The following is a 115343-nucleotide window of genomic DNA, read 5'->3' on the forward strand; positions in this document are numbered from 1 at the left end:
CAATCTTGGATTTCTTCTAAAGATGCGACTTCAGGTAGAGCTTGGTGGGTATCTAAATTAGTGTAAGATAAATGGATACTTGGATTTTCAAAGCAGTACTCCTGTTGTTTTAAATAGGTAAAAAAGGAACGAATTTGGCTTACAATAAGGTTTCGGTAACCAAGAGATTTTCCTTCTGTTCGTTCAATACAGTAGTTTTCAAGATCAACAAGTTTAACAGATTGGAAGTTTAGGGAGCGCTCTTCCAGGTGCTTAGTTAGCTTCTTTAATTCCCTTCCGGTGCTCAAAACAACTTTTGGAGTATATCCCTTAATGACAGACTGGTATTCACGATATTCTTGAATGATAGATTCCATAATAATTTCTCCTTTTAATATATTTTACAAGATCCTAAGGTCTTGATGATAATTATTTATGGTTCTATCTTATATCGCTAAAGAAAGATTTTTCGATACAGTTCATCACGATAAACTCATGCGTATTATAGCCAACACAATAGAAGATGGAGACGTCATCTCACTAATTAGGAAATACTTGGTTAGTGGAGTAATGGTAAATGGGAAATATGAAGAAACGCAGGTTGGTACTCCGCAAGGAGGAAACCTCAGTCCATTACTGAGCAATATTATGTTGAATGAACTCGATAAGGAATTAGAAAGTAGAGGATTACGATTCATAAGATACGCTGATGACGCACTCATCTTTGTGAAAAGCGAAAAAGCCGCTGACAGAGTGATGAAATCAATCGTGAGATTTATAGAAGAGAAATTAGGATTGATAGTAAATGCCGAAAAGAGTAAAGTTTCTCGCCCAAAAGAGTTAAAATTCTTGGGATTTGGGTATTATTATGATCCTAATAACAAGAGATATCAAGTGCGGCCTCATCCAATTTCAGTACAGAAATTTCAAAGGAAGCTTCGACAATTGACAAAGCGAAATTGGAGTGTTCCGTTAGACTACCGAATACTGAAACTGAAACAAGTCATATTCGGATGGGTGAATTACTTTAGAATCGCAAATATGAAAACAGCAATGAGTCGAATAGATAAGAAATTACGCTCAAGATTAAGGGTAATCATCTGGAAACAATGGAAGGTAGCGAAAAAACAAATCAAGTCGCTAACTCAATTAGGGATACCTGAAGAAGAAGCGAAAGGATTAACGTTCTGCCGGAAAGGTTATCGGTATATCGGATTATCGAAAGTTGTTCAAAAAGCAATCTCAAACAAAAGACTAAAACAAAGGGGAGTACCCTCTGCTTTAGAACGTTACTTAAAAGTACACACTGTAATATAAATTGAAACGCCGTATACGAGACCCGTATGTACGGTGTTGTGAGAGGGGCGAAAATAGGTTAACTTATTTTCCCTCTACTCGATTTGACTATGATAAAACATAAAAATAAATTTGAATAGACCCCTTCATTTTAATAAAGTTTTTCGAATTCCTTCATGTATTTTCAGTTCTGTGAATATATATTATTAAACAATGAAAAACTGCCCTAAAAATAATTTTATCAATCCTAGAAAAAGGGACATAATTGCGAGGTTTGGCTCATATCGTTTTATAGATTATCCGTAATGGAATTATCGTACTTTTTTACATCAAAGAAAAATTAAATTTTAGGCACAATGGTTATTCGCCCTGCATAGGATGGAAGTGAAGAAATTGGCGACGCTAGTTTGACCTAAGACATTGTAATTATGGGATTAGATGGACGCCCGTCTAATTTATCGGACTATCAAAGTCAGGCTTTCTCCTATGTCTTAACTTCAACTACTACAAACAAGTGTTGAAGCGGAGTACTTACGGCGATATGCCGAGTTTTTCTAACGATTTGATCGAGGAGGGTTCACTCATGTCACAAACAGATAACTTAAATTATCGTGAAATTATTACGAAGGCGGTTTGTGGTAAGGGAAGAAAGTTTACTCAAGCTAGTCATACAGTAAGCCCTTCCCATAAGCCTACGAGTATTCTTGGCTGCTGGATTATCAACCACAGGTATGAAGCGGCTAAGAAAGGTGATGCGGTTGAAGTGCAAGGTAGTTATGACATTAACTGTTGGTATTCTCATCAAAACAACACGAAGACTGAAGTAGCCACTGAAACGGTCACTTACACAGACGTTGTTCCGTTACAAGTAAAAGATGACAACATTTTATCTGACGATGTTCAAGTGATGGCAAAAGCAATTCAACAACCCAATACACTTGAAGCAACAATTTCTCCAAATGGCTCAAGTGTTGTTGTTCAAGTAGAACGTGAATTCTTGACTGAAGTCATTGGAGAAACGAAAATTCATGTCGCTGTTCATCCTGATGGAACTATTGCGGAGTTAGATCCTTCATTGTTTGAAGAAGAAGTCACTGATGAAGAGTTTGAAGACTTAGACCCTAATTTTATGATGGGTGATACAGAAGAATAGTTGATAAATGAACTAGGAAGGAGGTTGCTTCCTAGTTTTTTTATATTAATTTTTAAACGTATTATGATTCAAGAAAACAGGGCATCAGTTTTCACCATTGATAACGATAAACCGTATGTATCTAATTGGATTTGTGCCTCCTGACAGAACTTCTTCTAATATGGTATAATAATAGTCGTAAAATGTAGAACTTTGGGGGATTACAATGGCACAGCATACGCCGATGATACAGCAATACTTAGGAATTAAGGCACAATATAAAGATGCCTTTTTATTTTTTCGTTTAGGCGATTTTTATGAGTTATTCTTTGAAGATGCGAAGTTAGCAGCTAAAGAATTAGAAATAACATTAACTGGTAGAGGTAGTGATAAGGAACGAATTCCGATGTGTGGAGTCCCTTATCATTCAGCTGAACAATATATTACACAATTAATAGAAAAAGGCTATAAGATAGCAATTTGTGAACAAGTTGAGGACCCAAGAGAAGCAAAAGGAGTTGTTAAGAGAGAAGTTGTCAAGTTGATTACACCAGGGACTGTAATGGACGGGAAAACGATCTCAGATAAAGAAAATAACTACATCACATCTGTTACAGAATTCAATGAAGGTAAATTTGGTTTCGTTAGAACTGATTTAACGACAGGAGAAAGTGCAATTACAGTGTTAACAGGTGGTATTGAAGAAGTTATTTTTGAACTTGCCTCCATTGGAGCTAAAGAAGTGATTGTTTCTCCTAATATTAGCGAATCATATCTCGGGCTCTTCAAGCAACGCTTAGCACTTACGATCTCGTTTGAAGAGAATGAGTTCCTTCCTGAATCCTTTCAATCGCTTTGTGAAAGTCTGCAACAAGAACAATTAACTGTAACGGTAGCTAGGCTTTATAATTATTTAGTTCGAACACAAAGACGCTCTCTTGATCATTTACAAAAAGTTCAATACTATACGGCTAATCAATATATGAAAATCGATTATCATTCCAAACGCAATCTTGAAATTATTGAAACGATACGAGAGAAAAAGAAAAAAGGGTCTCTTTTTTGGATTGTCGATGCAACAGTAACGGCAATGGGAGCCAGATTATTAAAACAGTGGTTAGAACAACCGTTAATTGATCAAAGTGAAATAGACGAGCGTTTAACTGTGGTTGAAACGTTTATTGAGCAATTTTTTACGAGGGAAGAGTTACGAGAAGCATTAACTGAAGTATATGATTTAGAACGTCTTGCAGGAAAAGTCGCTTACGGTAATGTCAATGCGCGTGAATTAGTACAATTGCGCAGGTCACTCCAACAAGTACCGAAGATCGTACAAATCGTAAAAGAACTTAACGTCCCATTAACAGATCGGTTAATGACGACAATAGATCATTGCGAGGATTTATTAGATCTATTAGAAACGAGTATTGTCGATGACCCACCTTTATCTGTAAAAGATGGTGGAATGATCAAAGCAGGCTATAATAGTGAACTAGATCAGTATCGAGATGCGAGTCTTAATGGGAAAAAGTGGATTGCTGCCCTTGAACAAAAAGAACGGCAGGAAACGGGGATTAAATCGCTTAAGATTGGTTACAACAAAGTATTTGGATATTATATTGAAGTGACAAAAGCGAATATTCAAAATCTTCCTGAAGGTCGTTACGAAAGAAAGCAAACGTTAGCAAACGCTGAACGTTATATCACTCCAGAATTAAAAGAAAAAGAAACACTTATTTTAGAAGCTGAGGAAAAGATCGAACAATTGGAATATGATTTATTTCAAGGTATTCGTGAACAAGTAAAAAGTTATATACGTCAATTACAACAACTTGCGAAAACAATTAGTACATTAGATGTATTACAAAGCTTTGCTTCGATTAGTAATGAGCAAAATTTTGTTAGACCAAAGTTTTCAAGTGACCGTGACATAAATATTAAAGATGGCAGGCATCCTGTTGTTGAAAAAATGATAAACCGTGGGCAATACGTGTCAAACGATGTGGTTATGAATCGTGAACGAGAGATATTATTGATTACTGGACCGAATATGGCAGGTAAAAGTACGTATATGAGGCAGTTGGCATTAACGTCCATTTTAGCTCAAGTCGGTTGCTTTGTGCCTGCAACGGAAGCTGTTCTTCCTATTTTTGATCAAATTTTTACGAGAATTGGTGCTGCTGATGATCTAGCTAGTGGTCAAAGTACATTTATGGTCGAAATGTTAGAAACAAAGCATGCGTTAACGAATGCGACTGAAAATAGTCTAATTCTTTTAGATGAGATTGGTAGAGGAACATCCACCTATGATGGGATGGCACTCGCCCAAGCTATTGTTGAATACATCCATGAACAAATTGGTGCCAAAACTCTATTTTCTACGCATTATCATGAACTTACATCGCTAGAACACCAGCTAGAAAGGTTAACGAACGTTCATGTTTCTGCAGTAGAAGAAGATGGAAAAGTCGTATTTCTACACAAAGTTGTGGATGGACAAGCTGACCGAAGTTATGGGATTTACGTCGCCCAATTAGCAGAACTTCCTCAACATGTAATTGTTCGTGCAGATGAGATTTTACATCAATTGGAAGGTGAAGAAAAGCAAGTCGTATCCGTAGAAAGAATGCTGCTAAAAGAACAAGAGGAACAACCTGTACAGTTATCTCTATTTGGGGAAGAGAAAAAACAGCAGAAAAAACCGCAAATAAATTCAACTGAAACCGCCATTATTAAGGACTTAAAAAAAGTAGATATTTTGAATATGACGCCGTTCGAAGCTTTACAAAAGTTAAATGAAATTCAAATGAAATTAAAAAAATAACATAGGAGGGACGCAAAGCCATGGGGAAAATCGTGAAATTAGATGAACAGTTATCAAATAAGATCGCAGCTGGAGAAGTGGTGGAACGTCCCGCTTCCATTGTCAAAGAATTAGTTGAAAATGCTATTGATGCGAATAGTACACAAATCGTCATTGAGGTAGAAGAAGGTGGACTTTCGAAAATTAAAATTTTAGATAATGGTGATGGCATACAAGCGGATGATGTAGAGACAGCGTTTTATCGACATGCAACAAGTAAAATAAAAACAGATAAAGACCTATTTCATATTATGACTCTAGGGTTTCGCGGGGAAGCTTTACCTAGTATTGCTTCCGTTTCTTTTCTTGAATTAAATACGAGTATAGGCGATGGTGCAGGGACAAGCATTCAATTAGAGGGCGGGAAGATTATTCGTAAGCAAGTCTCTAACAGTAGAAAAGGGACAGAAGTAATAATTACGAATCTTTTTTACAATACACCTGCGAGGCTGAAGTATTTAAAAACAGTTCATACTGAACTAGGTAATATTAGTGATATAGTAAACAGAATTGCTTTAGCTCACCCTGATATTTCATTTCAGCTTTTTCATAACGGTAAAAAAATGCTTCATACGAACGGGAACGGAAATCAGCTACAAGTTCTTCATTCGATTTATGGTGCAGCTGTGGCTAAACAAATGATATCTATAGAAGTAGAAACGATTGATTTTCGCGTCACAGGTTATATCGTAAAGCCTGAAGTGACGAGGGCTTCTCGCCAATATATGTCCGCTTTCGTAAACGGTAGGTATATTAAGAATTATGCGTTAGCAAGAGCGATACAAGAAGGGTATCACACGCTTCTGCCCATAGGTCGATATCCGATCGTCGTTCTCAATATTGTGATGGACCCTTTATTAATTGATGTCAATGTTCATCCTGCAAAATTAGAAGTGCGATTAAGTAAAGAAGAGGAACTTACGACATTAGTAAAAGACGGAATTCAAAATGCGTTTAAAAAAACACAGCTAATTCCTGAAATAGTGCGTGAAAAGAAAGAAAAACCAAAATCTGAACAGATAGCCTTTCAACTTCAGCATGATGCACAACCGTCAAAATGGATGGATTATCAACCTAATCAGCCGTCTAATAACCTAATTAATAATCAGCAGAACCCTATTGAAATAAGTGAGGAAGAGATCCCACCCATGGAAGAGGTTGAACATAAGCCTGCTGATGAAAAAACATGGAAAGTAGACAACGTTCGCGAAGTCAACATGATAGAAGAAACCGTCGCAGAAAAAACAACATTCGATCGTGTTCCAACGCTCTACCCGATTGGACAGATGCACGGAACTTACATTCTTGCCCAAAACGAACAAGGTCTTTATATTATTGATCAACATGCAGCGCAAGAAAGGATTAAATATGAATATTTTAAAGAAAAAGTAGGTCGGGTTTCTACAGAGCTCCAGGATTTACTCGTCCCAATCACAATAGAGTGTACGCAAAATGAGTTTATTATTTTAAAAGAGTACGCAGAAGAGTTAAAGCAAGTTGGCCTTTTTCTAGATCCGTTTGGGCCACAGACGTATATGATCCGATCTTATCCTACATGGCTACCAAAAGGGATGGAGGATGAAACTTTACGTGAAATGATCGACGAGGTTCTGTCTAAGAAAAAAATAGATATAAAGAAGTTTCGTGAAGAAGCGGCAATTTTAATGTCTTGTAAAGCTGCGATTAAGGCGAATCGTCATTTAAGAACGGACGAACAGTTTGCATTGTTAGAAACACTACGTAAATGTGTAGATCCGTTTACTTGTCCACACGGCCGTCCAATTATTATTCATTATTCCACTTATGAGATGGAAAAAATGTTTAAACGGATCATGTAAAAGTTCCTCATATATGATTACGATGTCTAATGGATGGTTATAATGATAGATGGCTTATCTACTAATATAAGTTGCGAGATGGTAAAATTCAGTCTATAATATTGCGTGTTCAAAGGTAAAACAATGGGAGCACAATAAGACGTGGAGAGATTTTGTGTATATAACAACAGCTTTAAAGTATACTGACGAATTAGTAGATCAAGCAAAAAAAATTAGTACTGATTTAAATGCAAGATTTATTTTTAGAGATGATCAACCGATTGAAGACATGATAGAAGAGTTTCAAGACGACATCTTTGTTGTCGGAAAAGAAAAACTCTTCTATTACTCAATTCATTCAAAAGAACCCTTCTTTTTTCATCCTAACTCTGCGATGTTCCGTTATAAACGATTGAGAAATGACGGATACGATCCATTTATAGAAGCTTCTCAATTGAAACAAGGAATGTCTATACTAGATTGTACGCTAGGGCTAGGATCGGATGCTATTATTGCTAAAACAAAAGTTGGTACGAGTGGAAAAGTTGTTGGAATTGAAGAAAGTACAGCTATTGCTTATATTGTGGAGAGGGGTTTGAAACAATGGGATTCTGGTAATAACTTATTTAATCAGGCTATGCGTTCGATTCAGGTTTTGAAGGGAAACCATCTCGAGTTTCTCCGTAGTTTAGAAGATAATAGTTACGATGTTGTTTATTTTGATCCTATGTTTGAAGCTAACCTTGATACTTCCCAAGGTATCACCCCACTAAAGTCGTTAGCTCTGTATCATTCAATAACGACAGAGGTTATTCAAGAATCAAAACGGGTGGCAAGACGACGAATTGTCTTAAAAGATTACTGGAAAAGTGAACGATTTGCTACTTATGACTTTAAAGTCATAAAAAGACGAACTGCAAAATTTCATTTCGGTTTTATTGAATTAAATAAAGCTTAAGATATGAAAAGTGAGACAAAGGGTGTTAAGATGAAGGAGAAACTTTTAGTTATTGTTGGCCCTACAGCGGTTGGAAAAACAAAGATGGGAATTGAATTGGCCAAGCGTTTAAAAGGAGAAATTATTAGTGGTGACTCCATGCAAATTTATAAAGAAATGGATATCGGCACAGCTAAAGTAACGAAAGAGGAAATGAATGGTGTAATGCATCACTTAATTGATATAAAAGAGCCAACGGAACCATTCTCTGTTGCGGAGTTTCAAAATCTGGTTCAACCACTTATTCGTTTATTAAACGAAAAAGGTAAATTACCTTTAATTGTTGGTGGAACGGGCTTATACATTAATTCGGTTATACAAAACTATAACTTTGCTGACTCATCTTCAGATATTCAATTTCGGGAAAAAATGGAACGATACGTAGAGGAACATGATACAGAACAACTTCATGATCAGTTAAGGGAAATAGATCCTGTTAGTTACGCAACCATTCATCCGAATAATTATCGAAGAGTAATAAGAGCTTTAGAAGTGTTTAAACGAACAGGCAAAACCCTTTCTGAATATCAACAATCTCAAAATAATGAATCACCGTATGACTTCGTCTTGATTGGTTTAACGATGGATCGAGATGTATTATACGATCGAATTAATAAAAGAGTAGACATCATGGTCGAACAAGGTTTATTTGAAGAAGCGAAGCGTTTATATAACGATGGCGTTAGAGAGTGTCAATCGGTTCAAGCGATTGGTTATAAAGAGATCTATGAATACATAGAAGGTAAACTGACAAAAGATGAAGCAATTGAACTTCTTAAACGAAACTCGAGACGCTATGCAAAACGTCAATATACATGGTTCCGCAACAAAGCAAATGTTCATTGGTTTGACATGACAAATATAAATTTTAATAAAAAGATTACAGAAATTCAACAATTTATAGAAGGAAAGCTTTATAACCATAGCGAAATTAAATAACAGTACATAGAAGGGGGACTTATAAATGAAGCAATCCGTTAACATTCAAGACCAATTCCTAAATCAACTACGCAAGGATAATATCGCAGTTACTGTTTTCTTACTAAACGGTTTCCAATTACGTGGATTAATTAAAGCGTTTGATAATTTCACAATTATCCTCGAGAGTGAAGGAAAACAGCAACTTGTTTATAAACATGCTATTTCTACTTTTGCTCCACAGCGTAATGTTCAAGTAAATATTGATCCTGAACAACAATCTTAATTGCGGGAATTGGTGAGGGTTACTCTAATGTACCAGATATCTCAGAAAACATAGATTAGTGAGTAATATTCTATGGTGAGGTGTTAGTACTATACGAGTGGCCCTCTTTTTCTTTGAAAAGATGTGGTTAGCCATTCTTTGTTTAAAGCATTGAAACGATAGCTCCTCGAGGCTGAACACAAATACTTTATAGGCATTTGTCACAAAAATTGGGCATTTGCGTATAGTATTGTAACCGATTGTAAATTGAGGGGTGAAACCATGAAAAACACAACAGTTACCCGCTCGAAAGGACAGATAAATGTTGTCCTGAACCGTGAAAATAAACGCGAAAAAGAACGTTTATATTTAAAAGAACAAACTTTTGGAAATACATTGACTGAAAAACATGAAGTGCTGGAACAGATGGAAAGTGAGTTTTCATCGTTAGTAGGGTTGCATGATGTAAAACGGTTATTAAAAGAAGTATATGCATGGCTTTACATTAATAACTGTCGAAAAGAAAATGGCTTAAAAAGTTCAAAACAATCACTCCATATGATTTTTAAAGGGAACCCTGGAACTGGAAAAACGACGGTCGCTCGTTTAATAGCGAGACTTTTTCACGAAATGGAAGTTCTATCTAAAGGTCATTTAATTGAAGTAGAGAGAGCTGATTTGGTAGGGGAATATATTGGACATACAGCACAAAAAACGAGAGAAGTACTAAAAAAAGCATTAGGTGGAGTCCTCTTTATTGATGAAGCTTATTCATTGGCTCGTGGTGGAGAAAAAGATTTCGGTAAAGAAGCGATTGACACACTTGTTAAAGCGATGGAGGATCAGCAACATGATTTTGTTTTAATTCTAGCAGGATACGGTAGGGAAATGGATTACTTTTTATCCTTAAACCCAGGCTTACCATCACGATTTCCGATTACGATCCCATTTGAAGACTATTCCACTGAAGAGCTTATGGAGATTAGTAGGATTATGTTAGGCGAAAGAGAGTATCAACTTTCGAGACAGGGAGAACAGAAAATTCGTGAATATTTAAGCCGGATAAAAGGGGAACACGGAAGGACTTTTAGTAATGGTCGATTTGTTCGTAATTTAATTGAGCAAGCAATTCGAACTCAAGCTGTTCGTCTACTAGTCGAAGGGAAGTATGATCGTCAGTCCTTATCTACTCTTCAAGCGGAAGACTTTGACTTTGAAAAATCGAGGGTTCAACCGTTTTCTTGACATTTAGTGGGCAAATGTGTAATATCTTCAAGACGGAATAGATATAAAAAGGTTGTGAGTTTATATTGCAAGAAGTGAAAAATCAAACTCAAGAACGTGTCATATTAGCAGGTTGTCAAACGAAGGAAAGAGATGACGATCATTTTTTATATTCAATGGAAGAGTTGAAATCATTAACAAATACAGCAAATGGGAAAGTAGTTGCTACAATTGATCAAAAAAAAGTCTCCATCGACCCTGCCACCTACTTAGGACGCGGGAAAATTGAGGAGCTTTCATTATTAATAGAGGAAAAAGAAGCTGAAGTTGTTATTTTTAATGATGAATTGTCTGCAGGTCAAATTCGAAACATTTCTTCTATCTGTGGCGAAGGAGTTCGTGTAATTGACCGTACGCAGCTTATTTTAGATATATTTGCGCAAAGGGCGCAATCTAAAGAGGGTAAGCTCCAAGTTGAGCTTGCCCAATTAAATTACCTATTGCCACGTTTGATGGGGAGAGGATTGGCATTATCTCGTCTAGGTGGGGGGATCGGTACACGTGGTCCAGGTGAGACCCAACTAGAAACCGATCGAAGACATATCCGCCGGCGTATGGATGAAATTAAAGAACAATTATCAACAATAGTCCAACATCGAAAGCAATACCGTGAACGAAGAAAAGAAAATCAAATTATCCAAATAGCACTAGTCGGCTATACGAATGCTGGAAAGTCGACAATTTTAAATCGTTTAACCGCAGCGGAAACATTAGAACAAAACTTATTATTTGCTACGTTGGATCCAACGACGAGAAAAATGAAACTACCTAGTGGCTTAAATGTGTTATTATCTGATACCGTTGGCTTTATCCAAGATTTACCGACCACATTAATTGCGGCTTTTCGTTCTACGCTAGAAGAAGTTAGAGAAGCTGATCTAATTTTACATATAATAGATGCCTCACACGAAAATTTTGCTGAGCATAAAAAGACAGTTTTGAAATTACTAGAAGGATTGAATGTTAATGAAATACCGATTTTAACAGTATATAATAAAGCAGATTTAGTTGAAGATCGGGAAAATGTGTTTGTACATTCTTCAGAACTATTAATTTCTGCAAAAAAGCCAGAACAGCTTAAGATGTTACCAGAAAAAATTGAAGAGTTCCTTAAACAAGAAATGAATCATTATTCAACAGAGTTGGGTTCAGATGAGGGGAAGTTATTATCTAGAATTAAAACAGAAACGATTCTTGTGAAACAAACTTGGAATGAAGATACGGAATCTTATACGTGCTTAGGTTATGTTCATCCTAACCATTCACTTGCTCATCAATTAAACCAAAGGAATATTTAACAACTAACAGGGAGATTATTATGTACGAACAATTTTCTTATGGTCAGCAATTACAATCCGTTGTCGAACAAACTGAAAAAAAATTAAAAGAGCGATTTGAAGAAATCGATCGAACAACTGAAACGAATCAACTTCGAGTATTACAAGCCTTTCAAAAACATCGAGTAGGAGACTTTCATTTTACACCGTCTACTGGCTATGGCTATGATGATGTAGGTAGAGATACATTAGAATCGATCTATGCTGACGTGTTTGGAGCGGAAGCGGGTTTAGTCCGTCCTCAAATTATTTCAGGTACACATGCGATTGCAACAGCTCTATTTGGAATACTACGTCCTGGCGATGAGTTAATATATATGACAGGAAAACCATACGACACGTTAGAAGAAGTTGTTGGGATCCGTGGAAATGGAAATGGTTCCTTAAAAGATTTTAAAGTGTCCTATAATGCCATCCCATTGACAAACCAAGGAACGGTGGATTTCGTAGCTGTTGAACAAGCAATAACAGAAAAGACAAAAGTGATTGGGATTCAACGTTCAAAAGGTTACGATAATCGTCCTTCATTTACGGTTAAACAAATTGAAGAAATGATTCAATTCGTTAAAGAAATTAAGAAGGATGTCATTGTTTTCGTTGATAATTGTTACGGAGAATTCGTAGAATTAAAGGAACCTTGTCATGTTGGAGCGGATATAATGGCAGGGTCTCTTATTAAAAATCCTGGTGGTGGGATTGTAAAAACCGGAGGCTATTTAGTAGGAAAAAAGGATTTGATTGAATTATCCTCCTTTAGGTTAGCTGCACCCGGTATCGGGTCAGAAGGAGGCGCTTCATTATACAGTTTACTTGAGATGTATCAGGGATTCTTTTTAGCACCTCATACAGTTTCTCAGGCGTTAAAAGGAGCACATTTCACCGCTGCATTTCTCGAAAGTCTAGGAATGAACACAACACCTGCCTGGGATCAAAAAAGAACGGATCTAATCCAATCTGTACAATTTGATGATCGGGATAAAATGATAGCCTTTTGTCAGGCGATTCAGCAAGCATCGCCGATTAATTCGCATGTTGTACCTCAACCTAGTCCAATGCCAGGATATGAAGATGATGTAATTATGGCAGCGGGAACGTTTATACAAGGAGCTAGTATTGAACTCACGGCGGATGGCCCACTTCGTCCACCATATGTTGCTTATGTTCAAGGGGGGTTAACATATTCACACGTGAAGATCGCAGTAATAAGAGCAGTAAATCATTTACTAGAAACCAAACAGTTATCTATTTAATTATGTACAATGTTACCCCAAAAGAAAGCGGAAATGTGTTAATAAAATTATCTAAGTAAATGAAATAGAAAAGCACAAGGGCTATATATAAATCCTTGTGTTTTTTTATGTTAAAAGTGGAAAGTCTAACGTAACGAGGCTTTTAATTTAATGAATAATAATGAACAAATTGCTAGAGAACATAGAGTTGCGACGAAAGTAGGAAAACGTAATTTTGTTTTTAGAATTGTCCGAAATATGTCGTAATTTGAAAAAAACCCATGTCAACTTACCTAACACAGGTTGACACTGAAGCTGTCATCTAGTATTCTTATATTAAGTTATAACAAAGGAGGGTTCGGTTATGAACGATCAAATTCGCCGTAATATGCCGTTGTTTTCAATTGGAATTGTGAAGCAGTTGACAGAGTTATCAGCAAGGCAAATTCGTTATTATGAAGAACATCAACTTATTCACCCAATTCGAACAAACGGGAATCAGCGGATATTTTCATTTAATGACGTAGACAGATTACTAGAAATAAAATCACTCATTGAACAAGGGATTAACATTTCTGGAATCAAGAAAATTTTGGAATTAAATGAAAAGGCAAATGAAATAACCGCAATTACTCCAATAGGTAAGCAAGAAGCTGAAATTTCAGACAAAGAACTACGTAAACATTTAAAAAATGAACTGATAATGGCTGGGCGAAACGGGAAGGCTTCTATTATACAAGGTCAGCTTTCGCGCTTCTTCCACTAAAATCAATTCTTTTGATATTTCGAAAGGGGAATACATATAATGTCTAAATTTACTAAAGAAGATATTCTAAGAATTTCTAAAGAAGAGAATGTTCGTTTTATCCGTCTTCAATTTTCAGATTTAATGGGAATTATTAAAAACGTTGAAATACCTGTTAATCAACTTCCAAAAGCATTAAGTAATCAAATGATGTTTGACGGATCTTCAATTGAAGGGTTTGTACGTATTGAGGAATCGGATATGTACCTCTATCCTGATCTTGATACATGGGTTATTTTCCCTTGGACTTCAGAGAAAGGTAAAGTAGCTCGTTTAATTTGTGATGTTTACCAACCAGGTAAGCCTGGTGAAGACCCAACGCCATTTGCTGGAGATCCTCGTGGAATTTTAAAACGTGTGTTAAAAGAAGCTGAAAAGTTAGGATTTAAATCATTCAACATTGGTCCAGAACCAGAATTTTTCTTGTTCAAAAATGATGAAAAAGGTGAGCCTACTTTAGAATTAAATGATAAAGGTGGTTATTTTGACCTTGCACCAACAGACTTAGGTGAAAACTGTCGTCGTGATATCGTTCTAGAATTAGAGGAAATGGGCTTTGAGATTGAAGCATCTCACCATGAAGTAGCACCAGGACAACATGAAATTGATTTTAAATATGCAGATGCAATTAAAGCGTGCGATGAAATTCAAACGTTTAAATTAGTTGTAAAAACAATTGCTCGTAAACACGGCTTACACGCAACTTTCATGCCTAAACCATTATTTGGTGTTAACGGTTCAGGGATGCATTGTAATATGTCTTTATTCACAGCAGAAGGAAATGCATTTTATGATGAATCTACAGATTCTCAATTAAGTGAAACTGCAATGCAATTCTTAGCTGGTATTTTAGAGCATGCAGAAGGATTTACAGCAATTACAAATCCACTTGTAAACTCATATAAGCGTTTAGTACCTGGTTATGAAGCACCAGTATACGTAGCGTGGTCTATGCGTAACCGTAGTCCGTTAATCCGTATCCCTAACTCACGCGGTTTAAGTACTCGTGTAGAAGTTCGTTCTCCAGACCCTGCGGCTAATCCATATTTAGCAATGGCTGTAATGCTTGCTGCAGGACTTGACGGTATTAAACGTAAATTAACTCCACCAAAAGCTACTGATCGTAACATTTACATCATGAGCAAAGAAGAGCGTGAAGAAGAAGGAATTAAAGATTTACCAGCAACATTAAAACAAGCGATGGATAAGCTTGTAAAAGACGAAGTATTAGTTAAAGCACTTGGTGAGCATGCTGTAGAACACTTTGTTGAAGCAAAAGAAATTGAGTGGGATATGTTCAGATCGCAAGTTCACCCTTGGGAGCGTGAGCAATACCTTTCACTATATTAATTCCAAAAAAGAGGCTGGGACATAACTAGCCAAAAATAATAAAAAAGGGTTCCAACCATAAAAATAAAATGATTGGAACCCTTTTTCTGTTGATTTATTCTATTATCCAATGCTTGATCGGCGTCCATGGCGGTGTACTTTCGTATGTTCTCCGCCATGAATGCAAACCCTAATTCATTTTTGACATTTTCGTTGCCCCTCACGGACTTTCGAGTGAAACGCAAATTAGCCTTCAGATATCCAAAAACTGGTTCTACGTCCACCTTACGTTGGTCATAGATCTCACCCGTTTTCTATTCTGTAAGCAGCTGTTGAATCATCTTCCTTATGATAATCCCAATTGGCTGTCTGAAATTCGTCTTGTTTAAAACGCTTTTTCTTCTCTTTACGATATGTATTGTACGTGATAAGAGGTGTGCGCTTTCGATTATCAAGCACATCCTCATAATTTTCCTCACTTCCATAACCAGCGTCTGCGACAATATAGTCTGGGAGTTCAAAGAAATGGTGCTCAATTTTATCAAGGAATGGGCGCAACGTACGTGTAACAGTTGGATTTGAAAAGATCTCGTAAGCGAGCGTATATTGACCTTCTGTCGCAATTTGTACATTATAACCAGCTTTCAGTTGTCCATTTTTCATATAATCATCTTTCATACGCATAAACGTGGCATCGTGGTCTGTCTTTGAATAACTATTCCGTCCTTTAAAGATTTCCATGTCTTTTTGGTACTTCTGTTTGCGCATGAAAAGATCCAGAAATTGTTTATGGGCTTTCTTTGGTTCTTTACGCTTTGAACGAAGATCTTTCCTTTCGCTTGCCTCTTCACTTGCTTCAATTTGTTTAGTGTATTCTTCGACGGTCTCTTCTAACTTCGCTGTGATAAGAGAGAGCTCCTCCACTGAAAGGTCCTCAGTGCTTTCTCGCTCGATCTCAGGAATGATTTCTTTTTCCACCAACTCATCATACAGTTGTTTTGATTTTTCGATCAGGCTGGCACTGTATTTTTCAATCAATTTTCGCCAAACGAATGAAAATTTATTGGCATTGGCTTCAATCTTAGTCCCGTCAATAAAAATGGCTTCATTGTCAATCACCTTCTCTTCGACAAGTTGACATCGAAATTGAACAAAGCACTCACGGAGGAGTTCTTGAACTTCCGGATGAACACGGAACCGATTAATTGTTCGGTAACTTGGCTCATAACCTTGAGCCAGCCACATCATGCGTATACTGTCTTTAAGTAGGCATTCAATCTTCCTTCCAGAAAAAACAGATTGTGTGTATGCACATAAAATGACTTTCATCATCATGCGCGGATGATAAGCAGGACACCCGGTCTTTCTCAAGAAGCCGGCAAAGGCTTCTTCTGGAATCTGCTCTACCAGATGATGAACCGCGAATGCAATATCATTTTCTTGAAGTTTCATTTCTAAATTTAAAGGCAAAATTACTTGATTCATGTTATAGTGTTTATACATAAGGGCACACCTCCGATGGTTATTGTGTAGGAACTTTAATTTTATCAGTGGTTGTCCTTTTTTTGTTTTGTAAAATGAAAAAACTTAAATACATACGAAAGAGGCCCCGAGAACAAAAAATGTTCTCGGGGCCTCTTTTAATTCCATTTACTGAGTTTTGTCCCAGCCTCTTTTTTTGAATTGTAAAATTAATGAATGGTTCGGAAAACTCCAATCACTTTTCCGAGAATTGTACAACTCTTAAGTATAATCGGTTCCATTGTTGAATTTTCAGGCTGAAGTCGGATATAATCTTTCTCTCTGAAAAATCGCTTTACTGTAGCTTCATCTTCTTCAGTCATAGCAACGATAATGTCTCCATTGTTGGCTGTTTGTTGTTGACGAACAATTACCATATCTCCATCAAATATTCCAGCCTCTATCATACTATCTCCATCTATGATAAGAACATAGACAGAATCATTTGAGACTAACCGTTCAGGTAATGGGATATACTCTTCGACGTTCTCGATCGCAGTAATAGGTTGTCCAGCAGTAACTTTACCAATGACTGGGACAAATGCTGTTCTAGTGTCAATACCTTGTTCCGCTCCTATTTGTTCTTGGTCAATAACCTCTATAGCTCTCGGTTTTGTAGGGTCGCGCCGAATAAGTCCCTTTTTCTCAAGGCGAGAAAGATGACCATGTACAGTAGAGCTAGAGGCTAGTCCCACTGCTTCGCCAATTTCCCGAACAGAAGGTGGATAACCTTTTTTTCGTACTTCAGTTTTAATATAATCTAAGATTTCTTGTTGTCTTTTTGATAATTTTGTCATCAATGACACCTCATTTATCCAATTAATCTTAAATAAAGTATAGCATGTCAAAAAAAGGGATGCAAACATAAGTTCTAATTTATTCATTGACACGAATGGGTGTTCTCTTTTACAATAATAGACAAGAACATACATTCCTATGAGGTGGTATTTGATGAAATTCGTAAATTTAACTCGACAAGAATTAACACTAGTATTATTATTTGTACTTTCTATAGCATTTTTTGCTTTTATGTCTGTCGTGGGTGCTGAGAAACAAGGAATAACTGAAACTATTGAGGTTGTTGTTAATGAAGGAGATACTTTATGGGGCTTTGCAACAAATTATGAGCACCCATTCTCCATAGAGGAATTTATTCATTGGGTAATACAAACGAATGAGATGGAAAAAAGTAGTTTAATAGCTGGGCAAACGTTAACCATCCCAGTAGATACGAACAGTAGGTGAAAAAATGATTAAAGCAGTAGTTTACTGTAGAGTGAGTACAAACAATGAGGAACAAACCTCCTCGCTACATCGACAAGCGGAGGAATTATTAGATTTAGCTAACCGATTAGATTTTGAAGTTGTTAAAGTGATAAAGGAACGTCAAAGTGGATATGAAAATGATAGAGAAGGAATTATAGAAGTATTGGAGTTACTTAGAGGTGGTGTAGATGTACTACTTATCCAAGATGATACTCGACTTGGTAGAGGCAATACGAAAACTGCTTTATTATATCAAGTTAGAAAGATGAATAAAAAAATATATACGCTTTGCAATTTAGGAAACCAACTAGAGCCATCAGAGATGGATACGATCCTAATGGATATTGTTAGTATCATTGAAGAATACCAGCGAAAATTACATAATATGAAAATTAAAAGAGGCATGAAAAAAGCAATAAAGAATGGGTATGATCCTGAAAAAAACTTGTTAAGACATCAGGTGGGTGGGAGAAAGAGGAAAGATATTCCAATCGATGAAATTCTTAAGTTGAGAAAAAAAGGGCTTACATTCTCAGAGATTAGTAGTTTTTTAAATGGACTTGGGTACAATACATCTAAAGCAACCGTCAATCGCAGGTACCTAGAATACATGGATAAAGAGAACAATGTTGAATGATATAAATTGTTCGTGTACATTTATAGAAGAATGGATGTGTATTTTAGGAGGAAATTAATATGTTATCTAAAGAGAAAATTGCAAGAATTAATGAACTTGCCAAAAGAGGTAAGACTACGGGATTGACGACGAAAGAGGCTGAAGAACAGAAAAAATTACGAGCAGAGTACGTTCAAACGTTCCGGGCTTCGTTTAAACAGCAACTTCATTCAGTGAAAGTTGTCGACGAAAAAGGGCAAGATGTTACCCCGCAAAAACTAAAAGATGCCAAAAAGGGAAATGGTGGGATCCAACATTAGAGTTGGATAGTGTAATTGAATATCGTAAAAACTATATTTGACAGATAAAATTCACCTTGTTTCCTTGTTAAAACAGTCAAGAAAGTATATGATGAAAAACGAATATATACAATTTGACATGATAGAAAGGGTGATAAAAAGGATGACAACTCACGTTGAAACTTTAGCAGTAAATACGATTAGAACGTTATCAATTGATAGTATTGAGAAAGCAAATTCAGGACATCCTGGTATGCCGATGGGAGCAGCTCCAATGGCATTTTCATTATGGACAAAATACATGGCTCACAACCCAAATAATCCAGAATGGTTTAACCGAGACCGTTTTGTACTTTCAGCAGGTCACGGTTCCATGTTACTTTATAGTCTATTGCATTTAACAGGTTATGATTTGTCCATCGAGGAGTTACAAAACTTTAGACAGTGGGGAAGTAAAACACCTGGACACCCTGAATTTAAACATACTCCTGGAGTTGAAGCAACAACAGGACCGTTAGGACAAGGTGTCGCAATGGCAGTTGGAATGGCAATGGCTGAGCGTCATTTGGCAAGTACATATAATAAAGAAAACTTTCCAATCGTAGACCATTATACGTACTCTATTTGTGGTGACGGGGACTTAATGGAAGGAGTTTCACAAGAAGCCGCTTCATTAGCTGGTCATTTAAAACTAGGCCGACTTGTTATTTTATATGATTCAAATGATATTTCTCTAGACGGGGATTTAAACATGTCTTTTTCTGAGAATGTCGCAAAACGTTATGATGCATATGGATGGCAAGTTATTCGTGTGGAAGATGGTAATGATCTTGATGAAATTGGAAAAGCGATTGAATCTGCAAAAGCAGATGAACGTCCTACATTAATTGAAGTGAAAACGACAATTGGTTACGGGTCGCCAAACAAATCGGGTAAATCTGCTTCACACGGGGCACCACTTGGTACAGACGAAGTAAAGTTAACGAAGGAATCTTATCAATGGTCATTTGATAATGAATTTCATATTCCTGATGAAGTTGCTGAATACTATGCAAACGTAAAAGAACAAGGCGCAAAACAGGAAATAGAGTGGAACGAGTTATTTTCCAAGTATAAAGATGCATATCCAGAATTGGCCAAACAATTTGAAATGGCAGTAAATGGGGAACTTCCAGAAGGTTGGGCTGATGATGCACCTGTTTATGAAGTAGGTAAAGGTGTTGCGACTCGCTCTGCGTCTGGAGATGCAATTAATGCATTTGCTTCGAAAATTCCACAATTAATTGGTGGTTCGGCTGATTTAGCCTCTTCCAATAAGACGTTAATGAAAGACACCGGCAATTTTAATCGTGAAGATTATAGTGGTAAAAATATATGGTTCGGTGTTCGTGAGTTTGCAATGGGTGCTGCAGTTAATGGAATGGCTCTTCACGGCGGTGTTAAAGTCTTTGGGGCAACTTTCTTTGTATTCTCTGACTACCTACGTCCAGCGATAAGACTATCTGCACTAATGAAACTACCTGTCATTTATGTATTTACTCATGATAGTATTGCAGTTGGTGAGGACGGACCTACCCATGAACCAGTAGAACAACTAGCGTCCTTACGTGCTATGCCAGATATTTCTATTATTCGTCCTGCAGATGGTCATGAAACAGTTTCTGCTTGGCGCCTAGCCCTAGAAAGTAAAGATCAACCAACCTTACTTGTTTTATCACGACAAAACCTTACAACACAAGAAACGACTCAAGAAACTTCATATGAAGGTGTTAAGAAAGGGGCTTATGTTGTTTCTAAGGCAAAAGGTGACGTGAATGCCCTTCTATTAGCAAGTGGATCTGAAGTCATGTTAGCAGTAGAAGCACAAAAAGTATTAGAAAAAGAAGGTATTTATTCTTCTGTTATTAGTATACCGAGCTGGGATCGTTTTGAAAAACAATCTGCTGAATATAAAGAATCCATCATCCCAAGTGATGTAAAAGTACGTCTTGGTATTGAAATGGGATCTTCTCTTGGTTGGAGTAAGTATGTAGGTGATCATGGCGATGTGATTGCAATCGATCGATTTGGAGCATCTGCACCTGGAGAAAAAATTATGGAAGAGTACGGGTTTACTGTTGAGAATGTAGTAGCTCGTGTAAAAGCAATGCTTCAAAAGTAATTCTTTACTGATCAGAAAGAGATGGACTTAGGGATAATAAGTCTGTCTCTTTTCTATTGTTGTATAGGAAATTATAAAAATCTTAATCTGTGGATAAGTGTGTTGTAAAATAGAATTAAAAAAATCGGGAAGGAAACGGTACAGTGAAGAAGCAAGGTATTGTTAAACAAATTTTGAAGGATCACTTTGATGGATTTTGGAAGCTACACAATAACTGCGTTGTGGATCTAGTGATACGGGATATGCAAAGTACGAGTGTTTAGGGTGTGAAGGGAATCCAGACCCTGTTTTCGTATGTTTTACATGTAAGAGTCGTTTTTGTCACAGGTGTGGGAAGAAATATACAGATGAATGGACCGAAAAACAAGTGGAATGTATATTAGATGTCCCTCATCGTCATATGGTGTTCACTGTACCAAAAGAGCTTCGCCAGGTGTTCTTTAAAAATCGTAAAAAATTAAATGAGTTAGCTAAAGAAGTAGCACAAGTATTTGATTTTTGGTATAAGAAGAAAAATAAGAAAAGACAGTTAGAAGTTGGTGTCATAACTGTTATTCACACATTCGGAAGAGACCTGAAATTTAACCCACATATTCATGCATTGGTTACTGAGGGCGCAATTGATAAGGAGAAGGAATGGGTTCCAATTGATTTCATTCCTTATAATTATTTGAGAAAGTCTTGGCAAAAATTATTGATGGATTTAATGATGAAATGGTTTCCAAATCGAGCCGATGTTAAACAGTTAGTTGATCAGCTATACATACGGTACCCTCATGGCTTTTATGTGAATGCAGTAAAAAAGATGAAGAATGCGAAAGGAGCTGCCAAATATATCGGGAGATATTTAGCTAGACCAGCGATTGCCGAATATCGAATTGAAAAGTATGACTATAACTCTGTCCACTTTTGGTACGAAGATCATCAGACTGGCAAAAAGATCGATAAAAAAGTGTCTGTTTATCGGTTTATTTATGAGCTCATTCAACATATACCACCAAAACATTTTCGAATGGTAGGACGGTTTGGTCTGTACAGCCGTCGAAAAAATACGCAGTCAAAAAAGATTATAAATGTGTGGAACTTTATGCGTACGAAACAGATTGAATTTCTCTTTGAACAAAAGAGAAGAAAGAAAACATACCGTCAACGAATGATGGAAGCTTTTGAAACTGATCCTCTTCAATGTCCGCACTGTAAAGGGAAAATGGATCTAGTAGGAATATGGCATTCGGAGTATGGCTGGGTCTATCATTATATGGACGAAATTGAAATGATCAAACATTGGAGGAGAAGAAGTGATGAGCGAGAAAAAGCAGGATAAACAAAAGCTAGAAGAAGATGACTTATTTAAGGACATTGGAGACTAGCTTGACTTAAGTGAAAAAGAAGAGTTCATAATATTTAAGTGTATTGATTGTGGCTGTATCGATCAGGTTCCTCCGTTTATTATTGGTGAATTTTCCTATGATTTAGTAGAAGGGGAAGAAGTAGAATTAGAGTGTCCAGAATGTAACGGCACATTACGAGTAGCGAGTGAAAGTCCCGTTAGCGATTTTGTTCTTAGAAGGTTCCTTTTTATAAGTCATTTAGAATTCATTAACTTTACCATATCCCCAGTTTCGTAAAATTCCACAATTAAGGCAATTGTTCAGAGATTGGCAGTAAAGAAGTTAAGTTACATTTTTTTATGTCTTATATCGACAAAATTAGAAGGTTTGTTCTCCATTAAAGTGACAATTATTTTTCCGTCCTTATATTATACTTGTCTAAAATGGTGGAGGGATTATAATGAGAAAATATGATATCTACCTAATTAATGGAGACGTTTCCCAACATTACTTTGGACAAGAGTCAAAATTATTTCATTTATTCTTAGATGAAATTAGAGCAGCAGATGAAAATAAGGCGATTATCAAAAAACAAATTAAATATATTTCAAATCCGATTCCAGTGGTTGAATTACAACATCGACTTCTATCCTCTTTTAAACATCGTACGGATTATTTCTTTTTTGACCATACTCATCGATTGCAAATTAGTGAACCTTTTAGTAAGGCACAAATGTTTATTTTTCCTGACTATATTCATTTAGTTAGCGAAGGATCCTATGAGGCGGAGACCATGTTTTTTGAAGTGATGAGAAAATTAAGTCCTTCATTTTTTGCTTTAGATGTTTCAACTTATCGTTATGGGTGGTTAAATCCCATTAAACAAGTAAAACTCGTATAAAGTTTTTAGGTTTAGGTCTTTTATTCATAGGTGGGTTACGTTATAATAAGTAAGATTGTACTAGTCATTCTATAATAAATTGATGAAATGTTTTTCAACATGAAGGAGGAAGCAGTTTTATGTGGATTAATATCCTAGTAGGTACATTGTGCCTAATTGGTGGAATTGCGATTGGCTTTTTTATTGCCCGTAAAACAATGATGAACTATTTGAAAAAAAACCCACCTATTAATGAACAAATGCTACGTGTTATGATGATGCAAATGGGGCAAAATCCATCACAAAAGAAAATTAATCAAATGATGAAGGCGATGCAAAAGCAAACGTCTAAATAAATAATATGAAACGGACAAGCACCTCAAGCCGAGGTGTTTTTTTGTTCTTGCTTTTTTTGGCAATTCCATGTGGACTTTCGCCTGAATGTGCTTTATTTTCAAAATAATATTTACTAGGAAGCCAGATCATTTTTATTGCAAATATGAAAGGAAAGTTATAGCCTAATCCATTTCATTCTGTTAAAATAATTTTGTCGTTTCGGTTTTCGAAACATTCGTACTATTACTAATATTTTTCTTATCTTTAGAGAAAGAAATGAGGGAAATAATGAAGGTCTTTATTGATTTATGGTGGTATTTTAAGAAAGAAAAGGGTCGTTATGGATTAGGAATTCTAACTTTAATGGTTGTATCGTTTTTAACGTTATTACCACCTTATATTGTTGGTATTATTGTCGATCATATTGAACAAAAGACGTTGACTAGAGAAGTCTTGATGCAATGGGGGCTCATCTTACTCCTAATCGGTATAGCTACATATATATTAAGGTATATTTGGAGAATTATGATTTTTGGTGCTTCCATTAGGTTGGCTCGGTTGTTACGTAATCAATTATACGAGCATTTCACAAATATGTCGCGCAAGTTCTATCAAAAGCGTCGGACAGGTGATTTAATGGCGCACTCGACGAATGATATTAAGGCGATTGAACAAACAGCAGGAGCAGGTGTACTCACTTTAGTCGACTCTTTAACTATGGGTGGATTTGTTATTATTACAATGGCTGCTACTATTAGTTGGAAATTAACGCTCATTTGCCTAATTCCAATGCCTTTTATGGCATTATCCACGAGTTATTACGGCTCTTTATTACACAAACGGTTTGCAGGGGCACAAGCAGCATTTTCGGAACTTAATGATAAAGTGCAAGAAAGTATGACGGGCATTCGTGTAACGAAAGCATTCGGCCATGAAGAAGCGGATGTAGAGTCATTTAAGACAAAATCTAACCAAGTTGTAGAAAAGAATGTCGCTGTCGCAAAAGTCGATGCTTTATTTGATCCAACGATTTCATTGATTGTTGGTATCTCTTATTTTCTTGCCGTTGTATTCGGTGCGAAGTATGTGATTACAGATGATATGACAATAGGACAGTTAACGAGTTTCACGATTTATTTAGGTTTACTCATATGGCCAATGTTAGCTTTTGGTTGGTTATTTAATATTGTTGAACGAGGAAGAGCTTCATATGGACGTGTGTCTTCTATACTAAGTGAACAAATTGAAATTAGTGATTCAGATGCGAAATATAACCAAATGCCAGCAGGAAATATCTCGTATGATATCAATTCGTTTAAATATAGTGAAGATGACAAAAATGTTTTAAAAGATATTCATTTTAGTATAAAGAAAGGACAAACGCTTGGAATTGTTGGGAAAACCGGAAGTGGAAAAACAACGATGTTAAAGTTGTTGATGAGAGAGTTTGATGTAACCAATGGAGAAGTAAGGTTAGACAATCGTTCTGTAAAAGACTACGAATTTGACGCACTTCGAACTGCGATTGGTTATGTTCCACAAGATCATTTTTTATTTTCGGCAACGATTGCAGATAATATTGCGTTTGCTAAACCGACAGCCTCCATTCAAGAGATCATCGATGTAAGTAAGCTTGCTTCTATTCATGATGATATCGTTCGTTTTCCCGATGGTTATGAAACGATTGTAGGAGAACGAGGGGTAACGCTATCAGGTGGTCAAAAACAAAGGATTTCTATAGCGAGGGCATTAATATTGGATCCTGAAATGCTAATATTAGATGATTCACTTTCTGCAGTGGATGCCAAAACAGAAGAGCAAATCCTTCACTCGTTACGCCATGAACGAAAAAATAAGACAACTATAATCACAGCGCATCGTTTAAGTGCTATTAAACATGCAGATTTGATTTTAGTATTAGATAAAGGCAAAATTATGGAACGAGGCAACCATAAAGAGTTAATGGTACAAAACGGTTGGTATCGTAAAATGTATGAACATCAACAGCTAGAAACATTAGTACAACAAGGAGGGGACAATCATGCAACATAAGGATCGTGTTCTTAGTTCTAAAGAACAACGGGCTGTTTTTAAAAGGTTGTTAGCGTATACTAGGCCACATATAAAAACAATGACATTTGCATTTGTTCTCTTAATTTTAGCTACAGGTGCAGATATAGTTGGTCCTATTCTTGTAAAGATTTTTATAGATGATTATTTAACACCACGAGTTTTTGAGTTCAGGGCTTTGTTGATATTAGCGGGAACGTATATCATACTTCACTTGAGTGCTGTCATCTTAAATTATATTCAGTTATTTACTTTTCAAAAGATTGCTTTAAGGATCATTCAACAAATGCGGATAGATGTTTTCTCAAAAGTACAAAAGCTAGGTCTTTCCTTTTTTGATCGAACGCCAGCTGGGGGCTTAGTTTCACGAATTACGAATGATTCGGAATCTATTAAAGATTTGTATGTTACGGTTTTAGCAACCTTTGTGCAAAACATTATTTTTTTATTCGGTATTTTTATTGCGATGTTTTACCTTAATGCTCAATTGGCGTTTTTCTGTTTATTCTTATTACCAATCCTCTTTTTACTTATGCAAATGTATCGTAAATTCAGTTCTCGTTTTTATGCGGAAATGAGTGAGAAGTTGAGCCAGTTAAATGCGAAGTTAAATGAATCCATTCAAGGCATGTCGATTATTCAATTGTTTCGTCAAGAACGTCGGATGCGAAAAGAGTTCAAAGATATTAATGATCAGCATCAACGTGCATGGATGAAGAGTATGAAGTTAGATGGTCTCCTACTTCGACCTGCTGTTGATTTTGTTTCGATCTTAGCATTAATCTTAATTTTAAGTTATTTCGGGATCACTTCTTTAAACAGTCCGATTGAAATAGGTGTTTTGTATGCATTTGTAAATTACTTAGACCGCTTCTTTGAACCAGTCAATCAACTGATGATGCGTCTTTCATTGTTCCAACAAGCGATCGTTTCTGCTGGTAGGGTCTTTAAACTATTAGACCATGATGAACTAGCGCCTTCACAAGTAGGAAATAGTCAGTCAAAGATTACTAAGGGTGAGATTGAGTTTAAGAACGTAACCTTCTCATATGATGGAAAAACAGATGTTTTAAAAGATATTTCGTTTAAAGTCAAAGAAGGGGAAACACTTGCGCTCGTAGGTCATACTGGCAGTGGTAAAAGTTCAATTATTAACATTTTAATGCGGTTTTACAACCTGAAAAGTGGGGGAATTCTTATAGATGGTCAACCACTTCAGTCTTTTTCAGATGAAGAGTTACGAAGCCGTCTTGGATTAGTATTACAAGACCCATTTATTTACACAGGTGATATTAAATCGAATATACGATTATTTCATGATCATATTAGTGATGAACAAGTGAAAGATGCAGCTCAATTTGTTCATGCTGATTCGTTTATTAAAAACCTACCAAAAGGTTATGATACAGAAGTGGCGGAACGTGGTTCTACATTATCGAGTGGCCAAAGGCAACTGTTATCTTTTGCAAGGACGATGGCGATTAACCCCAAAATATTAATATTGGATGAAGCAACTGCAAGTGTTGATACGGAAACGGAAGAAGCGATACAAATCGCTTTAGAAAAAATGCGCAAAGGAAGAACTACGATTGCGATTGCCCACAGGCTGTCAACCATTAAAGATGCGGATCATATTATCGTTCTCCATCAAGGAGAGATTGTCGAACAAGGGAATCATGAAGAATTACTGAACCAATCAGGTCTATACCATAAAATGTACTTACTACAACAAGGAGTTACAGAAGAAGTGAATGTATCGTAAATAAAAAAAGCCTTAACTCTTTGTTTATGTAGGAGTTAAGGCTTTTCTAATTCTTGTACTCTCTCATTCTCATGTCTGATTTGATCATAGAAGTTTAACAGTTTATCTAGTTCTTGACTTTTTTTTACTGCAATAGGAGAACTTAATCCGTAAATTAGTCCTATCGTTACTAACTTATTTCGTTGTTCTTCTATTGTTGAAAGTATATCTGCGTCTTTATCCATGATGTTCTCCTTTGTTTTACATCTATTAAAAATTATACAAAAAACTGGATGAAACCTCAACTAGTTGCTAGAATATTACATAATTAATTGTAAATAATATACAAGAATAACAGTTTAGATAAAAAAGTAGGCGATGATGTTATTGGAGCAACGATTAATACCCATGGAAGTTTGCAATTAAAAGCGACAAAAGTAGGTAAAAATTCAACGCTTGCACAAATTGTAAAAATAGTAGAAGAAGCTCAAACATCAAAAGCTCCTATTCTAAGAATGGTTGATGTTATTTCTGGTTATTTTGTTCCAATGGCGTTTGGAATAGCTGTATTTTCCTTTGTATTATGGTACTTTATCTTAGGAACAAGTTTTGAAGTAGCGCTGATTAATTTTACAGCTGTTTTAGTAATTGCCTGTCCGTGTGCATTAGGATTAGCAACACCAACATCAATCATGGTTGGTACAGGAAAAGGCGCTGAATATGGGATATTATTTAAAGGTGGAGAGCAATTAGAGACCGCTCATAAAATAAGTACTGTAGTATTTGATAAGACAGGAACGATTACCAAAGGTGAACCAGCTCTAACAGACTTGTTTGTTTATGATATTTCAGATGAAGAAAAACACTACAATGGATTGCAAGTCTTGAACAAAATTCAGAACACCCTTTAGCAAAAGCGATTGTCAAAGGAGCTAGAGCTAGAAACGTACAAATCGTACAACCTGAAAAGTTTGAGGCTATACCTGGTAGAGGTATAAAAGGAACGGTCGATCAAGCGGAAGCGATTGTCGGGACTAGAAGGCTAGTGAATGATTATGGTATTGTGATTGAGGATCAGCATGAAGAAATGATGACTCGACTTGAACTCGAAGGCAAAACTGCGATGCTTGCTGCAAAAGATGGTAAATTAGCGGCCATTGTTGCTGTTGCTGATGAAGTGAAGGAAACGTCAAAAGAAGCGGTCCACCAGCTGAAAAGCATGGGGCTTCAAGTCGTCATGCTAACAGGTGATAATGAACGAACGGCTAAAGCAATCGCTGATCAAGTCGGAATTGACTCAGTATTCGCTGAAGTATTGCCTGGTGAAAAAGCGAAAAAGTGGAAGAGTTAAAGAAACAAGGGCATAAAGTCGTTATGATTGGTGATGGAATTAATGATGCTCCTGCGCTTGCGGTCGCTGATATCGGGATGGCCATAAGAACAGGAACAGACGTCGCAATTGAGGCATCTGATATCACGTTAATGCGTGGATATTTAATGGCTGTTCCACAAGCAATTAAGATGAGTCAATTAACAATGCGGATTATTAAACAAAACTTATTTTGGGCATTTATCTATAATTCCATTGGTTTGCCAATTGCAGCTGCGGGCTTACTAGCACCTTGGATAGCAGGAGCAGCGATGGCTTTTAGTTCAGTTTCTGTTGTTAGCAATGCTTTACGTTTAAAAAGGATAAAGCTTTGAAAAGAATTTCAATTGAAGAGGAGACATGTAAATGGTAAAAGAAACAATTAAAGTAAATGGAATGACTTTCGGTAGTAGGAGCACTTTCAAAGCTTGAAGGAGTAACGAAAGCTGAGGTTAGTTTAGAAAATAAAGAAGTGACAGTGGAATTTAATGAAAACCAAGTCACGATTGATAAACTAAAATCTGAAATCGAAGACACTGGCTTTGACGTCAAGTAATAAATAATAATAAAAGTAGATGAGGGGGCCAAATGAAAATTTGTGCTCCCTTCATATTTTTTTCACTTTAAACAAGTATACTTGTTTAGGATTAACGCTTAAGAAATTAGCGATTTTCGACATGGCTTTCGATAAATCATGACTTACTGACGAACTTAGTTGATATTCTAAAGAAAAATGGAATGGAGTGGCTCTAATGAAAAAATATAAAAAACGATTTCTTTTCTCAATCATCATTTCAGGAGCATTATTACTATCTGCATGTGGCGAAACGGAAGCAGTTCCTGAAGATGGAGAACTAGTTGATCAGGAAAATGAACTTGTAGAAAACATAGAAGAAACTAAAGAGGAAGACGCAAATATTCCAGAAGTTGTTGTAGCAAAAGAAGAAACGCAAGAAATAAGTCATATCCACGGGCTTGAAGTAAACCCACAATCTCCTGATAGTTATTTAATTGCTACTCATCATGGTGTAGTGGAATATGCAGGGTCAGAAGAAGCCTACGTTTTAGGGGAGATGCGCGATGATTTTATGGGATTCAGTCGTGTTGCAGATAGTACAAAGCTAATGTCAAGTGGTCATCCAGGTTTTGATAGTGACCTTCCAGACCCGCTAGGTTTTATGTGGAGTGAAGATTTTGGTGAATCATGGGAGATCAGAAGTTTGCTTGAAGAGGTAGACTTTCATGGACTTACCGCTAGCTATCAAGACGGTCAGCACATTTTAGGTTTTGCTTTAGATTATGAGAATAATTTTGAGTCTATGCTCCTTAGAAGTAACGACCAAGGGTTCAATTGGGAGAAAGTAGTAACAGTCGGTTTACCGCTCGATCATCATGGAGTCTACAATTTAGCATTTTCTCCTGAAAGTGATAGCATTGTATTTGCTGCGACGGCAAAAGGATTACTTCAATCTGAGGATAGTGGAGTAAATTGGACTGAAATTACGCCTGGTAATGTGACAGGACTTACTGTTGTCGGAAATAATGAAGTGTATTACTATGATGAAACAAATGACCAACTTTCTCTTTGGAGGGGAGATGAAAGTGAGGTTATTTCTTACCCAAGTGAGCAAGGGCCAGTTAATTATCTTGTTGTGAATGATAATGGACAACTTATTGTATCTACTGTAAATGCTTCATTGTTGTTAAGAGAAGAGGATTCGAACTGGAAAACATTGATTGACAATGGAAGAGTAAAGTAGAAAGGAAAAAAATATTGAAAAAATTATCTTTAGTAATAGTGGTTATGACAATCGGATTTTTTATTTGGTTTGGCAACTATCAACAATCCGTAGTGCTAAAAGATAGTCCATTTACCTTACCACAAGTAGGATATACGGCACCGACTTTTTTACTTAATGATTTCAATGGACAAGTGAGCGAATTAGAAAAATATAGAGGAGCACCTGTCCTCCTCAATTTTTGGGCTTCATGGTGTCCCCCTTGCCGGGTTGAAATGCCTCATCTCATTTCTGCATATGAGCAGTTTTCAGATCATATTCATTTTGTTGGTATTAATATGGCTCATCAAGATCGGCACGATGCGGCACTTGAATTTATCTCGACTTATGATGTACCTTACGAAAACCTAATAGACGAACATGGTCAAGTTGCGCGGCAATACCAGGTAACTGCTTTTCCAACGACAGTTCTATTAGATGGTGAAGGTGTTATTGTTTATCGACGGGTCGGTGGAATGACGGAGCGAGAAATCATAAGTGTAATGAATAGGGTGCTTGAGGAAGGAAGGGGTAATTGATGTTTGATCCATTAGCAACCATTCAACTCGGGCCCTTGCAATTAACTGTCACGATGATTACATACGTCATTACAGCGATAACCTTTTATGCGGTCCTTCGTTTATTATTACAAAACAATGAGGAAAATGAACGGGAAAGTATATTAAATCAAGTGAGTACGATGTATGTAATTTTTCTTATTGTGTATAAACTTTGGCCATTTGTATTCACCCCTTCACTTTTGCTAGATTTTAGAAATTTAATTTATTATGCTGGTGGACCAGGAGCTATAGTTGGGGCAAGTACCATAAGCTTAGTTTTTTTCCTTTTTCAATGGTTTAGAAAAGGTTGGTCCACTCAACTTGTCGATCGAATAAGTATCACTATTTTTAGTGGGCTTATCATTCATGCGTTGTTGTTAAAGGAAATGGGGCAATTTAATCCCCTATCCTTCGGTTGGAATATAGATGATCATTATGTTCATCCTGTTAATCTATATGAAACGGTGCTCTTCAGTATTTTTTTATTTTTTTCAATACAATGGACGAAAGATAAGGGAACAGGTAAAATCACGATCTTATTAATCATCGGATTTATTTTGACGAAAGCCTTGCTTGCGCCATTTCAAATCAAGTAATATAGATTTGATTGTGCTATAATAAAATTTATCGTTTTAAGAAAGGGGGCTAAAAAATGACAACATCGGTCGTACTAACCATTGGTGCAGCAATGATGGCGACACTAGCTATCATTATTCGCTTAAAAGCAACGAAAAAACCTGCATCGATAAAGAAGATCGTTTTACCTCCTTTGTTTATGTCTACAGGTTTTCTCATGTTTTTATATGAACCAACACGACCAGCACCATTACAAGTTATTGAGGCTCTTTCGGTGGGGATGCTCTTCTCCGTATTACTTATAAAGACATCAAAATTTGAAATCAAAAATCAAGAAATTTATTTAAAGCGTTCGAAAGCGTTTGGTTTCATTCTTGTTGGCCTGCTCATTGCTCGAATCGCGTTTAAAATTATAATAGGTGATGCTATTAACTTTGAAGAACTAAGTGGAATGTTCTTTTTGTTAGCATATGGAATGATTCTTCCATGGCGAATATCAATGTACTTATCCTTTAAAAAAGTGGAGCAACAATTGAAAAATACCGGGCAAAAAGAAATGGTGCCAGCTGAGACATAATATAAAAAAGGTTGGAAAGAATTCCAACCTTTTTATTTAAATAATGTTTGATATGGGGCAACATCAATTTGTTTTTCGTGTAGTTTTTTTAATAAAAACTTATGGTCTCTTTTTGGTGTTGCCAAAATATATCCTCTAACAACGAGCTCTTCCGTTATTTTTTCTGCTTGTTCTTCGCTTGCTAATTCACCTATTTTTCCAGCAATTTTTTGACGGGCAACATCACGGAAAAGTTCAGGGACTGGAGAAACAAGCTCTTCAAGGAGTTGCTTCATATCATCGGTCCATAAATGTCTTGTTTCATTAATATAATGATCTTGCCAATCTAAAATGGACATCCCATCTTCTTTTGGGAGCTTTTTTAAAAACTTTCGAAACATAAAATAGCCGCCAATAAACATAACTGTTACGAGGAAAATGGTCCAAAAAACGATAAACCACATAAACCATGTAGACATTACAAACACCTCTATACTTTCATTTAACCCATTAAATATTAACATAATAGTGGACGAACATAAAATATATTTTACTCGTTCACTGAAATTCTATAAAATAGATCATTGAGGTGGTTAATTGATGTTATTAGAAATTATAATTTATGCTCTTCATTTATTTATTTCAGTGATCTTTTTTGTTTTAATTCCATTACCTGTTTTAATCCATGTAAATGTAACAGAAGGTTCAGGGCGGATACCATTAATTTTGAAAATCTACAAAAAGATCATCACGATCGCACATGGTGCTATCATCGTTTTATTTGTCACAGGGGTCTTGATGCGATTTGATCTTTCGTTATGGACGGTCGTTGTGGTCATAGTGTGGGTCGTTATTGGGGCTTATTTAGGTTTGACAGCAAAGTTTGTCCGTGAGTCAATAGAAGCCATTGAAAATAAACAACCATATGAGGATCATGTTTATAAAGTAAAGATGTTTAGTACACTACTCATGCTTGCGATCATTGCAATGTTTATTATTAAATTTACCGATTTTCTATAAAAACGGAGCAAAAAAAGCGCACATTGCGCTTTTTTTTGTTGGCACTATTAATTATTAAGTGTGTACGTTTATGTATAATAAATTTCTATAAAGGGACAAGGATAACCTTACCCCAAATATTTACAGGTTATTTTACATATGCTGTTCCTACTATTACGAGTAGGATGAATAGTACAACGATGAGCGAAGTCAATCCGTTACCCAACAATTGGTTACATAAAGAAGGTGTTCATTACACAATTTAAAAGTACATCATACAAAGGAGGTCATAAAACATGGCAAACAATAGTAGTTCAAACAGATTGGTAGTACCTGGAGTTGAGCAAGCCCTAGACCAAATGAAGTATGAAATCGCACAAGAGTTTGGTGTGCAATTAAATGCTGATGGAACATCTCGTTCAAACGGTTCAGTAGGTGGAGAAATTACTAAACGCCTGGTACAAATGGCTGAACAACAACTAAATGGTGGTTTCACAAAATAATCTCCTCATCACACCTCCAATAATTAAATAAATGGATTGAAGAAGAAGTAGGATTTGTCCTACTTCTTCTTATTTTGTGTCAACGTTAGGATTACGTTTGAAAGGGTAGCAACACACATTTATACTTCAAGATTAAAAAATTAACACACTCAGCATTAACATGTAGTTCTATTATCTATATTTTTAAAAAAGTGGTAATACCGTGTTATCGACAAATGGGAGACAAATAACATGAGGGAAGACGATAACACGGCATCATCGTCAGCATAAACGTTGGAGACGAATTCACAATAAACGCTTAACTGTCGATTAGTGTTATTTTAATCAATATTATGTAAATTTAAACAGTTAGATGTTATTGTTGATTAGCAAGAAGAAAGACAAAATATTACGTAGAACATTATAAGGTGAATAATAACGATAACGAATATTAAAAATATAAAACTTTATATTAGAGAAAAACCTTTATTATCATCAGGCTACACAAAGTAGCCTGTTTTGTTATTGTCATAATTGTTGACGTTAATACAACCAATCCCTATACTAAAACAAGTTATCAATATTACATAAATTAGGTGAGCAAAATGGATTTTGATATTCAGTTTTTATCTTTCTTTGTCATTGATAGTGAGGGACAAGGAGAACAAGGCATGAAAAATTATAAGCATTATCAAACGTTAGATGAAGGATCGTATCTGAATCATCCGCTAAATGATTTTCTTGATGGTGAGCTTATGAAAATTTCAAAACGTAAAGTTGAAAGGCATCCAAAGTCAGAACAAGTCCCGACTAAAATTGGAAGGTTTCATGTTGAGGAAGGGTTTGGTTTAGCATCGAATCCAAACTTCAATCAATTCCATAAAATACGAACTGCAACAACTGCTGAGGAGTTTCAACATAGTTGCGAACAACTTGTTCGGTCGTATATGGATACAAGTTCGATTCGAGGTGGAGCCTTAATTGTGGCGAGAGCAAAATTAAATAAATATTTTGATGAACCGTTTGTTTTTGTTTTGAAATGTGATTTTGAACCGAAAGTTGCGACCATTACAGATGAAAAAAGCTTAATCCAACAAGTCGAAATGGCGATTACTACGAAAAATATGAAGTCTATTCAATACCCCTACATGCCAGAAGAAGGAATGGTCGAAGAGTGGGAACTAAAAATCCATCAATCGTCTCACTCCCGTTACTTTGAAGATTTCCTTAAGTTTGTAGAATATGAACGTTCCATGCCTGAAATCGTTAAAGATCAAGTGATTACGATGGCGAAGCAGTATTATGAAGATACAGGAATTATGCCTAACATAAAAATTACACAGCCTGAGGAAGATGAAGGTGCGGAAGGAGAAGAAACAGTAGAGACAGAAACGACAGAAACTGAAGATCAAACAGAAACGATAAATTCCGTAGAAGCAACAACAAAGACTGATACAGATTTTGCTATGACGATGGAAGTATGGGCGACAACCCCAAAACGTGAACTTCAAGAACAATGGTCCGCAGAACAGGTCATGGAAGCATCTTATCATTTAGTCGAACAAATTCCAGAGTTAGATTTATCCTTCAAATTAGATCATATAGGCATTAAAGCACTTCTTTCTGACTTCGGTGTCAACGTTCATATCGGGAAGCAAAATGGCCGTTACTATGTATTATTAGAAGGGGATAAGCTGGAGTTTGGTAAAGGGGCATCTCCCGTGGAGTTTTTAAGACCAAATGAGATGAAAGATATTATTGATAAAATAGGGAAGTAAAAGTACTATGGACCGTAGCTTATAAGTTTTGTTATTTTTTGTAGCATAGAAACTTATAGATAACGAACAATAAGCTTGAGGTGAAGCGTGATGAATAAAGAGATGACGACAGCTTTAACAACGATCGGTATTGCTCAACTTTTAAAAGTCCCATTAAATAAACAAGCGAACGGAACGTGGAATTGGAGATCGGTATTTGAAAGTGGGAATATGCCGAGTTCACATTCCGCTGGGGTAACAGCTTTAGCGACCTATATTGGGTTGAAAAAGGGTTTCAAAACGGTCGATTTTGCGTTAGCTGCAGTTTTTGGAATGATCGTTATGTATGATGCGCAAGGTATCCGAAGACAAGCAGGAGAGTTAACGATAAAAGTAAATCATTTAGATGAAGAAGTAGATAAGTTAGCAGGGCATGAATCGCATTCAGCCCATGAAGAAGAAGATCGTAAACTAAAAGAAATGCTTGGTCATCAACCACAGGAAGTACTTGGTGGGGCTATATTAGGTGCCTTTACGGGAGCAATTAGTTATTTTTTAAACGAAAAATAGAGGCAACCTCCATTCGGAGACTGCCTCTTTTCTTTTGAGCTATTATCTTTGTTTGTTTTCAACAGGTAGGCGAACGGTAACAGTTGTTCCTTGACCGATTTCACTGTCAATATGAAGAGTACCATTATGATTTTGGATGATTTTGTAAGAGACCGTCATGCCGAGTCCTGTCCCTTTTTCTTTCATTGTAAAAAATGGTTCTCCTATTTTTTGCAAACGTTCTTTCTCGATGCCACATCCTTCATCAGTGACTTGAATACAAACGCTACCTTGCTCTTGTGCAATCTTCACTTGTATTAAGCTACCTTCATTAGAAGCTTCAATCGCATTTTTAATAATATTAATAAAGACCTGTTTTAAGTGATATGCCTCACAATCGATAAGCGGGATTGTTTCATCGGCCTTAATATCGATAACTATACCAGTCATTTTCGCTTCTGAGGACATTAAATCAATGACACTTCTTAAGAGATTAACGACATTATTTTTTTCAAACGTTTCTTTTTGTGGTTTAGCGATTAATAATAATTCGTTTACAATATGGTTAATGCGATCCAGCTCATTGTCCATAATATTTAAATAAAAATCATTGTTACCTTTATTTTCATGTATTAATTTTACAAAGCCCTTTAGTGATGTTAACGGATTTTTGATTTCGTGGGCGACTCCCGCAGCTAATTGGCCGACAACCGAAAGCTTTTCATTTTTAGCAATGAGTTCTTCAGCTCTTTTAATGTCGGTAATGTCTCTACCAATGACAAACAGTGCTTTTCGTCTGCCATCTTTTTTAAAAAGCGGAACTTTGATAACTTGAAAAATTCGCTCTCCTTCTTCTAAAAAAAGCACTTCTTCAAATTGAATTGGTTTTTTCTTCGCCCATGCTTCTTCATCTGTATTTACACATTCTAAAAAATGCTCACGATAGCTAGGGTATAACTTACTTAGTTCAGCATCATTTTTCCCAGTATAGTCTTCTTCATTTAGGTCATATAGTTTATACCCAAAATCATTAATTTCAATCCAACGATTATTTCCATCTTTTATCGAGATAAAGTCTGACATTGCATTAATGAACGACGAAAGCATTTCTCGTTCTTCTTCAACTTTTTGCATTTTATACTGATTTCTAAAGAGAATAAAGAATAATAATCCAGAAATGATAATAAAAAACCAGCCTTTAAACGTTCTCCAGATGGTATCTAAGTTCTTATATTGTTCTATATGGGTAAGTAATAAGTCCGTAGTTAATATCCAAATGACCCCAAGTACAATATAAAGTATTGGAATTTTATAATACGGTTTTAATTTGAATAAGCGATTAATTGCTTTCATACTATCCGCCTTCCAGTGTCAATTCAACCATTATTATAACATTAACTACAAAAGGTAAATAGTCGAATTCTTCGATTACAGATAGATTCATTATATACAGAAATTACGAAACATTAGTACATTTTACCCTCTTTGTTAAGTATGTCTTTAAATGTAAAGTTTTGCTTCTAAAAAGGAAAAACAAATATCACGTAGTGTAGGAGGTTAATGAACGAGGAGTGAAAGACCCATCAGTGGGGAGAAGGTACCACCACTGATGGAAAGAATTACATTATCCTTCGCCGTCTGTCTGGCCAACGTGATTCCGTTGCTTAACTTTTTTTGATCCTTTCATAGGAGCAGGTTGTCCAGGGTTTTCTCCTTTTGGAGCATTTTTACGTATATCTTTGTATGAGTTACGCTCTGCCATTAGGTTATCCCTCCTTTTTGAACACGCATTATATAGTATCTAAAAACTTTATCCCGTTTATTCAAGGGTTGATGAATAAAGGAAGGTGAAGTAATGAAAAATATAATGAAATTAAAAGAGGAGGGATACAATGCCTTATCATAAAGATAAACAACAATCGTTCCAAGCAGCTGAACAAGCATTCGTACAGGCGCAAGAAGCAACATCTGATATTGATGCAACTAGAGCTGATTATGGATGGCATGTGAAAAAAGCGAAAAAAGAAATAGAAGAGGCTTTTACCCAAGTTAATAAAGCTTTAACGAATGCATCTGAGCATCAAAAAGAACAATTGCATAAATACGAGCAAGATCTTGAAGAGTTAAGAAGTCAATTTGAGGAGTAAATGATAAAGAGAGCCAACGATTGAGGTGGTTACCCCTAAAAGTTAGAGTTTTTATTATGCAGCTGATTGGCTGGGTTGAGTTCGGTATTCTACTGGACTTAAACCAGCCACTTTTCCTTTTGATCGTACATGGTTGTACCAGTAGATATATTCTTCAATCCGTCTTTTTAATTCTTCATAGTTTACTAATTCTTCCCCATAATACATTTCTTGCTTTAAAATACCAAAGAAATTCTCCATCGAAGCATTGTCTGCGCAGGTTGCTTTACGTGACATGCTTTGGAATACTTTATTTTCTTTTAATGTCCTCACCCATTGACTGTGCTGGTAATGCCAGCCTTGATCGGAATGGATGGTGGTGCGATAAGTTGCATGATTATTTATTATCTCTATTGTTTCTTTTAAAGGCTCCATGACAAGGTCTAACGTGGGACGTTTCTTGATTTCAAAAGCAATAATTTCCCCGTTATAAAGGTCAAGAATCGGATTTAAATATAACTTCTCTTCGTCTAGACATTTGAATTCTGTAATGTCGGTTACTAATTTTTGTAGAGGGATAGGTGTGCTAAAGCGGCGGGATAATCTGTTTTTCGCTATTCTTCCAACCTTCCCCTTATAAGAATTGTATTTACGAGATTTCCTCATAAATTTCACACACTTTAACCCCAATTCACGCATTATACGATACACTTTTTTATGGTTTATAGAATGTCCTAACTTCTTTAATTCTTTCGTGATCCGTTTATAACCATAACGTTCATGAAACTTTTTAAATAGTTCCGTAATGATTTTTTTAAATTCTGAGTCCGAATCTTCTCTGTCAAAGTTCCCGACATGATAGTGGTAGGTTGCTTCTGGAATTCCCACGACAAGGAGAATATCTTTTAATCGGAATCCATCTTCTTTGAGTTCGAATGCCACCTTTGCTTGTGCTTTTCGTGGAAGGCATTCTGATTCTCTCGAAAAGCTTTCAACTTTTTTAGGTAAGCATTTTCTAGTCGCAATAATTCATTCTCGCGTTCCAGTTCTTCTTCGCGTGTTAACTTCTTCTCTTCTTTTTCATTGGTTTATTGGTGTTTTTAGACATATAAGATCGCCCCTTTAATCTTGGTTTTAGGCCTTCTATCCCTTGTTCATTAAATGTTTTCATCCAACGGTGAATTAATGAAGGATTATTCAATCGAAATTGTTCAGCAGTTTCCTGAAAAGAAGCACCTGTCTCTACCATAAATTGTATCGTATCCATTTTAAATTGAACAGAGTAGGCACCTTTCATTTTTCTTCGCTTTAATCCCTCTATCCCTTTTATTTTATAGGCTCTTACCCAATCTTGTATTGGTGTTTGAGAGGGCATATTATATTTTTTCGCTAGTGACTTATATCCAAGATTTCCATTTAAATACTCGGTAACAAGCTTTATTTTAAATGCTTCACTATATTTGGCCATAAAAACACCCCCGAGAGTTAGATTTTCTACTCTAACTTTCGGGGGTCGGTACCTTGAAGGCTCTCTTTTTTACACGGCAAGACTACTGATTTTTCTTTTTCTTTTTATTATTTTGGCGTTGCTCTTCAGTCAAAGGCTCATTTGCCATTTCTTGACCAAATTTGGAATTATATCCAACGTCTTTTCCTTGTCCTTTAGCAGCATTTGCTCCAGGGATTATGTGATTAGACTTTCTTTTTGTCAATGAAATCACCTCCATTACAGTAGTTTTTCTAAAAACTTAATTTTAATTTCAAAAATTCATTTATTCTTTAAGAATCTTTTGCTATTCTAGAGTAGGGAAAGTGACAAGTAATGAAAAAAAGCGCTTTCGTAATTTTTTTTCCATTTTAGTTACTTTAATACCCCACGATTTCGACAACTTTGTCAATCTGTTATATAATAGTTTTGAGGAGGGAATACATATGACAAATAATACTTTTAACGCACGTTCATCTTTTGAAGCGAATGGTAAAAAGTATGATTACTATCGCCTTCAAGCATTAGAAGAAGCAGGTGTCGGTTCAGTCTCTAAGCTTCCTTATTCAATTAAGGTGTTATTAGAGTCAGTTCTTCGCCAAGAAGATGGTTTCGTAATTAAAAAAGAACACGTAGAAAATCTAGCAAAATGGGGTACTAGCGAATTACAAGATATCGATGTACCTTTTAAACCTTCACGAGTTATCCTTCAAGACTTTACTGGGGTACCATGTGTGGTTGACCTTGCTTCACTTCGTAAAGCAATGGCAGACCTTGGGGGAGATCCACAAAAGATTAACCCTGAAATCCCAGTTGACCTTGTAATTGACCACTCTGTACAAGTTGATAAAGCAGGTACAGCTGATTCATTGAATTTTAATATGGATCTTGAGTTTGCTCGTAACGGAGAGCGCTACCAGTTCTTAAGCTGGGCGCAAAAAGCATTTGATAATTACCGTGCTGTACCACCTGCAACAGGTATCGTACACCAAGTTAACCTTGAGTACTTAGCAAATGTAGTTCACGCTTTAGAACAAGAAGATGGTTCATCTTTAACATTCCCAGATTCATTATTTGGTACAGACTCTCATACAACAATGATCAACGGTATTGGTGTGCTTGGATGGGGTGTTGGTGGAATTGAAGCTGAAGCTGGAATGCTTGGACAACCTTCATACTTCCCAGTACCTGAAGTTATTGGGGTAAAAATTACTGGTTCTCTTCCAAGTGGAACGACAGCTACTGACGTTGCTCTAAAAGTAACGCAAGTGTTACGTGAAAAGAAAGTTGTTGGTAAATTTGTTGAGTTCTACGGTCCTGGCTTAGCTGAAATGCCACTTGCAGACCGAGCAACGATCTCAAATATGGCTCCTGAATATGGTGCTACATGTGGTTTCTTCCCGATCGATAAAGAAGCATTAAACTACATGCGCTTAACAGGTCGTGACGAAGAGCAAATTAAGCTTGTTGAAGAATATTCTAAAGCTAACGGATTATTCTACGTGCCTGGTGAGACGCCAGATCCAACATATACAAGTGTCGTGGAAATCGACCTTTCTGAGATTGAAGCAAATCTTTCTGGTCCTAAGCGTCCTCAAGACTTAATTCCGTTCACCCAAATGCAACCTGAGTTCAAAAGAGCAGTAACGGCTCCAGCTGGAACACAAGGTCTTGGTTTAACTGAAGATGAGTTCAATAAAGAAGTAACAGTTAAACTTGCAAATGGAAATGAAACAACAATGAAAACAGGTGCAATTGCAATTGCTGCGATTACAAGCTGTACGAATACATCTAATCCTTACGTATTAGTTGGTGCAGGGCTTGTTGCTAAAAAAGCGGCTGAAAAAGGCTTACAAGTACCAGAATACGTAAAAACATCATTAGCACCAGGTTCTAAAGTAGTTACAGGATACCTGCAAGACTCTGGATTACTTCCATACCTTGAGCAATTAGGTTTCAACATTGTTGGTTATGGTTGTACAACATGTATCGGTAACTCTGGACCTTTAGCTGATGAAATCGAAAAAGCGGTAGCAGACAACGATTTAACAATAACATCTGTACTTTCTGGTAACCGTAACTTTGAAGGACGTATCCATCCATTAGTTAAAGCTAACTACTTAGCTTCACCACCATTAGTAGTTGCTTATGCTTTAGCTGGTACAGTTGATATCGATCTTAAGAACGATGTAATCGGTCAAGATAAAGATGGTAAAGATGTTTACTTTGATGATATTTGGCCAACTGCTGAAGAAATTAAATCTGTTGTAGAACAGACAGTTACTCCTGAACTATTCAAAAGAGAGTATGAAAATGTATTCAAGAGTAACCCGCGTTGGAACGAAATTGAAACAACTGATGATGCTCTTTATAAGTGGGATGATGAGTCAACTTATATTGCAAACCCACCATTCTTTGAGAATTTATCACCAGAAGCGGATGAAATTGCACCATTACAAGGTTTGCGAGTAATTGGTAAATTAGGAGATACAGTAACAACTGACCATATTTCTCCTGCTGGTTCATTCGGAAAAGAAACTCCAGCTGGTAAATACTTAGTTTCTAAAGGTGTAGAGCCACGTGACTTCAACTCTTATGGTTCACGTCGTGGACACCATGAAGTAATGATGCGTGGTACGTTTGCAAACATCCGTATTCGTAACCAAGTAGCTCCAGGTACAGAAGGTGGTTTCACTACGTACTGGCCAACTGATGAAGTTATGCCAATCTATGATGCAGCAATGAAGTATAAAGAAGATGGTACTGGTTTAGTAATCCTAGCTGGGAAAGACTACGGTATGGGAAGCTCACGTGACTGGGCAGCTAAAGGTACAAACCTTCTAGGTATTAAAACAGTTATTGCTGAAAGCTATGAGCGTATTCACCGTTCTAACCTTGTGTTAATGGGTGTACTTCCTCTTCAATTCAAAGAAGGCGAAAGCGCTGATACTCTTGGATTAACTGGTAAAGAAACAATTGAAGTAGCAGTAACAAACGAAGTTAAACCTCGTGACATGGTTAAAGTTACAGCAACTGACGAAGCAGGTAAGAAAACAGAATTTGAAGTTCTGGTTCGTTTCGACAGTGAAGTAGAAATTGACTACTATCGTCATGGTGGTATTCTTCAAATGGTACTTCGTAATAAACTTGCAAGTGAAAGAACAAAAGCATAATAAATTAAGAAAGTGAGGCTGATCATTTGATCAGCCTCACTTTTTACTTTTTCTAAATGAAAAAACTGTCAGATATTTGCTTGTCGGATCTGTTCAAAGAATCTTTTTTAACTTACTTTTTAATGTAATACGTGGCACGATCGGTTTTGATCGTCATAAACTCTTTAGACGTTTCAAAGGATAAAAGTTGTCTGATCGGTAATTCGTAACTATTTAAAGGAAGTTTGGCTTTTCCATTTGAATGCACAACGGTTCCTTTTCCGCGTAATTGAATCGTGTACGGGTCAACATAATCATCTGTATCATCCGCTTGATGCACAACTTCTACTTCCTCAAGTGAAAGCGTATTGCGGTCTACATCATCTCGTTCATTTTTTTCAATTGAGAGTTGTTCCCCTTTCCAATCCTTTAAGTGATTGAGTATTGATTCAATTCCTTCATATGACTTTTCCGTCATTGTCAGTCCCCCTTCCATTTTACATTCATATTTTTTTCTAATTAAGCCAAACCTATGAACGAAATCTTAAACTTCTATGAAAGTGAGGAAAAAAGATGGGACGTACGAAAAAAGGAAATGCGAACGCAAACCGTAATAACAATGCGAAAAAGCAAGGTAAGCAAAATCATCAAGAAGAATTTGCTTCTTATGCAGAAATCGAAGCAGAAAAAATGAGTCGTGATAGTAAAAAGTAAGGAGAGAGCTTTAATATGACTGTTCAAACTCAGATGCAGCAAGCACTAGCCCAAGCACAGAGTGTTCAAGCAAGTCTAGTACAATTTTCGCTGGAAACAGAAAACCAACAAGCGAAACAGATGTTTGAACAATTAGCACAGCAGCAAAAAAATATTTGTAATTTACTTGAAGGTCGATATCAACAAGTGTTAAATGAGGAGCCGCAATTCAATCAAAACTCTTAATACTTCATTTAAAGAGTTGCGACAATGGCTTCTTTAAGTAATGCGGTTCTAAAATGATGGTGGCTGACTCCTAAGTGTTCAAATGCACCCGTAAGTAATTTGTGTATTTCACTTGGTTTGAGTCAGCTTCCTTATCGTAGAAAGGAGTAAATGATGCATGTTTGAGTTTTGGACGGGGGCACCAGATCTTCCTGTATATGGATTTTTAATACGCGCACTCATTGTATATGTATATGTCTTTATAATGGTTAAATTACTAGGTCAACGTTCTATGAATTCTATTAACCCAATCGACTTTATTTTCGGTGTTATCATCGGGGATATCGTCGGTGAGCCACTCTCGAGTGGTGACCTTCCTCTTGGAGGTCCACTAGCGGCTGCAGCGCTAATCGCAGGTTTGCACCTTGCATTGTCTGTTCTTGCTTTACATACTCCTCGTTTTAGGAGGGTCATTGAGGATGAACCGATCATTCTTGTTCGTCACGGTAAAATTTTGAAAAAGGAAATGAAAAAAGCGAAAGTGACAATCGAATCTTTATTAATGGACTTACGATTACTTGAAGCGGATTTAAAGGAAGTGGATTACGCTATTTTAGAAGCAAATGGTCAGATCAGTGTGATTAAACAAAGTCAGTATCAATCGGTTACGGCTCAAGATATGTCTTTATCAACGAATCCTAAAGGGTATCCAACTGTACTTATTGAGGACGGAAATATCATTTTAGCTAATGTAAAAAAAGTAGGAACTGTGGAGTGGTTGAGGGAACAAGTAACAAAACATGGCTATGGTAGCTATAAGGATATTTTTCTGATGACCATGGACGAAGGTGGACAAATTTATATAAGTCCTCAAGAAAATCAAACGTAAAGCATTATATGCAGTAAGTACTATATCTTGTTGGACCTAATACAAAGTAAGAGTTTTCTCACAATTATGTATAATTTCACTCTTTATCAGTAACAATAGTGATACTATTAAGGAGGAGTGATATTTATGAGGAAAGTTAGAAAATTATCATTTGAAGAACTAGTACAGGAAAATAAACGTGAGTTATTAAATGATAAAGAAGCCCTTGAGAAATTGGAAGAACGTTGGGAACAAAAAATACAAAGAGAAAATGGAGCCGCTTTATAATAAAAGGCGCTGTTCATGTTTAGTGTTGATTTTCCATCCTTTAGTTATACTGAAAGACGAGTGAACTACTTTCTCACGCTATATGTCGGTAAGTGTTGATTGTCAGGGGCTGTATATGACCATTCCACTTTTCTTATAAAAACTGCCACTTATGATTTGTTCCTTTTTTGCTTACATTATAGGTAAGGAGGGGGATACAATGGCAAAGTCAAAACATGCATTTGATCAGTTTCGCCCAAATCATTTAGGCACGCAGCCTAGGAAAAGTGACTCAAACAAAGGGAAGAAAATGAATACAAAAGGGAATGAGCATCCAGATTATGTTCCACCGAAAGGCTAAGATTTAATTTAAAAGTGCCAGTGCACCTCGTTTAATTCGGTAAGAAGTGCTATAAAGTTTAGCATTGAACATCGATAAGGAGGTGTCTGGCACTTTTGTCATGAGATGACTTTTTTACATAAACTATCGTAACGAAGAGTGAGCCATGCTATCATGAAGAAAATAGGATCTTAGAGGAGTATAGTTATGGCTAAAAATCAATATCATTTTTGTGCAACTTGTAAACATTTTAAGGTGCTAAAAACAAATGGAAAAACGAATTATTTTTGTTCACGTTTAGGGTTCGAGACGAAATCGAATTATCAGTTTGATTGTTGGGACCCTAAAGACAACGTGGTAAAGTTAATGCAACAACGTCGTGTTGAAACGTGATGAGATTCATCACTTATTGGGGATGAAAATGTCTTGTCTAATTACGCTAAAAAATAAATAATAAAACAAGAGTTAATAATGCGGAGTTTGAAAATTAGAAGGACGTGTTCCAAATTCGTACAAAATTAAATTTATCAACTCATCAACAAATAAGAGCGGTTGCTTTTGTTTTATTTGTTATTTATTTAGGTTTGCTTTTTTACGTCACCTTATTTGCTTGGAATTATGGTGCCTCACTTGGACCAGCTGGACCTGGTGGACGAAATTATAATATTATTCCTTTTCGAAGTATTTATCGTATTGCTGTATTCAGTAAAGACATCATGGACCCTATTGTCATCTTATTAGGAAATGTTGTTTTATTTATGCCGTTCGGTTTCTTATTGCCTTTTGTATTTAAATATTTTAAGAACGTTATTCTAAAGGTGACCTTTATTTCTTGTTTGATTTCAATATTCATTGAAGTGAGTCAATTTTTGTTTACATTGCGTGTTGCCAATGTGGATGACGTTATTTTAAATACATTTGGTGCATTTTTAGGTGTGATTATTTTTGTAGTTCTTAATTCCTTTAAAAAACGAATTATCTTTTTTTATAAGAAATAAGGAACCCTAACGTTATGTTTGGGTTCCTTGTTTTTATCGGCTAATTGGGTAATACACGTTTTTTCCATAACTTAAAACATCCAAAAACGATGACTACAAATAAGATATATAGAAGAAGTATTATAATTAGGTCACGGGGGTTAGTGACTAATGTATTTCCGACGATTGCAAATAACAGCATAGAAGGCATTTTACCTAAAGACGAGGCAATCGCATAATTCATAAATGATACGCGACTTAAGGCTGAATAAATATTCACAATGATTGAAGGAATAATCGGTATTAGTCGTGTTAGAAATATGACAAAAAATGCATTTTTCTCAAATAATACGGTTATCTTTTCAAGTGGTTTGTAATTACGAAGTATTGCATTTCCCCAATCTTGAAAGCTGTAACGAACCACAAGGAACATAATAATAGAGGCGGCTGAAGAACCAACCCAAATGACAAAAGCCCCTAAAGCAGGACCAAATGCAGCTCCAACTATTCCTCCTATAATAGGGTAGGGAATAATCGGAAATAAAGATAATAACGTTGCGACGATCATTGTTAAGAGTATAAAGTCTCTAGCATACATGTTTAGCCATGTTACTAATGAGTCGCCATATAAGTAAAGTAATAAGCCAATGATGACATAAAGTGCTAATGCACCTATCTTTTTTAACATTTGGGTCTCCTTATGTGATTTATGATAAAAATGAAGCGATCGAATAAACTTTTTTAGGTACTAAGGTAGTAACGATATCAATTATAACGAGACAAGCTTTTATTTAAAAGGATTTATAAAAAAACTTTTTACTTATCACAATAAGTTCACATTGTTATTGTATAGTGTATAATACTTACAAGAATACTTGGATTTAAAAAAGAAAAAGGAGTGCAAAACCGTGAAAAAAGTATTGTTTTTTATTGTAATCTGTAGCTTAATGATGCCCTTGCAAGTTTTTGGACATTCATATGTTGGCTCATCTTCACCTAATGAAGGAGAATTAGTGGAGGAACCATTAGAACAAATACAAGTAAATTTTGATGCTGGAATTGAACAACATACGTCGATTGAACTGGTTAATGAAGCAGGGGAGGTTATCCCAATAAGCGAACAATCGGTTGAAGCGCAGACGTTAACGGCAATATTAGTACAACCAATATATAGTGGGAACTATACCATTCACTGGACGGCTTTAGGAAGTGATGGGCATACTACAGAAGGTACTATTTCTTTTTCAGTCGATGCACCTGAACCTGATATAATTATTGAAGATGAAGAGGTTCCAGAGATTGCACAAGAAGAAAGTATATTGGAAGAGGAATTATCTGAAAATGAAGAGAGTAGTGAGGAAAATGTGCAAGAAGTTGATATGGAAGTAAACGAAGAATTTTCTTCGAATAGCGCTCTTTTTTTAATAATCGGAATTATAATACTAGCTGTAGCATTTATTTTGGTTCGTCGTCGAAAATAGAGAAGGGGGGATTGAATGTGATAGAAATTAGTCAAGCACTAATGTATGTGTTATTTTCGTTTTTAATAGGCTTGGCCTTGCTTTCGATAGTTTCGGATCAATATAGGCCTTTATTTATAGTGAAAAATAGTTGGGTCTATAGCTCAATTTGTATTATCCCCCTGTTGAGTCTAGTACCTGTGTTGTCCGTTTCTTACTACATCCATGTGCAATACGAAGCCCCGTTTGTTTCGACATTAACTCAAGTTGTGCTCGGATATAAAATGGGGCAAGCTTGGATGGTTACGATGTTGCTAGCTATTATTCTCGTAGCCATTTATTATTATGTGGATTATGCACGAACTTTCTTTGCAAAGATGCTTTTCTTTGTTTTCCTTCTTGCTTCTACGGTTTCCACTAGTTGGGCTAGTCACGCAGCCTCTTTAGAAGAGGCTGGATTTTTGTATAATGGGATGCATTTTATAGCCGCAACGGTATGGATGGGAACTATTTTTGTTATCAGTTGGTTTGCGAGTGAAAAAAATATTGAAAAGTGGTCTTCATTTATTCGCTGGTTTTCACCAATTTCAATCGGTGCCATGGCTATATTAATTATTTCAGGTTTATTACTAATGACAATCATTGTTCCAGAATACGTCAATTCTTGGGTGCTTTCGTATGGTCAGTTGTTACTGCTGAAGCATCTCTTAATCATTCCTATTCTTGTTTTTGGGGTAGTTCATGGATTTTTATTAAGAAAGAGATTACAAAAATTTGGTATTTCACGCTTCCGAAACACTTTAAAAGCGGAAAGTGTCGTTGGTTTGTTTATATTTGTAATTACTGCGATTATGACAGAAAGAGTTCCTCCACATGAAGTGGCTAGAACTTTGCAAATGACAGAACCTTCATACTTATTTCAATGGATTACAGGCGAGCATATTGGTTCGATAGTACCACTTACTTTCACGATAAACGTACTTTCAATAAGTTTATTAATTTTATCTGCCATTCTATTATCTTTTGTTATTTTTGAAGTACTTAGAGGAAAAGGCTGGATTCGAATTACTTTCCTATGTACATTATTTGCCCTAGTAACGATGGTGGGTCTAGTAGTTAGTACTCAACCATCAAGTGAGGGATGGATTGATGATCAGCGCTTTTCTTCTCCTTTGGAAGCTATACAATCGGAATACGATGGTAATGTAGAAGTATTAGTAGAACGTCAGGTAGGGAATGAACTGCTTGCTGTCGTTTACCACATCGATGATGATAAATTAGCAGCCAACCTACTGTATAAAGAAGGTGAGGACTTTTATAAAGTGAATGAAAGTAACTTGATGATCGGAGGGATCCCGATTAGTGAACTTGATCATAAAATTCGTACCTTTATTATACGTAATGGACCTTGGCTCGAAGATGACCAGCCTTTTACGTACGTGACGATCGGACATATTCGTGAGCCAGGTGAAGTTGAAAAGGTCGCTATTTATTTTGAAGGGGATACGAGTGAGACGATTGTAGAAAACAATACTTTTATTAATATTATCAGTGCGGATGAAGAATGGGATCCAAATCATCCGATAGAGTTTTTTAATAAGGATGAAGAAGTCATTGGTGGTTATATGAGAGGTTTTCTTGAAGAAGGTGTTTATTGCCATTAATCTCTGAAAAGTTACTTTACGAAAGGCTCCAGTAGGTTGATCTGGAGCCTTTCGTTTTTTTAGCTAGAGAGGCCAACCCCCACCAGGTCACTTACCTGTTAGGAAAAATAAGACAAACAAACCGCATATATTTCGTTTCCCGAAAAAGATGGTACAATAAATAAAATGAAAATAACCATGAAGTTGAGGGAATATGATGGAAAAACAAACAACACCTATTTTAACCTATATTATGTTGGCAATAGCAACAAGTACATGGGGAAGTGCATTTATTGCTGGAAAGGTTGCAATAGAAAGCTTTGAGCCAGCTACTGTTGCCTTTTTTCGTTTCTTAGGTGCCATGTTGCTTTTATTCCCAATTATGTGGATGATGGAAAAAAATCGACCAAAGCCAACAAAAAAAGATTGGGGTCTTTTTGCGTTATTAGGGCTTACTGGAATAGCAATCTATAATATTTGTTTCTTTTTAGCAAGCAAACATGCTCCTGTTATCAAAAGTTCTCTTTTTATTGCAGCCAATCCTGTTTTAATTGTACTTTTATCAGGATGGTTTTTAAAAGAAACGATCACCAAACGCCATATCGTTGGGATGATTGTAGCGTTATTTGGCGTAGCCATTATTATTACGAACGGACAACTCCTAGACCTAGTGAAAACTGGGTTTGAACCGATTGATTTTGTTTTATTGGGTGCAGTTATTAGCTGGGCTCTTTATAGTGTTTTAGGCAAAGTAGTTCTTGGGAAGTTTAGTGCGATTGTGTCGACGACTTATGCTGTATTTTTTGGCACATTATTTTTACTACCATTTGCCCTTTATGAACTAACGTGGTCTCAAGTGCAAGGGGCAACGGTAGGAGTTTGGGCTTCACTTCTACATATGAGCATATTCGTTACAGTTATTAGTTTTATCATGTATTATCAAGGAATAAAACAAGTGGGTGCTGCAAAAGCATCTATATTTATTAACGTAATGCCAGTTTCTGCTGTTATTATGGCAACAATATTTTTAGGTGAAACATTTACAATGGCTCATGGTGTTGGGGCATTATTCGTACTGTCAGGTGTGTATATTGGTACATATGTGAAAACGAAAAAACTAAAACGTAATACACCTTCACAAGAGGCAATGGTAAAATAAAGGAATAGATGAACTAGAGGTGAATACCTTGAACAATGAATTAAATATTTTAGTAGACGATATCAATAATAAAGTAAAATTGTGGCTAGACGGACCAGAACTCTTTGACGATGAACCATTAGCCCTACGTTACCTTACCTTTTTAGAAAATCGAACAGAACCTATCGCCAGACGACTACGTGCTTCATTATTATCCTTACTAGCCTTAAAAAGAAGTGAACGGTATAAGAGCGATGATCCGTTACTAACGAAGTGGTTAGATGAAGCATTAGCGATTGAACCAAATCAACCGATAGCGAATCGGATATTTATAAACCAGTTAATTTCAAAACTACAAGTAGATATTATCCCTGAACAGTTACCTCAAATTCGGGAAACTGACCATGGTGCCTCGAAGAAAAAGATCGCTCAAGATTATTTTCAGATTGCAAATCAATTCTTTTCTAGAGCAAACAATGTTAATGCCATATTGATAAAGGCTAGGCAATCTGCAGAGAAGTTAGACAAAAATGAGCACTTGGAAAAGATTAATGAACTTGAAAAAATTATTGCGGATTTACACGAGCCGATGCTGTCGATTGCAAAAGCAACTGAAGCGTATCAAGAGTCAGCTACGGGCATTTTTTACTCCGCTTCACAATTAAGTGAAATTCGACTTTCGATTAAGCGGGTCGAACAGTTAAAAGAAGTATGGCAAAATTCGATCCAACGGGAAGAATCCATACAAAAGGAAGAAGATCGATTCCCTCAATCGTTTCTTACACTAAATGAAATGGTCGGATTGTCGGAAGTTAAAGATCGGGTGAAGGGACTATATCATTTCCTTCAGTATCAACATCGGCGAAAAGAAGAGGGGTTTCATATTCAAGATGACCTAAGCTTAAATATGATTATTACAGGAAATCCAGGCACTGGGAAAACAATGTTGGCTCGCCTTCTAGCTAAAATTTATTATGAACTTGGAATATTGCCTCGCGAAGACGTCCTTGAAGTGGATCGCTCGCAACTTGTTGGAGGATTTGTTGGACAGACAGAAGAAAATACGTTAAAAGTGATTGAGAAAGCTTTAGGAGGCGTTCTTTTTATAGATGAAGCTTATAGCTTAAAGCGAGATGGTGCTGCAAGTAATGATTATGGACAATCTGTTATTGATACGTTAGTATCTGCGATGACAAATAGCGAATATGCGGGGAAGTTTGCGGTAATTCTGGCTGGTTATCCCGAGGAGATGCGTCAGTTTTTATGGGCGAATCCTGGACTAAGAAGTCGCTTTCCAGAATCTAACCATATCCATTTACCTAATTATTTAATCGATGAATTGTTATTAATAGGAGAAAGAATGGCACTAATAAATGATTATGTATTTTCGATTGATGGGTTAAAAGAATTACAAAAGAGAATTGAAAACGAACAAGTGGATGAAACCTTTGGAAATGCACGTACCGTGAAAAATATAGTGCTAGACGCGATCTTCAAAAAGGGTTCCCGAATAGATATGACGAAACCCTTAACTATCGAACAAATGACGATCCTTAACGGACAAGATGTTAAAAAAGCTCACTTGAACAAGAAGAACAAAAAGAAAGTGCATTAAAACGGTTATCTCAATTGATTGGTTTAGATGAAGTGAAAAAAGAAGTACAGGCATTAAGTTCGTTAGTTCGTGTTCAGCAACTACGTGCTGATAAAAATATGCGGGTGATACCTGTACAACTTCACTCGATATTTACTGGGAATCCAGGAACTGGGAAAACGACAGTGGCTAAATTATTTTCTGAGTTATTAAAAGAAATCGGTCTTCTTAAGCGAGGGCATGTTGTTATTGCTAGTAGAGCAGATCTTGTTGCAGGTTATGTTGGCCAAACGGCAATTAAAACGAAGAAAAAAATTCGTGAGGCTTTAGGAGGGGTTTTGTTCATTGACGAAGCGTATTCGTTGGCAGCAGGTGGAGAAAAGGATTTTGGACGGGAAGCCATCGATACGTTAGTTGAAGAAATGACCAAGCATAATGAAAATTTAGTCGTCATTTTAGCAGGTTATCCTGATGAAATGAAGCGTCTCATTGACCAGAATCCTGGTTTAGAGTCGAGGTTTAAAAAGTATATTCAGTTTAACGATTATTCAAAAGAGGAAATATTCGATATGGTTATGATGTATGCAACAGAATACGGTTACCAACTAAATAATCAGGCAATCAGTTATGTCCAGGAGGAACTACAAAATATTAGGATAACAAGCAATGGACGTTTTGCGGTAAATTTAGTTGAAAGAGCGATACAAATGCAAGCACAACGCATCTGTCAATTAAATGAAGATGCTATTGAAACTTCATTGCTTATGACATTACAAAAAGAAGATTTTGTAATATGAAGTGGGGTTCATTAAAAAGCAAATGTCTTCTAAATGGTTTTTGACAATTTTGTCAAAAAATTTTAAATAGAGGAGGAGAAATGAATGAAAAAATCAATTACAGAAATAGAAGTACGTTATAAAGAGACCGATCAAATGGGTGTCGTTCATCATTCAAATTATGTGGTTTGGTGTGAATTAGGACGGACACATTTAATTAAAAAATTAGGTTTTAGTTATGCACAAATGGAAAGAGACGGTATTTTGTCACCTGTGACGGCGATAAATTTAGCTTATAAATCTCCTGCAAGATATGGTGATACGGTCACAATTGAAACGTGGGTTGAACGATATGATGGTATAAGAGTAGTATATGGATATAACATTATAAATCAAGAAGGCGTTCAATGTGTGACAGGTACTAGTGAACATGTATGTGTAAAAAAAGAGTCGTTTCGCCCAATTTCAATTCGTAAGCACTTGCCTGATTGGCATGCTGTATACGAGCGTGAAAAAAAGGATGCAGAGTAAAAAAATTAATGGAATAGAAAGGAACCTCCTGCAGCAAAATAGATACGTAATAATCTTAAGGAGGAACCTTCATGGCTAAACCAGATAACCGAAAAAACAATGTAGAAAGACTACAACAAATGCGAGAAAACACAATCGAAAACATTGAAGCTGCCGAAGAAACACTAGCTCAAAGTGATATGGATGGTGCGGAAAGACAAGCAGTGGAGCAAAAAAATGAACGACGACGAGAAAGCATCAATGCATTTGAGGCAGAAATTAAAGATGAAAAAGAAGCTCGTGAGCGAGGAGAATATTAATAACAGCAAAAGCAGGTATTGTAACAGCAATATCTGCTTTTTTTGATTCTGAATAAAGAGTTGTTGCTTGCTCTATGTTAATTTTTAAAATTTTAAACTTACAAAGAGGAAAACAAACTTGTAAAATGTAATGGAAGATTTTTTTACAAAACTGCTGACAAAATTCATTTTGTAATGTATATGTTAAAAGGATGGAAAAACTCGTTGTCTTAGAAAAAAACGGGTAAATTATGACTAGGACGGAAAAGGTACTGGAGGTATAAAAGTGGCAATAACGCAGCAACAAGAAATTATGACAGCTCTACAAGTGAACCCTGAAGTTGACGCAAGTGTAGAGATTAGACGGAGAGTTGAATTTTTGAAATCGTATTTACTTCATACTGGAATGAAAGGGTATGTTCTCGGAATCTCTGGTGGACAAGATTCCACTTTAACTGGAAAACTTGTTCAGTTGGCGATCAATGAATTAAACAATGAAAATCAAGAACAAACCTTTACTTTTATTGCAGTACGTCTTCCTTATGGGGTACAACTAGATGAAAAAGATGCTCAAGATGCTCTTGATTTCATAAACCCCACCGAAAGAATTACCGTAAATATAAAACCTGCGGTCGATGCAGCTTATTCTTCTTTTACAGAAGCTACAGGGGCAACATTATCCGATTTTAATAAAGGGAATACAAAAGCGAGAGAAAGGATGAAAGTGCAATATGATCTAGGGGCTCATTTTCAGTGTTTAGTCGTTGGAACCGATCATGCTGCTGAAGCTGTTACTGGATTTTTTACGAAGCATGGTGACGGAGCATGTGACATTGCGCCACTATTTGGCCTAACGAAACGTCAAGGCAAAGCATTGTTAAAGGAACTAGAATGTCCTTCTCACTTATATCAGAAGACACCAACTGCTGACTTAGAAGAAAACCGACCGGCTTTACCTGATGAAGTTGCTCTTGGAATGACATATGAGCAACTAGATGATTATTTAGAAGGAAAAGAGGTACCACCTGAAGTTCAAGAAAAAATTGAGCGGCGATACGTAATGACTGAGCATAAACGTAATTTACCAGTGACTATATTTGATAATTGGTGGAAGGACTAATAATTCTTATAAAAGGCTAACCTGCTAAAAAGTTACCAAACAATGGCCAACATTAGTGAAAAACCATCAGTTAAGGTGAAATGAAGCCCTTTGCTGATGGTTTTTCACTTTTTTGTCATAAAAAAAGTGAATGATCAGCGTTTCCTCATCATAATATTCAATGGTTCTTATTTTAAACGAATTTTTGGAGAGGAAGTAAAACATGATTAAACAAAAATATATTATATTATTAGCGCTCTGTTCTTTATTATTTGGTTTTGCTGGTTTTTGGGCTGGGACAAACTATGCGGCTTCAACAATGACGGATGTGGAAGAAGTTGAAAAGGTAGAGGATCAACGTTTGCAAGTCGGAGATAGTGTAACGATTAATGGGGTGGATTTAACTGTTAATGATGTGAAATTAGATAGAACAAATGAGGAATATGATTACGTAATTGTTGATTTAAGTATTACGAATCAAAAAGAACATATTCATGAGTTTACGCTCCATAAATTGACCTTAGTGGATGAAGAAGGTTACGCTTATGAACATGATCATCAATACGACACAAAGGGGATATTAGGTGGTCAAATAGCACCACAACGAACTGTTCGTGGAGAAGTTGCTTTTTTTGTTCCTAGTAATGAAAAGTATGAATTTATTTATACAGACCATTTGCGAACTGGACAGGTGATTTGGTATGTTGATAGTAGTAGTATGAAAATTGTGAAAAGGGAAAAGGAATGATTAGATGACAAATGAGCATATAAATGCGGACTTACACATGCATTCAACGGCTTCAGATGGGGGATATAATCCAAGTGATTTGATAGAAAAGTGTAAGCAAGTGGGTCTTCAATATATAGCATTAACGGATCATGATACTACAGCTGGCGTTAAAGAGGCGATTGAAAAAGGGCGAGAACTAGGCGTTTTCGTAATACCAGGGATTGAATTTTCAACGAAATATAAAGGGAAAAGTGTACATATGCTTGGTTATGGGCTGGATTATGAAAATCAAGAATTATGTGAAATGTTAAAAGGTCAACAACGTATGAGAAGAAAACGACTAGATGTTATCATAAATAAATTAAAAGCAGTAGGTCTTATTTTAACCGCAGATGATGTGTTAGAGTTTGTCGATGGAGGAAGTATCGGTAGACCCCACGTAGCAAAGGCGTTAATTAAAAAGAATTATGTTCATGATGTTGCAGAAGCTTTTGAAAAATATTTAGCTGAAGGTCGTCCATGTTATGTTCCGAAAGAAAAAGAGATGACACCTGAGGAAGCAATCAATTGGATTCATCGAATGAATGGGGTTTCCATTATTGCACATCCTGTCTATTATGATTTAGATGACTGGATTGAAACTCTCGTTACTGAATACGGATTACAAGGTGTTGAAGTGTATCATCGCGATCATTCCAAAGAAGATCGTATTCATTATGAAAAGCTAGTAAAACAAATTGAAACAAAACATAACACAACGTTATTAAAAACTGGTGGTTCTGATTTTCATCATGAAGACTATGGGAGAGTTCGTGAACCTCTTGGAGTAACGAGAATTCATAACAACTACGCAAAAGAACTTATTGCTATGCTTGAGAAAAAGAATAGATAAGTCCCTTTCTGTTAGCTGGTTTATGGTAAAATATACAATAGGAGAAAAAAATATATTGGATACATAACCAAAAGAGAGTGAAGAGAAGTGCGCCTCATACAGATTGAAGAATATAATCAGAAAACAATGGAGCTTGCAAAACCGATTCACGATGTAAAAGGAAGAGTCTTATTAGGAGCTGGCCATCGAATCCATCCTAAATATATAGAGAAACTAAAAAATTTGAACATTAAATATATGATCATTGAAGATGCGATTTCACAAGGAATAACATTGGATGAAATGGTTGATATGCCAACATGGATTGATGCTATTCAATGTGTTCAATTGGCATATGAAACGGTCAAAAATAAACAAACGCTTCCGTTTCGTGAGATTCAAAAAATCGCAATTAAGTTAATATCTGAGGTAAGAAATCGAAAAGTTGTGATGCTAGCTCCTTCAACTGCTGCAGCTGCAGAAGTACAGGAGCATGCTCACTGTGTCAATGTTACATTAATCGCGCTCCAAATGGGGAGATTTCTCAGATACAATGAACTTCAGTTAAAAGATTTAGCGTTTGGTTGTTTAGTACACGATATTGGAAAAGTAATAAGTGAAACTAACGAAGTACATCCATTAAAAGGATTTAATTTAATACGAAATGTGAGAGAAGTAAACCTAGTTTGTGCCCATATTGCTTATCAACATCATGAGTGGATTAATGGAGAAGGCCACCCAAGAAAAATAGCAGGAAGTGCTATTTTGGAATTTGCTCAAGTCTGTGCAATTGCTAATGAATTTGAGCATCTAATTTCTAAGGAACGAATTAGCGCCTATACTGCGATCGAAATGCTTATGACGAAAGCTGAAAAAGTGTATTCTCATAAAGTGATCGATGCTTTGTTCAAAAGTGTTCCTTCTTATTTACCAGGTATGTGGGTGGAATTAAATACAGGTAAAGAGGCAATTGTTACTAAGATTGAAACACATATTCATCGACCTTTCGTTCGGATCATTGAAAGTGGTGAAGAGATTTCTTTAGAAGACAACTCAACGCTAATTATTACGAAAGAGCTGTCTTCGGTTGAATAAGATGAAATTTAGTTTTCACTATTATTGCTTAAATTGAAGTGACTTGAGATAAAGATTTCGTTTAACGCTTGGGAAGCAAGTTGGTCTGCTTCCCGATTTTCTTTTCTAGAGATAGATGTAAAGTTTATTATGTAACCAAGTTGTTTGGTTTTCTCTTCAATTCGATTAAGCCAGCGTTCCAAATCTGCCTCATAACATGGCCATTCATTTGTCAATTGGTTTATGACAACCATTGAATCGCCTTTAATCGTTAGCTCTGTGTGGTGGATTTCAAGTTCTTCTAATTGCAATAACAAATACCATAATGCAGCATATTCAGCTTCATTATTTGATTCGATTTCTTCTATTCGTTCATTTTTACGAACTCGATATTTGTGCCCATCTTTTTCGTAATAGATAACGATACCAAGGCCAGCTATGTTTGTGGATTTATCAAAGCCACCATCAAAGTAAGCAACAATTTGGTCAGGTTCCTTCGATTTTTTTTCTATAAACTTTTCTAATTCTTTTTTTGTCCATTCTGAATCCAATTGGTCATAAAATCGAAGCTGTTTCACTCTGCCTGTTTTCTCTATATCTCTTACAAAAAAAAGAGTATCTTGAATAGTCATAAAATCAGTGGTGAGTACATACGTATTTTTTCCTTTAGGAACTAGGTAGTGCCATTCTAATCGGATTTTCATTACGATCCACCTCAATTTTGAAAAGTCTTAACAAAAAAATAATTGCGAATTATATAAAACCATGATAATTTAATAAATTAAAAGGGTAAAGTTTTATTTTGTATTCAGGTTGAAAAAAAGCGGACAAAGTCTTACACGCGAAGATTGGTACAGACTTCATTTTGTCAAAAACTTATGGACTGTAGTAGGGAAAGGTTTTTTCATTGTAAACCGAGAAGTGAGCAAACGAAGTTCTTCACAGCTATTATCCCTATACGGTTTCAAACGATCTTAGAGCATCTTTTTTAAATTTTTGTTGAGAACTCGATTTACAAGTTTAATTCCTTGTTTTATTAGGATAAGTTTAACTAATTTACGAATTACTGGTGCATTCATATCTACAATTCCTCCTATCATGTATTTATTGTATAGGATGGATGATTATCTATAGATTTATCCCGCTATAAAGGAGATAGAAAAATGCCAATTAGAGTTCCAGATCATTTACCAGCAAAAGAAATATTAAACAAAGAAAATATCTTCGTCATGGATGAGAGCAGGGCTTATAAGCAAGATATACGTCCATTAAAAATTGTTATCTTAAATTTAATGCCAATAAAAGAAGTGACAGAAACACAACTCCTTCGTCTGCTAGGAAATACACCTTTGCAAGTAGATGTTGTTTTTATTCATCCAGATACACATAAATCAAAAAATACTTCGGAAGAACATCTCTCATCATTTTATAAAACGTTTGATGACATTAAGAACCAAAAGTTTGACGGGATGATTATTACGGGAGCACCGATTGAAAAATTAGTTTTTGAAGAAGTTAATTACTGGGAAGAGCTAAAACAAATTATGGAATGGACAATCACCAATGTTACCTCGACACTTCATATTTGTTGGGGGGCACAAGCCGGTTTATACTATCATTATGGTGTACCGAAATATCCGCTTGAAAAAAAGCTGTTTGGCGTATTTGCTCATCAAGTTAACAATGAATCCAATGTAAAGTTATTAAGGGGATTTGATGATGTATTTTTAGCTCCTCATTCTCGTCATACAGAAGTTAGAAGGGAAGATATTGAAAAAGTTCCTGATCTTGAAATTTTAAGTGAGTCTAATGAAGCAGGCATCTATATTGTGGCTTCAAAAAATGGAAAACAAATTTTTATTTCGGGACATTCGGAATATGATTGTACGACGTTACAAGATGAGTATGAAAGAGATGTAAATAAAGGTCTCAATATTGATATGCCGATCAATTACTTTCCAAATAATGATGCCAATTCAAAACCGTTATTACGGTGGCGAGCACATTCCAATTTGTTATTTTCAAATTGGCTAAACTATTATGTCTATCAAGAAACACCATATGATTTAAATAATTAAAAAAAATAAGGCTGACTCCAAAAATAAAAATGAGTCAGCCTTATTTTAATTCTGTCCAAATGGCGCTAACATGATATTCATTGTTAACAACCTTCTCAAGCGAACTCGTTCCAGGAAGCTGGAACATCGGGGAATTAGATGGAGTTTCGACTCCACCTGATTAGAACTTCCCACCTACGTTACGCTAAGAGGTGGGGGTTTTTACTCTAAGAACATAACCAGGAAAAAGCTGTGAGTTTTTGTCACCATTTAAATTATTTTGCATAGGTTTACAATAGGTTAATGTCTATTTTATTAATAAACTTATGAACTAAACAATGTACAATTAAATGATCTCAAGGATTAAACATGTTTTTTGTCACCTTTATCAAAATTTTTTAGGTGGAGGTTTATTTATGAAGATGCATCGACGGTTTTATGTAAGCGGACATACAAGGGTCGGATATTATTCAGTCTTACCCGAGTTAGCTAAAAAATTTGAATGTTTGTTTGTGTTAAAAGGGCTTTCTATGAAACAAGGGCATGAAACAATAAAAAAAATAGGGAATGCACTTAAACAAAACCATCATTCGATCGATTATTTCCATAGTCCAAGTAATAATGATTATGTCGAAGGATTACGTATCCCTGAGTTGAAGCTAGCGGTCGTCACATATGATATGGTAAAAGATTTAAATACACACTTTGAGGAGCAAAGTGTTATTATAATTAACTTTAACAAAGCACTAGATGAGGAAAAGGCGATACAATTTAAAAAGCAAATCAGTCAACTACAAAATGAGCGGGCTTATCAAATTCAACTTGCGTATGAGCGCTTTTCGCAAGCAAAAGAGCATCATGAAATGAAAGAGCAAATCTATTTGTCTGCTATGGACTTTTCAAAAGCTGATGAGGTAACAGATAAACTTAAAAAGGCGATCTTTCAATCTAAAAAAGGGAAGAGAAAGACAAGGACAAGTGAAGAAATTTTCTTTGGGGCAGCTACTCCAAAAGGAGCAGTGCACTTTATTGAAGAGTTAACTTCAGAATTAAAAACGAGATATATTATAAAAGGACGGTCAGGTAGCGGGAAGTCAACATTAATGCGAAAAATAGCAACTGAAGCCATTCACCGTGGTATGAACGTTACGTATTTCCTGTGCGGGTTTGATCCTTCAAGTGTCGATATGATTATAATTGAAGACCTTGGAATTGCGATCCTTGATGGAACGGCACCACATGTTATTAATCCGACAAGTGATAGAGACAAGGTGATTGATATGTTCGAATTTTGTATTGATCCAAGTATAGAAGAGACGGATATGTCAGTCATTACACAATGTGATACTAACTATAAAAGTTGTATGAAGGAAGGAACAGCACACTTAATGAAAGCAAAAGAAGTTCAAGACGTTATCGATGAATATTATGATCTAATTACTGTGAAGGAGCAACTAGAGATTATTCAAAACGACGCAATTCAAAAACTGATTGAGCCATTAAATCAAAATTAGAAGGCTGTGGCTGACTCCTAGCTATGGGTATCAACTAACCATCAGTGGGGGAAGGTAAACCATCACTGATGGAAGTTTCACTATATAAGCTACATTTTCCAATTCCTCTATAAGTTTCTCTTTTGAACACCAACTCGATCTTTTAACGGACCTGGGTCAACATGAAGATCGTTGTGGTCATCGTCACTAACATCTTCCATTACAAAGCCATCACCATAATCTTTAGTGTATTCTAAGTCGATTTTTGCTTCTAAACCATAATCCTTCGTACGTGGCTCGACAGTAATTCTTTTATTATTATTTTTCATGCTAACCCTCCATTACTTAATCAAACTTCATTATAGTTTGTTAAAATTAAGGTAATCCTATACGATATAAAAACGCATTGGGAGGAAAGGTCTCAATGGAAAAAACGTATCATGAAATAGTGGAAACAAAGTTAGTAGACGGTGTAAAAGTTCACTATGAATATTACTATCATGAAAATCATTTAAATCGGCCAGTTATCGTTCTTATCCATGGATTTGTTTCATCAACTTATAGTTTTCGGTATTTGATTCCTTTATTAGTCAAACATTATCCAGTGCTTGCGGTAGACTTACCTGGCTTTGGTCAAAGTGAAAAATCGACTTCCTTTGTTTATTCTTTTCATAATTATGCACAATTAATTTTCACAATCCTCACAATGTTAAAAATTGATAGAGTTGTACCTGTAGGTCATTCTATGGGGGGGCAAGTTGGCCTTTATATGGCTAAATTGAAACCAATTCTTGTTGAGAAAGTGGTCTTGCTCTCTAGTTCAGGCTATTTAAAGCGAGCAAAATGGAAGTTTCGCTATGCTTCTTACATTCCTTTAGCTCCGCATATGGTGAAACGGTGGTTTGTGAAACGAAATTATAAAGATGCCTTAACTTATGTAGTCTATAATAAAACAATTGTTAATGATGATACTGTGAGTGAATATGCGAAAGCATTTGAAGATGATCAATTTTTTCATTCTTTAATTCGGATCCTCCGCCATCGTGAAGGTGATTTATCCGCCGACGAGTTAAATGAAATCAAACAACCTGTACTAATATTGTGGGGAAAATATGACAAAGTAATTCCTACTCAAATTGGTAAAAGGTTGCAATTAGACATTCCTAACGCAAAAATTTTTATTTTTGATGAAACAGGTCATTTAGTAACAGAGGAGCGTCCAAAAGAATCAGCTGAACAAATTATCGAATTTTTAGATGGACTCAGAGCGGATCCAAGTTCAAAAATATAGTTGGTATGCTATAATATGATTGTCCTAGTTGTTGGTAACTTGGGAGGTGTTAATTTGGATGCATTAGATGTCATTATGAATAAAGATAAAATTATTCCCTATTTTCAGCCAATTGTTAGTGCGGATACACAACTTGTTATTGGTTACGAGGTGTTAGCTCGTATTGAGTTAGAGGATGGCGTAAAGAGCTTAGGGTGGTTTTTTAAAGATCACACCATTCCAGATGAATATCGGCAAGAGGTAGATGAATATGTATGCAATCATGCACTGGAGAAGTTCCTAGCACTTGAGAGAGAGGCTAAGCTTTTTATTAATGTCGATATGAATGATATTTTAGCTAATGATGGTGAACGGCTAATCAAAAATTTAAAATCGTTTGAAAGTAAAGGACTTCTGCTTTCAAATATTGTTATTGAATTTACGGAGCAAGACTTCAATGGCGATTTTTCGTTGTTAAAACATTTCATAACTTATATCCAAAGCCTAGGAATCCAACTAGCGATTGATGATGTTGGGAAAGTAGGTAGTAACTTAGATCGGATTGCTCTATTAAAGCCGAATATTGTAAAAGTAGATTTAGAGTTTCTAGAGGGGGATGCCTTTCCTCAGTTATATAGAGATGTACTTTATTCTTTGTCACTTCTTACAAGAAAAATAGGAGCTACTTTAATGTTTGAAGGCGTCGGTAGTTTCAATCAATTGAATTACGCATGGCGAAATGGTGGTCGGTATTATCAAGGGTTTTACCTTTCAAGACCGAAACCGACGTTTCAAGAAGTTGATTTTTGTAAAGACTCATTAAAAAAAGAATTCCATCATTTTATTCATTATGAACGTAAAAAGATTGAGGCGCAGTTAGTATTAACTGAAAAATTAGGACAGTTATTAAAAAATTCGTTAAAAAAATTGAAATCATTTTACAACTATGATGATGTGGTCATGCACATTTCCAAAGAATTAAACGAAGTATCTTTTCGAATATATATTTGTGATCATGACGGTTATCAGCAATCAGGAAATGCGGTTAAAGGTGAAAATAACCTATGGAGATTAGAAGAGGGCAGCAGGTATAAGAACTGGAGTTGGCGGCCGTACTTTTTAGAAAATATCGTTCGTATGAACTATGAACGTAAAGGTTTATTATCCGATCTCTATACAGATATTGAAAAAGATGAAATGATAAGAACGTATTCATTTCCAATAAATGACCAACTATATTTATTTGTCGATATTCCATACAATTACTTGTTTGAACAAGATGGTTTAATTTAACAAAAGATAACGGCCTTTAAATCAAATATGGTTTTGAAGGCTTTTTGTTTTTTTCTGAAAAGTTAATTATTTGTAAAACTATAGTCAATTGCGTAGAAAACCTTTATCCTTATATGGTGAGCAAAATAGTTTTTTGGGACACTAGAAAAGCTCAATTTACTCGAACAGCAAGAATAATCTTTTATTAAGAGTATGCGGAATGGTTGAACGCATCTTCTTTCTGTTAATTGAAGGGAGTGAAATAGAAATATGATACCAAATCAATCTGTATTTAAGCTCATGGCTTATTTATTTTTTGCGTATGCAATAATGAACATTGTTATGAGTTATATGCCTATATACTTTACGTATCAAGGGATTAGTGCGAGAGAGCTTGGTATTCTTTTAGCAGTAGGACCGCTCGCTTCTATTTTCGCACAACCGTTTTGGGGTTATATGAGTGATAAATTTAAATCAATTAAACGGATTTTACTTATCGTCGTTGTGGGGACGTTAGCTACTGCACTTGTCTTATTTCAAATGAATAACTTTACTGGATATACGATCATGATGTTCGTATTATTTTTATTTTTAGCGCCAGTCACAGCATTAGGGGACAGTCTTTCGCAAAAAACAGCTCTTCAACACAAAGTGAATTTTGGACGAATTCGGATGTGGGGCTCGCTAGGCTTTGCGGTTGCTTCATTATTAGCAGGTTACTACTTGACCTTTGTCGGGATCCAATTCATTATGTATCCAATTTTATTCATGACAATATTTGCGTTATTATTTGCGTTTTTACTTCATGATGTTAAAACGACGAATAAGCCTGTAACGATATTACATGCAGTAAAATTAGGGGCGAATCCACGTCTGTTTGCATTTTTATTAATTATTGTTTTTGTTTCAATTACCCATCGAGCAAATGATACGTATCTTGGTATTTTTATTACTGAACTAGGTGGAAGAGAATCAATAATTGGCTGGGCTTGGTTTATTGGTGTTGTTTCTGAGGCGCTCGTTTTCTTTGCTACGGCATTGTGGTTTAGGAAGTTTAAGCCAATTACGTTCTTGATGATTTCAGCTATTTTATATAGTATACGGTGGTTTTTGATGGGGGCTGCGACGACACCAGAAACACTTCTTGTATTACAAGCATTGCATGGAGTAACCTTCGGAATTTTTTACATTGCAGCTTTTCAAATTGTTTCTAAGCTTGTACCTGAAGAATTGCAAGCGACAGGCCACGTATTATTCATTACGACGTTTTTTGGAATATCAGGTATCATCGGTGCCTTTGTAGGTGGTTTAATTATTCAAAGCACTGGTGTCGCACAGCTATATAGTTATTTGGGCTTTTTATCGCTTATTGGATGTATCGGCTTACTAATTTATAAGTTTATAACAGAACATCGCTTTGGAAATGCGATAGAATATTCGAAATCATAGGGGCTGCTCATTGAGTTGCCTCTATTAGACTTTTCAAGGCTATATAAGGTAATATTTTATAGTAACTCTACACAGATGACCAACAAGTACATTATTGTTGAATAAGATGAACGTCTTAACGATATGGATGATGGAGGTGAGGGAACGTGCAACTACCAACTTCTCTTCAAGATGAAAATGTATTTATTAATAGTATGGAATTGGTGCAAGTCTTACATGGAATTAAACGAACGTTAGAGAACGATGACTATAAAAATAGTAAGATAGATGAAATCACAGAAAAAATAGAAGGACAACAGTACGGGATTGCGTTTTGTGGTCATTTCTCAGCTGGGAAGTCTACACTTATTAATGATTTACTCGGTGAATATCTCTTACCTGCGAGTCCTATTCCAACAAGTGCTAATGTTGTAAAAATGATGAGTGGTTTACCAAGGATCATTGTTGAGTTTGCTACTTCAACAAAGCAGTCAATCAATGGTATGTATGATCATGAAGTCATTCAACAATATTGCAAAGATGGCGATAATGTAACGAAATTGACGATTTATAGTGATCAGCACGGACTACCTAAAGATTTATTTATCTTGGATACTCCAGGAATTGACTCTACAGATGACGCACATAAATTGGCAGCTGAATCAGCATTACATATTGCAGATATAGTAGTCTATATGATGGATTTCAACCATGTCCAATCGGAAATGAATTATACATTTCTCAAGGAAATGAATCGACGGTATAAAAAGCTTATTATAGTAGTGAATCAAATTGATAAACATCAAAGGGCAGAAATGAGTTTTGAGGAATTTAAAACTCATACGATACAGTCCATTGAAAATGAAAAAATTACGTTTGAAGCGATATTTTTTACATCGGCAGTTAATCGATTGTATCCGAACAATGAGTTGAATAAATTGAAAAGCTACTTAGAACAGGTAATTGCTAAGCGCCAGCAACTATTACCCGTTAGTGTATGGAAAGAAGTATTTTTCCTTTTGACAGAATATGAACAATGGCTGAGAAGTTCATATAAGAGTCGCTACACTCAATTTCAAGAATTGTTATCACCGTATCATATATACGATGAATCTTTCTTGCGAGCTGAATTAGAACAAATGAAAATGGCAACAAAGCCGCATTCAGAAGTCATTGAAGAATGCGAAGAGACATTCTTACTTCAGTTCAATACACTACTTAACAACGCTAATTTAATGCCATATCATACACGGAATTTAGCAAGGGATTTTCTAGAAGCTGAACAAATCGGCTATAAAGTTAGAGGATTATTTACTGCGAAAAAGACGAAGATGGAAAGAGAAAGAAGACGCGAAGCCCTATTTCGTGAGCTTAACGATAATGCAGTAACATATATTGATATTCATTTAAAAGATATGTTTTTTAAACTATTAAAAAACTATCAAATAAGAGATAACAATCTTATCCAAGCAGTCCATAAATTTGCAGGTCAATTACAATTAGATGTTATCGTAAAGTCACAGAAAAAAGGTGCGTTATATACTCACGAATATGTACTAAACTTCTCGAAAACATTAATGGAAGAAGTGAAACTTCATTACCGAAAGAAAGCGAATGAACTGCTAGGACTAACAATAGAAACGTTAAATAAAACGCTACTCCATCAAACGAAAGAGAAGATTAGGAAACGGGATGACTTAGAGAGAAAGATGGCAGCATGTGTTGGTATTCGCGAAATGAATGAAGAGATAGAAACTAAAGTTCGTAAAATAGTAGAAAAATTAGAAGCAATTGTGGATCACAGTGGAACTAATTCAGTATATGAAAACTCTTTAATTTCTTTTAAATTTAAGGAAAGATCCGAAACGAAAGAACAAAAAAGAAAATGTATCAATTTAAGTGAGTTAGGCAGTGAGAGAGTCGATGTTAAGTCCCTTCATTTCAAGGATGAAAAAGAACGCAGATTGCGTGCTGCAGTCCATATTGAAAACATGGGTAAGATTATTGAAAAACTTCCGAGTATGAAAAGAATAGGAGAAAACTTCTTCCAACAGAGCAAAAGGCTAAAAGAGAAGAAATTTACGATTGCTTTATTTGGAGCCTTTAGTGCAGGAAAGTCTTCATTTGCAAATGCTTTAGTTGGAGCTAATGTTCTTCCCGTATCGCCACATCCAACTACGGCGACAATTAATCGAATTTTACCACCGACAGATGAGGACCCGCATGGGACAATCTACGTTTTTTATAAGAAAGAAGAACTCGTTTTATCTGAAGTTAATGAAGTTTTACGGATTGTAAATAAGTCGATTGCGTCGCTAGATGAGTTGAAATTACTGTTTGAAGAACGAGAAAAGAAACGAAAAGAAGTTGAAGAAAGTGATGATGAAGAAAAAAATGAAGACGAGCAAGCGGATTTATTTGAGCTACTTAATCCAAATCAATTGCAATATTTAACGTTTATTATGGAAGGCTACCATGAGATGAACGAGCGATTTGGTAAGAGCGTTTCAGTTTCAAACGATAAATATAAAAAACTAGTCGCAACTGAGCGGTTTGCGGCATGTATTGAACGCATTGATGTATTTTACGATTCACTAATCGCTAGGCAAGGAATTACTCTTGTCGATACGCCAGGGGCAAATTCGAGCCATGCGAGACATACAGAACTTGCTTTTAATTTTATTAAGCATGCGGATGCGCTTGTTTTTGTGACGTATTATAATCATGCATTTTCTAGGAGTGACAAGGAATTTCTCATTCAATTAGGGAGAGTCAAAAATTGTTTCGAAACAGATAAAATGTATTTTATTATTAATGCAGCAGATTTAGCACAAAGCCAAGAAGAGATGAAGCTTGTAACCTCTCATGTTGAGAAAAACTTACTACAATGTGGGATCCGTTTTCCACAAATCTATCCTGTTTCAAGTCAACTCGCGCTCCTTGCAAAAGTGGAAAAGCAGCGCCCACTAACCAAGGATGAAAAAGAGCAATATAAGATGTTTCTCCAAGATGACAAAGAGAGAAAAGGATACGAATATTCAGGAATAGCAGCTTTCGATGCTTCATTTTATTCTTATATTATAACAGAGTTAACCAATGTAGCGATTCGAGCAGCAGATGAAGATATCATTCAACTGAGTCATACATTAAAAAAATGGTATGAAGATGCAAACAAAGGTGAGGCATCGAAGCGACTACAACGAGATACGTTACGACAAGTGATTGCAACAAAAAAAGCAGAAATTATTTCGGAAAGTTTCGGAGTGGAAGAACAATTCGTTCGTCAAGAAATCCAAGAGTTATTTTACTATGTAAAACAAAGAGTATTTTATCGCTATTTTGATGAATTCAAAGAATTGATTAACCCTACCAATTTCACGAATGAGGCTAATTTTAGTCAGCAGTTGCGTCTAGGAGTTCATGGTGTTCTCCAATTTTTATCACACGACTTACTTCAAGAGTTACGAGCGACAACTTTCCGGCTGGAAGTGTATATCAAAAAATGTTTAAATGATATCGAAATGCATATCGTTGGCCATATACTAAAAGAAGATGATTTCTCACTATTACGGTATGAGATGACGCCGCTTGAAGAAGTGAAGTTTCAATCCTTTTCTCCTATTCAAGTATCCGACTTTGACGAAGAAATGAAAGAATATGTTGATATTAAAACGTTTTTCATTGATAAGGGTCATCAACGATTACGTGATAAGGTGGAAGAACGATTAAGGTCCCCTGTTGACGAATATTTACAAACGTTTAGAGATGATTTAGAAGAGATCGCGCTAAATTGGTTCCAAGCTGAAGTAGCAGCATTAAAATCTCATCATATTTCAGAGCTTGAACAGTATGAACAAGAAATAGAGCGGGTATTATCCGACCAAACACAGTCTATATTAATCGACAAAGTAATTAGTGAGGTTGGGAAAGAGCATCGTCAACTCACTACATATGTGGAGTGAAAATTATGTAATCGACATAAAAATTGAGGAGGAATCATTATGGAAGTAATTATAACCGATAGTGCCTATTCACGATTGGTATCAGAGTTTGAACAAGAAGCGATTGAATTACGAGTTCTAGCAATTGATACATACGAATGCAGTACGATGTTAGAATTTCAACTTGCTCTAGATGAGCGAAGAATAGAGGATACAGTCATTACATGTAAAAAAGTTAACGTTTTACTTGACCAAAAAGCAATAGAGGAGATCGGTCACTATTTAAAGGTTGATTACTATGCAAATCAAGGCTATCGTCTCATTAATTCAGCACAAACATTAGCCTACGGATTACGAATAAAAAAGAATAATGTGTAATAAAATCTTGAAGCTAACTCAAATTAAATATCAAGATTAACTATGTTTGAGTTAGCTTCAACTTCATTAAACTTTTGTGGCTGTTGTGAACATTGAACTTACAGATTTAACAATAGGTGAAATTTGGTTTACCGTTTTAACAACTTGGTCAACGGTTTGAAATGTTTTTGCAATATCAAAGTTTCCATTTGGTCCTTTAAAGGCATTAAGGAATCCAGGACCTTGCTGACCATAAGGATGTTGCGTTCCATAAAAGTTCGGACGGTTATTAACTGGGTAATTGGGTGGCCAATTTTGTTGATAAGGTAAGTTATGATTCGGGTTCGGATAAGAGTACATCTCATGTGGATGATAACCACTTTGGTATTGATTTTGGTAATAATTTGGTTGCTGGTAGTATGGATAGTTTTGCATCATAAATGGTGTTTCATTATAGAAATTCAATTTAACCCCTCCACTAACAAACGTTATTCAATGTCAATGACATGACGACGGTTTGGAACTTTTATTGTTAAAAGTCCGTTTTGGTATTTTGCTTTTACATCTTTTTGAGTGACAGGAAATGGCAGTGAGATGACGCGCTCTTTGACTTGAGAAGAGTATTGTTGTGAAACGTAGTGGTCTACCTCGTTTTTTTCTTCAATAAATTCCTCTTCTTTTACACCGATTTTGATGTGACTTTGATATACATCTAAGATGATTTGATCTTTTTTAACACCGGGTAATTGAGCTTCGATAATAAAATCAGAGTCCGTTTCGTATGTTTGAACTGGAATTTGCGGGTGGAACATGCCATTATTATGAAGATTTTGGAACGCATCATAAAAAAACGAATCGATGGATTTTAAGAAATCATTATAAGATTTTTTAATAACATCAGGTAATTGAGGTTCCTTTTTCTTATCATTCATGCAGATCACTCCCATTCATTTTCTTATCTATTTTTACTATATGAATGAAGGGTTGTATCTGTTAGTGATAATCACCTAAAGGACAAATACCTAATGAAAAAAAGGAGGTTTTTATGAAGATTTTTGATGCTCATTGTGATGCACTACTAAAGCTTTGGGAAAATCCTCAACGAAATTTTACGAACGCTAATGAAATCGATGCTAATTATGAGCGACTAGTTGCTGGAAACGTCAAAGTTCAATGTTTTGCACTATTTGCAGAACCAGACTTAACGATAGAAGAGAAATATCAATCAATTTTAAAACAAGTGGAATTGTTCCAATCGGAGATCCTAAGTAAACACAATAAGATGAAACATATCAAAGATTGGAGAGATGTCGCTAGATTGAAAGAAGATGAGATTGGTGCTGTTCTTACACTTGAAGGTGTTGACTGTATCGGTGATAATTTAACGAAACTAAATATTTTCTATCAACTAGGTGTGAAATCGATAGGGCTAACTTGGAACCAAGCTAATTTATGTGCAGATGGAGTAGGTGAACCGCGAGGAGCGGGGCTTACCTTGTTAGGAAAACAATTTGTTCAAAATAACAATGCCAATTTGGTTTGGACCGATGTCGCTCATCTTAGTGAAAAGGGGTTTTGGGAAGTTATAGAACTGGCAGATTATCCTGTTGCGACACATTGTAATGCTCGGGCATTGTGCGATCATGTTAGAAATTTAACAGATGAACAACTTTTAGCAATAGTAAATAAGGGGGGCTGGATTGGTCTAGTATGGCACCCCATTTTTTTAACAGGAACGGAACATGCGACCATTTCTGATTGCATACGACATATCGATCATTTGTGCTCTCTCGGTGTAAAAAATCATATTTGTTTCGGTTCAGACTTTGATGGTATTTCTGTCTATGTCAATGGCTTAGAAAACGCCAGTAAGTATCCATATTTTATTAATGAACTTTTAAAACATTTTTCAGAAGATGATGTAAAACTTTTCGCTTACGGAAATTTTGAAACATATATTCAGCGTTTAACATAATAAAGAATGAAACGCTAGGAGTTGCGATGAACAACGTCATCCTAGCTAGGGTGAATACAACTGTAATGATGTTTTAATTAAGAAATGTGTATGGAGGGGTAACGATGTGCGAAATTATTAAATTAGATGAAATTCTATTAAAAAAGTGGGACAAAACAATTATCAATAATTTAAGTTGGCAAGTTAAAAAAGGTGAACATTGGGCGCTGCTAGGATTAAACGGGTCTGGGAAGACATCTCTGTTAAAAATTATTACTGGTTACGAGTGGCCCTCTACGGGGAAGGTGTCTGTGCTTGGGAATACATATGGAACTTGTAATTTACAGGAAGTCCGTAAGAAAATTGGTTGGGTCAGTACCGCACTGGATGACCGGTTTCAAACAAGGACGAATGATACAGTACTTGAAGTGATCTTAAGTGGAAAAATGGCCTCTATAGGATTGTATGAAGATGTCACCCCTGAAGAAATTGATCATGCAGAACAAATTGCTCAACGATTTAACATATTACATTTAATCAACGAACCGATTGGAATATTATCTCAAGGTGAAAAACGAAAGACGTTTCTGGCACGTGCTTGGATGGGAAACCCTGATTTGTTAATTTTAGACGAACCTTGTAATGGTTTAGACGTATATTCAAGAGAAAGTTTATTAGAGACGATTGAAGAGTTATCGAGTCTTGATGATGGACCAACTATTATTTATGTTTCGCATCACATTGAAGAGATGGTGCGAGGGATTACTAATGCCTTAATATTAAAAGAAGGGCAAGTAGTGGACAAAGGAAAAAAAGAGGAAGTTATTACAGCTAGAAATTTAGAAGCGGCCTTTAATCTACCTTTAAAATTATCATGGGAAGGTGGTAGGGCGTGGATTGCGATTAAAGGTGGTCGGCTAATTAATAATTGAGATAATAACTCAACTTTCGCATACCAGAATAGGGAGGTAAGCTCTGATGTAATTTGGTAAACCTGCAATCCATTGTGATAGTTGATTTTTCAGTAATTGTTGAGTTTGTTTATTTGATTTCTTTAAGACATCTTGAAGAAGCTCGATTAATTGCTGTAAAGCGACAGCCCAATCAAGTTCATTCACTTCGTCACAAAGGTCATAAAACAAACCACCTAATGTGCGTTCATCTGTGTGGCAACGATTTTGCCAAGAAAGAACGATATATCTAGTAAAAACAATGGTTGTATGACTAATGAGTAAGTCATACGAGCGTCCTTGAAACTCTTTCTGTAAGCGAAGAAGCGATTTTGTCGTCTTAAAGAACACTTCAATATCCCAACGGATGCCGTAAATACGCACAATTTCTTGTTCGGAAAGCGTGCAATCTGTACTTAGAATGGCAAGCCATTCACTCTTCTTATTACGGTTTTGAACGAACACGACTTTAACCGATACGCCGTTTTTCATCGTCGTCGTGATGGAACGAAGAAGCCCTTTCTTTCCTTGAAGGGGCGACGCGGATCGGTAGAGTTCTTTTAATGAAACCATTTGACCATCAACTTGATAACGTTGCTTCGCATTTTTGACCATGCCAATGACGTCAAGTCCTTGTTCGACGATCGCCTGAATCAAAGGTTGTTGAGTAAACCACGTGTCCATCAATACGTAAGAGGCTTCGATACCATTGGATAATGCTCGTTCAATCATCGCTGGGATTTGATCAGGTGCTGACTGGAGAGCTTCACTACGGCGCTTGTAACCAGAACTTCGTTTATCAATTTCTTCGTTGATCCCATTAATAGAAGAAGTTTTTGAGCTTAGTAAAGAGAAGTCAACCGGCATGAAAGTATAACCGTCTGACCAGCCTAATGTAAGCATTCGAAATCCTTTATAAAATCGCATTTTCAAGGAAGCATGATCAAAACAACGGGCAAGTAACTCCACATTCTTACTACGATTTCTATCAAACGTAGAATCATCAATAATTAGCACTTTTGGACGGTCCTTTGATGTAAGCACGCTGACCTTTTGAATGGTAGCTGTACTAAAGAGTAAAAGGAATTTCCGCCAAGCAAATTTGGAATGATTTACAAAACGATAGACGGTATCTTTGCCTGGATAACGCTCGCTCTTTTTAGAAGTGACAAGGGTAAACCAATTTTTTTGATGAAAGATCAGACTAAAAACAAGCTGAAACAAATAGGCACATGAAAACCCAAAGTTTTTTCGAATACCTGCTTGGCGAAGGTGTTTTGATACTTGTAATTCAGAGAATACTGCAGAAAGTTCATTTGGTAGTTGCTCATTCGAGTGTTTTTCCTTTATCATAGAGAAGGCACCTCTTCTTTGTGGTAATGGTTTCTAGTCAATTCCACTATACCAAAGAATCAGGTGCTTTTTCTGTTTAAAAGCACTCGTCAAGTAACATAATTACTAGTTCTTAAAGCTTTGATAGACCTACTCAAAGGTCAATTTTCAAGGTGCGAAAGTTGAGTAATAATATATAAATATATTTTTAGTATGAAAGAGAGAATCGTGCAAAATTATGGGGACAATTTCAGTAGTGATTGGGGGAGTAGGTTTATTCCTATTAGGAATGACCTTAATGACAGACGGCTTAAAAGCACTAGCTGGCGATGCTCTCAAGCAACTATTAAGTAAGTTTACAGGGGGAACTTTTTCATCGGTACTTTCTGGCGCGACGATTACAGCCCTTATTCAGTCTTCAAGTGCGACCACTTTTATGACAATCGGTTTTGTAAGTGCAGGGCTCTTAACGTTTACTCAATCGGTCGGCGTCATTATCGGTGCAAATGTCGGTAGTACAAGTACAGGGTGGCTCGTCTCTGTAATTGGTTTTAAAGTTAATATGGCTACCCTTGCTTTGCCATTAGTCGGGGTCGGCGTTTTTTTAAAGTTATTTTCCAAAGGCAAGTTAGCACCTCATGGGATGGCACTTGCAGGATTCGGACTTTTATTTTTAGGGATAGATATTTTACAACAAGGGATGTCAGGAATTGGAGACATGTTTGATCTTGGCGCCTTATCTGGAGATACATTCTTACATTTAGTTTTACTGATTGTTATAGGAATTGCGATGACTGTGATTATGCAGTCCTCTAGTGCCGCAGTCGTTACAACTTTGACGGCACTTTATGCGGGGGCGATTACATTTGACCAAGCAGCCGTGTTGGTTATTGGGCAAAATGTAGGAACGACTGTAAAAGCCATAATCGCAGCTATTGGGAGTTCTACACCAGCGAAGCGTACTGCAGTTGCTCATATATTATTTAATATATTGACAGGATTAGTAGCTTTAATTAGCTTACATTTACTTATTTCGGTTGTGTTTTATATAAGTGATTTGTTACATATTACCGACAAAAGTGTTTCGCTGGCTATTTTCCATACGCTGTTTAATATCATTGGAGTGCTTCTGATCGTTCCTTTTATGCCACTGTTCATTAAACTTGTGATAAGAATGGTGCCTGAAAAGGGGGATCATTTAACGAAGCATTTAGATCATAGTGTAGCCACTGTGGGTCCTGTTGCGATTGAAGCTGTAAGGAGAACGTTGTTCAAGATTTTAAGCTTAATTGCCGTTTCTTTCGTAAGTGTTATTAAAGGGCAAAAACCACTTGCATATTTAAAGAAAAGCTTGGATGATGTTGAAAATGCTTTAATTGAAATTCGTGGATTTTTATCAAAAATACATTCTGAATCACCTAGTATTTCTAACCGTGAATACAATCAACATGTTTCTATGATCCATGCCGTTGATCATATACATAGACTCACTAGGGCACTTAAGGAAACCGAATCTTTAGAAAAGCTTAAATCTGATATTCGGATTACAAACTTGCTTATGAAACTTTTAAATGTTTTTGAGCAGGTTTGTGAATGTATTGAAAAAGATCAATTGATAAAACTTGTAGCTGAAGTTGAACAGAATTCAATAGAAATAGCTTCTATTCGTAAAGAAGATCGAGAAACGATTATTAAAACGACAGCTAAAAGTCAACTGAATGTCAATGAGGCTATCGAAAAAGTTCATTCAATTCATTGGATAGATCGAGTTGCATACCATTTATGGCGAACCGTTTATCATTTAGACGAAAAAGAAACCCTAGAAATAACAGATTATGATTTAGAAAATGGACCAGAATAAATGATATTTTTGTTGTACTAGCTTTTTATTTAACTTATCATTATGATTAGACATTGAAGCAATAAACTGGGAGGATTTCCATGAATAATGACAAAATATTACTTGAAACTGGTACGAATGAGCTGGAAATTGTAATGTTTCATGTGGGGACAGGCTTATTCGGTATTAATGTTTTAAAAGTCCGTGAAATTATTAACCCATTGCCAATTACTGAGACACCAAATAGTCATTCGTATATAGAAGGAGTCATTCGTTTACGACAAGAAGTAATTCCAGTAGTTGACCTATCTAAAGTTCTAAATTTTCCTCCATCCAACCAACCAGAACAGGATAAGTTTATCATTTCTGAATTAAATCAAGTTAAAGTAGCTTTTCATGTTCATAGCGTTACAAGAATACACCGCATTTCATGGCAACAAATCGAAAAGCCAAGTCAACTTTCTCAAGGCGAACAAGCACAAACGATAGGGATTGTAAAAATGGATGAAGGCATGGCATTGTTACTCGATTTTGAGAAGATTGTTGTTGATATTAGTCCAGAGTCGGGTGTAAATGTAGAAAGCTTAAAAGTTCTTGGGCCAAGACAACGATCCATTAAAAATCTTGTAGCCGCAGAAGATTCTGCGATCTTAAGAAAATTACTAAGCGATACATTAGCAGAAGCTGGATATGATAATGTTCGTTTTTTTGAAAATGGACAGGCAGCTTGGGAATTTCTTGATTCATTGGCGAATGATACAAGTAAAAATCCGTTAGAAGAAGTAAACCTATTAATAACGGATTTAGAGATGCCTCAGATGGATGGTCATCATCTTACTTTAAAAGTAAAAGAGAATCCAAGACTGTCAGATCTTCCAGTTGTCATCTTTTCTTCTCTTATTACGGATGACTTGTTTCATAAAGGTGAAAAGGTTGGAGCAAGTGCACAAATTAGTAAGCCAGAGATCGTACAACTTGTTCAAAAAATAGATGAATTGATTTTATAAATTACCATGTCGTTACTGCTGTTCTCCTGTTAGTAAAGGAAACTTGGTCTTCTTTAATTTGCGTGAGTGTACAACAAGTAAAGTATACAAATATTATAATAAACTAAGGCTCTCCTATTGTTAGGGAGCCTTAGTTTGATTGGACTTCGACGTTTCGGAACTATTATTCATTAAAATGCTGACCTTTCCATTTGGCTCTAAAAATCCTACTTTTACTTTTTCAACGGATTCAATGCCTTTAATTCTCAATTCTTGATCTAAGTTATTTGCTGTCATTCTTGCTTTTCTTAAACCATTCATTAATACTTTTCCATTCCGAATAATCGCTATCGGACGCCCCATAATTAATAGCTCAAATCGATTAGATTTTAAAGAAAGAATACTAAAAACAATTTGAGCTAGGACAAAGCCACCTATGGCAATAATTGCAGTTAATGGATGAATGGATGGATCCACTATTGGAGCTCCCATTAAAGCGCCAATTGCGATAACAACGACTAAATCAAAATCCGTCATTTCACCAACAGCCTGACTTCCCATCATTCGAAAAGCCGTAATTCCGACAGAAAACATAAGCAGTGTTTTTAGGAAAATGATGATGTAATTCAACATGTTGGTGCTCCTATCCTATTTGTTAATTATTATTATTAGAAAAAATTGTAAAATTATGCTTAGTAATTGTATTTCATTATTATTTATAGGCGATGAACCAAAATCTACTCCGACACATATGATTTATTATAATTTTAATATCAAGGGGAAATGGATATGGCAAAGAAATCGTCTAAAAAGAAAGTGCTACTTCCGCCAGTAAATAAGCATGAGTTTAATATGAAAGTGGTAACTTCTGATGTATGTTTCGCATGTAAAACGAAATGTAATCGAGGGATTAGGTATATGGAAAAAATGTCGCAGCCAGGGGCGATTGGAAAAGGGGTACCTTGTATCCTAACAAAAGGTAAAGGGTATAAATGAAGAGCACAAAAGCTGACTTGAAAATAAGTGTATTGCATCTCTTACACTGGAAGTAGGAGCTAAATGTACTTATAAGTCAGCTTTTTTCATGGCATTGACAGGGCGATTAGTGAATAAACTGAAGTAATATGAAATAACGACAATTTCCATTCTATTTTTATAGGAGGAAAGCGATGGGAAGAGGACATTTAATTAAACCGTTGCTAACTAGGAACTATCCCATTATTGATTCCGGTAAAGGGGTTTTTTTATATGACATTGATGGAAAGGATTATTTAGATGCTTCTTCAGGAGCAGTAACAGCCAATATTGGTCATGGTGTAGAAGAAATTGTTAATGCGATGCACGAACAAAGTAAAAAAGTATCCTTTGTTTACCGCTCACAATTTACGAATCAGCCTGCAGAAGAGTTAGCAGAGAAGTTGAGTGATATATCCCCTGGAACGCTCAATTGGTCTTTTTTTGTCAATAGTGGTACAGAAGCAATTGAAACCGCAATGAAAGTAGCTTTACAACATTGGCAAGAGAGAAAACGGCCAGAGAAACAGTTGTTCCTTTCTAGAAGACTAAGTTATCACGGAATAACGGTTGGTGCCTTATCATTATCAGGCTTTATCACACGCAGAGAACGATTTGAACCACTACTTGAAAACTATCCTTTATTATCTCCTCCTTATTGTTATCGTTGTCCATTCCACTCTAGTTATCCTAAATGTCATTTGCAATGTGCAGAAGAGTTAGAAGATGTAATTGAAAGATTAGGAGCAAAATATATTGCTGCCTTTGTCGCAGAACCGATTATCGGAGCGGCAGGAGGAGCTATTACTCCTCCTGATGGATATTATCAAAAAATACAAGAAATTTGTAACCGCCATGAAATTCTTTTCATAGCTGACGAAGTGATGACAGGTATGGGGAGAACAGGAAAAATGTTTGCTGTTGAACATTGGGGAGTTACTCCAGACATCATGGCGATTGGAAAAGGGCTAAGTGGTGGTTATACACCAATAGCCGCAACACTTGTTTCTGATGAAGTAATTGAACCAATTGAAAAAGGTTCGAAAGTGATTATGAGTGGCCATACATTTAGTGCTAACCCGCAGTCATGTGCAACCGCTTTGGCGGTAATTCAATACACATTAAAAAATAATATTATCGATAACGTCACTGAAAGAGGTGAAATGTTAAAGACGAAGTTAGCTCCTCTAATGAAGCGGTTTTCATTTATTGGGGATGTTCGCGGGAAAGGTTTGCTGTTAGGGATGGAATTTGTAGAAAATGCTCGATTAAAAAAGACTTTCCCTAGGGATTGGAATATCAGTCAGATGGTTATTGATCACGCTATGGAATCTCAACTATTGTTATATCCAGCGGCTTCAGGTCATAACGGGTTAGATAATAATGGAGTATTACTTGCACCACCGTTAACAATTACAAATAAAGAAATCGACCTACTTGTTGAGCGGTTAGCAAAATCATTCCTTTTAACCGAACAAAGTTTAGCTCTAAAAGAAAGGAGTTAAGCGAATGTCATACCAGAAAGTTAAATCTAGTCATGAAATTTTCGATTTTGTAAAAAGTTCAACCACGATGATGATTGGTGGTTTTGGTGGAGTAGGAAGCCCTCCTACCATCATTGATACTCTTTTACACAGCGATATTAACTCATTGACGATTATTAGTAATGACGCTGGGTTCCCTAATATCGGAATTGGTAAATTAGTATGTAGCAATAAAGTCAAAAAAATGGTGACAACACATATTGGTTCAAATCCAGTAGCTGGTCAAATGATGAACGAAAAGAAGTTAGAAATTGAATTTGTTCCACAAGGGACGTTTGCTGAACGAGTTAGAGCAGGTGGAGTCGGCCTTGGCGGTATCCTCGTAGATAGTGGTCTACAATCATTAAATTCATCGAAGGAAAATAGGATGACTATCGGTGGTAAGTCGTATTTTGTCGAATCTCCTCTTGTAGCTGATATATCGATCATTTATGCTAAAAAAGCTGACACTTATGGAAATCTTATTTATGATAAAACCGCTAGAAATATGAACCCGTTAATGGCAATGGCTGGGGAGGTTACGATTGTGGAAGTCGAAGAAATTGTTCCAGCTGGTACCCTTGATCCCGAAATGATTGTGACCCCTGGTATTTTTGTAGATATCATCATTGAAAGTAAAGGGGTGAACTGGAAATGGGCTTGGGAGTAGAAGATCGTATACGCATGGTAAAACGGGCAGCAAAAGAAATTAGACCACTCATGTGTGTGAATTTAGGGATTGGGATTCCTACGCTCGTTGCTGACTTTATACCTGAAGAATGGAATGTCATGTTTCATGCCGAAAATGGTATTTTAGGCGCTGGTCGGAAACCAGCTTCAGGAAGTGAAGATGAAAACTTATGTAATGCAGGTGGTTACCCCATTACATTGAGTAAAGGTGGCTCTTATTTTGATAGTGCAACTGCTTTTGCGATTGTTCGTAAACAATTACTCGATATGACGATATTAGGGGGTCTAGAAGTAAGTGAGCAAGGGGACTTGGCCAATTGGATTGTTCCAGGAAAACGAGTTCCAGGAATGGGCGGAGCCATGGACTTGGCGGTAAATGGGAAAAAACTCGTCGTCATGATGAGCCATACTGATAAGCAGGGAAAATCGAAAATCGTAAAAAAATGTGGATTGCCACTAACGGCTACTCAATGTGTAAATTTAATCATAACTGAAAGGGCAGTTATTGAAGTAGGTGAGGCAGGTTTAATTTTAAAAGAAACGATGGACCGTTATTCTGTAGAAGATATAGTAGCTAACACGGGGTGTACGCTTACTATACCACCTGATATTGAAAAATTTCAGTAGTATGCACATCAGGAGGGATCAAATGAAAAACTATCAAACGTTAATTCACTCGTGGATCCATGACAATAAAGTGATTGGGATTGAACTGTTACAAAACCTTGTCCGTAAACGAAGTGTGCAAACGAATGAATATGAGGCCCAACAAGTCATAATAAATCATCTCAAGAAGCTTGATTTAGAAATAGACGAATGGGAAGTGGCAGGAGAAGTTTTTAATCATCCTTATTTTTGTTCAACAAGAAAAGATTTCTTAAAAAGTCCTAACATTGTTGCTGTTAAGAGAGGAAGTGGCAATGGGAGGTCAATCATTTTAAATGGACATATTGATGTTGTACCTGAAGGAGACTTAAGTCAGTGGACGGATGATCCGTACAGTGGCAAAATAGAAAATGGTAGAATGTATGGACGAGGAACAACGGATATGAAAGGGGGAACCGTTTCACTTTTATTAGCGATTCAAGCTTTGAAGGAACTAGGAATTGAATTAAACGGTGATGTTATTTTTCAAAGTGTGATTGAAGAAGAAAGTGGTGGTGCTGGAACATTGGAAACAATTATTCGTGGCTATAAAGCAGATGCTGCGATTATTCCAGAACCAACCAATATGAAAATTTTCCCGAAGCAACAAGGCTCGATGTGGTTTCGACTTACTATTAAAGGGCGTTCTGCTCATGGCGGTACTCGATATGAGGGAGTCAGTGCAATTGAAAAATCGCTGCCAGTTATTCAAGCGATCCAAACACTTGAGAAAATACGAAATGCTAGAATTGTAGATCCACTTTATCAAAATACACCAATTCCCATTCCGATTAACCTTGGCGTTATTAAGGGGGGAGATTGGCCTTCTTCTGTTGCGGATGAAGTTACGATTGAAGGGAGAATTGGTGTTGCACCAGATGAAGAAATGGCCCACGCCCAAGAGGAATTAAAACAATGTTTACAAGATCTAGAAAGTGTGGATCCTTGGATTAAGGAGCATCCTATAGGTATCGACTGGTTTGGTGCTAGATGGGTACCTGGTACGATTGATGAAGAGCACCCGTTAATGGGAATTCTTCAAACAAAGTTCAGCGAAGTAAAACATACAAAGCCAACCATTGAAGCTTCGCCGTGGGGCACAGACGGTGGTTTATTAGAAAAGCTAGGTGGAATCCCTGTCATAGTATTCGGACCTGGTACGACGCAAACTGCTCATTTTCCAAATGAATATATTGAACTTGAAAGAATGTTTGAAGTAGCAGAAATTATCGCTCTTACGTTAATAGATTGGTGCGGAGTAAAAGAGCAATAGAGCAATAGAGTGAGTTTACTGTAACTATTGTAAGAGCAGATGAGTAGGTGAGAATTTGAATAATCATATTGATGTAGATTCATATAATGAACGGGTTGTTGCTTATTTTCCGACGTACAACGAACAGGAAATTGGGGATCTTGAACAGACACAACGACAACATCAACCATCGAAAACCATTATATACCTAAAAAAAGAATATGTTTCACTTTTCGTAAAGAAAGGATATAGAATGGAAGGGAGCATTATTGGCTTTTTTAACGGAGTTGATGGATATGTTGTCAGTTTATACGGAAGTAAGGAAAGAAAGACTTCTAAGAAAATCGATCAACAAGGCAAGATTTTAAAAACGGTTGAACAAATCAAACCCATTCACAAACTGCCGCCATTAGACACAAAGTATTCTATACGTCTAGCAAGTCATCAAGACGTTAAGGGACTTGTACAGTTATATGATACGGTGTTTCAAAAGTATCCAACGCCAGTCTTTGATGAAAACTATGTAAGGAAAGTTATGAATGACGATTACTTCTATATCATCATCAAGGACGGAGAAAAGGTGGTTAGTGCAGCCTCAGCAATGATCAACCCGTTTCGAAGTGCAGAAATAACCGACTGCGCAACCGATCCGAATTATCGAGGGAAACAGTTCCTCTCCCAAATTATTATTAGGTTAGAAGAAGAATTAATTAATCGGGACGTTAATTATGCGTATTCATTAACACGAGCACTATCGGCTGGAATGAACGTGACTATTAAACGATTAGGTTATAAGTACGGAGGGAAGTTAATTAATAATTGCATTATAAGTAGTGGATTTGAAGATATGTGTATCTGGTCTAAACAGCTAAAGAAGGCAGACTCTTAAAAATAGATTCGAGTCTGCCTTCTTTATTTTTACATTCTAAAATAATTTTTCTTTAGAGTACGTGGTTTGTTCATTAAGTCATCATAGTTTACAGCATGGGGGAGGTCATGTGTATGAATAAGGAATAAATGGTCTTCAATTTCTTGTACAAGTGATTCGCTAATATAATTCATTCCACACGATTGACAATAAACCGACGGAATATTGTGAATTTGAATAGCTTTTAATCCGTCGGGTAACTCCCAATAGGCTTCTTTTGTCGTTTGTACTGTATTATTTGACTGACACCATTCACATGTTATCATACGTTAGTTCTCCTCCTTTTGTGTATGATCGCTTCCATTTTGTTTCATTTTGAGTTGTTCTGTTTTCCACTTTTTCTCTTTCATTTCGTCTCGTTTTTGACGACGATCTTTTAAAGTTTGATGGTTTTCATCGCTTTGATAATTTTTACGACGGTCAATACGGTGTAGTCCCTCTGGTATTAAAGCTGTTTGTTCATCCTTCATTAATGAATGAATGCCAACTGAAGGCTCATTTCCAGTTATTCCATAATGGTTGGCAAAATAATCGTCTGCTTTTCCTGGTTGATAATGATCTGGTTCTGGATACGTTGTAATCACGCCTTCGAAATTACGTAGGACTACTTTATTTGCAGATTGTGAAATTAAATAGTTAGGTTGTAACGCAATTTTACCACCACCACCTGGAGCATCGACGACGAAAGTAGGTACAGCATAGCCGCTAGTATGACCACGCAAAGCTTCGATAATTTCTAATCCTTTTGAAACTGGAGTACGGAAATGACCAATTCCTTCTGATAAGTCACATTGGTAAATATAATAAGGACGAACACGAATTTTTACTAAATCATGCATTAATTTTTTCATAATATGAGCGCTGTCGTTAATTCCAGATAAAATTACAGCTTGATTTCCTACGGGAACTCCTGCGTTGACAAGCATCTCACAGGCTCTTTTAGAGTCTTCTGTAATTTCAAAAGAAGTATTAAAATGTGTGTTTAACCAGACGGGATGGTATTTCTTTAAAATAGTACATAAGTTCTCTGTGATTCGTTGTGGGAAAACGACTGGAGCTCTTGTACCAATGCGAATAATTTCAACATGAGGAATAGCTCGTAAACCTTTTAAAATGTATTCTAAGATTTGGTCGTTCACAAGGAGGCCATCTCCACCTGAAATCAAAACATCACGAACTTGGGGTGTATTACGAATATATTCAATCGCACCATCTAACTGTTTCTTAGGTACTCCCATCCCTATTTGCCCTGAAAATCTACGGCGCGTACAATAGCGACAATACATCGAGCATTGGTTGGTCACAAGAAATAATACTCGGTCAGGATAGCGATGTGTAAGACCTGGGACAGGTGAATCTTCGTCTTCTGATAAAGGATCTTCTAAGTCATACTTTGCTTTTTCAATTTCTTTAGAAATAGGAACCGATTGCATACGAATAGGGCATCTCGCATCATCTGGGTTCATAAGAGAAGCATAGTAAGGTGTAATATTTAGTGGAATGGTTTTTGTAGAGATTTTTACGCCTTCCTCTTCATCTGGTGTTAAGTTGATCACTTTTTTTAAATCATCAAGTGTTCGGATCGTATGTGTTAACTGCCATAGCCAGTCGTTCCATTGTTCCTCAGTAACATCTTTCCATAATTCTATATCTTTCCAATTTCTTTTAGGTTTATATAAATTTAATTTCATGATTATCCCTCCTTGCTGCTTACTTTTACAATTGCAATTTTCATGCCAAAATGTAGAAGTAGGAAGGAGAAGCATTACTCCAAATAACTAAACAGTAAAGTGCCGAAAATTGGTCATTTCGTTATGTTATATTTTTTCATTTTATATTGTAGCGTTTGTCTAGGAATGTTTAGTGTTTTTGCGGTTTGCAAAATATTTTGGTTGTTTTGCTGAAGCGCTTTTTTAATCAAGCTTTTTTCAAATTTCTCAACTTCAGTTCGAAAAGAAATAGGTTGGCTTTTAGTTGAATGAGAAGAGTAATTTAGATGCACGGGGAGATGATCTTCAGTGATGGTGTCTCCATCAACAACGTTCATAGCGGACTCAATGGCATGTTCTAATTCACGCACATTGCCTGGCCAATTATATTGTTGGAAAAAGGAATAGACGTTATTGTCAATAATCGTAACGGCCTTGCCGAAACGTTCGTTGTATTTTGATAAAAAGTACTTGGATAAAATAGTTAGATCTTCTTTTCTTTCGCGTAAAGGAGGAATATTGAGGGTGACGACACTAATTCGATAAAATAAATCTTGCCGTAATTTATCCGCTTTAATGCAATGAGACGGGTGTTCGTTCATAGCCGTTATTATACGAACATTACATTGTATACCTTTTGTACCACCAATTCTACGAACGATCCCATCTTCAATGACGCGCAGGAGCTTAGCTTGCAAGTCGATCGGCATGGAATTAATTTCATCAAGAAATAAGGTGCCGTTATGAGCTAGTTCAAATAATCCTGGACGTTCCGTTGCACCAGTAAAGCTGCCTTTAGTTGTCCCGAATAATATACTTTCGAGTAGACTAGCAGGGATTGCAGCACAATTTTGTGCTATAAATGGTCCGTTTTGTCTTATCGAAGCATTGTGGATAGATTGTACAAAAAGTTCCTTTCCTGTTCCTGTCTCTCCATAGATTAGTATAGGAGAAGTTGTCTTAGAAGCTTTCGCTGCGATTTGTTTCAACCGATTTAATGTATCATTGTTAGTAATGATATTTTCAAAATGAAATGTTGCACTACTTGTGGCATGTTTTTTTTTCAAAAATGAATCCTTCTTGTTTACTTTTTCTTGTAGTTCTACTAGCTTTTCAGATAGCTGTTTGATTGCAGAAAGGTTTTTAGAAATCTCAACAGCCCCGACCATTTTATTTTGTTGGTAAATCGGCATTGTTGTATTAACCGTATCAATAAGCATTCCCCTGACATTAGAAAATTGTTGTTTTTGATAATATATGGGCGATCCATGTTTGATAACTTGTAGTAATGTACTCGTTTCTTCGGTTAAGGAAGGAAATACGTCGAGGACATGCTTATGAATAACTTCATTGGCGTCGACTCCATCTAATTTTGCGGCGACTTTATTGTAATAGATCGTATAGCCGTTTAGGTCAACAACATGTATGCCTTCATCAATCGTATCAAAAATGGCGTGAAGTAAATCTGGGTTAGTCTGCGTACCTTCTAATGTCATGTCTTTTCCTCCTTTTCAATTGCTCAAAAGTTGGCAAAGGAGAGCCTGAAATTTGGCACTTACTATATATCATACATATGTTCGTTTTTTCAGAATTATGAAATAAGAAGTGAAAAGATTATATTCAACATACGAAATAGCCACCACCAGATTGGTTGTAGCTATTTTGCGGATAAGTAATCCCTCATCAACTGGCAGTAATCCTCCCACTTCAAGACTTCGAGGTATCAGAGAAGGATAAGTTGTAGAAGAGGTAAACCCTCACTGATGGAAGCTTCACTTTATTGTTTTGAGACTTAAGTGTGAACTATTTCGGTTGAAAGTGATTGGAATGCATTTTAATCAAATCATCTTTTTGTTGTGTTGAGATCACTTTAAGCTTGTGCAATAAATGGGCGTACTGAACAACTTTCTTATTTCTTCCCATTTTCATCACCTTTTACGTTAGTGTTACTTTATAATATTCCCTTCGGTAAAAAAAGTTTCTCTAGTGCAAAATAAAACCAAGCCTATTTTTGTACGTTAGAGTTATTGTAGATTTAGAGGAATAAAGCAGCGGAAAATGTACTGTATGACATAACTTTTATTTGGTGTATCGATTAGCATAAGAAGAAGCTACGAAAGATTGTGGTTTAATGAGTGGTTTCATTCCGAGCTCCTCTATCCGTTTTACCATTTCTTCCACATATACTTTAGTTTTGTTTCTTTCTCCCTGTCCAACGTCAATATGACCTTCGATTGTTAAGGAGCTTCCTTCTTTAATGTAAGGTAGGATGATATTTATAAGATGTCTTTTACGTTGTGGCGTAAACAACTGAGCAATTTGCTCGGTTAATGTTGTTTCAATGGAGATTTTTGAATGTAGACATTCAACTCGTGTCGGTACATCAAATTTCCGTATACAACCCCATGCCCCTTTTCCTTCACGACGGATGACGATACCAGTGACAAACCGAGTAGAACGACCATGCACTTGGGAATCGGTTCCAATGATTAATCGATAAGTTGATGCTGGTTCCTTTTCAATAAATGCACATATATAATGAAACACATCTTGAAAGGTCATTTGTTTTCGAGAAAGGTTTTGAAAGGATAACCCCATTCATCCTCCTCCTTTTACAAGTATTTTTAGTACTAGTTGTGTTAAACTTTATGTTGTGGCAAGCTTTTCCTATTCCAATTGTTTTCAAATTTTCAAACGAGATTGTTCCTTGAAGATGTGTTATAGTTAAAATGACGAAACAGAGTAGTACAACGAGACGTTAGGAGTGTTGGAGATGAATATCGAAGTCACAAAACCAGCATATCAGTGGTTTAAAGATGAATTTAGCCTAGAAGGAAATGAATATATGAGGATTTTTGTCCGTTATGGTGGTTGTGGTAGCTTTCAACAAGGTTTTTCTTTAGGAATTACGAAAGAAGAACCAAAGGATGCGGCAATTGAAGTTGATGTTGAAGGGAATATCTTCTTTATTGAAAAAGAAGATATGTGGTATTTTGATAATCAAGGGTTGAAAATTAAGTTCAGTAGAAATAAAGAGGAAATTGAGTTTGTAAATGCGTAAATTTTAGGCCGAATTTTTCGGTCTTTTTTTATCCCGCAACAACTGGCAGAAATACCCCCACATCCCGATCTCGAGGAATCAAAGAAGGATTAGTGCGCTACGTCCTGTGGCCACGTCTGTGTGACCCACAACGTGTGGGCCTCAACTAACCAGCAGTGGGGGAAGAGGAAAGCCCTCACTGATGAATTTTCACTTTATGAATTTGAAGATAAAAATATTAAAGCTCACCAACCTTGCCATGGTTACTATGGCTTAATAATGAAAATGTTGATATTAATCAGTTGGAAGAGGAAATTCCAACCCGCGCCAAAGCCGTAAGTGATGAATATTATCAATATGGTTCCGTATTAATGAGTGAATTTCTTGAAGGTTATGTATGGTATAAGGCTTATACAGAGGAATTTGCTGTAAGTGTAATTCTTATCAAAAGCAAAGAACAACCCATTATAATCACGATCCATACTCCTCGTGATAAGGAGGTAATTCCACCATTTTTAGCTATGGCAGAAACAGTTGAATGATCTCAACAGGAAAAGTAACAGCTCGCTTATGAGCTGTTATTTTTTCTTTTTTCTTTTCTTTGGTTGATCAACGAGTTCACTTGAAACCTCTTCATTAAACATGGATTCAGTTGGTGTTTGGTTGTTAGTCATCGCTTTTCCTTCTTGAGGGCGTCGTTTCTTCATCATAAAAACCTCCTTTAATCGTTACGTGTAATAGTTTCACCCAAATAACGAAAATTACCCATAATGATTTAACGTTTTTCATGAACAAAAGTTAATGTTTCAATATAGCTTTTTTTTTCGAGATTAGAAGAAAGAACAATAAATAAAATGGTGAACCATATAATGAATTTAAGGCTAAGATTTATGTTGAATTTTCATTGTATTTACATCATATTGTTTCCTACCTTAAAAGGTTTAAGGGATTGAAAAGGTCTTAGTGAATATTGGGGGAGGTTTAAAATGTATTTTCAACAAAATCGAAATTCATTAGAAGCTAACCGAAATCGTCTTACTGTTGTTGGAGAAGGAGAAGTAGCTGCAACACCAGATATTATTCAGATTACATTAGGGATAAGAACTGAAGGGGAGAGCGCTAATGAAACGATTCAAACGAACGCTCGTATCGCAAATCAAATTATCGAGAACTTGGAGAATAGTGGAATTCCTCAAGATAGAATTGAAACAAAGTCGTATAATGTAAGACCCATGTATGATTATATTGATGGAAAAAGCATTCTTAGGGGATATGAAGTGGAGCATTTATTTGAAGTTACAATGACAGACGTCAACCAAGTTGGTGAAGTGTTAAGCGCAAGTGCCAAAGCAGGTGCCAATGTTATGCATGGGTTACAATTCAAAATCTCTAACCCACTTGAATATTATTTACAAGCGCTTGCAATTGCAATACAAAGTGGAACACAAAAGGCTAACCATATTAGTGAACAAATAGGTGTAACTCTCGATTACCCACCACTAAGCATTACTGAAATTAGTGATCAACCGATTTCTGTATTTCAACCAGAAGGAAAAGTACTATCGACTGCCTTTGCTGCAACTCCCCCTATTACGACACAAGATGTTCTGATCCAAGCGAAAGTAACGATGGTATACTCTTACAATTAATTGTCACAATTTCGCCATAACCAGTATGAAGATATATGTTACTATATATATAGTAATAAACGTATTAAGATTTCAAATAGGGGTGAATGGAATGAGCGGAGTAGCATTAATAGCAATCTTAGGGATTGGCGGAATGGTAATGGTCATTAGTATCTTAATGTCAGTTATGTTTATGAAAATGTCTGAGGCAGATGAGAAAGATCCATTTCACTCTCAACATTAATTTTAAATAATAATCAACAGACTAATAGACTATCGCTAATAATGGCGGTAGTTTTTTGCATTCATAAGAAGTAAAGAGTACGATCGTTTTATCCGCAAAAACTGCCAGTAACAATATTAAATGAACACAGACTAAATGCGCCACTTTATCGAGACAGATTGGAAATAATAATTGAGAAATGAACATCGTGGAGTTCAATTAAAGAAAATCAAAATTTTCCTTCCTGCGCTAATATTTCAAGATAAAAAAACAAATACTACAGATAAGAAAAGAGAATCGTATATTGGCGGTTCTTTTTTGTTCTTGAAATCCAACTTTTAAAAGAGGGTTAAAATTGAATGGATTAAGGAAATACATATGTTTTAATTTCGCTATTGTTGCTGATTTATCGTATTGTTTCTAGAATTATATAAAATTGTGTAAAATTACATAAAAAAAACGCAAAAATTCAAACAATTTCTGAAATGATTATGATATAATTTTATTAAAATAGTTTTCAGAATATTGAGTTATCGAGAGAGAGATGGGGGACTCTATGAGTAAATATAAAATAAATACACCGATATTTTTCATAATAATCAGAAATATTTTTGTTGGTCTGGCTGTATTTGCTCTCTTATTTGCTGTTGTTGTGTTCATATCGGTTGAACAGTGGGCATCAAAAGAAGAGGGGAAATTACCAGTAAAAACAGCTGTCATTTTACATGCCGTCAATGAAAATCTTGTACCATTAGATATAGAAATACCGAATTTTGTTAGAAGTAGTGGTGGAAGAAGTACGATGGTAAGAGAACATATTAATATTCCTGTTCGGGACGGATCCACCATCGCTGGAAAAGTGTATCGCCCAAATGGAGATGGACCATATCCGATCATCATGTATTACCATGGAGGAGCATTTCTTGAAGGTTATGGCAGTATCGATACACATGAAAATATTGTCCGAGCTTTAGCAGCTCGAACGCAAAGCATCGTTGTTGCTGTTGGCTATCGAGTCGCACCCAAACATGTCTTTCCTACTGCAATAGAAGACGGGTATGACGCACTTCTATGGGTGTATGATAAAGCTGATGAATGGAATGGAGATGTTGGGAAGATAGCTGTAGCTGGGGATAGTTCAGGCGGAAATATCGCTACAGTTGTTGCCACGTTGTCTAGAGATGAAGATGGTCCAGAGCTAACGGCACAAGTTCTATTTTACCCGTTAACAACATTCCAAGATGTGGCGTTACCTTCACGAACCGTTTATGATAGTGGTTACTATCTACTTTCTAGAAGTGTTATGTATTTAGCAAGAGATAAATACACACCTGACCAAGAAATGTGGTCAAGTCCATATACTTCACCGCTAGAGGCGGAAGATTTATCGGGGCTACCACCGACTTTAATTATAACGGCTGAATTCGACCCACTCCGTGATGAAGGGGAAGCGTATGGAAAACGACTAAATGAATTTGGAGTTCCAGTTGAAACGTATCGCTATAAAGGGGTTATGCACGGATTTATTTCTTTCTATGAAGTTATGTACCGTGGAAATCACGGATTACAGCAATCAGTCCACTACTTAAGAAATGCATTTCATGAGGAAATTGCATATGAGGAGTACTCTGTGAAAGTCATAGATATACAAGATGGAAAAGAAACGCTTCGAGATCAACTAGAAGCTTATGCTATGGCCGGTTTCTTGATAGGAAGGCAAGCGTTTTCAATGTTACCAACTCAATATACAATTATTAAATAAAGCTGACTTAATATATTTGATAACCGTCCATAAATTTGATTAACTAAAAAGAGAAGTGAATGGAAGGTGATAGAATTGTTAAAACAGCAATTAGGAACAAGTGAGTTATTCGTATCTGAAATTGGTTTAGGATGTATGTCGTTGAAAGCTTCAAATGAAAAAGATGCGGTTGAAATTATTCATAAGGTGATCAACAATGGAATTAACTTTCTAGATACGGCTGATTTATATGAATTTGGAATGAATGAACAAATGGTTGGAAAAGCAATCAAAAGAAAAAGAGATCAAGTTATATTAGCATCAAAAGTTGGAAATCGCTGGAGGGAAAATCAAGAGGGGTGGAGTTGGGATCCATCAAAAAAGTACATTAAATCAGCCATTAAAGAAAGTCTCCGTCGGCTTGAAACTGACTATATTGATTTATACCAACTACACGGTGGTACGATAGAAGACCCAATAGATGAAACAATTGAAGCATTTGAAGAACTAACAAAAGAGGGACTAATTCGATATTATGGTATTTCATCGATTCGCCCTAATGTTATAAAGGAGTTTGCTACAAAATCAAACATTGTTAGTGTTATGATGCAGTATAGTATCCTAGACCGACGTCCAGAGGTTGAATTGTTCGATTTCTTGAATGATCATAACATTAGTGTTATCGCTAGAGGGCCATTAGCAAAAGGAGTCGTTTCTTCGAACTGGAGACAGAAGCTAGGTAACGGTTTTCTCGATTATCGAAAAGAAGAATTAGAAAAAATATTGCCTTCCATTGAATCTGTGTTAGAAAATGAACAAACGATGACGAGTTTAGCTCTTCGTTACGCTACAGCACCTCAAACGGTTGCTGCGACCATACCAGGTGCGAGGACTATGGAACAGGTAACGGACATCTTAAATGCGTATGATCAATATAACAGTATATCGCAACATCAATTGGAAAAGGTAAAAGTACTAACTAGAGCACAAAACTATACTGCCCACTTAACATAAGATTTCGTAAATTTTTATCTAGAGTATTGTTCGTAATAAAAAAATAGGTTATTCTATTTATAGAACGATATTGGGGTGGTAATTGTATGGCAACTAAAAATATCGAGCTCTTACATATGAGCGGGCAGAAATATAAAATAACTGATATTCCGATTGTAAATCACGATGTCTTTGTCGTTAATTACTATTTACAACTGTTAATTGATGAGGTTGAAAAAAGGGCCATACCAAAAGATACTTATTCATTTTCGAGTTTTGTCATAAAGAAAAGTGGGTTAAAAGAATACAATAAAATCAAATCTCAGAGAATCACAAAAATATTGCACCAACTTGTCCCCTCTAGTTAGCAAATAGTAGTATATGGAATGATCTTAACTGTGAATACAAACATTTAAATAATAACAAGAGCTAGATTAACTAAATGGATAGCTAATCTAGCTCTTTCTTTGGTCTTCCTAGAGAATTTAAAACGCCCAATTCCCACCTCTAAACAGTGGCTCACGCTCACCATTCGCTGTAATACCATCAATATTCATATCCGCCGAACCAATCATGAAATCAACGTGTGTAATACTTGTGTTTAAGCCGTTCTTTTGTAACTCTTCTTTGGACATCGTCTTTCCACCTTCGAGGTTAAAGGCATAAGCGCTTCCAAGAGCGAGGTGGTTCGATGCATTTTCATCGAATAGTGTATTATAAAAAATAATATTTGAATTTGAAATTGGTGAATCATATGGTACTAATGCTACTTCTCCTAAGTAAGCAGATCCTTCATCAGTTTCTACAAGTCGTTTTAATGTTTCATATCCTTCCTCAGCTTTGTACTCTACTACTTTTCCATCTTTAAATGTAAGAGAAAAGTTTTGAATTAATGTGCCACCATAATTTAATGGTTTTGTACTTGATACTGTTCCATTGACTCCATCCTTTTTGGCAGCTGTGAATACTTCTTCGGTAGGTAAGTTCGCAACAAAAAATACATCTTTTTCATTGTTACTACCAGCGCCAGCCCATAAATGTTTTTCAGGAAGTTCAATTGTTAAGTCGGTTCCAGGAGCTGTGTAATGAAGTTTAAGGAAACGTTTTTCATTTAAGAAGTCAACTTTGCTTGATAAATTCTCGCAATGTTCTTTCCATGCAGAAACAGGATTATCTGATTCCACGCGAGTCGCTTTAAAAATAGCATCCCATAATTTTTCAACGGCGACATCTTCAGCATCATTAGGAAATACTTTTTGTGCCCAACCAGGTGCAGATGCTGCGATGACAGTCCAGCTAATCTTGTCAGATTGAACGTACGAGCGGAATTTATCCATTGCTTGGCCAGAAGCTTTATTTGCATTTGCAATACGCTCAGGATTTACCCCTTTAAGAAGATCTGGATTACTTGCGACGATACTCATGAAAGCTGCACCATTTTCAGCCATTTCCTCATAGCCTTTCGCTTTCCATAGAGGAAATTCATGAAAGGCTTCATCTGGTGCATCGTTATATTTAATAAGTGCAAGTTCTTCATCATTCCACTCTACATGTACATTCTTGGCACCAAGATCATAAGCTTTTTTGGCTACTAAGCGTACAAAGTCTACTGCTACGAGAGGAGCATTGACGACTAATGTTTGATTTTCTTGGATATTCACACCGACTTTAACAGCTAATTCAGCGTACTTTTCCAATTTAGATTGTAAATTTGACATTTATTTCCCTCACTTATGTATAATTTCTATTACAAGAGTATTTTAACAGTTCTTAATGGATTTGAAAAAAGAAAACGGTTTATAATTATAATTTTGTTATTTAATTATATAAAAATGATTGAGAAATTATACGATTAATAAATGAACTTAAATAAAAAAAGAGGGATTTAGCCCTCTTATCATAAAATAATAACAGACTAGTTTTCTAAAAAATGTTATTTTTTTCCGTATTGAATAAACATACGCTCGTCCTCAATAAGACCGCATGCTCCACACTGTACTTTTAATGAAGGACCACGATAAGGGAGATGAAAAGGATCAAGTTGATCGTTTGTGTACTGTTCAATGACCTCACCCGTCTGTGGGTTCAATTTTACAGCTTGTGCTTGTTGTTCAATTCGGTTAAAGCGCGAACGGTTGGTTTTACAATTAGGACATAAGTATGGTTCTGTCATCTTAAATCACCTCCTAATTATAGTATTTCCTTTTTAATGTTTGAATAATCTTTAATTACATAGAAAGAAGGCCTAGAAAATGAACGTTAGATTAGCTGAAATGAAAGATGTTAATGTAATTGCTGAAGTCCATGTCCAAAGTTGGAAAACAACTTATAAAGGAATCGTTTCTGACAGTTATTTGTCTTCACTTCGAGTCGAAGATCGAAAGGAAATGTGGAACCGAGTGCTTTCTACTAAAAACCACCCAACAGTTGTGATCGTGATAGAAGAGGATGGTGAAGTATTTGGCTTTGCAGCTGTTGGTAAAGAAGGAACAGGGAAATTTGCAGGAATTGACGGTGAATTATACGCTATTTATCTATTTGAAACTCATCAACGTAAAGGAGGTGGGAAACAATTAGTAGCAAAAGCAGCCCGAGTGTTAAAAAAACAGGGCTACCAATCGATGCTCGTTTGGGTTCTTGAAGATAATCCCTATAAACGGTTTTATCATGAAGTATTACAAGGTGTTTATTTAGAAAGTGAGAATATTGAAATCGCTGGAGAGGAATTTCAAGAATCAGCATACGCTTGGTGTAACTTAGGTCAATTAATTTCAAACTGTAAGTAAAATTTGAAAAGAAATGAGTCAATTTAGCTTGAATAAAAAAACAAAAACGAAGAGTTAAGTTCTAAAAAAATGTAAGCGTTCCCATTTACCAATTGATACTTTCGTAGAATAATATAAGGGAGAGGAAGAGAAATAATCGTAGAAGGGTGATTTTTTTGAATAACTACAGATTAGAAACAGAGGTCATTCACAGAGGATATGAAAGTAAATCTTTTCAAGGAAGTTTAACACCACCGTTATTTCAATCATCTACATTTACGATGGAGTCTGCGGAACAAGGAGAACGCCGGTTTGCAGGGGATGAGGAAGGTTATATTTACTCTAGATTAGGGAATCCTACGGTTACTATTTTAGAAGAAAGAATTGCTGAACTAGAAGGTGGAGAAGCAGGGCTAGCATTTAGTTCGGGTATGGCAGCTGTATCCGCAACCCTTTTTGCTCTTGTTCGTTCAGGAGATCATATTCTTGTGTCTGAAGGTGTGTACGGTTGCACGTACGGCTTATTAGAACTTTTAAAGGATCGATTTAAGGTTGATTATGATTTAATTGCTATGGATAAAGAAGAGCATATTCGCTCATATATTCGTCCTGAAACCAAAGTGATTTATGTAGAAACACCAATCAATCCAACAATGAAACTGGTAGATCTACAGTTAATAAGCAAGCTGGGCAAAGAAACAGGGGCAAAGGTCGTCGTCGATAATACTTTCGCTACCCCGTATTTACAACGCCCTATTTTATTAGGAGCAGATGTTGTTGTCCATAGTGCTACTAAGTATATAAGCGGACATGGGGATGTCGTTGCTGGATTGATGGTTGGAAGTGAAGAATTCATAAATGAAGTAAGAATGACGACGCAAAAAGATATAGGTGGAATCATAAGTCCGTTTGATGCATGGTTGTTAATCAGAGGGTTGAAAACGCTCCCAGTCCGGATGGATCGACATTGTTCTAATGCTATACAAATAGCAAACAAAATGAAAAATCACCCCAAAATAAAAGAAATTATCTTCCCTGGAGATGAGAGCTTTTCGCAAGTAGATGTCATCGAAAAACAAATGAAGCAGGCTGGAGGGATGATTAGTTTTTTAGTTAATGGGGGTAAAGAAACTGCGCAGCGATTGATGAACGAATTAAAGTTAATTAAAATTGCTGTCAGTCTTGGCGATGCAGAAACGTTAATCCAGCATCCTGCAACGATGACGCATTCAGTAGTACCTGAAGAAAAGAGAGCACAGATGGGGATTGGACCTGAACTACTTCGTTTATCGGTTGGTTTAGAAGCATGGGAGGACATTTGGGTAGATATCGAGCAGGCACTTGAGAAAATTTAAATCACGAGTTAGATATATGGATCAACCAAGTTTATCCCGTAACAACAGACAGTAATAACTAAATGAACTCTTAGAGAAGATAAGGCGGTATTTCAATAATTTTCGTTCGTTAAATACCATATAAAAGACAAAAGGTTAGAGATAGGAATATTGAAGTATCTCTAACCTTTTGTGTTATGTATTTTACAATCAAGGTTGTATCTTACTCTGCTACTACCTCATTTACGATTTCCATTACGGAATTTCTTGTAAGTTTCTCTGATCCAGTTTCAATAGCATCGAGTGTACCTAAAGCAAGAGCGAGTGGAATTTTACAGAAATAATAAATCGGTCCTATTTGTAACTCTTTAGTATAAATGTCGCCTAGTTCTAAGTTCGTTCTAGCGTATTTAAACATATCTTTCATGTCCCAGCCATTTGGAAAAAAGTCTACCCCTCTAGAAAGATCTTCTTCACGATTTCGAATGATGTTGACCGCTTGTAACCCTCGTCCAAATCCAACGGCAAGAGCCTCATCACAATCGGTTCCGTCATACCATCTCCAAAGGTCCGAAAGAAGTACTCCTACTAATCCAGCAACATAGAATGTGTATTGATTGAGATCTTCTTTAGTTTCAATTTTCCATTCATTTTCAACCCACTTGGCCATACCTTCAGCCATTCTTGAGGTTGAATGTAAAACCGTTGAAGTGGCCGATTGAGGACTAATTGTAATCCAGTCATGCAATTGTAAGGTTACTTGTGGTAATAAAGCTTTATAGGGTTCAAATAAGGCATTGATGTCAGTCTCTTGAACTGGATTTTTCATAAGCTCGCTTAGCTTTTTCAATAAGTTCACTTTGACCTCTTTTGGAAGTTCAGAATTGTCTTCGATTTCGTCGATTGCTCTCATACATAAATAAGCTGACATTACAGCCTCTTCTAATGAAGCCGGTAATTTGCTAATCGGAATAAAAAAGGTTCGACTTGTTTTCATTAACATGTCCCTTGCTCTTTCATATAACTCATTGGTTTCAGTCATCTTTTTTAACCTTCCTTTCAATTCATATCTTATATAAAAGTTTAGACTAAATATGAACGATTTACCAGAATATCTGTTTTGTTCTCGTATATTATTTTTTCTTTATGGCGTTTATTTGTTGAAAAGGGCATTGTACATGCACGAGTCAACATAAAATGAGAGAGAATGACAAAAAGAAGGGAGTCGTTTTCTATGAATCATTATCAAGACCATCAGCAAACTCACTCGAACGCTCCGAAAATGGTGACACTTGTTGACCCTTATGTATATCAAACGTTACAAACGGTGATCGGTAGAACGGTTGTTGTTCAAACCTCAGAAGGTAATATTCGAGGTTGTTTAACGGATGTAAAGCCAGATCATGTTGTAGTGGATGTTTCTGGTTCGCCGTTCTTTATTCGAATGCAAATGATTATTTGGGTATTACCACAATAATCGATGGATACTTCTTAATGGTTAGGGAAGAAAGGGGAGACGGTCATGATTATACGATTTGATAAAATGTTAATAGACTTACCAAGGCCTGAATATGCCGATCCTAACGGTGCATCAGCGGTTCAAGAGTTACTGGGTGGGAAATTTGGCGAAATGTCAACTCTAAATAACTATATGTATCAATCTTTTAACTTCCGGAATAAAAAGAAGTTTAAACCTTTTTATGATTTGGTAGCGAGTATCACAGCTGAGGAATTCGGGCATGTCCAATTGGTCTCGAATACGATTAATATTATGTTGACGAACACGACATTTCCAGGAGATCCAGATATTGCACCGATGCAAACGGCAAAAGATTTGCGATTTCATCATCACTTTATAGATACAGCACAAACATCAAAACCAGCAGATTCACATGGTCGTCCATGGACTGGAGATAACGTATTTAATAGTGGGAACCTCTTATTAGATTTAATTCATAACTTTTTCTTAGAGTGTGGTGCAAGAACACATAAAATGCGTGTTTATGAAATGACCGAAAATCCAACTGCGAGGGAAATGATCGGTTATTTACTGGTTCGTGGTGGTGTTCATATTGTTGCTTATGCAAAGGCAATCGAAGTTATTACAGGTGTAAATATGACAAAGATGCTGCCAGTTCCTGATTTAAGTAACCGTGCTTTTGAAACTGCACAGAAGTTTGAAGATGAAGGCATTCATACGAAGTTATATACATGGAGCCCTACAGACTTCCGAGATATTAATAAAATTTGGAAGGGTACACACCCAGAAGATGGAAAACCATTAGAAGTAGTCATAGGTGCACCTGAAGGAGCACCGACACCTGATTTTGAAGAAGTGCCAGAAGAATTTGCACCTGGTATTTCAGCTGAAGATTATCAAGAGATTGTTAAGCGACTCATGCGATCTGCGGGATTATAACGGGTGCCAAGCGCACCCGTTTTTTTATCTTTCGCTATATTATTGCTAAATCGTGTAACTCGAATATAAAGTTTGAAGTTCTGAGGATCATTGCTTTTTACTTAAAAACTCGATAACTTGCTTTAATGGTTGGTCAACCTGAAAGTAATTTGCAAATGGACAACCTTTTGTATTTAAACGATCGATGATTGTGTCTATTGTAAAATGGGTAGGGTTTAACTGTTCATTAACTTCATCCCAAAATAAAGGAGTTGCAACAGTTGCTTCTTTTCGGCCCCTTGCAGAATAGGGGGCGATAATCGTTTTTCCCTCTGCATGTTGTATATAATCAACATACAATCGTTTTCCACGGTTCTTTTTCATTCGTTCCACTGTAAATAAGTCAGGCTCTTTAGAGATAAGGTAATCGGCTACAAACGAAGTAAAAATTCTAGTTTCCGTAAACGTATATTTTTCTTCTTTTAAAGGTAAATGAACCTGTATCCCTTTTCCACCAGATGTTTTAACAAATGGTTGTAATCCGAGTTGATCACATACGTCTCTAATCATTAATGCACCTTTAACAGCAACTTGAAAATCCTCAACAGAATGGGGATCTAGGTCAAATAAAATTTCCCTCGGTTGATGGGAGTGAATAGTTTGAAATGGAATGTGAAATTCAATAGCCCCTTGATTTCCTAACCAGAGTAAAGTTTTAATCGATTGGCAAACGATGTAGTTAATCCCTTCATATTCAAATGAATTTACAAAAGCTGGGGCGTAGTCGGGTATATTTTTTTGAAAAAAAGCTTCCCCTTCAATTCCGTTTGGATAACGAACGACGGTAAGGTGACGATCTTTTAAAAAAGGTAAGAAAAAAGGTGAAACTTGTTTGATATAATCAATATACTCTTTTTTTGTAAAAGATAAAGATTTCCAATACACTTTTTCAGGGCTTGTGATTTCAACATCATAATGTAGTTCTTGTTTAGGATTTGTTTGGTCTACAGTACAGTCAATATATGATAAGTCCAAGCGAAAACGTTCAAAAAAAGGTTCTCTTAATTGTTCTTTATAAAATTGTAAATACTTAACTTCAATACAAATACTGGGCTCAACATAAATAAATTGTTTGTCTACACTTGTCTTATTTTTTTTTATCGTTTGGACTAATGCTTTTTCTTCATCAATACTTAGTCCGTGTTTGAATAATCCAATAGGAACAATTTGTCCATGATTCCATAAGCTAACGTGAAAATAACCGTTTTCCTTTTCATACGCAGTAATAAAGCAGCTGAGTTTTTTATAGTTCTTAATTTTCAACCATGATCGAGTTCGTCCATTTTCCCATTTACTGTGGTCTAATTTTGCTATCACACCTTCACTGTCATGCTGAAGCACTTGTTCCCAAATGGTCGAAAACGAGTCGCAGGCAGGGATATATTTAAATACAGTTTCTGTTTTTAAATTAGATTTCTCAAATAAGTTAAATAACTTTTCTTTACGAGTAAGATAAGGTTCGTTCTTAAGACTTTTTCCTTTTATCTCTAATAAATCAAACAAACAGAGTGTAACAGGTCGACTTTTGGCTTCAGTTACGATGGTTTCTTCATTCCGTAGTCTACCACGCCTTTGGATTGCCTCAAAATCTCCTTTCAATTCGTTTTCAAGAACAACAATTTCACCGTCTAATTCAATTGGGAAAAGGTTTTCAATGGATGCCTGAATGTTTTGACTTGCTTGAACGAGTTCTGGAAATTGCTCATTTAATATTCGACCATTTTTACTTATAAGTATGAACTCTGTATTACTCCATTTTAGCAAGCAACGATATCCATCATATTTGATTTCATATTTCCACTTTGAATCTATTGGGGTATCAAATGATAATGTTGGACTCATCGGTTTTTTCATCGGTTCGCTCCTTTCTGTTGTACTCATAATTGTAGTTTCCCCTCTTGAGGGCTGATTACTAAACCAATCTAAATATAATTTGCCAGTGAAATAGTCTGGTATCATTGAATGTTTTTACATAAATAATGATAAGCACCAAATACTATAAGAAAATGAAAAGAAAGAAGGTGCTACAAGATGCACACGGTTTGGCGAGGTAGCATTAGCTTTGGTTTAGTAAATATACCTATAAAACTCCATGCAGCAACTGAAAATAAAGATATTAAATTACGAAATCTACACGCGGAATGTAAATCTCCATTAAAATACGAAAAAACATGTCCAGTTTGTGAAAAAGAAGTTGAAAATGATGAGATTGTTAAAGCGTATGAATATGCGAAAAATAAATTTGTCATTCTTGATGAGGAGGAGCTAGAACAGTTAAAGAAGGAAAACGAAGATAAAGCCGTCGAAATCATTGACTTTGTAAAACTAGAAGAAATTGATCCAATATATTTTGAGCGAAGTTATTTTATTGCACCGAGTGAAGGAGGTACGAAAGCGTACACGCTATTACGAAAAGCACTTGAAGATTCTGGGAAAATTGGTGTAGCGAAAATTATTATTCGTTCTAAGGAAAATTTAGCAATAGTTCGTGTTTATAAAAACACGCTTGTGATGGAGACGATTCATTACCCAGACGAAGTTCGAAATGTTGCAGATGTACCGAATGTTCCAAGTAGTGATGACGTAACCGAAAAAGAATTAGACACAGCCAAAATGTTAATAGACCAACTAACGACCGAGTTTGACCCTGAGAAATATCATGATGAATATCGTAATGCGTTGATGGAATTAATTGAAAAGAAAAAGGGTGCAGAGCAAACGGTTACAGCTGCAGATAAAAAAGCAACTACGACTGGCAACGTAACAGACCTTATGGCTGCACTTCAAGCTTCGATTGATAAAACAAAAAAGCCCTCAGCAAAACCAGCAACGAAAAAGAAGGCCACAAAAATGAAAAAGAATGCATAGGCATGAAGAAGGAGGCTTAAACTCAAAATGGGGCCAGCCTCCTTCTTTATACATTTATCTCGCAACAACTGGCATTAATACCCCCACTTCAAGACTTCGAGAGAACAAAGAAGGATAAGTGGGGGAAGAGGAAAACCCTCACTGATGGAAGTTTCTTATTTAAATCTTTTGTAATAGCTTTGGAAGCTCGGATAATTCTTTGATTGTATGCGTTGGGTAAATGTCGTCAACGATGTCTTTATCATCACGATTAATCCAGACATTTTTCATCCCAATACGATTGGAACCGATGATGTCAGTATGTAAATTATCACCGACCATCACTGCTTGGTCCTTCGTTAATTCTGTCAAATATAGGCAGTGTTCAAAAATCGCTGGATCAGGTTTCCCTCGACCGAAAGCACCCGAGATAATAATGTGATCAAAATAAGGAACAAGTTCTGGTGTCATATCAAGTTTTTCGTTTTGTAATTCAGGAGAACCGTTAGTTAGTAATAGAAGTTGGTAATCTTTTTTTAGTTCCTCTAATAAAGTGAACGTATCTTCATATATAAAAGGTAATGTCCTTCTTTTTTTTGCGAATAATTCCCCAAGCTCAGCACCGAATGCTGGATCATCAATTCCTAATGCTTTTAACCCAGCTGTCCATGCATCTGTACGATATTGCGGTACAATTTCTTTCATTTTCCGAAAGTTAACATTTATTTTATCACCAAAATTTCCCCATAATCCTTCAAAGGGGTTAATTCCAATCATTTTAGTAAATTCATACGTTTCGTAATTACTATATAATTGACGAGCCGCTTCTCTCACAGCTTCTTCAAAATGATGAATGTCTACACCATACTTATCAACTGCAACTTGGCACGTCGCTTTAAAGGATTCAGCGACACTTTTTTTATCCCACAGCAATGTATCATCTAAGTCAAAAATGACTGCCTTTAGCATTCTTATTCTCCACTCCTTATGTATTATATATAGATTGTACTATAAAAATCAGAGCGAAAATTAAAAAACTTCTAAATTTCGATTTTTGTTTGTGTAAATGAAGTTCAAGTTCCTAGATTGAACTTTATCACTACGGAAAAATGTAATATAACAAATTTAAAAAACTAGTTGACTATTATATAACAGAATAATATAATAGAAAACAAGAAGAGGGAATAAACAAAAAATTCTAACAAGGAGTTGTTTAAGATGAGAATGTCAACTGAGAATAGTAATAAAGGACAGTTTGAAGAAGTGCAAGAAGATCAAACAATCCTTGATATGATCAATGATTATTACGCAAGAAACTAATATTGTTTTCCAATTTCCATTTACCATAAATCACATACTTACCTCAATAAAGCCGTCTATATTAGACGGCTTTATTAGATGTATAATGAAAAAACAGTAATAATAATTTATGATAATCAAACATATACTACATAACTGTTATAATACAAAGTCACATTATGTGAAGTACTCAATTTTAGCATCAGGAAAATATTCATGAATATAACCATATAAAGTTTCTTTCAATTGTTCCTGTTCATCTGTTTGATATACATACTTTCCAATTCCGTATTTCCCCCATTTATATTTTCGCTTTTCTTCATCCAACTCAAGCTTTGTCATTGGATAATTTTTCTCAATTACGCGTTTGGCTGGTTTTGTAAATCGATGCTGAATTAATTCAAATGTAACGTCTTTTTTCGCTTCTAGCGGTAAAGTCTCGTTTAATGTAATAAACAATTTTTTATAACCTTCTTGCCATCCTTCATGAATGTAAATAGGGGCAACGATAAACCCTAAAGGATAACCAGCTTTAGCGACTTTTGCAGCCGCTTCGATCCGTTGTTGTAAAGGAGAAGTCCCAGGTTCAAAGTTTTTAATGATAAAATCTGCATTGATACTAAAACGAAAGCGGGTTTGTCCATTATGCTCAGCATCGAGAAGGTGATCTACATGATGAAATTTGGTCACAAAGCGCAATTTACCGAAATCAGATTTTCCAAAAAACTCGATCGCTCGTTTAAGTGAATGAGTTAGATGGTCAATACCAACGATATCTGATGTACATGAAGCTTCAAACCGCGTGATTTCTGGAGCACGTTCGTCCATGTATTTTTGCGCTGCTGCAAAGATTTCATCTGTATTCACATACGTTCGAATGTATGGTTTACTTCCCATGGTGGTTTGTAAATAACAATAATGACAATGGCCCATACACCCCGTTGCTAATGGAATTGCGTATTCGGCTGAAGGCTTTGAAGTATCGAATTTTAACGTCCGTCTTACACCAACAACTAGAGTGGATTTGGCGTTGCGATACTTTTGTAAATCATTGTCACCAGGGATGTTACGAACTTGATTGTGGGAAGTTGTTTCGCGTATTTCTAACCCCATTTTTTCAAACTTGTCCTTAAGTTCTTTCCCAAGCTGAAATTCAAGTGCTTGAGGTTCAATATATACAAGTTGTGGAACGAATGGTTTAATCATCACGTCACTTCCTTAATTGGCTATTAGGCTACATTGTAGGGCCAAAATAATATTCATACATTTGTTCCGCTTCGTCTGGTGTTTGGTACATCGCATATTCATCCGATAAAGGGTAATATGTATCATACATGAAAAGGGAGAGTTCGTTTGGGTTTTCAGGGTTTGATGTTATTGTCGCTTCTTGTATGGTTGCCACATTTTGTGTATGGGGGTTGCGATAAATGACATATACAGAATCGCCCTCTTGTAAGTCGCGTATATTCATAATCAAATATTCATCCTTTCATATGAAGAAGAGATAGCCTTTTTCTGTATTAGTAATTTTACCTTTCCACTATGTTTTATTTGCTAAATCTTTAAGTAAAATTTGGATTATATGTTAAATGAGCTATTACACGATGCATTGGTCGGCAAAGCTAGATTGACCAATTGCCATTAATCGCGTATTGTTGAAGAAGTTTTTGCGGTACGTCCACCAAAACCTCAAAATAACACGCCCTTAATAACGAGAAATACCTGAGCAAATTTTATAATAAGCAAAAAACTGATTTCATTATACTTAAAGCCAGTATTTACCATGAAATAATGGTTATTTTCATTTTCCTGTAAAAAGAGTATAATTTTCTTAGTTTTATAGTATAAAAGGAGGGTATTTTTTGATAATCAGTAATAAGTGGTTTATTTTATTGATAGGACTTACATTGTTATTATCTGCTTGCGGGACAAAAGAGGATGTGATCATTGATCAAAGTGTTGGTGGAGAAGATGGCGGGCACCAATTAGAAGAAGAATTAATAAATGAATTAAAAAATGAGTTAAAAGAAGAACTACGAGAAGAATTAAAAGAAGAAATTGAAGAGGAGCTACGTGAACAATTAGCTGCTGTACATCAGGAAACAGAAGAAAATACAGGAAACGAACTTGAACAGGATAAAGGTGAGCTCGGTTGGGAAGGGCAATGGGAATTGAATGACCACCCAGATTTAAATGGGTATTTACATATCTATCAAGAAACAAATGAGGGTTTTTACTTTGATATCCACGTTGCATATACCCATGTAGGTGAAATTGAAGGCGCTTATGCTATTAAAAATGGTAATATCGCAAAATCTATTGAAGATGAGTATGGTTGCGTGATGACACTTAGGCGGACTGGTAACTTTATTACATCTGAAGAAGGATCAGAATGTTACGTTTGGAGTGGAATGGCGATCGATTTAAATCGGGAATTTACACGTTAAAGTCATCGTCATTGTTCTATATATTTTCCTTTTTTGGTATGATAAAGTTAAATGTATGCAAAGGAGGTAAAATCATGATCCATCAAACTTGGAGCGAAAGCGAAACGATTAAAAAAGTAAAATGTGTACATACAAATGCAAAAAAATATATGGTAGACCGTGCGTTAACTGCTGAAAAGGTCTACGATGTGAAAAACGAAACAGAGGAGTTTTACTTTGTTGTCGATAACACAGGTAAAGTAGGCGGTTACTACAAAGATTATTTTCAAGAGGCTTAAGATAATCTAAGTTAAAAAGACTACTCTATTCATTGCTATGCTGCTCTCTTCAGAAATTCGTCTTGGCGTAATATTTACGAAGAAGGAGTGTACAATTAGAGTAGTCTTTTTTCTCTATGTTTTACTTCCTAGAGTTTAAAGGGAACGATTACTCAATGCTTGTCATTCATGTCATTTAAACGTGTTTCTACAAGTTTTTCTAACGATTGCTCGAGGCTGATTTTGTCTAGCTGTGTACCTATAAAGACTAATGTGGTTGGGTAGTCCATCATATCTGGTAATAAAATGGGTTGTCCATTTGAATATTGAAACGAGTAAAGCATGTTTGACTCGATAAAGCGAACAAATCCTTTAATGCGATAGAATGAAGACGGTAGAGTTAAAATAAATTGTTCAAATTTTTCATGACTAATCGGTTGTTGGAATGTATAGACAAAGGTTTGTAATGTTAACTGGTCGATCGTCAGCTTTGATGTCTTTTCTTTTTCCTGTAATGAAATGCCATTGACGAAAGCAGGGTTAATATCAGCATAAGTTGTAAAAACAGCGAATGCTTTAGGGTTAATCGATTGAATAGTATAAAGGGTAGATGCTTGTTCACTTTCACTAATAAGATCGCTTTTATTTAAAAGCAATAAGTCTGCATGCTTAATTTGTTCCCAAATAAGTTCGCCAACAACTTGGTCAAGAGTATGTTGCTTCGTCCAAAGTGTCAAGTCGACAAGGGTAATAATTCCCCGCATGTAAATTTTCGTAGCTAAGGAAGGTGACATACACGCATCATATACTTCTAAAGGATGTGCTGCCCCTGTAGTTTCAATATAAATGGCATCAAGATCGTTTTCTTCAAGAAGTTTCCTCAGTTGCTCCTCAAATTGATCAATGATCGTACAACAGACACAACCATCGAGTAGTTCTTTCAAAGGCAAGTCTTTAGAAATTGCAGTACTGTCAATGGAGACTTTGCCAATTTCGTTCATAACGACTCCGACTTTTCGCCCAGCCTGTTTTTCATACTGAAGCAATGTTTTCAATAATGTTGTTTTTCCGCTACCTAAAAACCCTGATAATATGTAAATTTCCGTTTGTTTCATCTAAATAACTCCTTACTAATCAAGTTGAAGTTTCATTATATTATACACTAGTTGTCGTATAGTTGTATTAAGACAACCCTACTCCTCCATAAACTGTTTGTAAGGAGGGATGGACAGTGTTAAAAGGAGTTGACTTGCAAATGATCTCATTTGTTGGGATTTCATTAATCCAAGATTACTTAACGTTTAAGCATTTTCCTAGAATATATTTTTGGAATGTGGAGCAGCAGTTAATAAATGATGATGAACATTCGAAAAAATCGGCGTAAGGTTAACTTGAGATATGACCTAGGCGAAAAATAAAATGAAGGGTGACTCAAAATAGTTTGAGTCACCCTTCGCTTATTAAGATTATCTATGCTATTTCAAATCATCGTTTTTTAATTACTTCTTGTTCCTTAAGGTAGATTTGCAAATTCATAAAAATACTAATAAATAAACAAATCCATATGCTTAACTCGATGAACGTAAAGCCGAGTTCTATACTAATCGACCATAAATTATTAATGATATAAGGTGAGAAAAGTATAAGTGTTCCTGCGACTAGGCAGGCTTTCACAAATTTCTGCACTAATTGCTCTTTAATACCGAGCCAAAAGCCGATTTCTTCAAGAAACAGTAATATAATTCGTCCACCATCTAAGCCAGGTATAGGGAGGAGATTAATCATTGCATAAAGTAAACTTAGAAGTGCTAAACCTAAAACAACACTATCCATGAGTTGAGCGAGTGACTGGTACAACTCGAGTTGTCCAACTAGATCACGTTCAGGGGAATAGATGGTAGTTACTTTAATTGTTGGTATTAGAAGTAAAAGGTGATAAATTCCTTTTAACGCTTGAGCCACACCTTTAAAGAAAACCTCAGTTTGTAAGTAACTAAAATAACCATAACAAAGCAAATAAATGAGTAGATTTGCTGAAGCTCCAGCTAAAAAAAATCCTAGTTTAATAAGAAAGTTGGAACGTTGAAATTGTTCTCGATGTACTTTTACTTTTCCGCTGATTGGAAATAGATGAAAAGACCAATAGCAATTGTTAATGGTCCTTCGATACAATATTGGCCCACGCCCTACATTAAATTCTAAAACTCTTAATCGAGTGAACCAGGCAAAACAATAGTGCCCCCACTTATGAATGAATAGGATAAAATAAATCGCTAAAATAAATTTTAGGAGTAGGAAGATTTCGTAAAATGTCATGTTCTAGTCCCCCTCATTTCACCTAGCAGTGTTACTAATCTTCCATAGTATAGGTATAGGTGAAATCTTACCGTCCATAAACTGGTGATAATTATATTCCATCATATGAAAGAAAGGAGGAACTAGAACGATTTATTCATCGTTCTGTAATTGCTGAACGAGCTGTTTAAAGAGCTCTTCATTTTTTTCATCAAGAGCTTTATCAATTTGACGTAATAACATTTCTTTTTGATTTTGAACTAATGATTGCTCGATTATCTGATCAGCTTTTTTTGCTACTTTTTCATAATATTCATAGCGCCTAATATTGTCGATTGCTTTATTCTCAATAAGTTGTAAGTAACGATGATTGTTTAGCTTTCCATAAAAATGGATTAGAAGATATACTGGTTCAGTCGGATTATTCATAATTTCACTATAGGCGACAGCTACTTCTTCATACACTCTACCAGATTGATAGTATTTAAAACCGATTTCATCAGAATTTATGCTAGAAATAACGACCGTTCGTCGTGTGGGCCTTAATTCATCTGTAAAATGAACATTCTCTAATAAGTGGAAGTTCTTAATTAATACTTCAAGCAATCTTCTTGCATCAGCTTTTTTTAACCGATGGTTTTCTAAAAACCATAGTAAGAAAGCCTTTTTTTCGTTTGTAGAAACCCATTTGCTCATTGAAAAAACCCCTTGAAAAAAACTATTATCATTTAATTTTACTCAGAAATAAGGGATTAAGACTACTTGAATGTCAGATTATATAACAATGTAAATTTGAGAAAAATAGTTGACAAGCATAATATCCATTAGTGTCAATCCTCATGTCATTAGATCCCCAGACCTTTATTATACTATGTTGCTAGGTGCCATTAATTATTTAAACAGTGTGACATTTTTCAATTTACCTTTATAATACTATAATGGATGTAATTACTCATCTTGTGGTAGACGAGACAGGAGGCAGTTCCATTGTTAGGATTATTTAAAAAGAAAAAAGAAAAGAAAATAGAAAAACCGAAAACGAATCGAGTCATTTATATGTCAAATCATATTTCTAAAAATGATTTAGTATACTTACATCGTGAACTTCCATTGAATGTCCATTTTCTTGTTTTTAATAAAGAAGAGTACGAACATAATGAAAAGAATATGGTAGGACGAAAAATAACATTATTTGAAGAGATAACTCCCGATGTAATGAAAAAAATGATCGCAATTATTGAAGCAGAAGAACCAGTACTTCTTTTTCCTGAATTAAGAATTTCACGTTTCGGAAACATCATGAAAATCTACGAGGAAATAGCATTCATCGCTAATCGCACCGATGCTACTATTTATCCTGTTATCATTCAAACGAATGACGGGAAAAGAGGAATGATTAGTTTTACGTCTTTAAATCCATTTTCCGAAAAGGATGCATCTATACATATTGGAGAGCCGTTTCAAATCAGTATTGAAAAGACTCCAGGAGTAAATGATAAAGAACTAGCTACATCGATAATCTATCAGAAAATGACGGATCTTTACGCAAAGTCGATGTACAAATATAATGTCAACTTATTTAATGAACTTTTAGAAGCATCGAAAATGTTTGATCCCAATAAAATTATGATCAAAGATCCGACAAATGCGTTAACGTATAAAAAATTTTTACTCGGGGTTCAAGTGTTAAGCTCGAAGTTAGAAACGCTTCTTGAAGAGGAAAGAGTAGGAGTTTTCTTACCTTCTTCTATTGGGCAAGCGGTTTGTTTGTTTTCCTTATTTAAAATTGGTATATCACCTGCTGTTTTAAATTTTACGATGGGGCATTCTACATTAATTGACTGTTGTGAAACAGCAAGTGTGAAGACAGTTTTAACATCGAAAGTATTTATTGAAAAAGCAGAACTTGATGAACTAATTAAAGTTTTTGAACAAAATGGACTTTCCGTTATTTATCTTGAAGATGTAAAAGAAAGTTTGAATTCTAAAGATAAAATTGTAGGGTTGAAAAACCATGCAAGTTCTCAACGTTCTACCCATGCAAAAAATGAAGTGATATTGTTCACCTCAGGAAGTGAAAATAAGCCAAAAGGTGTTATTTTAACACACGATAATATATACGCAAATATTCATCAAGCTTTATCAGTTATCGATTTACATACGGGTGATCGACTGTTAAATCCGTTACCGATGTTTCATAGTTTTGGATTGACAATCGGAACATTTTTACCACTCTTAACGGGTATTCCTGTTGTCATCCATCCATCACCGATACAATATAAATTGATACCGGAAATTATTTATAATGAAGACATTACGATTTTGTTAAGTACACCAACATTTTTAAATGGATATGGCAAAAATGCTCATCCGTTTGATTTCCATACGGTTCGCTATGCTATTGCTGGTGCAGAAAGTGTGAAAGAGGAAATTAAAGAGTTGTTTCAACATAAGTTCGGTATTCGTATTTTGGAAGGATACGGCGCAACAGAAGCCTCGCCTCTTTTGTCAGTCAATACGCCGATGCATTCTAAAGAACAATCTGTAGGAAAGTTGATTCCAGGGGTTCAATACAAAGTGGAAAAGGTTGAAGGCATTGAAAAAGGTGGAAGTTTGTTAGTAAAAGGCCCGAACTTAATGAAAGGTTATTTAATTCACGGAAAAGGGTTCATTCCACTTAATGATTGGTATGATACTGGAGATGTAGTAGAAATAGATGAATACGGATACGTTACAATCAAGTCTCGCTTAAAACGGTTTGCAAAAATCGGTGGAGAAATGGTGTCTTTAAATCTAGTCGAAGACATCGTCGCTCAATGTTTTGATGATATAGGATTTGCGGCTGTAAGTATCGCCGATAAACGCAAAGGTGAGAAAATTGTTTTATTTACGACTAAGGAAGAGTTTAGCCTCCGTGAATTAAAGCGTTTTGTAAAAACACAGAAACATTCGGCATTACTCATTCCAGCTGAAGTGATGCAGATTGATGAAATTCCGCTATTAGGAAGCGGAAAAACGGACTATGTAACACTTGAGCAATTAGCAAAAAGTGAGTGATCGAAGTGGAGACGATTGAAGTTGTTGGAGCAGTCATCATAAATGAACAAAAACAAATTCTTTGTGCATTGCGATCCGAGACAATGTCGATGCCAAACCATTGGGAGTTTCCTGGAGGAAAACTAGAAGAAGGCGAAAATAAGGAAGAAGCATTAATTCGGGAAATTGACGAAGAACTTGGCTGTAAAATTCAAGTAAAGGAAAAGGTTATAGACACTCATCATCAAACCGTATCTGTCATCGTGCATTTGCATACGTATGTAGCAAAGGTTATTGAAGGAAAACCAAAAGCTAGAGAACACGCTCAGTTGAAGTGGGTTAAAGTGAATGAACTTTCTCAATTACATTGGGCACCAGCAGATCTTCCAACCGTAGCATGGTTACAGCGTAAGTTCGGGAATTACAGTGGTCAAGGGAGTTAATGCTTTAAATAAACTAATGATCAAAACGGCAACTCCGATTGAGCTGCCGTTTTAATCGTACTATAAAAAGGATTTTTCCATCGCCATAATATCAATAAATTTCCCATCTAATTTTCCTTGATTTTTAAAAATACCTACTTCATGGTAGCCATTTTTACGGTAAAGAGTTTGCGCCATACGGTTATGAGGAAATGTAAAAAGTACGATCTTATAAAACTGATTAGCTATTGCCATTTGTTCTATAGAAGCTAAAAGCTGGCTACCAACACCTTTTCCTCGATAATCCCGCTGGATGTAAATTGATAAATCAGCAACACCGTTATAGGCAGTTCGTTTCGAATACTGGTTTAGCGATGCCCACCCGACAATGTTCCCTTCCATTTCAGCAACGATAATAATATAGCGACCTTGATGTTCATCAAACCAATTTTTCATATATATAATATCTTTTACGTCCGTTTCTAATGTAGCAATTCGGTCTTCGATTCCTTGATTATAAATTGTACGAATACTTTCTAAGTCTTTTTCAAGAGCTGCTCGAGTGGTTATTTGCCCCTTCATATTGTGCTTCCTTTCAAATTTTGTTAAAAGATTGTTATTTAACCTTATCAAAATTCAATTTGTAAGGTGATAGTGAATAAAATAAATGTACAATTTTTTTAAGATATCATCAATCCTTAAAAGGACAAATAATAGTAAAGAGAGAAGGTAGATTATGAGAACAGCACTAGAGAAGATGATTATACGGAACGCTTGAAACTTCACGTCGAAAAAGTTGTAAAGGGGGAGCCTATACACATTCCTCATTTAAACTATATTTTGGATTTCATCACTTCGAACGAAGCAGCCGAGTTTTTATTTGGGATCGAATTTAAAAGTGTAAAAGATTATTTACCAATATTAGTGCAATAGATCTAATGAGTCAAATATCACTTTACGGTAGAGACGGGGGAAATGTTCATGAAAAAAATATGGTGGAAAGAAGCAGTTGCTTATCAAATATATCCACGAAGTTTTATAGATTCGAATGGTGATGGAATTGGAGATCTCCAAGGGATTATTTCAAAACTCGATTATTTACAAGATCTAGGAATTGATGTAATTTGGATTTGCCCAATTTATTGCTCCCCAAATGATGATAATGGCTACGACATAAGCAATTATAAAGGGATAATGGAAGATTTCGGGACGATGAAAGATTTCGATCAGTTATTAGAGGAAGTACATAATAGAAGGATGAAACTGATTTTAGACCTTGTCATTAATCATACTTCTGACGAACATCCGTGGTTTATCGAGTCACGATCTTCAATAGAAAATCGCTATCGAGACTATTATATTTGGCACCCAGGGAAAAATGGGCAGGAACCGAACAATTGGGAATCAATCTTTGGTGGGTCGGTGTGGGAATTCGATGAGAAAACCAATGAATATTATATGCACGTATTTTCACGAAAACAGCCAGACTTAAATTGGGAAAATCCAAACGTTCGTCAAGATTTATACAAGATGATCAATTGGTGGTTAGATAAAGGGATTGACGGCTTTCGTGTTGATGCCATTTCTCATATTAAAAAGATAGATGGTTTTCCCGATTTACCAAATCCACAGAAAAAGAAGTATGTCCCGTCATTTGAAGGTCATATGAATCGTGAGGGAATTCATCAATTTTTAGAAGAGTTAAAGCATGAAACATTTGCGAAATACGATATCATGACCGTTGGTGAAGCGAACGGAGTAAAAGTTGAACAAGCGGAAAGGTGGGTAGGAGAGGCAAAAGGTGCCTTTAATATGATCTTTCAATTTGAGCATTTGGATCTTTGGGGAAAAAGTACAGGAGGAACGTTAGAACTTGCTACGCTTAAAAAAACGTTATCTAAGTGGCAAAATGGACTTCATAAAAAAGGATGGAATGCGTTATTTTTAGAAAACCATGATCAACCACGTTCGGTTTCTACTTGGGGCGACAGTGAAGATTATTGGGAGCAATCGGCGAAATGTTTGGCTACGTTCTATTTTTTGATGCAAGGAACGCCATTTATTTATCAAGGACAAGAAATCGGGATGACCAATGTGAAGTTTCCATCCCTAGCCGATTATAACGATGTAGCGATAAAAAATTTGTATGAAGAAAAAATCAACGAAGGTCTATCACATGAGGAAGTTATGGAGATCATTTGGCAAAATGGACGCGACAATGCTAGAACACCGATGCAATGGAATAATAAAGAAAATGCTGGTTTTACTATAGGTAGGCCTTGGTTAAAAGTCAATCCGAATTACACAAAGATCAATGTTGAAGATGCTATAAAAAATCCTAATTCCATTTTTCACTATTACAAGAGGCTCATTCAATTAAGAAAACAACCTGTTCTCATTTATGGAAAGTATGACCTCATTTTAGAAGAACATGACCAAATTTATGCCTACACGCGAACACTAAAGTCAGAAAAAGTATTAATAATTACAAATCTTTTTCCTGATGAAGTTAACTTTAAGTGGCCACCTCAACTAGGCTTCAAGAAAAGTAAAACTATTACGCTACTTTTAAGCAATTATAAAGTTCATGTAAAAGAAATTATGAAACATATAATATTAAAACCATACGAAGCACGAGTATACAAAATTACGTAAAACAGTAGAAAGCACCTTTAATATTTATTGTGTTAAAGGTGCTTTCCATTTGTACAGGAGAAAAGCAACAAAAAGTAAGAAGTAAATGAATAATAACAGGATGGCGAACTCAGGGGCAAAGAATATTCGAAGAACCATGCTAAAGGCTAAGGATATGTAAAGAAAGCTTAAAAGTTTCTTCATTTCATCATTTTTTAAGAGTTCAGTAAGTTTTGCTCCTAATGGACTGCCGAAGAAGGTGCCAGCGATTAGCACGAGACCGACGATATATTCAATGGGGGTTGTTAATGAGTACTTAACAAATCCGACAAGAACAATAAGGACAACCGAAGCTAGGCTTGTACCGACTGCAATACGGACAGGAAAACGTAAGATCCCAATTAACAAAGGAACGATAATAAATCCTCCACTCACGCCTAACATAACTGAAAACGTCCCTGCTATAAGTCCAATTCCAATAAAGTATATGTATTTTGGAAAGATTGGTTTTCTTTTCTCAGACTGAGTTTCTTTTTCAGGACGTTTAATCCATAAAAAGGAAGCAAATATAAGCAATAAAAAAATAAAAATTAGGGGAATAACGATTTCATCTAACCGTTGACTTTCTAGAAATAGGACAAATGGCTGAGTGAATTGAAAGGCAAAAACTCCTGCTATAGAGATCATAATTGCTTCTTTCCAACGAATATTTTTCAATCGCAAATGAGCAATAGTGCCAAACATCGAAGTAGCGAGTGACAACATTAAACTCGTCCCGATCGCAACTGTCGGTGGAGTTCCTAAAATAAGCAATAATGGGGCTAGGATTACACCACCACCGATTCCAAACAATCCTGAAAAGGTCCCAATAATAAGACCAATAACAGCAAATAAGATCAGCTCCATATGTAAAAACCCCTCACTTTCAGTTTAACGTAAAAAATGCACAGTGTTTAATCCTGCATTGTAGACATCGAATTTTGTCTCCATTTTAGTTGTTACAGTACGGGAGAAAACCTAACATAAAAGTACTATTAGATTATTTTATGCTACTTTAGTAATAAAAGATAGAGGTGAGAAACATGGAGAGAACGGTAATATCAGTAAAGAAAGCCAATCTAATTCTTCTTATCAATGTATTCATTTTACCTGTATACTATTTTTTATTGCAAGAGCTAGGGCAAGAAGGGTTGATCATTTTTCTTTTTGGTATTCAACTTTGTATCACATGTATGGTGATATGGTTTAACCGAGTACCGATGAAAGAGGACTTCAATGAGGAAGAAGAGGAAATTCGGCAAGTTATTAGAAATTCAAAAGTGGTTTCTGACCAATTAGCTGCTTCAGTAGAGGAGGTTAACGAAGCGATTTAGACAATAACAAGTTGGTTGAAAATGGCTCAAAACAAGGTTTTATTCTTGAAATGAATAGTAAAGAGACGGTAGAACAAATAGAAAAAGCATTTTCTTTTATTCAGCAATTGTCTAGTACAGCGACGGAAATTCATTATTTTTCTGTAAAGATGAGCTAAGAAGGTGAAGAAACGATTTCACAAATGGTAGAGATCTCTCATCAATTAGCAACATCCAATGAGCAAAAAGTAATGCAAAGTAGCGTCAATACCGGATGAAAAAACAACTGTTTATTTCAAAGCCATATATCGGCTATTACGAAAAAACCTTGTTTGACAGTTTCCATAGCTATTTTAAATGAGGAAGGGCAACCCATTGGGATTGTCGGAATCGATGTGAAAATTGAAATTTAGTGATCATCATTTATGCTATAAGTATTAGTCTTATATATATTTTGCCATACTCATAAATAGAAAGAAAGCTACGGATAAAGACATTCCTAAAA

119 protein-coding genes and 4 pseudogenes are annotated in these 115343 nt (G+C 35.9%); 87 read left to right on the forward strand and 36 right to left on the reverse strand.

Going from position 1 to position 115343, the window contains the following annotated elements:
* On the reverse strand, positions 1 to 356 hold a 356-nt coding region (locus BK574_RS27215), incomplete at its 3' end, for a site-specific integrase (RefSeq protein WP_158211465.1).
* Positions 357 to 414: 58 nt separating this feature from the next.
* Between BK574_RS27215 and BK574_RS00150 the strand changes: the two genes are divergently transcribed.
* The 12 genes from BK574_RS00150 to glnA all read left to right on the forward strand — a co-directional run bounded on the left by BK574_RS00150 (position 415) and on the right by glnA (position 15272).
* The gene (locus BK574_RS00150; protein ID WP_238457901.1) at positions 415 to 1296 is read left to right on the forward strand and encodes a reverse transcriptase domain-containing protein; all 882 of its coding nucleotides are present in this window, start codon (positions 415 to 417) and stop codon (positions 1294 to 1296) included.
* A 562-nt stretch (positions 1297 to 1858) separates the two neighbouring features.
* Positions 1859 to 2428, forward strand: coding sequence for an outer spore coat protein CotE (locus BK574_RS00155; protein WP_075386025.1), 570 nt, complete (start codon positions 1859 to 1861; stop codon positions 2426 to 2428).
* 205 nt (positions 2429 to 2633) lie between these two features.
* Positions 2634 to 5231, forward strand: coding sequence for a DNA mismatch repair protein MutS (mutS, locus tag BK574_RS00160; RefSeq protein ID WP_078426999.1), 2598 nt, complete (start codon positions 2634 to 2636; stop codon positions 5229 to 5231).
* A 20-nt stretch (positions 5232 to 5251) separates the two neighbouring features.
* Positions 5252 to 7108, forward strand: coding sequence for a DNA mismatch repair endonuclease MutL (mutL, locus tag BK574_RS00165; protein ID WP_078427000.1), 1857 nt, complete (start codon positions 5252 to 5254; stop codon positions 7106 to 7108).
* 154 nt (positions 7109 to 7262) lie between these two features.
* Entirely contained in the window at positions 7263 to 8045 is a 783-nt protein-coding gene (locus BK574_RS00170; RefSeq protein ID WP_078427001.1) for a class I SAM-dependent methyltransferase, read from the forward strand.
* Between the two features lie 3 nt (positions 8046 to 8048).
* Positions 8049 to 9023: a tRNA (adenosine(37)-N6)-dimethylallyltransferase MiaA gene (gene miaA / locus BK574_RS00175; RefSeq protein WP_420796923.1), complete on the forward strand. Its 975-nt coding sequence runs from the start codon at positions 8049 to 8051 to the stop codon at positions 9021 to 9023.
* Positions 9024 to 9048: 25 nt separating this feature from the next.
* A complete protein-coding gene (gene hfq, locus BK574_RS00180; RefSeq protein WP_075386030.1) occupies positions 9049 to 9288 on the forward strand; it encodes an RNA chaperone Hfq in 240 nt (79 codons plus the stop codon).
* Between the two features lie 261 nt (positions 9289 to 9549).
* Positions 9550 to 10512: a stage V sporulation protein K gene (gene spoVK, locus BK574_RS00185; RefSeq protein WP_078427003.1), complete on the forward strand. Its 963-nt coding sequence runs from the start codon at positions 9550 to 9552 to the stop codon at positions 10510 to 10512.
* 65 nt (positions 10513 to 10577) lie between these two features.
* On the forward strand, positions 10578 to 11849 hold the full coding sequence (hflX, locus tag BK574_RS00190) for a GTPase HflX (protein WP_078427004.1): 1272 nt from the start codon (positions 10578 to 10580) through the stop codon (positions 11847 to 11849).
* 20 nt (positions 11850 to 11869) lie between these two features.
* Complete coding sequence (locus tag BK574_RS00195; RefSeq protein ID WP_075386032.1) at positions 11870 to 13138, forward strand: methionine gamma-lyase family protein; 1269 nt, start codon at positions 11870 to 11872, stop codon at positions 13136 to 13138.
* Between the two features lie 343 nt (positions 13139 to 13481).
* Positions 13482 to 13883 (forward strand): MerR family transcriptional regulator, encoded by a 402-nt coding sequence (locus BK574_RS00200; RefSeq protein WP_075386033.1) that lies wholly within the window; start codon positions 13482 to 13484, stop codon positions 13881 to 13883.
* A 39-nt stretch (positions 13884 to 13922) separates the two neighbouring features.
* The gene (gene glnA / locus BK574_RS00205) at positions 13923 to 15272 is read left to right on the forward strand and encodes a type I glutamate--ammonia ligase (RefSeq protein WP_075386034.1); all 1350 of its coding nucleotides are present in this window, start codon (positions 13923 to 13925) and stop codon (positions 15270 to 15272) included.
* On the opposite strand, the pseudogene BK574_RS00210 reads toward glnA, so the two are convergent.
* Positions 15269 to 16754 (reverse strand): annotated as a pseudogene (locus BK574_RS00210) (IS1182 family transposase). The gene glnA and the pseudogene BK574_RS00210 overlap by 4 nt on opposite strands.
* Before the next feature lie 188 nt (positions 16755 to 16942).
* Positions 16943 to 17569 (reverse strand): transcriptional repressor LexA, encoded by a 627-nt coding sequence (gene lexA / locus BK574_RS00215; RefSeq protein WP_075386035.1) that lies wholly within the window; start codon positions 17567 to 17569, stop codon positions 16943 to 16945.
* Positions 17570 to 17723: 154 nt separating this feature from the next.
* Here lexA and yneA point away from each other — a divergent pair, with 154 nt between their 5' ends.
* The 9 genes from yneA to BK574_RS00260 all read left to right on the forward strand — a co-directional run bounded on the left by yneA (position 17724) and on the right by BK574_RS00260 (position 27493).
* Entirely contained in the window at positions 17724 to 18017 is a 294-nt protein-coding gene (gene yneA / locus BK574_RS00220; protein ID WP_078427005.1) for a cell division suppressor protein YneA, read from the forward strand.
* Between the two features lie 7 nt (positions 18018 to 18024).
* Entirely contained in the window at positions 18025 to 18675 is a 651-nt protein-coding gene (locus BK574_RS00225) for a YneB family resolvase-like protein (protein ID WP_075386229.1), read from the forward strand.
* Between the two features lie 59 nt (positions 18676 to 18734).
* Complete coding sequence (locus BK574_RS00230) at positions 18735 to 18974, forward strand: DUF896 domain-containing protein (protein ID WP_075386037.1); 240 nt, start codon at positions 18735 to 18737, stop codon at positions 18972 to 18974.
* Positions 18975 to 19116: 142 nt separating this feature from the next.
* The gene (tkt, locus tag BK574_RS00235; RefSeq protein WP_075386038.1) at positions 19117 to 21114 is read left to right on the forward strand and encodes a transketolase; all 1998 of its coding nucleotides are present in this window, start codon (positions 19117 to 19119) and stop codon (positions 21112 to 21114) included.
* A 214-nt stretch (positions 21115 to 21328) separates the two neighbouring features.
* Positions 21329 to 22438 carry an IS91 family transposase gene (locus tag BK574_RS28020; RefSeq protein WP_274379452.1) on the forward strand — a complete coding sequence of 370 codons (1110 nt, stop codon included), beginning with the start codon at positions 21329 to 21331 and terminating at the stop codon, positions 22436 to 22438.
* Between the two features lie 467 nt (positions 22439 to 22905).
* Complete coding sequence (gene sirA, locus BK574_RS00245; RefSeq protein WP_078427007.1) at positions 22906 to 23346, forward strand: sporulation inhibitor of replication protein SirA; 441 nt, start codon at positions 22906 to 22908, stop codon at positions 23344 to 23346.
* Positions 23347 to 23465: 119 nt separating this feature from the next.
* On the forward strand, positions 23466 to 23681 hold the full coding sequence (locus tag BK574_RS00250) for a YneF family protein (protein WP_075386040.1): 216 nt from the start codon (positions 23466 to 23468) through the stop codon (positions 23679 to 23681).
* 268 nt (positions 23682 to 23949) lie between these two features.
* The gene (locus BK574_RS00255) at positions 23950 to 25713 is read left to right on the forward strand and encodes an ABC transporter transmembrane domain-containing protein (RefSeq protein ID WP_078427008.1); all 1764 of its coding nucleotides are present in this window, start codon (positions 23950 to 23952) and stop codon (positions 25711 to 25713) included.
* Entirely contained in the window at positions 25703 to 27493 is a 1791-nt protein-coding gene (locus BK574_RS00260; protein WP_075386086.1) for an ABC transporter ATP-binding protein, read from the forward strand. Before BK574_RS00255 ends, BK574_RS00260 begins: the two co-directional genes overlap by 11 nt.
* A gap of 35 nt (positions 27494 to 27528) precedes the next feature.
* Here BK574_RS00260 and BK574_RS00265 read toward each other — a convergent pair whose 3' ends face one another.
* Positions 27529 to 27717 (reverse strand): aspartyl-phosphate phosphatase Spo0E family protein, encoded by a 189-nt coding sequence (locus BK574_RS00265; RefSeq protein WP_075386087.1) that lies wholly within the window; start codon positions 27715 to 27717, stop codon positions 27529 to 27531.
* Positions 27718 to 27831: 114 nt separating this feature from the next.
* Here BK574_RS00265 and BK574_RS00270 point away from each other — a divergent pair.
* The 6 genes and pseudogenes from BK574_RS00270 to BK574_RS00295 form a co-directional block, all read left to right on the forward strand.
* Positions 27832 to 29176 (forward strand): annotated as a pseudogene (locus BK574_RS00270) (heavy metal translocating P-type ATPase); the annotation flags it as partial.
* 89 nt (positions 29177 to 29265) lie between these two features.
* Positions 29266 to 29397 (forward strand): annotated as a pseudogene (locus BK574_RS29010) (heavy-metal-associated domain-containing protein); the annotation flags it as partial.
* Between the two features lie 196 nt (positions 29398 to 29593).
* Positions 29594 to 30601, forward strand: a complete 1008-nt coding sequence (locus BK574_RS00280; RefSeq protein WP_078427009.1) for a F510_1955 family glycosylhydrolase — start codon at positions 29594 to 29596, stop codon at positions 30599 to 30601.
* 14 nt (positions 30602 to 30615) lie between these two features.
* A complete protein-coding gene (locus BK574_RS00285; protein ID WP_078427010.1) occupies positions 30616 to 31158 on the forward strand; it encodes a TlpA family protein disulfide reductase in 543 nt (180 codons plus the stop codon).
* Positions 31158 to 31775: a hypothetical protein gene (locus tag BK574_RS00290; RefSeq protein WP_078427011.1), complete on the forward strand. Its 618-nt coding sequence runs from the start codon at positions 31158 to 31160 to the stop codon at positions 31773 to 31775. The genes BK574_RS00285 and BK574_RS00290 overlap by 1 nt, the downstream gene beginning before the upstream one ends.
* A 56-nt stretch (positions 31776 to 31831) precedes the next feature.
* Positions 31832 to 32332, forward strand: coding sequence for a CcdC family protein (locus tag BK574_RS00295; RefSeq protein WP_075386094.1), 501 nt, complete (start codon positions 31832 to 31834; stop codon positions 32330 to 32332).
* Between the two features lie 32 nt (positions 32333 to 32364).
* Here the strand turns inward: BK574_RS00295 and BK574_RS00300 are convergent, their stop codons facing one another.
* A complete protein-coding gene (locus BK574_RS00300; protein WP_078427012.1) occupies positions 32365 to 32790 on the reverse strand; it encodes a DUF2621 domain-containing protein in 426 nt (141 codons plus the stop codon).
* Between the two features lie 121 nt (positions 32791 to 32911).
* Here BK574_RS00300 and BK574_RS00305 point away from each other — a divergent pair, with 121 nt between their 5' ends.
* A complete protein-coding gene (locus BK574_RS00305; RefSeq protein ID WP_078427013.1) occupies positions 32912 to 33331 on the forward strand; it encodes a hypothetical protein in 420 nt (139 codons plus the stop codon).
* 127 nt (positions 33332 to 33458) lie between these two features.
* On the opposite strand, the gene BK574_RS00310 is transcribed toward BK574_RS00305, so the two are convergent.
* A complete protein-coding gene (locus tag BK574_RS00310) occupies positions 33459 to 33539 on the reverse strand; it encodes a YjcZ family sporulation protein (RefSeq protein ID WP_075386097.1) in 81 nt (26 codons plus the stop codon).
* A 67-nt stretch (positions 33540 to 33606) separates the two neighbouring features.
* Here BK574_RS00310 and BK574_RS00315 point away from each other — a divergent pair, with 67 nt between their 5' ends.
* The 3 genes from BK574_RS00315 to BK574_RS00325 all read left to right on the forward strand — a co-directional run bounded on the left by BK574_RS00315 (position 33607) and on the right by BK574_RS00325 (position 36119).
* Entirely contained in the window at positions 33607 to 33813 is a 207-nt protein-coding gene (locus tag BK574_RS00315; protein WP_075386098.1) for an alpha/beta-type small acid-soluble spore protein, read from the forward strand.
* A gap of 584 nt (positions 33814 to 34397) precedes the next feature.
* Positions 34398 to 35570, forward strand: coding sequence for a DUF3900 domain-containing protein (locus tag BK574_RS00320; protein ID WP_078427014.1), 1173 nt, complete (start codon positions 34398 to 34400; stop codon positions 35568 to 35570).
* 90 nt (positions 35571 to 35660) lie between these two features.
* Complete coding sequence (locus BK574_RS00325) at positions 35661 to 36119, forward strand: divergent PAP2 family protein (protein WP_075386104.1); 459 nt, start codon at positions 35661 to 35663, stop codon at positions 36117 to 36119.
* Positions 36120 to 36161: 42 nt separating this feature from the next.
* On the opposite strand, the gene BK574_RS00330 is transcribed toward BK574_RS00325, so the two are convergent.
* Positions 36162 to 37451 carry an ATP-binding protein gene (locus BK574_RS00330; RefSeq protein ID WP_078427015.1) on the reverse strand — a complete coding sequence of 430 codons (1290 nt, stop codon included), beginning with the start codon at positions 37449 to 37451 and terminating at the stop codon, positions 36162 to 36164.
* 271 nt (positions 37452 to 37722) lie between these two features.
* A complete protein-coding gene (locus BK574_RS00335; protein ID WP_075386106.1) occupies positions 37723 to 37860 on the reverse strand; it encodes a small acid-soluble spore protein P in 138 nt (45 codons plus the stop codon).
* A gap of 130 nt (positions 37861 to 37990) precedes the next feature.
* Between BK574_RS00335 and BK574_RS00340 the strand changes: the two genes are divergently transcribed.
* Complete coding sequence (locus BK574_RS00340) at positions 37991 to 38245, forward strand: DUF2524 family protein (RefSeq protein WP_075386107.1); 255 nt, start codon at positions 37991 to 37993, stop codon at positions 38243 to 38245.
* 54 nt (positions 38246 to 38299) lie between these two features.
* Here the strand turns inward: BK574_RS00340 and BK574_RS00345 are convergent, their stop codons facing one another.
* The 3 genes from BK574_RS00345 to sspO form a co-directional block, all read right to left on the reverse strand.
* A complete protein-coding gene (locus tag BK574_RS00345; RefSeq protein ID WP_078427016.1) occupies positions 38300 to 39166 on the reverse strand; it encodes an IS3 family transposase in 867 nt (288 codons plus the stop codon).
* 118 nt (positions 39167 to 39284) lie between these two features.
* Positions 39285 to 39692, reverse strand: a complete 408-nt coding sequence (locus tag BK574_RS00350; protein ID WP_142247844.1) for a helix-turn-helix domain-containing protein — start codon at positions 39690 to 39692, stop codon at positions 39285 to 39287.
* Positions 39693 to 39774: 82 nt separating this feature from the next.
* Entirely contained in the window at positions 39775 to 39936 is a 162-nt protein-coding gene (sspO, locus tag BK574_RS00355) for a small acid-soluble spore protein O (protein WP_075386108.1), read from the reverse strand.
* Positions 39937 to 40156: 220 nt separating this feature from the next.
* Here sspO and acnA point away from each other — a divergent pair, with 220 nt between their 5' ends.
* Positions 40157 to 42883 (forward strand): aconitate hydratase AcnA, encoded by a 2727-nt coding sequence (gene acnA, locus BK574_RS00360; protein WP_078427017.1) that lies wholly within the window; start codon positions 40157 to 40159, stop codon positions 42881 to 42883.
* A 112-nt stretch (positions 42884 to 42995) separates the two neighbouring features.
* Here acnA and ymzB read toward each other — a convergent pair whose 3' ends face one another.
* Positions 42996 to 43340 carry a protein YmzB gene (ymzB, locus tag BK574_RS00365; RefSeq protein ID WP_078427018.1) on the reverse strand — a complete coding sequence of 115 codons (345 nt, stop codon included), beginning with the start codon at positions 43338 to 43340 and terminating at the stop codon, positions 42996 to 42998.
* Positions 43341 to 43435: 95 nt separating this feature from the next.
* On the opposite strand from ymzB, the gene BK574_RS27815 reads away from it, so the two are divergent.
* From BK574_RS27815 to BK574_RS00395, 7 genes are all read left to right on the forward strand, one after another.
* A complete protein-coding gene (locus tag BK574_RS27815; protein WP_169917331.1) occupies positions 43436 to 43576 on the forward strand; it encodes a hypothetical protein in 141 nt (46 codons plus the stop codon).
* A 15-nt stretch (positions 43577 to 43591) separates the two neighbouring features.
* A complete protein-coding gene (locus tag BK574_RS00370; RefSeq protein WP_075386111.1) occupies positions 43592 to 43801 on the forward strand; it encodes a DUF1657 domain-containing protein in 210 nt (69 codons plus the stop codon).
* A gap of 157 nt (positions 43802 to 43958) precedes the next feature.
* Positions 43959 to 44669 (forward strand): DUF421 domain-containing protein, encoded by a 711-nt coding sequence (locus tag BK574_RS00375; RefSeq protein WP_075386112.1) that lies wholly within the window; start codon positions 43959 to 43961, stop codon positions 44667 to 44669.
* A 126-nt stretch (positions 44670 to 44795) separates the two neighbouring features.
* On the forward strand, positions 44796 to 44936 hold the full coding sequence (locus BK574_RS00380; protein ID WP_075386113.1) for an FbpB family small basic protein: 141 nt from the start codon (positions 44796 to 44798) through the stop codon (positions 44934 to 44936).
* Between the two features lie 199 nt (positions 44937 to 45135).
* The gene (locus BK574_RS00385) at positions 45136 to 45276 is read left to right on the forward strand and encodes an acid-soluble spore protein N (RefSeq protein ID WP_075386114.1); all 141 of its coding nucleotides are present in this window, start codon (positions 45136 to 45138) and stop codon (positions 45274 to 45276) included.
* Positions 45277 to 45462: 186 nt separating this feature from the next.
* Positions 45463 to 45648 (forward strand): hypothetical protein, encoded by a 186-nt coding sequence (locus tag BK574_RS00390; RefSeq protein ID WP_075386115.1) that lies wholly within the window; start codon positions 45463 to 45465, stop codon positions 45646 to 45648.
* Between the two features lie 104 nt (positions 45649 to 45752).
* Positions 45753 to 46253, forward strand: coding sequence for a VanZ family protein (locus BK574_RS00395; RefSeq protein ID WP_338020575.1), 501 nt, complete (start codon positions 45753 to 45755; stop codon positions 46251 to 46253).
* A 40-nt stretch (positions 46254 to 46293) separates the two neighbouring features.
* Here BK574_RS00395 and BK574_RS00400 read toward each other — a convergent pair whose 3' ends face one another.
* Positions 46294 to 46920 carry a TVP38/TMEM64 family protein gene (locus BK574_RS00400; protein WP_078427019.1) on the reverse strand — a complete coding sequence of 209 codons (627 nt, stop codon included), beginning with the start codon at positions 46918 to 46920 and terminating at the stop codon, positions 46294 to 46296.
* A 220-nt stretch (positions 46921 to 47140) separates the two neighbouring features.
* On the opposite strand from BK574_RS00400, the gene BK574_RS00405 reads away from it, so the two are divergent.
* The 10 genes and pseudogenes from BK574_RS00405 (at position 47141) to BK574_RS00450 (ending at position 57447) form a co-directional block, all read left to right on the forward strand.
* Positions 47141 to 47713, forward strand: coding sequence for a copper resistance CopC family protein (locus tag BK574_RS00405; protein ID WP_078427020.1), 573 nt, complete (start codon positions 47141 to 47143; stop codon positions 47711 to 47713).
* Positions 47714 to 47730: 17 nt separating this feature from the next.
* Positions 47731 to 49356 carry a copper resistance D family protein gene (locus BK574_RS00410; RefSeq protein ID WP_078427021.1) on the forward strand — a complete coding sequence of 542 codons (1626 nt, stop codon included), beginning with the start codon at positions 47731 to 47733 and terminating at the stop codon, positions 49354 to 49356.
* 196 nt (positions 49357 to 49552) lie between these two features.
* Positions 49553 to 50494: a DMT family transporter gene (locus BK574_RS00415; RefSeq protein WP_078427022.1), complete on the forward strand. Its 942-nt coding sequence runs from the start codon at positions 49553 to 49555 to the stop codon at positions 50492 to 50494.
* Positions 50495 to 50513: 19 nt separating this feature from the next.
* Positions 50514 to 52864, forward strand: a pseudogene (locus BK574_RS00420) (AAA family ATPase).
* Between the two features lie 84 nt (positions 52865 to 52948).
* The gene (locus tag BK574_RS00425; RefSeq protein ID WP_078427023.1) at positions 52949 to 53374 is read left to right on the forward strand and encodes an acyl-CoA thioesterase; all 426 of its coding nucleotides are present in this window, start codon (positions 52949 to 52951) and stop codon (positions 53372 to 53374) included.
* A 71-nt stretch (positions 53375 to 53445) separates the two neighbouring features.
* Positions 53446 to 53673, forward strand: coding sequence for a small acid-soluble spore protein Tlp (tlp, locus tag BK574_RS00430; protein ID WP_075386122.1), 228 nt, complete (start codon positions 53446 to 53448; stop codon positions 53671 to 53673).
* Positions 53674 to 53944: 271 nt separating this feature from the next.
* Entirely contained in the window at positions 53945 to 54772 is an 828-nt protein-coding gene (gene nadE, locus BK574_RS00435; RefSeq protein WP_139313819.1) for an ammonia-dependent NAD(+) synthetase, read from the forward strand.
* Positions 54773 to 54974: 202 nt separating this feature from the next.
* Positions 54975 to 55499 carry a DUF4352 domain-containing protein gene (locus BK574_RS00440; protein WP_238457902.1) on the forward strand — a complete coding sequence of 175 codons (525 nt, stop codon included), beginning with the start codon at positions 54975 to 54977 and terminating at the stop codon, positions 55497 to 55499.
* A 4-nt stretch (positions 55500 to 55503) separates the two neighbouring features.
* A complete protein-coding gene (locus tag BK574_RS00445; RefSeq protein WP_078427024.1) occupies positions 55504 to 56373 on the forward strand; it encodes a PHP domain-containing protein in 870 nt (289 codons plus the stop codon).
* A gap of 126 nt (positions 56374 to 56499) precedes the next feature.
* Positions 56500 to 57447 (forward strand): HD-GYP domain-containing protein, encoded by a 948-nt coding sequence (locus BK574_RS00450; RefSeq protein ID WP_238457903.1) that lies wholly within the window; start codon positions 56500 to 56502, stop codon positions 57445 to 57447.
* Between the two features lie 8 nt (positions 57448 to 57455).
* Here BK574_RS00450 and BK574_RS00455 read toward each other — a convergent pair whose 3' ends face one another.
* Complete coding sequence (locus tag BK574_RS00455; RefSeq protein ID WP_075386126.1) at positions 57456 to 58130, reverse strand: reverse transcriptase-like protein; 675 nt, start codon at positions 58128 to 58130, stop codon at positions 57456 to 57458.
* A 459-nt stretch (positions 58131 to 58589) separates the two neighbouring features.
* Between BK574_RS00455 and metA the strand changes: the two genes are divergently transcribed.
* On the forward strand, positions 58590 to 59504 hold the full coding sequence (gene metA, locus BK574_RS00460) for a homoserine O-acetyltransferase MetA (protein ID WP_075386127.1): 915 nt from the start codon (positions 58590 to 58592) through the stop codon (positions 59502 to 59504).
* Positions 59505 to 59899: 395 nt separating this feature from the next.
* Positions 59900 to 60997: a hypothetical protein gene (locus tag BK574_RS00465; protein WP_078427026.1), complete on the forward strand. Its 1098-nt coding sequence runs from the start codon at positions 59900 to 59902 to the stop codon at positions 60995 to 60997.
* Between the two features lie 107 nt (positions 60998 to 61104).
* Here the strand turns inward: BK574_RS00465 and BK574_RS00470 are convergent, their stop codons facing one another.
* Positions 61105 to 61305, reverse strand: a complete 201-nt coding sequence (locus BK574_RS00470; RefSeq protein WP_075386129.1) for a hypothetical protein — start codon at positions 61303 to 61305, stop codon at positions 61105 to 61107.
* Positions 61306 to 61400: 95 nt separating this feature from the next.
* On the opposite strand from BK574_RS00470, the gene BK574_RS00475 reads away from it, so the two are divergent.
* The 5 genes from BK574_RS00475 (at position 61401) to BK574_RS00495 (ending at position 69265) form a co-directional block, all read left to right on the forward strand.
* A complete protein-coding gene (locus tag BK574_RS00475; RefSeq protein WP_078427027.1) occupies positions 61401 to 62267 on the forward strand; it encodes an alpha/beta fold hydrolase in 867 nt (288 codons plus the stop codon).
* A 54-nt stretch (positions 62268 to 62321) separates the two neighbouring features.
* Positions 62322 to 63539: an EAL domain-containing protein gene (locus tag BK574_RS00480; protein WP_078427028.1), complete on the forward strand. Its 1218-nt coding sequence runs from the start codon at positions 62322 to 62324 to the stop codon at positions 63537 to 63539.
* A 249-nt stretch (positions 63540 to 63788) separates the two neighbouring features.
* Complete coding sequence (locus BK574_RS00485) at positions 63789 to 64967, forward strand: MFS transporter (RefSeq protein WP_075386132.1); 1179 nt, start codon at positions 63789 to 63791, stop codon at positions 64965 to 64967.
* 146 nt (positions 64968 to 65113) lie between these two features.
* On the forward strand, positions 65114 to 68908 hold the full coding sequence (locus BK574_RS00490; protein ID WP_078427029.1) for a dynamin family protein: 3795 nt from the start codon (positions 65114 to 65116) through the stop codon (positions 68906 to 68908).
* A gap of 39 nt (positions 68909 to 68947) precedes the next feature.
* The gene (locus tag BK574_RS00495; protein WP_075386134.1) at positions 68948 to 69265 is read left to right on the forward strand and encodes an iron-sulfur cluster biosynthesis family protein; all 318 of its coding nucleotides are present in this window, start codon (positions 68948 to 68950) and stop codon (positions 69263 to 69265) included.
* A 66-nt stretch (positions 69266 to 69331) separates the two neighbouring features.
* Here BK574_RS00495 and BK574_RS00500 read toward each other — a convergent pair whose 3' ends face one another.
* On the reverse strand, positions 69332 to 69709 hold the full coding sequence (locus tag BK574_RS00500; RefSeq protein WP_078427030.1) for a YppG family protein: 378 nt from the start codon (positions 69707 to 69709) through the stop codon (positions 69332 to 69334).
* Positions 69710 to 69732: 23 nt separating this feature from the next.
* The gene (locus tag BK574_RS00505) at positions 69733 to 70176 is read right to left on the reverse strand and encodes an Hsp20/alpha crystallin family protein (protein WP_075386136.1); all 444 of its coding nucleotides are present in this window, start codon (positions 70174 to 70176) and stop codon (positions 69733 to 69735) included.
* A 113-nt stretch (positions 70177 to 70289) separates the two neighbouring features.
* Between BK574_RS00505 and BK574_RS00510 the strand changes: the two genes are divergently transcribed.
* Positions 70290 to 71219, forward strand: coding sequence for a dipeptidase (locus BK574_RS00510; RefSeq protein WP_078427031.1), 930 nt, complete (start codon positions 70290 to 70292; stop codon positions 71217 to 71219).
* Between the two features lie 104 nt (positions 71220 to 71323).
* Positions 71324 to 72130 carry an ABC transporter ATP-binding protein gene (locus BK574_RS00515; RefSeq protein ID WP_078427032.1) on the forward strand — a complete coding sequence of 269 codons (807 nt, stop codon included), beginning with the start codon at positions 71324 to 71326 and terminating at the stop codon, positions 72128 to 72130.
* Between the two features lie 9 nt (positions 72131 to 72139).
* Here BK574_RS00515 and BK574_RS00520 read toward each other — a convergent pair whose 3' ends face one another.
* Positions 72140 to 73501 (reverse strand): IS4 family transposase, encoded by a 1362-nt coding sequence (locus BK574_RS00520; protein WP_078427033.1) that lies wholly within the window; start codon positions 73499 to 73501, stop codon positions 72140 to 72142.
* 217 nt (positions 73502 to 73718) lie between these two features.
* On the opposite strand from BK574_RS00520, the gene BK574_RS00525 reads away from it, so the two are divergent.
* Together BK574_RS00525 and BK574_RS00530 are read left to right on the forward strand one after the other, a co-directional pair.
* On the forward strand, positions 73719 to 75341 hold the full coding sequence (locus BK574_RS00525) for a Na/Pi cotransporter family protein (RefSeq protein WP_078427034.1): 1623 nt from the start codon (positions 73719 to 73721) through the stop codon (positions 75339 to 75341).
* Between the two features lie 80 nt (positions 75342 to 75421).
* Positions 75422 to 76327 carry a chemotaxis protein gene (locus tag BK574_RS00530; RefSeq protein WP_078427035.1) on the forward strand — a complete coding sequence of 302 codons (906 nt, stop codon included), beginning with the start codon at positions 75422 to 75424 and terminating at the stop codon, positions 76325 to 76327.
* Between the two features lie 120 nt (positions 76328 to 76447).
* On the opposite strand, the gene BK574_RS00535 is transcribed toward BK574_RS00530, so the two are convergent.
* Positions 76448 to 76939, reverse strand: a complete 492-nt coding sequence (locus BK574_RS00535; RefSeq protein ID WP_078427036.1) for a DUF421 domain-containing protein — start codon at positions 76937 to 76939, stop codon at positions 76448 to 76450.
* A gap of 156 nt (positions 76940 to 77095) precedes the next feature.
* Here BK574_RS00535 and BK574_RS00540 point away from each other — a divergent pair, with 156 nt between their 5' ends.
* From BK574_RS00540 to ablB, 6 genes are all read left to right on the forward strand, one after another.
* Positions 77096 to 77302 (forward strand): hypothetical protein, encoded by a 207-nt coding sequence (locus tag BK574_RS00540; RefSeq protein ID WP_139313812.1) that lies wholly within the window; start codon positions 77096 to 77098, stop codon positions 77300 to 77302.
* Between the two features lie 173 nt (positions 77303 to 77475).
* Entirely contained in the window at positions 77476 to 78825 is a 1350-nt protein-coding gene (locus BK574_RS00545; RefSeq protein WP_078427037.1) for an aspartate aminotransferase family protein, read from the forward strand.
* Between the two features lie 4 nt (positions 78826 to 78829).
* Positions 78830 to 79513, forward strand: coding sequence for a CoA transferase subunit A (locus tag BK574_RS00550; protein WP_078427038.1), 684 nt, complete (start codon positions 78830 to 78832; stop codon positions 79511 to 79513).
* Positions 79498 to 80160 (forward strand): 3-oxoacid CoA-transferase subunit B, encoded by a 663-nt coding sequence (locus BK574_RS00555; protein WP_078427039.1) that lies wholly within the window; start codon positions 79498 to 79500, stop codon positions 80158 to 80160. The genes BK574_RS00550 and BK574_RS00555 overlap by 16 nt, the downstream gene beginning before the upstream one ends.
* Before the next feature lie 22 nt (positions 80161 to 80182).
* Positions 80183 to 81451, forward strand: coding sequence for a peptidase (locus BK574_RS00560; RefSeq protein WP_078427040.1), 1269 nt, complete (start codon positions 80183 to 80185; stop codon positions 81449 to 81451).
* A 55-nt stretch (positions 81452 to 81506) separates the two neighbouring features.
* A complete protein-coding gene (gene ablB / locus BK574_RS00565; RefSeq protein WP_078427041.1) occupies positions 81507 to 82319 on the forward strand; it encodes a putative beta-lysine N-acetyltransferase in 813 nt (270 codons plus the stop codon).
* A 29-nt stretch (positions 82320 to 82348) separates the two neighbouring features.
* On the opposite strand, the gene BK574_RS00570 is transcribed toward ablB, so the two are convergent.
* The 4 genes from BK574_RS00570 to BK574_RS00585 form a co-directional block, all read right to left on the reverse strand.
* On the reverse strand, positions 82349 to 82621 hold the full coding sequence (locus BK574_RS00570; RefSeq protein WP_420796984.1) for a YokU family protein: 273 nt from the start codon (positions 82619 to 82621) through the stop codon (positions 82349 to 82351).
* A 6-nt stretch (positions 82622 to 82627) separates the two neighbouring features.
* Positions 82628 to 84049: a lysine 2,3-aminomutase gene (gene kamA / locus BK574_RS00575; RefSeq protein WP_078427043.1), complete on the reverse strand. Its 1422-nt coding sequence runs from the start codon at positions 84047 to 84049 to the stop codon at positions 82628 to 82630.
* Positions 84050 to 84162: 113 nt separating this feature from the next.
* On the reverse strand, positions 84163 to 85563 hold the full coding sequence (locus BK574_RS00580; protein ID WP_075386149.1) for a sigma-54 interaction domain-containing protein: 1401 nt from the start codon (positions 85561 to 85563) through the stop codon (positions 84163 to 84165).
* Between the two features lie 583 nt (positions 85564 to 86146).
* Positions 86147 to 86665 carry a ribonuclease H-like YkuK family protein gene (locus tag BK574_RS00585; protein ID WP_075386150.1) on the reverse strand — a complete coding sequence of 173 codons (519 nt, stop codon included), beginning with the start codon at positions 86663 to 86665 and terminating at the stop codon, positions 86147 to 86149.
* A gap of 175 nt (positions 86666 to 86840) precedes the next feature.
* Here BK574_RS00585 and BK574_RS00590 point away from each other — a divergent pair, with 175 nt between their 5' ends.
* Positions 86841 to 87128, forward strand: a complete 288-nt coding sequence (locus tag BK574_RS00590) for a HesB/YadR/YfhF family protein (protein WP_078427044.1) — start codon at positions 86841 to 86843, stop codon at positions 87126 to 87128.
* 233 nt (positions 87129 to 87361) lie between these two features.
* On the forward strand, positions 87362 to 87649 hold the full coding sequence (locus BK574_RS00595) for a hypothetical protein (protein WP_078427045.1): 288 nt from the start codon (positions 87362 to 87364) through the stop codon (positions 87647 to 87649).
* Between the two features lie 36 nt (positions 87650 to 87685).
* On the opposite strand, the gene BK574_RS28640 is transcribed toward BK574_RS00595, so the two are convergent.
* Complete coding sequence (locus tag BK574_RS28640) at positions 87686 to 87814, reverse strand: hypothetical protein (RefSeq protein ID WP_274379166.1); 129 nt, start codon at positions 87812 to 87814, stop codon at positions 87686 to 87688.
* Positions 87815 to 88093: 279 nt separating this feature from the next.
* Between BK574_RS28640 and BK574_RS00600 the strand changes: the two genes are divergently transcribed.
* The 5 genes from BK574_RS00600 (at position 88094) to BK574_RS00615 (ending at position 92060) form a co-directional block, all read left to right on the forward strand.
* On the forward strand, positions 88094 to 88756 hold the full coding sequence (locus BK574_RS00600) for an SIMPL domain-containing protein (protein WP_078427046.1): 663 nt from the start codon (positions 88094 to 88096) through the stop codon (positions 88754 to 88756).
* A 91-nt stretch (positions 88757 to 88847) separates the two neighbouring features.
* Positions 88848 to 88979 carry a hypothetical protein gene (locus BK574_RS28645; protein WP_274379382.1) on the forward strand — a complete coding sequence of 44 codons (132 nt, stop codon included), beginning with the start codon at positions 88848 to 88850 and terminating at the stop codon, positions 88977 to 88979.
* A gap of 535 nt (positions 88980 to 89514) precedes the next feature.
* The gene (locus tag BK574_RS00605) at positions 89515 to 90720 is read left to right on the forward strand and encodes an alpha/beta hydrolase (RefSeq protein ID WP_078427047.1); all 1206 of its coding nucleotides are present in this window, start codon (positions 89515 to 89517) and stop codon (positions 90718 to 90720) included.
* A gap of 75 nt (positions 90721 to 90795) precedes the next feature.
* Complete coding sequence (locus BK574_RS00610; RefSeq protein WP_078427048.1) at positions 90796 to 91713, forward strand: aldo/keto reductase; 918 nt, start codon at positions 90796 to 90798, stop codon at positions 91711 to 91713.
* Positions 91714 to 91799: 86 nt separating this feature from the next.
* The gene (locus BK574_RS00615; RefSeq protein WP_078427049.1) at positions 91800 to 92060 is read left to right on the forward strand and encodes a DUF2535 family protein; all 261 of its coding nucleotides are present in this window, start codon (positions 91800 to 91802) and stop codon (positions 92058 to 92060) included.
* A 117-nt stretch (positions 92061 to 92177) separates the two neighbouring features.
* Here BK574_RS00615 and BK574_RS00620 read toward each other — a convergent pair whose 3' ends face one another.
* Both BK574_RS00620 and BK574_RS00625 read right to left on the reverse strand, forming a co-directional pair.
* Positions 92178 to 93410 (reverse strand): aminopeptidase, encoded by a 1233-nt coding sequence (locus BK574_RS00620; protein ID WP_078427050.1) that lies wholly within the window; start codon positions 93408 to 93410, stop codon positions 92178 to 92180.
* A 215-nt stretch (positions 93411 to 93625) separates the two neighbouring features.
* A complete protein-coding gene (locus tag BK574_RS00625) occupies positions 93626 to 93865 on the reverse strand; it encodes a DNA alkylation repair protein (RefSeq protein ID WP_075386158.1) in 240 nt (79 codons plus the stop codon).
* Between the two features lie 79 nt (positions 93866 to 93944).
* On the opposite strand from BK574_RS00625, the gene BK574_RS00630 reads away from it, so the two are divergent.
* Positions 93945 to 94478, forward strand: a complete 534-nt coding sequence (locus BK574_RS00630; RefSeq protein WP_078427051.1) for a GNAT family N-acetyltransferase — start codon at positions 93945 to 93947, stop codon at positions 94476 to 94478.
* A 155-nt stretch (positions 94479 to 94633) separates the two neighbouring features.
* Positions 94634 to 95812, forward strand: coding sequence for a methionine gamma-lyase (gene megL, locus BK574_RS00635; protein WP_078427052.1), 1179 nt, complete (start codon positions 94634 to 94636; stop codon positions 95810 to 95812).
* A 202-nt stretch (positions 95813 to 96014) separates the two neighbouring features.
* Here the strand turns inward: megL and BK574_RS00640 are convergent, their stop codons facing one another.
* Entirely contained in the window at positions 96015 to 96833 is an 819-nt protein-coding gene (locus BK574_RS00640; protein WP_078427053.1) for a squalene/phytoene synthase family protein, read from the reverse strand.
* A gap of 192 nt (positions 96834 to 97025) precedes the next feature.
* On the opposite strand from BK574_RS00640, the gene BK574_RS00645 reads away from it, so the two are divergent.
* Together BK574_RS00645 and BK574_RS00650 are read left to right on the forward strand one after the other, a co-directional pair.
* A complete protein-coding gene (locus tag BK574_RS00645; protein WP_078427054.1) occupies positions 97026 to 97268 on the forward strand; it encodes a YuzF family protein in 243 nt (80 codons plus the stop codon).
* 45 nt (positions 97269 to 97313) lie between these two features.
* Positions 97314 to 98210, forward strand: coding sequence for a manganese catalase family protein (locus BK574_RS00650; protein ID WP_078427055.1), 897 nt, complete (start codon positions 97314 to 97316; stop codon positions 98208 to 98210).
* A gap of 87 nt (positions 98211 to 98297) precedes the next feature.
* On the opposite strand, the gene BK574_RS00655 is transcribed toward BK574_RS00650, so the two are convergent.
* A complete protein-coding gene (locus tag BK574_RS00655; RefSeq protein ID WP_238457904.1) occupies positions 98298 to 100130 on the reverse strand; it encodes a DNA ligase D in 1833 nt (610 codons plus the stop codon).
* Between the two features lie 150 nt (positions 100131 to 100280).
* On the opposite strand from BK574_RS00655, the gene ku reads away from it, so the two are divergent.
* The gene (gene ku / locus BK574_RS00660) at positions 100281 to 101117 is read left to right on the forward strand and encodes a non-homologous end joining protein Ku (protein WP_078427056.1); all 837 of its coding nucleotides are present in this window, start codon (positions 100281 to 100283) and stop codon (positions 101115 to 101117) included.
* A gap of 159 nt (positions 101118 to 101276) precedes the next feature.
* Here the strand turns inward: ku and BK574_RS00665 are convergent, their stop codons facing one another.
* The 3 genes from BK574_RS00665 to BK574_RS00675 all read right to left on the reverse strand — a co-directional run bounded on the left by BK574_RS00665 (position 101277) and on the right by BK574_RS00675 (position 103866).
* Positions 101277 to 102065, reverse strand: a complete 789-nt coding sequence (locus tag BK574_RS00665) for an HAD family hydrolase (RefSeq protein ID WP_078427057.1) — start codon at positions 102063 to 102065, stop codon at positions 101277 to 101279.
* A gap of 507 nt (positions 102066 to 102572) precedes the next feature.
* Complete coding sequence (gene splB / locus BK574_RS00670; protein ID WP_078427058.1) at positions 102573 to 103601, reverse strand: spore photoproduct lyase; 1029 nt, start codon at positions 103599 to 103601, stop codon at positions 102573 to 102575.
* A 28-nt stretch (positions 103602 to 103629) separates the two neighbouring features.
* Positions 103630 to 103866 (reverse strand): transcriptional regulator SplA domain-containing protein, encoded by a 237-nt coding sequence (locus BK574_RS00675; RefSeq protein ID WP_078427059.1) that lies wholly within the window; start codon positions 103864 to 103866, stop codon positions 103630 to 103632.
* Positions 103867 to 104257: 391 nt separating this feature from the next.
* Here BK574_RS00675 and BK574_RS00680 point away from each other — a divergent pair, with 391 nt between their 5' ends.
* Positions 104258 to 104842, forward strand: a complete 585-nt coding sequence (locus BK574_RS00680; RefSeq protein ID WP_078427060.1) for a hypothetical protein — start codon at positions 104258 to 104260, stop codon at positions 104840 to 104842.
* 74 nt (positions 104843 to 104916) lie between these two features.
* Entirely contained in the window at positions 104917 to 105120 is a 204-nt protein-coding gene (locus BK574_RS00685) for a DUF6501 family protein (protein WP_078427061.1), read from the forward strand.
* Between the two features lie 152 nt (positions 105121 to 105272).
* On the opposite strand, the gene BK574_RS00690 is transcribed toward BK574_RS00685, so the two are convergent.
* Complete coding sequence (locus BK574_RS00690; protein WP_078427062.1) at positions 105273 to 106214, reverse strand: CobW family GTP-binding protein; 942 nt, start codon at positions 106212 to 106214, stop codon at positions 105273 to 105275.
* Between the two features lie 116 nt (positions 106215 to 106330).
* On the opposite strand from BK574_RS00690, the gene BK574_RS27220 reads away from it, so the two are divergent.
* Positions 106331 to 106483 (forward strand): hypothetical protein, encoded by a 153-nt coding sequence (locus BK574_RS27220; RefSeq protein ID WP_158211466.1) that lies wholly within the window; start codon positions 106331 to 106333, stop codon positions 106481 to 106483.
* 101 nt (positions 106484 to 106584) lie between these two features.
* On the opposite strand, the gene BK574_RS00695 is transcribed toward BK574_RS27220, so the two are convergent.
* Positions 106585 to 107415: a site-2 protease family protein gene (locus tag BK574_RS00695; RefSeq protein WP_078427063.1), complete on the reverse strand. Its 831-nt coding sequence runs from the start codon at positions 107413 to 107415 to the stop codon at positions 106585 to 106587.
* A gap of 132 nt (positions 107416 to 107547) precedes the next feature.
* Positions 107548 to 108090, reverse strand: coding sequence for a YpiB family protein (locus BK574_RS00700; RefSeq protein ID WP_078427064.1), 543 nt, complete (start codon positions 108088 to 108090; stop codon positions 107548 to 107550).
* A 291-nt stretch (positions 108091 to 108381) separates the two neighbouring features.
* On the opposite strand from BK574_RS00700, the gene BK574_RS00705 reads away from it, so the two are divergent.
* The gene (locus BK574_RS00705) at positions 108382 to 110451 is read left to right on the forward strand and encodes an AMP-binding protein (RefSeq protein WP_078427065.1); all 2070 of its coding nucleotides are present in this window, start codon (positions 108382 to 108384) and stop codon (positions 110449 to 110451) included.
* Complete coding sequence (locus tag BK574_RS00710) at positions 110448 to 110873, forward strand: (deoxy)nucleoside triphosphate pyrophosphohydrolase (RefSeq protein WP_238457905.1); 426 nt, start codon at positions 110448 to 110450, stop codon at positions 110871 to 110873. Before BK574_RS00705 ends, BK574_RS00710 begins: the two co-directional genes overlap by 4 nt.
* A gap of 60 nt (positions 110874 to 110933) precedes the next feature.
* Here the strand turns inward: BK574_RS00710 and BK574_RS00715 are convergent, their stop codons facing one another.
* Positions 110934 to 111434: an arsinothricin resistance N-acetyltransferase ArsN1 family A gene (locus tag BK574_RS00715; RefSeq protein ID WP_078427067.1), complete on the reverse strand. Its 501-nt coding sequence runs from the start codon at positions 111432 to 111434 to the stop codon at positions 110934 to 110936.
* 399 nt (positions 111435 to 111833) lie between these two features.
* On the opposite strand from BK574_RS00715, the gene BK574_RS00720 reads away from it, so the two are divergent.
* On the forward strand, positions 111834 to 113507 hold the full coding sequence (locus BK574_RS00720; RefSeq protein WP_078427068.1) for a glycoside hydrolase family 13 protein: 1674 nt from the start codon (positions 111834 to 111836) through the stop codon (positions 113505 to 113507).
* 24 nt (positions 113508 to 113531) lie between these two features.
* On the opposite strand, the gene BK574_RS00725 is transcribed toward BK574_RS00720, so the two are convergent.
* Positions 113532 to 114392 (reverse strand): sulfite exporter TauE/SafE family protein, encoded by an 861-nt coding sequence (locus BK574_RS00725; protein WP_078427069.1) that lies wholly within the window; start codon positions 114390 to 114392, stop codon positions 113532 to 113534.
* Positions 114393 to 114568: 176 nt separating this feature from the next.
* Between BK574_RS00725 and BK574_RS00730 the strand changes: the two genes are divergently transcribed.
* Together BK574_RS00730 and BK574_RS27225 are read left to right on the forward strand one after the other, a co-directional pair.
* Positions 114569 to 114859 carry a hypothetical protein gene (locus tag BK574_RS00730; RefSeq protein ID WP_078427070.1) on the forward strand — a complete coding sequence of 97 codons (291 nt, stop codon included), beginning with the start codon at positions 114569 to 114571 and terminating at the stop codon, positions 114857 to 114859.
* An 11-nt stretch (positions 114860 to 114870) separates the two neighbouring features.
* Complete coding sequence (locus tag BK574_RS27225) at positions 114871 to 115017, forward strand: hypothetical protein (RefSeq protein ID WP_158211467.1); 147 nt, start codon at positions 114871 to 114873, stop codon at positions 115015 to 115017.
* Positions 115018 to 115343: the final 326 nt, after the last annotated feature.

The sequence above is a fragment of the Alkalihalobacterium alkalinitrilicum genome (assembly GCF_002019605.1).
Lineage (GTDB): Bacteria > Bacillota > Bacilli > Bacillales > Bacillaceae_F > Alkalihalobacterium > Alkalihalobacterium alkalinitrilicum.

Bases quoted from the DNA above. Each gene is read 5' to 3' on its own strand.
- BK574_RS00150 (WP_238457901.1), top strand. From the start codon at position 415: ATGGTTCTATCTTATATCGCTAAAGAAAGATTTTTCGATACAGTTCAT.
- BK574_RS00155 (WP_075386025.1), top strand. From the start codon at position 1,859: ATGTCACAAACAGATAACTTAAATTATCGTGAAATTATTACGAAGGCG.
- mutS (WP_078426999.1), top strand. From the start codon at position 2,634: ATGGCACAGCATACGCCGATGATACAGCAATACTTAGGAATTAAGGCA.
- mutL (WP_078427000.1), top strand. From the start codon at position 5,252: ATGGGGAAAATCGTGAAATTAGATGAACAGTTATCAAATAAGATCGCA.
- miaA (WP_420796923.1), top strand. From the start codon at position 8,049: ATGAAAAGTGAGACAAAGGGTGTTAAGATGAAGGAGAAACTTTTAGTT.
- hfq (WP_075386030.1), top strand. From the start codon at position 9,049: ATGAAGCAATCCGTTAACATTCAAGACCAATTCCTAAATCAACTACGC.
- spoVK (WP_078427003.1), top strand. From the start codon at position 9,550: ATGAAAAACACAACAGTTACCCGCTCGAAAGGACAGATAAATGTTGTC.
- BK574_RS00195 (WP_075386032.1), top strand. From the start codon at position 11,870: ATGTACGAACAATTTTCTTATGGTCAGCAATTACAATCCGTTGTCGAA.
- BK574_RS00200 (WP_075386033.1), top strand. From the start codon at position 13,482: ATGAACGATCAAATTCGCCGTAATATGCCGTTGTTTTCAATTGGAATT.
- glnA (WP_075386034.1), top strand. From the start codon at position 13,923: ATGTCTAAATTTACTAAAGAAGATATTCTAAGAATTTCTAAAGAAGAG.
- lexA (WP_075386035.1), bottom strand. From the start codon at position 17,569: ATGACAAAATTATCAAAAAGACAACAAGAAATCTTAGATTATATTAAA.
- yneA (WP_078427005.1), top strand. From the start codon at position 17,724: ATGAAATTCGTAAATTTAACTCGACAAGAATTAACACTAGTATTATTA.
- BK574_RS00230 (WP_075386037.1), top strand. From the start codon at position 18,735: ATGTTATCTAAAGAGAAAATTGCAAGAATTAATGAACTTGCCAAAAGA.
- tkt (WP_075386038.1), top strand. From the start codon at position 19,117: ATGACAACTCACGTTGAAACTTTAGCAGTAAATACGATTAGAACGTTA.
- sirA (WP_078427007.1), top strand. From the start codon at position 22,906: ATGAGAAAATATGATATCTACCTAATTAATGGAGACGTTTCCCAACAT.
- BK574_RS00250 (WP_075386040.1), top strand. From the start codon at position 23,466: ATGTGGATTAATATCCTAGTAGGTACATTGTGCCTAATTGGTGGAATT.
- BK574_RS00255 (WP_078427008.1), top strand. From the start codon at position 23,950: ATGAAGGTCTTTATTGATTTATGGTGGTATTTTAAGAAAGAAAAGGGT.
- BK574_RS00260 (WP_075386086.1), top strand. From the start codon at position 25,703: ATGCAACATAAGGATCGTGTTCTTAGTTCTAAAGAACAACGGGCTGTT.
- BK574_RS00265 (WP_075386087.1), bottom strand. From the start codon at position 27,717: ATGGATAAAGACGCAGATATACTTTCAACAATAGAAGAACAACGAAAT.
- BK574_RS00280 (WP_078427009.1), top strand. From the start codon at position 29,594: ATGAAAAAATATAAAAAACGATTTCTTTTCTCAATCATCATTTCAGGA.
- BK574_RS00290 (WP_078427011.1), top strand. From the start codon at position 31,158: ATGTTTGATCCATTAGCAACCATTCAACTCGGGCCCTTGCAATTAACT.
- BK574_RS00295 (WP_075386094.1), top strand. From the start codon at position 31,832: ATGACAACATCGGTCGTACTAACCATTGGTGCAGCAATGATGGCGACA.
- BK574_RS00300 (WP_078427012.1), bottom strand. From the start codon at position 32,790: ATGTCTACATGGTTTATGTGGTTTATCGTTTTTTGGACCATTTTCCTC.
- BK574_RS00305 (WP_078427013.1), top strand. From the start codon at position 32,912: ATGTTATTAGAAATTATAATTTATGCTCTTCATTTATTTATTTCAGTG.
- BK574_RS00315 (WP_075386098.1), top strand. From the start codon at position 33,607: ATGGCAAACAATAGTAGTTCAAACAGATTGGTAGTACCTGGAGTTGAG.
- BK574_RS00320 (WP_078427014.1), top strand. From the start codon at position 34,398: ATGGATTTTGATATTCAGTTTTTATCTTTCTTTGTCATTGATAGTGAG.
- BK574_RS00325 (WP_075386104.1), top strand. From the start codon at position 35,661: ATGAATAAAGAGATGACGACAGCTTTAACAACGATCGGTATTGCTCAA.
- BK574_RS00330 (WP_078427015.1), bottom strand. From the start codon at position 37,451: ATGAAAGCAATTAATCGCTTATTCAAATTAAAACCGTATTATAAAATT.
- BK574_RS00335 (WP_075386106.1), bottom strand. From the start codon at position 37,860: ATGGCAGAGCGTAACTCATACAAAGATATACGTAAAAATGCTCCAAAA.
- BK574_RS00340 (WP_075386107.1), top strand. From the start codon at position 37,991: ATGCCTTATCATAAAGATAAACAACAATCGTTCCAAGCAGCTGAACAA.
- BK574_RS00350 (WP_142247844.1), bottom strand. From the start codon at position 39,692: ATGGCCAAATATAGTGAAGCATTTAAAATAAAGCTTGTTACCGAGTAT.
- acnA (WP_078427017.1), top strand. From the start codon at position 40,157: ATGACAAATAATACTTTTAACGCACGTTCATCTTTTGAAGCGAATGGT.
- ymzB (WP_078427018.1), bottom strand. From the start codon at position 43,340: ATGACGGAAAAGTCATATGAAGGAATTGAATCAATACTCAATCACTTA.
- BK574_RS27815 (WP_169917331.1), top strand. From the start codon at position 43,436: ATGGGACGTACGAAAAAAGGAAATGCGAACGCAAACCGTAATAACAAT.
- BK574_RS00370 (WP_075386111.1), top strand. From the start codon at position 43,592: ATGACTGTTCAAACTCAGATGCAGCAAGCACTAGCCCAAGCACAGAGT.
- BK574_RS00375 (WP_075386112.1), top strand. From the start codon at position 43,959: ATGTTTGAGTTTTGGACGGGGGCACCAGATCTTCCTGTATATGGATTT.
- BK574_RS00380 (WP_075386113.1), top strand. From the start codon at position 44,796: ATGAGGAAAGTTAGAAAATTATCATTTGAAGAACTAGTACAGGAAAAT.
- BK574_RS00385 (WP_075386114.1), top strand. From the start codon at position 45,136: ATGGCAAAGTCAAAACATGCATTTGATCAGTTTCGCCCAAATCATTTA.
- BK574_RS00390 (WP_075386115.1), top strand. From the start codon at position 45,463: ATGGCTAAAAATCAATATCATTTTTGTGCAACTTGTAAACATTTTAAG.
- BK574_RS00400 (WP_078427019.1), bottom strand. From the start codon at position 46,920: ATGTTAAAAAAGATAGGTGCATTAGCACTTTATGTCATCATTGGCTTA.
- BK574_RS00415 (WP_078427022.1), top strand. From the start codon at position 49,553: ATGGAAAAACAAACAACACCTATTTTAACCTATATTATGTTGGCAATA.
- BK574_RS00425 (WP_078427023.1), top strand. From the start codon at position 52,949: ATGAAAAAATCAATTACAGAAATAGAAGTACGTTATAAAGAGACCGAT.
- tlp (WP_075386122.1), top strand. From the start codon at position 53,446: ATGGCTAAACCAGATAACCGAAAAAACAATGTAGAAAGACTACAACAA.
- BK574_RS00440 (WP_238457902.1), top strand. From the start codon at position 54,975: ATGATTAAACAAAAATATATTATATTATTAGCGCTCTGTTCTTTATTA.
- BK574_RS00445 (WP_078427024.1), top strand. From the start codon at position 55,504: ATGACAAATGAGCATATAAATGCGGACTTACACATGCATTCAACGGCT.
- BK574_RS00450 (WP_238457903.1), top strand. From the start codon at position 56,500: ATGGAGCTTGCAAAACCGATTCACGATGTAAAAGGAAGAGTCTTATTA.
- BK574_RS00455 (WP_075386126.1), bottom strand. From the start codon at position 58,130: ATGAAAATCCGATTAGAATGGCACTACCTAGTTCCTAAAGGAAAAAAT.
- metA (WP_075386127.1), top strand. From the start codon at position 58,590: ATGCCAATTAGAGTTCCAGATCATTTACCAGCAAAAGAAATATTAAAC.
- BK574_RS00465 (WP_078427026.1), top strand. From the start codon at position 59,900: ATGAAGATGCATCGACGGTTTTATGTAAGCGGACATACAAGGGTCGGA.
- BK574_RS00470 (WP_075386129.1), bottom strand. From the start codon at position 61,305: ATGAAAAATAATAATAAAAGAATTACTGTCGAGCCACGTACGAAGGAT.
- BK574_RS00475 (WP_078427027.1), top strand. From the start codon at position 61,401: ATGGAAAAAACGTATCATGAAATAGTGGAAACAAAGTTAGTAGACGGT.
- BK574_RS00485 (WP_075386132.1), top strand. From the start codon at position 63,789: ATGATACCAAATCAATCTGTATTTAAGCTCATGGCTTATTTATTTTTT.
- BK574_RS00495 (WP_075386134.1), top strand. From the start codon at position 68,948: ATGGAAGTAATTATAACCGATAGTGCCTATTCACGATTGGTATCAGAG.
- BK574_RS00505 (WP_075386136.1), bottom strand. From the start codon at position 70,176: ATGAATGATAAGAAAAAGGAACCTCAATTACCTGATGTTATTAAAAAA.
- BK574_RS00510 (WP_078427031.1), top strand. From the start codon at position 70,290: ATGAAGATTTTTGATGCTCATTGTGATGCACTACTAAAGCTTTGGGAA.
- BK574_RS00515 (WP_078427032.1), top strand. From the start codon at position 71,324: ATGTGCGAAATTATTAAATTAGATGAAATTCTATTAAAAAAGTGGGAC.
- BK574_RS00520 (WP_078427033.1), bottom strand. From the start codon at position 73,501: ATGATAAAGGAAAAACACTCGAATGAGCAACTACCAAATGAACTTTCT.
- BK574_RS00525 (WP_078427034.1), top strand. From the start codon at position 73,719: ATGGGGACAATTTCAGTAGTGATTGGGGGAGTAGGTTTATTCCTATTA.
- BK574_RS00530 (WP_078427035.1), top strand. From the start codon at position 75,422: ATGAATAATGACAAAATATTACTTGAAACTGGTACGAATGAGCTGGAA.
- BK574_RS00535 (WP_078427036.1), bottom strand. From the start codon at position 76,939: ATGTTGAATTACATCATCATTTTCCTAAAAACACTGCTTATGTTTTCT.
- BK574_RS00540 (WP_139313812.1), top strand. From the start codon at position 77,096: ATGGCAAAGAAATCGTCTAAAAAGAAAGTGCTACTTCCGCCAGTAAAT.
- BK574_RS00545 (WP_078427037.1), top strand. From the start codon at position 77,476: ATGGGAAGAGGACATTTAATTAAACCGTTGCTAACTAGGAACTATCCC.
- BK574_RS00550 (WP_078427038.1), top strand. From the start codon at position 78,830: ATGTCATACCAGAAAGTTAAATCTAGTCATGAAATTTTCGATTTTGTA.
- BK574_RS00555 (WP_078427039.1), top strand. From the start codon at position 79,498: ATGGGCTTGGGAGTAGAAGATCGTATACGCATGGTAAAACGGGCAGCA.
- BK574_RS00560 (WP_078427040.1), top strand. From the start codon at position 80,183: ATGAAAAACTATCAAACGTTAATTCACTCGTGGATCCATGACAATAAA.
- kamA (WP_078427043.1), bottom strand. From the start codon at position 84,049: ATGAAATTAAATTTATATAAACCTAAAAGAAATTGGAAAGATATAGAA.
- BK574_RS00580 (WP_075386149.1), bottom strand. From the start codon at position 85,563: ATGACATTAGAAGGTACGCAGACTAACCCAGATTTACTTCACGCCATT.
- BK574_RS00585 (WP_075386150.1), bottom strand. From the start codon at position 86,665: ATGGGGTTATCCTTTCAAAACCTTTCTCGAAAACAAATGACCTTTCAA.
- BK574_RS00590 (WP_078427044.1), top strand. From the start codon at position 86,841: ATGAATATCGAAGTCACAAAACCAGCATATCAGTGGTTTAAAGATGAA.
- BK574_RS28640 (WP_274379166.1), bottom strand. From the start codon at position 87,814: ATGAAGAAACGACGCCCTCAAGAAGGAAAAGCGATGACTAACAACCAA.
- BK574_RS00600 (WP_078427046.1), top strand. From the start codon at position 88,094: ATGTATTTTCAACAAAATCGAAATTCATTAGAAGCTAACCGAAATCGT.
- BK574_RS28645 (WP_274379382.1), top strand. From the start codon at position 88,848: ATGAGCGGAGTAGCATTAATAGCAATCTTAGGGATTGGCGGAATGGTA.
- BK574_RS00605 (WP_078427047.1), top strand. From the start codon at position 89,515: ATGAGTAAATATAAAATAAATACACCGATATTTTTCATAATAATCAGA.
- BK574_RS00615 (WP_078427049.1), top strand. From the start codon at position 91,800: ATGGCAACTAAAAATATCGAGCTCTTACATATGAGCGGGCAGAAATAT.
- BK574_RS00620 (WP_078427050.1), bottom strand. From the start codon at position 93,410: ATGTCAAATTTACAATCTAAATTGGAAAAGTACGCTGAATTAGCTGTT.
- BK574_RS00625 (WP_075386158.1), bottom strand. From the start codon at position 93,865: ATGACAGAACCATACTTATGTCCTAATTGTAAAACCAACCGTTCGCGC.
- BK574_RS00630 (WP_078427051.1), top strand. From the start codon at position 93,945: ATGAACGTTAGATTAGCTGAAATGAAAGATGTTAATGTAATTGCTGAA.
- BK574_RS00640 (WP_078427053.1), bottom strand. From the start codon at position 96,833: ATGACTGAAACCAATGAGTTATATGAAAGAGCAAGGGACATGTTAATG.
- BK574_RS00645 (WP_078427054.1), top strand. From the start codon at position 97,026: ATGAATCATTATCAAGACCATCAGCAAACTCACTCGAACGCTCCGAAA.
- BK574_RS00650 (WP_078427055.1), top strand. From the start codon at position 97,314: ATGATTATACGATTTGATAAAATGTTAATAGACTTACCAAGGCCTGAA.
- BK574_RS00655 (WP_238457904.1), bottom strand. From the start codon at position 100,130: ATGAGTACAACAGAAAGGAGCGAACCGATGAAAAAACCGATGAGTCCA.
- ku (WP_078427056.1), top strand. From the start codon at position 100,281: ATGCACACGGTTTGGCGAGGTAGCATTAGCTTTGGTTTAGTAAATATA.
- BK574_RS00665 (WP_078427057.1), bottom strand. From the start codon at position 102,065: ATGCTAAAGGCAGTCATTTTTGACTTAGATGATACATTGCTGTGGGAT.
- splB (WP_078427058.1), bottom strand. From the start codon at position 103,601: ATGATTAAACCATTCGTTCCACAACTTGTATATATTGAACCTCAAGCA.
- BK574_RS00675 (WP_078427059.1), bottom strand. From the start codon at position 103,866: ATGAATATACGCGACTTACAAGAGGGCGATTCTGTATATGTCATTTAT.
- BK574_RS00685 (WP_078427061.1), top strand. From the start codon at position 104,917: ATGATCCATCAAACTTGGAGCGAAAGCGAAACGATTAAAAAAGTAAAA.
- BK574_RS00690 (WP_078427062.1), bottom strand. From the start codon at position 106,214: ATGAAACAAACGGAAATTTACATATTATCAGGGTTTTTAGGTAGCGGA.
- BK574_RS00695 (WP_078427063.1), bottom strand. From the start codon at position 107,415: ATGACATTTTACGAAATCTTCCTACTCCTAAAATTTATTTTAGCGATT.
- BK574_RS00700 (WP_078427064.1), bottom strand. From the start codon at position 108,090: ATGAGCAAATGGGTTTCTACAAACGAAAAAAAGGCTTTCTTACTATGG.
- BK574_RS00715 (WP_078427067.1), bottom strand. From the start codon at position 111,434: ATGAAGGGGCAAATAACCACTCGAGCAGCTCTTGAAAAAGACTTAGAA.
- BK574_RS00720 (WP_078427068.1), top strand. From the start codon at position 111,834: ATGAAAAAAATATGGTGGAAAGAAGCAGTTGCTTATCAAATATATCCA.
- BK574_RS00725 (WP_078427069.1), bottom strand. From the start codon at position 114,392: ATGGAGCTGATCTTATTTGCTGTTATTGGTCTTATTATTGGGACCTTT.
- BK574_RS00730 (WP_078427070.1), top strand. From the start codon at position 114,569: ATGGAGAGAACGGTAATATCAGTAAAGAAAGCCAATCTAATTCTTCTT.